Source organism: Leifsonia lichenia (assembly GCF_054780215.1).
The window spans coordinates 702,947-815,369 of sequence record NZ_BAAGWT010000001.1; the positions used below are offsets into that span (position 1 = coordinate 702,947).

General features: G+C 68.8%; 116 protein-coding genes (1 of these 116 only partly in view). 52 read left to right on the plus strand and 64 right to left on the minus strand.

Annotated elements, in window-relative coordinates; translation table 11 throughout:
* Nucleotides 1-115: 115 nt before the first annotated feature.
* Nucleotides 116-1,315, plus strand: coding sequence for a low temperature requirement protein A (locus ACYVGI_RS03270; RefSeq protein ID WP_460631217.1), 1,200 nt, complete (start codon nt 116-118; stop codon nt 1,313-1,315).
* Here the strand turns inward: ACYVGI_RS03270 and ACYVGI_RS03275 are convergent.
* A complete protein-coding gene (locus tag ACYVGI_RS03275) occupies nt 1,299-2,372 on the minus strand; it encodes an NAD(P)-binding domain-containing protein (protein ID WP_460631218.1) in 1,074 nt (357 codons plus the stop codon). The two genes, ACYVGI_RS03270 and ACYVGI_RS03275, sit on opposite strands and share 17 nt — an antisense overlap.
* Before the next feature lie 146 nt (nt 2,373-2,518).
* On the opposite strand from ACYVGI_RS03275, the gene ACYVGI_RS03280 reads away from it, so the two are divergent.
* Nucleotides 2,519-2,722, plus strand: a complete 204-nt coding sequence (locus tag ACYVGI_RS03280) for a DUF3073 domain-containing protein (protein ID WP_055898390.1) — start codon at nt 2,519-2,521, stop codon at nt 2,720-2,722.
* 149 nt (nt 2,723-2,871) lie between these two features.
* Here the strand turns inward: ACYVGI_RS03280 and ACYVGI_RS03285 are convergent, their stop codons facing one another.
* From ACYVGI_RS03285 to ACYVGI_RS03325, 9 genes are all read right to left on the minus strand, one after another.
* A complete protein-coding gene (locus tag ACYVGI_RS03285; RefSeq protein WP_460631219.1) occupies nt 2,872-3,486 on the minus strand; it encodes a response regulator in 615 nt (204 codons plus the stop codon).
* Nucleotides 3,483-4,763: a sensor histidine kinase gene (locus ACYVGI_RS03290; protein ID WP_460631220.1), complete on the minus strand. Its 1,281-nt coding sequence runs from the start codon at nt 4,761-4,763 to the stop codon at nt 3,483-3,485. Before ACYVGI_RS03290 ends, ACYVGI_RS03285 begins: the two co-directional genes overlap by 4 nt.
* A gap of 25 nt (nt 4,764-4,788) precedes the next feature.
* Nucleotides 4,789-5,532: an ABC transporter permease gene (locus tag ACYVGI_RS03295; protein ID WP_460631221.1), complete on the minus strand. Its 744-nt coding sequence runs from the start codon at nt 5,530-5,532 to the stop codon at nt 4,789-4,791.
* Nucleotides 5,529-6,509 (minus strand): ABC transporter ATP-binding protein, encoded by a 981-nt coding sequence (locus ACYVGI_RS03300; protein ID WP_460631222.1) that lies wholly within the window; start codon nt 6,507-6,509, stop codon nt 5,529-5,531. Before ACYVGI_RS03300 ends, ACYVGI_RS03295 begins: the two co-directional genes overlap by 4 nt.
* A gap of 96 nt (nt 6,510-6,605) precedes the next feature.
* Nucleotides 6,606-8,066, minus strand: a complete 1,461-nt coding sequence (locus ACYVGI_RS03305; protein ID WP_460631223.1) for a Calx-beta domain-containing protein — start codon at nt 8,064-8,066, stop codon at nt 6,606-6,608.
* Nucleotides 8,067-8,308: 242 nt separating this feature from the next.
* Nucleotides 8,309-9,430: a phosphoribosylformylglycinamidine cyclo-ligase gene (purM, locus tag ACYVGI_RS03310; RefSeq protein ID WP_460631224.1), complete on the minus strand. Its 1,122-nt coding sequence runs from the start codon at nt 9,428-9,430 to the stop codon at nt 8,309-8,311.
* Between the two features lie 26 nt (nt 9,431-9,456).
* Complete coding sequence (purF, locus tag ACYVGI_RS03315; RefSeq protein ID WP_460631225.1) at nt 9,457-11,031, minus strand: amidophosphoribosyltransferase; 1,575 nt, start codon at nt 11,029-11,031, stop codon at nt 9,457-9,459.
* A gap of 21 nt (nt 11,032-11,052) precedes the next feature.
* Nucleotides 11,053-11,439, minus strand: a complete 387-nt coding sequence (locus ACYVGI_RS03320) for a hypothetical protein (RefSeq protein WP_460631226.1) — start codon at nt 11,437-11,439, stop codon at nt 11,053-11,055.
* Between the two features lie 41 nt (nt 11,440-11,480).
* Complete coding sequence (locus ACYVGI_RS03325; protein WP_460631227.1) at nt 11,481-11,837, minus strand: sterol carrier family protein; 357 nt, start codon at nt 11,835-11,837, stop codon at nt 11,481-11,483.
* A 33-nt stretch (nt 11,838-11,870) separates the two neighbouring features.
* Between ACYVGI_RS03325 and purD the strand changes: the two genes are divergently transcribed.
* Complete coding sequence (gene purD / locus ACYVGI_RS03330) at nt 11,871-13,130, plus strand: phosphoribosylamine--glycine ligase (RefSeq protein ID WP_460631228.1); 1,260 nt, start codon at nt 11,871-11,873, stop codon at nt 13,128-13,130.
* Between the two features lie 95 nt (nt 13,131-13,225).
* Here purD and ACYVGI_RS03335 read toward each other — a convergent pair whose 3' ends face one another.
* A complete protein-coding gene (locus tag ACYVGI_RS03335; RefSeq protein WP_460631229.1) occupies nt 13,226-14,470 on the minus strand; it encodes an FAD-binding protein in 1,245 nt (414 codons plus the stop codon).
* Between the two features lie 219 nt (nt 14,471-14,689).
* On the opposite strand from ACYVGI_RS03335, the gene ACYVGI_RS03340 reads away from it, so the two are divergent.
* Both ACYVGI_RS03340 and ACYVGI_RS03345 read left to right on the plus strand, forming a co-directional pair.
* Nucleotides 14,690-15,118, plus strand: coding sequence for a DUF6325 family protein (locus tag ACYVGI_RS03340; protein ID WP_460631230.1), 429 nt, complete (start codon nt 14,690-14,692; stop codon nt 15,116-15,118).
* 9 nt (nt 15,119-15,127) lie between these two features.
* Complete coding sequence (locus tag ACYVGI_RS03345; protein ID WP_460631231.1) at nt 15,128-15,484, plus strand: SHOCT domain-containing protein; 357 nt, start codon at nt 15,128-15,130, stop codon at nt 15,482-15,484.
* 32 nt (nt 15,485-15,516) lie between these two features.
* Here the strand turns inward: ACYVGI_RS03345 and ACYVGI_RS03350 are convergent, their stop codons facing one another.
* Entirely contained in the window at nt 15,517-16,005 is a 489-nt protein-coding gene (locus ACYVGI_RS03350) for a MarR family winged helix-turn-helix transcriptional regulator (protein WP_460631232.1), read from the minus strand.
* Between the two features lie 53 nt (nt 16,006-16,058).
* Between ACYVGI_RS03350 and ACYVGI_RS03355 the strand changes: the two genes are divergently transcribed.
* The 3 genes from ACYVGI_RS03355 to ACYVGI_RS03365 are packed head-to-tail and all read left to right on the plus strand — an operon-like array spanning nt 16,059 to nt 18,465.
* Nucleotides 16,059-16,772, plus strand: a complete 714-nt coding sequence (locus ACYVGI_RS03355; RefSeq protein ID WP_460631233.1) for a hypothetical protein — start codon at nt 16,059-16,061, stop codon at nt 16,770-16,772.
* A complete protein-coding gene (locus ACYVGI_RS03360; protein ID WP_460631234.1) occupies nt 16,769-17,527 on the plus strand; it encodes an SDR family NAD(P)-dependent oxidoreductase in 759 nt (252 codons plus the stop codon). The genes ACYVGI_RS03355 and ACYVGI_RS03360 overlap by 4 nt, the downstream gene beginning before the upstream one ends.
* A 26-nt stretch (nt 17,528-17,553) precedes the next feature.
* A complete protein-coding gene (locus ACYVGI_RS03365; protein ID WP_460631235.1) occupies nt 17,554-18,465 on the plus strand; it encodes a phosphoribosylaminoimidazolesuccinocarboxamide synthase in 912 nt (303 codons plus the stop codon).
* 69 nt (nt 18,466-18,534) lie between these two features.
* Here the strand turns inward: ACYVGI_RS03365 and ACYVGI_RS03370 are convergent, their stop codons facing one another.
* Nucleotides 18,535-20,391 carry a heavy metal translocating P-type ATPase gene (locus ACYVGI_RS03370; protein ID WP_460631236.1) on the minus strand — a complete coding sequence of 619 codons (1,857 nt, stop codon included), beginning with the start codon at nt 20,389-20,391 and terminating at the stop codon, nt 18,535-18,537.
* 103 nt (nt 20,392-20,494) lie between these two features.
* On the opposite strand from ACYVGI_RS03370, the gene ACYVGI_RS03375 reads away from it, so the two are divergent.
* From ACYVGI_RS03375 to ACYVGI_RS03385, 3 genes are all read left to right on the plus strand, one after another.
* Nucleotides 20,495-21,184: an RraA family protein gene (locus ACYVGI_RS03375; RefSeq protein ID WP_460631237.1), complete on the plus strand. Its 690-nt coding sequence runs from the start codon at nt 20,495-20,497 to the stop codon at nt 21,182-21,184.
* A gap of 79 nt (nt 21,185-21,263) precedes the next feature.
* On the plus strand, nt 21,264-21,851 hold the full coding sequence (locus ACYVGI_RS03380; protein WP_460631238.1) for a TetR/AcrR family transcriptional regulator: 588 nt from the start codon (nt 21,264-21,266) through the stop codon (nt 21,849-21,851).
* 50 nt (nt 21,852-21,901) lie between these two features.
* The gene (locus ACYVGI_RS03385) at nt 21,902-22,774 is read left to right on the plus strand and encodes a VOC family protein (RefSeq protein WP_460631239.1); all 873 of its coding nucleotides are present in this window, start codon (nt 21,902-21,904) and stop codon (nt 22,772-22,774) included.
* A gap of 145 nt (nt 22,775-22,919) precedes the next feature.
* Here ACYVGI_RS03385 and ACYVGI_RS03390 read toward each other — a convergent pair whose 3' ends face one another.
* Both ACYVGI_RS03390 and ACYVGI_RS03395 read right to left on the minus strand, forming a co-directional pair.
* Nucleotides 22,920-24,671, minus strand: a complete 1,752-nt coding sequence (locus ACYVGI_RS03390) for a DHA2 family efflux MFS transporter permease subunit (RefSeq protein WP_460631240.1) — start codon at nt 24,669-24,671, stop codon at nt 22,920-22,922.
* A 13-nt stretch (nt 24,672-24,684) separates the two neighbouring features.
* Nucleotides 24,685-25,266: a PadR family transcriptional regulator gene (locus ACYVGI_RS03395; protein WP_460631241.1), complete on the minus strand. Its 582-nt coding sequence runs from the start codon at nt 25,264-25,266 to the stop codon at nt 24,685-24,687.
* A gap of 163 nt (nt 25,267-25,429) precedes the next feature.
* Here ACYVGI_RS03395 and ACYVGI_RS03400 point away from each other — a divergent pair, with 163 nt between their 5' ends.
* Both ACYVGI_RS03400 and arfA read left to right on the plus strand, forming a co-directional pair.
* Complete coding sequence (locus ACYVGI_RS03400) at nt 25,430-26,437, plus strand: LacI family DNA-binding transcriptional regulator (RefSeq protein ID WP_460631242.1); 1,008 nt, start codon at nt 25,430-25,432, stop codon at nt 26,435-26,437.
* A 93-nt stretch (nt 26,438-26,530) separates the two neighbouring features.
* Nucleotides 26,531-28,036 carry an arabinosylfuranosidase ArfA gene (gene arfA / locus ACYVGI_RS03405; protein ID WP_460631243.1) on the plus strand — a complete coding sequence of 502 codons (1,506 nt, stop codon included), beginning with the start codon at nt 26,531-26,533 and terminating at the stop codon, nt 28,034-28,036.
* Nucleotides 28,037-28,085: 49 nt separating this feature from the next.
* Here arfA and ACYVGI_RS03410 read toward each other — a convergent pair whose 3' ends face one another.
* Complete coding sequence (locus tag ACYVGI_RS03410) at nt 28,086-28,700, minus strand: TIGR00645 family protein (RefSeq protein ID WP_460631244.1); 615 nt, start codon at nt 28,698-28,700, stop codon at nt 28,086-28,088.
* Between the two features lie 58 nt (nt 28,701-28,758).
* The gene (locus ACYVGI_RS03415) at nt 28,759-29,367 is read right to left on the minus strand and encodes a uracil-DNA glycosylase (protein WP_460631245.1); all 609 of its coding nucleotides are present in this window, start codon (nt 29,365-29,367) and stop codon (nt 28,759-28,761) included.
* Nucleotides 29,368-29,622: 255 nt separating this feature from the next.
* On the opposite strand from ACYVGI_RS03415, the gene ACYVGI_RS03420 reads away from it, so the two are divergent.
* Both ACYVGI_RS03420 and ACYVGI_RS03425 read left to right on the plus strand, forming a co-directional pair.
* The gene (locus tag ACYVGI_RS03420) at nt 29,623-31,698 is read left to right on the plus strand and encodes an Ig-like domain-containing protein (protein WP_460631246.1); all 2,076 of its coding nucleotides are present in this window, start codon (nt 29,623-29,625) and stop codon (nt 31,696-31,698) included.
* A gap of 163 nt (nt 31,699-31,861) precedes the next feature.
* On the plus strand, nt 31,862-33,151 hold the full coding sequence (locus ACYVGI_RS03425) for a cation:proton antiporter (protein ID WP_460631247.1): 1,290 nt from the start codon (nt 31,862-31,864) through the stop codon (nt 33,149-33,151).
* An 81-nt stretch (nt 33,152-33,232) separates the two neighbouring features.
* Here the strand turns inward: ACYVGI_RS03425 and ACYVGI_RS03430 are convergent, their stop codons facing one another.
* The 6 genes from ACYVGI_RS03430 to ACYVGI_RS03455 form a co-directional block, all read right to left on the minus strand.
* Nucleotides 33,233-34,384 (minus strand): alcohol dehydrogenase catalytic domain-containing protein, encoded by a 1,152-nt coding sequence (locus ACYVGI_RS03430; RefSeq protein ID WP_460631248.1) that lies wholly within the window; start codon nt 34,382-34,384, stop codon nt 33,233-33,235.
* 11 nt (nt 34,385-34,395) lie between these two features.
* On the minus strand, nt 34,396-35,256 hold the full coding sequence (locus ACYVGI_RS03435) for a phosphonatase-like hydrolase (RefSeq protein WP_460631249.1): 861 nt from the start codon (nt 35,254-35,256) through the stop codon (nt 34,396-34,398).
* 118 nt (nt 35,257-35,374) lie between these two features.
* Complete coding sequence (locus tag ACYVGI_RS03440; protein WP_460631250.1) at nt 35,375-36,565, minus strand: TIGR03364 family FAD-dependent oxidoreductase; 1,191 nt, start codon at nt 36,563-36,565, stop codon at nt 35,375-35,377.
* On the minus strand, nt 36,562-38,163 hold the full coding sequence (gene phnE / locus ACYVGI_RS03445) for a phosphonate ABC transporter, permease protein PhnE (protein ID WP_460631251.1): 1,602 nt from the start codon (nt 38,161-38,163) through the stop codon (nt 36,562-36,564). Before phnE ends, ACYVGI_RS03440 begins: the two co-directional genes overlap by 4 nt.
* Entirely contained in the window at nt 38,163-39,044 is an 882-nt protein-coding gene (gene phnC, locus ACYVGI_RS03450) for a phosphonate ABC transporter ATP-binding protein (protein WP_460631252.1), read from the minus strand. The genes phnE and phnC overlap by 1 nt, the downstream gene beginning before the upstream one ends.
* A gap of 414 nt (nt 39,045-39,458) precedes the next feature.
* The gene (locus tag ACYVGI_RS03455; protein ID WP_460631253.1) at nt 39,459-40,397 is read right to left on the minus strand and encodes a phosphate/phosphite/phosphonate ABC transporter substrate-binding protein; all 939 of its coding nucleotides are present in this window, start codon (nt 40,395-40,397) and stop codon (nt 39,459-39,461) included.
* Between the two features lie 355 nt (nt 40,398-40,752).
* Here ACYVGI_RS03455 and kynA point away from each other — a divergent pair, with 355 nt between their 5' ends.
* The 7 genes from kynA to ACYVGI_RS03490 all read left to right on the plus strand — a co-directional run bounded on the left by kynA (nt 40,753) and on the right by ACYVGI_RS03490 (nt 46,709).
* Nucleotides 40,753-41,613 carry a tryptophan 2,3-dioxygenase gene (gene kynA, locus ACYVGI_RS03460; protein ID WP_460631254.1) on the plus strand — a complete coding sequence of 287 codons (861 nt, stop codon included), beginning with the start codon at nt 40,753-40,755 and terminating at the stop codon, nt 41,611-41,613.
* A complete protein-coding gene (locus ACYVGI_RS03465) occupies nt 41,610-42,806 on the plus strand; it encodes an amidohydrolase family protein (RefSeq protein WP_460631255.1) in 1,197 nt (398 codons plus the stop codon). The genes kynA and ACYVGI_RS03465 overlap by 4 nt, the downstream gene beginning before the upstream one ends.
* Nucleotides 42,803-44,113, plus strand: coding sequence for a kynureninase (locus ACYVGI_RS03470; protein WP_460631256.1), 1,311 nt, complete (start codon nt 42,803-42,805; stop codon nt 44,111-44,113). The genes ACYVGI_RS03465 and ACYVGI_RS03470 overlap by 4 nt, the downstream gene beginning before the upstream one ends.
* Nucleotides 44,106-45,122, plus strand: coding sequence for a PaaX family transcriptional regulator (locus ACYVGI_RS03475; RefSeq protein WP_460631257.1), 1,017 nt, complete (start codon nt 44,106-44,108; stop codon nt 45,120-45,122). The genes ACYVGI_RS03470 and ACYVGI_RS03475 overlap by 8 nt, the downstream gene beginning before the upstream one ends.
* Before the next feature lie 40 nt (nt 45,123-45,162).
* Nucleotides 45,163-45,423, plus strand: a complete 261-nt coding sequence (locus ACYVGI_RS03480) for a phosphoribosylformylglycinamidine synthase subunit PurS (protein ID WP_460631258.1) — start codon at nt 45,163-45,165, stop codon at nt 45,421-45,423.
* On the plus strand, nt 45,423-46,121 hold the full coding sequence (gene purQ / locus ACYVGI_RS03485; RefSeq protein ID WP_460631259.1) for a phosphoribosylformylglycinamidine synthase subunit PurQ: 699 nt from the start codon (nt 45,423-45,425) through the stop codon (nt 46,119-46,121). The genes ACYVGI_RS03480 and purQ overlap by 1 nt, the downstream gene beginning before the upstream one ends.
* Nucleotides 46,122-46,250: 129 nt before the next feature.
* Nucleotides 46,251-46,709, plus strand: a complete 459-nt coding sequence (locus tag ACYVGI_RS03490; protein ID WP_460631260.1) for a DUF3817 domain-containing protein — start codon at nt 46,251-46,253, stop codon at nt 46,707-46,709.
* An 85-nt stretch (nt 46,710-46,794) separates the two neighbouring features.
* Here ACYVGI_RS03490 and ACYVGI_RS03495 read toward each other — a convergent pair whose 3' ends face one another.
* On the minus strand, nt 46,795-47,616 hold the full coding sequence (locus tag ACYVGI_RS03495; protein ID WP_460631261.1) for a LysM peptidoglycan-binding domain-containing protein: 822 nt from the start codon (nt 47,614-47,616) through the stop codon (nt 46,795-46,797).
* 93 nt (nt 47,617-47,709) lie between these two features.
* Here ACYVGI_RS03495 and ACYVGI_RS03500 point away from each other — a divergent pair, with 93 nt between their 5' ends.
* Nucleotides 47,710-47,940, plus strand: coding sequence for a hypothetical protein (locus ACYVGI_RS03500; RefSeq protein ID WP_460631262.1), 231 nt, complete (start codon nt 47,710-47,712; stop codon nt 47,938-47,940).
* Between the two features lie 21 nt (nt 47,941-47,961).
* Here ACYVGI_RS03500 and ACYVGI_RS03505 read toward each other — a convergent pair whose 3' ends face one another.
* The 14 genes from ACYVGI_RS03505 to ACYVGI_RS03570 all read right to left on the minus strand — a co-directional run bounded on the left by ACYVGI_RS03505 (nt 47,962) and on the right by ACYVGI_RS03570 (nt 59,425).
* Nucleotides 47,962-48,195: a hypothetical protein gene (locus ACYVGI_RS03505; protein ID WP_460631263.1), complete on the minus strand. Its 234-nt coding sequence runs from the start codon at nt 48,193-48,195 to the stop codon at nt 47,962-47,964.
* Nucleotides 48,196-48,230: 35 nt separating this feature from the next.
* A complete protein-coding gene (locus ACYVGI_RS03510; RefSeq protein WP_460631264.1) occupies nt 48,231-48,437 on the minus strand; it encodes a hypothetical protein in 207 nt (68 codons plus the stop codon).
* 60 nt (nt 48,438-48,497) lie between these two features.
* Nucleotides 48,498-49,013, minus strand: a complete 516-nt coding sequence (locus ACYVGI_RS03515; protein ID WP_460631265.1) for a DUF5085 family protein — start codon at nt 49,011-49,013, stop codon at nt 48,498-48,500.
* A complete protein-coding gene (locus ACYVGI_RS03520) occupies nt 49,013-49,456 on the minus strand; it encodes a hypothetical protein (protein WP_460631266.1) in 444 nt (147 codons plus the stop codon). Before ACYVGI_RS03520 ends, ACYVGI_RS03515 begins: the two co-directional genes overlap by 1 nt.
* A 55-nt stretch (nt 49,457-49,511) precedes the next feature.
* Nucleotides 49,512-50,387, minus strand: a complete 876-nt coding sequence (locus ACYVGI_RS03525; RefSeq protein ID WP_460631267.1) for a hypothetical protein — start codon at nt 50,385-50,387, stop codon at nt 49,512-49,514.
* A gap of 4 nt (nt 50,388-50,391) precedes the next feature.
* Nucleotides 50,392-51,648 (minus strand): hypothetical protein, encoded by a 1,257-nt coding sequence (locus ACYVGI_RS03530; RefSeq protein ID WP_460631268.1) that lies wholly within the window; start codon nt 51,646-51,648, stop codon nt 50,392-50,394.
* Nucleotides 51,639-51,968: a hypothetical protein gene (locus ACYVGI_RS03535; protein ID WP_460631269.1), complete on the minus strand. Its 330-nt coding sequence runs from the start codon at nt 51,966-51,968 to the stop codon at nt 51,639-51,641. The genes ACYVGI_RS03530 and ACYVGI_RS03535 overlap by 10 nt, the downstream gene beginning before the upstream one ends.
* Nucleotides 51,969-51,991: 23 nt before the next feature.
* Complete coding sequence (locus ACYVGI_RS03540; RefSeq protein WP_460631270.1) at nt 51,992-52,261, minus strand: hypothetical protein; 270 nt, start codon at nt 52,259-52,261, stop codon at nt 51,992-51,994.
* Complete coding sequence (locus ACYVGI_RS03545; protein WP_460631481.1) at nt 52,258-52,716, minus strand: DUF4176 domain-containing protein; 459 nt, start codon at nt 52,714-52,716, stop codon at nt 52,258-52,260. The genes ACYVGI_RS03540 and ACYVGI_RS03545 overlap by 4 nt, the downstream gene beginning before the upstream one ends.
* Nucleotides 52,717-52,718: 2 nt before the next feature.
* A complete protein-coding gene (essC, locus tag ACYVGI_RS03550) occupies nt 52,719-57,176 on the minus strand; it encodes a type VII secretion protein EssC (RefSeq protein ID WP_460631271.1) in 4,458 nt (1,485 codons plus the stop codon).
* Nucleotides 57,173-58,264, minus strand: coding sequence for a type VII secretion protein EssB (essB, locus tag ACYVGI_RS03555; protein ID WP_460631272.1), 1,092 nt, complete (start codon nt 58,262-58,264; stop codon nt 57,173-57,175). The genes essC and essB overlap by 4 nt, the downstream gene beginning before the upstream one ends.
* Nucleotides 58,265-58,333: 69 nt before the next feature.
* Nucleotides 58,334-58,573: an EsaB/YukD family protein gene (locus ACYVGI_RS03560; protein WP_460631273.1), complete on the minus strand. Its 240-nt coding sequence runs from the start codon at nt 58,571-58,573 to the stop codon at nt 58,334-58,336.
* Nucleotides 58,570-58,947, minus strand: coding sequence for a hypothetical protein (locus ACYVGI_RS03565; RefSeq protein ID WP_460631274.1), 378 nt, complete (start codon nt 58,945-58,947; stop codon nt 58,570-58,572). Before ACYVGI_RS03565 ends, ACYVGI_RS03560 begins: the two co-directional genes overlap by 4 nt.
* A 148-nt stretch (nt 58,948-59,095) precedes the next feature.
* The gene (locus ACYVGI_RS03570) at nt 59,096-59,425 is read right to left on the minus strand and encodes a WXG100 family type VII secretion target (RefSeq protein ID WP_460631275.1); all 330 of its coding nucleotides are present in this window, start codon (nt 59,423-59,425) and stop codon (nt 59,096-59,098) included.
* Nucleotides 59,426-59,551: 126 nt separating this feature from the next.
* Here ACYVGI_RS03570 and ACYVGI_RS03575 point away from each other — a divergent pair, with 126 nt between their 5' ends.
* The 3 genes from ACYVGI_RS03575 to ACYVGI_RS03585 all read left to right on the plus strand — a co-directional run bounded on the left by ACYVGI_RS03575 (nt 59,552) and on the right by ACYVGI_RS03585 (nt 61,275).
* Complete coding sequence (locus ACYVGI_RS03575; protein ID WP_460631276.1) at nt 59,552-59,866, plus strand: chorismate mutase; 315 nt, start codon at nt 59,552-59,554, stop codon at nt 59,864-59,866.
* Nucleotides 59,863-60,789, plus strand: a complete 927-nt coding sequence (locus tag ACYVGI_RS03580) for an SDR family NAD(P)-dependent oxidoreductase (RefSeq protein WP_460631277.1) — start codon at nt 59,863-59,865, stop codon at nt 60,787-60,789. The genes ACYVGI_RS03575 and ACYVGI_RS03580 overlap by 4 nt, the downstream gene beginning before the upstream one ends.
* Before the next feature lie 66 nt (nt 60,790-60,855).
* Nucleotides 60,856-61,275, plus strand: coding sequence for an organic hydroperoxide resistance protein (locus tag ACYVGI_RS03585; RefSeq protein WP_460631278.1), 420 nt, complete (start codon nt 60,856-60,858; stop codon nt 61,273-61,275).
* 24 nt (nt 61,276-61,299) lie between these two features.
* Here the strand turns inward: ACYVGI_RS03585 and ACYVGI_RS03590 are convergent, their stop codons facing one another.
* Nucleotides 61,300-62,820 carry a glycosyltransferase family 2 protein gene (locus ACYVGI_RS03590; protein WP_460631279.1) on the minus strand — a complete coding sequence of 507 codons (1,521 nt, stop codon included), beginning with the start codon at nt 62,818-62,820 and terminating at the stop codon, nt 61,300-61,302.
* Between the two features lie 114 nt (nt 62,821-62,934).
* Between ACYVGI_RS03590 and ACYVGI_RS03595 the strand changes: the two genes are divergently transcribed.
* A complete protein-coding gene (locus tag ACYVGI_RS03595; protein WP_460631280.1) occupies nt 62,935-63,846 on the plus strand; it encodes a DMT family transporter in 912 nt (303 codons plus the stop codon).
* Nucleotides 63,847-63,863: 17 nt separating this feature from the next.
* On the opposite strand, the gene ACYVGI_RS03600 is transcribed toward ACYVGI_RS03595, so the two are convergent.
* The 3 genes from ACYVGI_RS03600 to purL form a co-directional block, all read right to left on the minus strand.
* Nucleotides 63,864-64,598 carry an SDR family oxidoreductase gene (locus ACYVGI_RS03600; RefSeq protein ID WP_460631281.1) on the minus strand — a complete coding sequence of 245 codons (735 nt, stop codon included), beginning with the start codon at nt 64,596-64,598 and terminating at the stop codon, nt 63,864-63,866.
* A gap of 123 nt (nt 64,599-64,721) precedes the next feature.
* Nucleotides 64,722-65,504, minus strand: a complete 783-nt coding sequence (locus ACYVGI_RS03605) for a class I SAM-dependent methyltransferase (protein ID WP_460631282.1) — start codon at nt 65,502-65,504, stop codon at nt 64,722-64,724.
* Nucleotides 65,505-65,534: 30 nt separating this feature from the next.
* Complete coding sequence (gene purL, locus ACYVGI_RS03610) at nt 65,535-67,853, minus strand: phosphoribosylformylglycinamidine synthase subunit PurL (protein WP_460631283.1); 2,319 nt, start codon at nt 67,851-67,853, stop codon at nt 65,535-65,537.
* 146 nt (nt 67,854-67,999) lie between these two features.
* Here purL and ACYVGI_RS03615 point away from each other — a divergent pair, with 146 nt between their 5' ends.
* Nucleotides 68,000-68,659, plus strand: a complete 660-nt coding sequence (locus ACYVGI_RS03615; RefSeq protein ID WP_460631284.1) for a DUF2461 domain-containing protein — start codon at nt 68,000-68,002, stop codon at nt 68,657-68,659.
* 24 nt (nt 68,660-68,683) lie between these two features.
* On the opposite strand, the gene esaA is transcribed toward ACYVGI_RS03615, so the two are convergent.
* From esaA to ACYVGI_RS03630, 3 genes are all read right to left on the minus strand, one after another.
* Nucleotides 68,684-70,678: a type VII secretion protein EsaA gene (gene esaA / locus ACYVGI_RS03620; RefSeq protein ID WP_460631285.1), complete on the minus strand. Its 1,995-nt coding sequence runs from the start codon at nt 70,676-70,678 to the stop codon at nt 68,684-68,686.
* A gap of 98 nt (nt 70,679-70,776) precedes the next feature.
* Nucleotides 70,777-72,114, minus strand: coding sequence for an FtsX-like permease family protein (locus tag ACYVGI_RS03625; protein WP_460631286.1), 1,338 nt, complete (start codon nt 72,112-72,114; stop codon nt 70,777-70,779).
* On the minus strand, nt 72,111-72,929 hold the full coding sequence (locus tag ACYVGI_RS03630) for an ABC transporter ATP-binding protein (RefSeq protein WP_460631287.1): 819 nt from the start codon (nt 72,927-72,929) through the stop codon (nt 72,111-72,113). The genes ACYVGI_RS03625 and ACYVGI_RS03630 overlap by 4 nt, the downstream gene beginning before the upstream one ends.
* Nucleotides 72,930-73,122: 193 nt before the next feature.
* Between ACYVGI_RS03630 and ACYVGI_RS03635 the strand changes: the two genes are divergently transcribed.
* Nucleotides 73,123-73,542 carry an SRPBCC family protein gene (locus ACYVGI_RS03635; protein WP_460631288.1) on the plus strand — a complete coding sequence of 140 codons (420 nt, stop codon included), beginning with the start codon at nt 73,123-73,125 and terminating at the stop codon, nt 73,540-73,542.
* Nucleotides 73,539-73,979 (plus strand): MarR family winged helix-turn-helix transcriptional regulator, encoded by a 441-nt coding sequence (locus ACYVGI_RS03640; protein WP_460631289.1) that lies wholly within the window; start codon nt 73,539-73,541, stop codon nt 73,977-73,979. The genes ACYVGI_RS03635 and ACYVGI_RS03640 overlap by 4 nt, the downstream gene beginning before the upstream one ends.
* A gap of 151 nt (nt 73,980-74,130) precedes the next feature.
* Here ACYVGI_RS03640 and ACYVGI_RS03645 read toward each other — a convergent pair whose 3' ends face one another.
* Nucleotides 74,131-75,417: an adenylosuccinate synthase gene (locus ACYVGI_RS03645; protein ID WP_460631290.1), complete on the minus strand. Its 1,287-nt coding sequence runs from the start codon at nt 75,415-75,417 to the stop codon at nt 74,131-74,133.
* 116 nt (nt 75,418-75,533) lie between these two features.
* Between ACYVGI_RS03645 and ACYVGI_RS03650 the strand changes: the two genes are divergently transcribed.
* From ACYVGI_RS03650 to ACYVGI_RS03670, 5 genes are all read left to right on the plus strand, one after another.
* Complete coding sequence (locus ACYVGI_RS03650) at nt 75,534-76,172, plus strand: TetR/AcrR family transcriptional regulator (protein WP_460631291.1); 639 nt, start codon at nt 75,534-75,536, stop codon at nt 76,170-76,172.
* The gene (locus ACYVGI_RS03655; protein WP_460631292.1) at nt 76,169-76,936 is read left to right on the plus strand and encodes a hypothetical protein; all 768 of its coding nucleotides are present in this window, start codon (nt 76,169-76,171) and stop codon (nt 76,934-76,936) included. Before ACYVGI_RS03650 ends, ACYVGI_RS03655 begins: the two co-directional genes overlap by 4 nt.
* Nucleotides 76,933-78,786: a YhgE/Pip family protein gene (locus ACYVGI_RS03660; protein ID WP_460631293.1), complete on the plus strand. Its 1,854-nt coding sequence runs from the start codon at nt 76,933-76,935 to the stop codon at nt 78,784-78,786. Before ACYVGI_RS03655 ends, ACYVGI_RS03660 begins: the two co-directional genes overlap by 4 nt.
* Before the next feature lie 68 nt (nt 78,787-78,854).
* Complete coding sequence (locus ACYVGI_RS03665; RefSeq protein ID WP_460631294.1) at nt 78,855-79,700, plus strand: metallophosphoesterase; 846 nt, start codon at nt 78,855-78,857, stop codon at nt 79,698-79,700.
* Nucleotides 79,697-80,113, plus strand: coding sequence for a DUF3052 family protein (locus ACYVGI_RS03670; RefSeq protein WP_460631295.1), 417 nt, complete (start codon nt 79,697-79,699; stop codon nt 80,111-80,113). The genes ACYVGI_RS03665 and ACYVGI_RS03670 overlap by 4 nt, the downstream gene beginning before the upstream one ends.
* 28 nt (nt 80,114-80,141) lie before the next feature.
* On the opposite strand, the gene ACYVGI_RS03675 is transcribed toward ACYVGI_RS03670, so the two are convergent.
* The gene (locus tag ACYVGI_RS03675) at nt 80,142-80,795 is read right to left on the minus strand and encodes a TrmH family RNA methyltransferase (RefSeq protein WP_460631296.1); all 654 of its coding nucleotides are present in this window, start codon (nt 80,793-80,795) and stop codon (nt 80,142-80,144) included.
* A 130-nt stretch (nt 80,796-80,925) separates the two neighbouring features.
* Here ACYVGI_RS03675 and ACYVGI_RS03680 point away from each other — a divergent pair, with 130 nt between their 5' ends.
* Nucleotides 80,926-81,723 carry an HAD-IIA family hydrolase gene (locus tag ACYVGI_RS03680; RefSeq protein WP_460631297.1) on the plus strand — a complete coding sequence of 266 codons (798 nt, stop codon included), beginning with the start codon at nt 80,926-80,928 and terminating at the stop codon, nt 81,721-81,723.
* A gap of 21 nt (nt 81,724-81,744) precedes the next feature.
* Here the strand turns inward: ACYVGI_RS03680 and ACYVGI_RS03685 are convergent, their stop codons facing one another.
* Both ACYVGI_RS03685 and pyrE read right to left on the minus strand, forming a co-directional pair.
* The gene (locus ACYVGI_RS03685) at nt 81,745-84,384 is read right to left on the minus strand and encodes a hypothetical protein (protein ID WP_460631298.1); all 2,640 of its coding nucleotides are present in this window, start codon (nt 84,382-84,384) and stop codon (nt 81,745-81,747) included.
* Entirely contained in the window at nt 84,384-84,932 is a 549-nt protein-coding gene (gene pyrE / locus ACYVGI_RS03690) for an orotate phosphoribosyltransferase (protein WP_460631299.1), read from the minus strand. The genes ACYVGI_RS03685 and pyrE overlap by 1 nt, the downstream gene beginning before the upstream one ends.
* Before the next feature lie 122 nt (nt 84,933-85,054).
* Here pyrE and ACYVGI_RS03695 point away from each other — a divergent pair, with 122 nt between their 5' ends.
* Nucleotides 85,055-85,900, plus strand: a complete 846-nt coding sequence (locus ACYVGI_RS03695) for an exodeoxyribonuclease III (protein WP_460631300.1) — start codon at nt 85,055-85,057, stop codon at nt 85,898-85,900.
* A 41-nt stretch (nt 85,901-85,941) separates the two neighbouring features.
* On the opposite strand, the gene ACYVGI_RS03700 is transcribed toward ACYVGI_RS03695, so the two are convergent.
* The gene (locus tag ACYVGI_RS03700) at nt 85,942-86,430 is read right to left on the minus strand and encodes a DUF1990 family protein (RefSeq protein ID WP_460631301.1); all 489 of its coding nucleotides are present in this window, start codon (nt 86,428-86,430) and stop codon (nt 85,942-85,944) included.
* A 127-nt stretch (nt 86,431-86,557) separates the two neighbouring features.
* Between ACYVGI_RS03700 and ACYVGI_RS03705 the strand changes: the two genes are divergently transcribed.
* From ACYVGI_RS03705 to ACYVGI_RS03730, 6 genes are all read left to right on the plus strand, one after another.
* The gene (locus ACYVGI_RS03705) at nt 86,558-86,800 is read left to right on the plus strand and encodes a hypothetical protein (RefSeq protein ID WP_460631302.1); all 243 of its coding nucleotides are present in this window, start codon (nt 86,558-86,560) and stop codon (nt 86,798-86,800) included.
* A gap of 147 nt (nt 86,801-86,947) precedes the next feature.
* Entirely contained in the window at nt 86,948-87,604 is a 657-nt protein-coding gene (locus ACYVGI_RS03710; RefSeq protein WP_460631303.1) for a hypothetical protein, read from the plus strand.
* Between the two features lie 23 nt (nt 87,605-87,627).
* A complete protein-coding gene (locus tag ACYVGI_RS03715) occupies nt 87,628-88,200 on the plus strand; it encodes a hypothetical protein (protein ID WP_460631304.1) in 573 nt (190 codons plus the stop codon).
* Entirely contained in the window at nt 88,197-88,811 is a 615-nt protein-coding gene (locus tag ACYVGI_RS03720; protein ID WP_460631305.1) for an LPXTG cell wall anchor domain-containing protein, read from the plus strand. The genes ACYVGI_RS03715 and ACYVGI_RS03720 overlap by 4 nt, the downstream gene beginning before the upstream one ends.
* A 1-nt stretch (nt 88,812) precedes the next feature.
* A complete protein-coding gene (locus ACYVGI_RS03725) occupies nt 88,813-89,481 on the plus strand; it encodes a hypothetical protein (RefSeq protein ID WP_460631306.1) in 669 nt (222 codons plus the stop codon).
* 22 nt (nt 89,482-89,503) lie between these two features.
* Nucleotides 89,504-90,058: a signal peptidase I gene (locus tag ACYVGI_RS03730; protein ID WP_460631307.1), complete on the plus strand. Its 555-nt coding sequence runs from the start codon at nt 89,504-89,506 to the stop codon at nt 90,056-90,058.
* A 3-nt stretch (nt 90,059-90,061) separates the two neighbouring features.
* Here the strand turns inward: ACYVGI_RS03730 and ACYVGI_RS03735 are convergent, their stop codons facing one another.
* The 3 genes from ACYVGI_RS03735 to ACYVGI_RS03745 are packed head-to-tail and all read right to left on the minus strand — an operon-like array spanning nt 90,062 to nt 90,671.
* Complete coding sequence (locus tag ACYVGI_RS03735; RefSeq protein ID WP_460631308.1) at nt 90,062-90,220, minus strand: hypothetical protein; 159 nt, start codon at nt 90,218-90,220, stop codon at nt 90,062-90,064.
* Nucleotides 90,220-90,393 carry a hypothetical protein gene (locus ACYVGI_RS03740; RefSeq protein ID WP_460631309.1) on the minus strand — a complete coding sequence of 58 codons (174 nt, stop codon included), beginning with the start codon at nt 90,391-90,393 and terminating at the stop codon, nt 90,220-90,222. The genes ACYVGI_RS03735 and ACYVGI_RS03740 overlap by 1 nt, the downstream gene beginning before the upstream one ends.
* Nucleotides 90,390-90,671 carry a hypothetical protein gene (locus tag ACYVGI_RS03745; protein ID WP_460631310.1) on the minus strand — a complete coding sequence of 94 codons (282 nt, stop codon included), beginning with the start codon at nt 90,669-90,671 and terminating at the stop codon, nt 90,390-90,392. The genes ACYVGI_RS03740 and ACYVGI_RS03745 overlap by 4 nt, the downstream gene beginning before the upstream one ends.
* Nucleotides 90,672-90,926: 255 nt before the next feature.
* Here ACYVGI_RS03745 and ACYVGI_RS03750 point away from each other — a divergent pair, with 255 nt between their 5' ends.
* A complete protein-coding gene (locus ACYVGI_RS03750; protein ID WP_460631311.1) occupies nt 90,927-93,194 on the plus strand; it encodes an ATP-binding protein in 2,268 nt (755 codons plus the stop codon).
* Nucleotides 93,195-93,254: 60 nt separating this feature from the next.
* On the plus strand, nt 93,255-93,941 hold the full coding sequence (locus tag ACYVGI_RS03755) for an RNA polymerase sigma factor (protein WP_460631312.1): 687 nt from the start codon (nt 93,255-93,257) through the stop codon (nt 93,939-93,941).
* Here ACYVGI_RS03755 and ACYVGI_RS03760 read toward each other — a convergent pair.
* The 3 genes from ACYVGI_RS03760 to ACYVGI_RS03770 are packed head-to-tail and all read right to left on the minus strand — an operon-like array spanning nt 93,839 to nt 97,394.
* On the minus strand, nt 93,839-95,308 hold the full coding sequence (locus ACYVGI_RS03760) for a phytoene desaturase family protein (protein ID WP_460631313.1): 1,470 nt from the start codon (nt 95,306-95,308) through the stop codon (nt 93,839-93,841). The two genes, ACYVGI_RS03755 and ACYVGI_RS03760, sit on opposite strands and share 103 nt — an antisense overlap.
* Nucleotides 95,305-96,528, minus strand: a complete 1,224-nt coding sequence (locus ACYVGI_RS03765) for an HTTM domain-containing protein (protein ID WP_460631314.1) — start codon at nt 96,526-96,528, stop codon at nt 95,305-95,307. The genes ACYVGI_RS03760 and ACYVGI_RS03765 overlap by 4 nt, the downstream gene beginning before the upstream one ends.
* The gene (locus tag ACYVGI_RS03770) at nt 96,525-97,394 is read right to left on the minus strand and encodes a DUF5819 family protein (protein WP_460631315.1); all 870 of its coding nucleotides are present in this window, start codon (nt 97,392-97,394) and stop codon (nt 96,525-96,527) included. The genes ACYVGI_RS03765 and ACYVGI_RS03770 overlap by 4 nt, the downstream gene beginning before the upstream one ends.
* A 196-nt stretch (nt 97,395-97,590) precedes the next feature.
* Between ACYVGI_RS03770 and ACYVGI_RS03775 the strand changes: the two genes are divergently transcribed.
* From ACYVGI_RS03775 to ACYVGI_RS03785, 3 genes are all read left to right on the plus strand, one after another.
* Complete coding sequence (locus ACYVGI_RS03775) at nt 97,591-98,448, plus strand: ABC transporter ATP-binding protein (protein WP_460631316.1); 858 nt, start codon at nt 97,591-97,593, stop codon at nt 98,446-98,448.
* Nucleotides 98,449-98,552: 104 nt separating this feature from the next.
* Nucleotides 98,553-99,593: an aliphatic sulfonate ABC transporter substrate-binding protein gene (locus ACYVGI_RS03780; protein ID WP_460631482.1), complete on the plus strand. Its 1,041-nt coding sequence runs from the start codon at nt 98,553-98,555 to the stop codon at nt 99,591-99,593.
* Between the two features lie 7 nt (nt 99,594-99,600).
* Complete coding sequence (locus ACYVGI_RS03785; RefSeq protein WP_460631317.1) at nt 99,601-100,509, plus strand: ABC transporter permease; 909 nt, start codon at nt 99,601-99,603, stop codon at nt 100,507-100,509.
* Nucleotides 100,510-100,595: 86 nt separating this feature from the next.
* Here the strand turns inward: ACYVGI_RS03785 and ACYVGI_RS03790 are convergent, their stop codons facing one another.
* From ACYVGI_RS03790 to ACYVGI_RS03800, 3 genes are all read right to left on the minus strand, one after another.
* Nucleotides 100,596-101,996 (minus strand): APC family permease, encoded by a 1,401-nt coding sequence (locus ACYVGI_RS03790; RefSeq protein ID WP_460631318.1) that lies wholly within the window; start codon nt 101,994-101,996, stop codon nt 100,596-100,598.
* Nucleotides 101,997-102,116: 120 nt separating this feature from the next.
* A complete protein-coding gene (locus tag ACYVGI_RS03795; RefSeq protein WP_460631319.1) occupies nt 102,117-103,016 on the minus strand; it encodes an SDR family NAD(P)-dependent oxidoreductase in 900 nt (299 codons plus the stop codon).
* A 100-nt stretch (nt 103,017-103,116) separates the two neighbouring features.
* Nucleotides 103,117-103,845, minus strand: coding sequence for a DNA alkylation repair protein (locus ACYVGI_RS03800; RefSeq protein ID WP_460631320.1), 729 nt, complete (start codon nt 103,843-103,845; stop codon nt 103,117-103,119).
* Nucleotides 103,846-104,013: 168 nt separating this feature from the next.
* Here ACYVGI_RS03800 and ACYVGI_RS03805 point away from each other — a divergent pair, with 168 nt between their 5' ends.
* From ACYVGI_RS03805 to ACYVGI_RS03815, 3 genes are read left to right on the plus strand one after another with little or no spacing between them, the layout of a single operon-like run.
* On the plus strand, nt 104,014-105,459 hold the full coding sequence (locus tag ACYVGI_RS03805; protein WP_460631321.1) for a DUF6421 family protein: 1,446 nt from the start codon (nt 104,014-104,016) through the stop codon (nt 105,457-105,459).
* Nucleotides 105,460-105,467: 8 nt separating this feature from the next.
* On the plus strand, nt 105,468-106,148 hold the full coding sequence (locus ACYVGI_RS03810; protein ID WP_460631322.1) for an SDR family oxidoreductase: 681 nt from the start codon (nt 105,468-105,470) through the stop codon (nt 106,146-106,148).
* Between the two features lie 27 nt (nt 106,149-106,175).
* Nucleotides 106,176-107,246 (plus strand): threonine aldolase family protein, encoded by a 1,071-nt coding sequence (locus ACYVGI_RS03815; protein WP_460631323.1) that lies wholly within the window; start codon nt 106,176-106,178, stop codon nt 107,244-107,246.
* Between the two features lie 243 nt (nt 107,247-107,489).
* On the opposite strand, the gene ACYVGI_RS03820 is transcribed toward ACYVGI_RS03815, so the two are convergent.
* Entirely contained in the window at nt 107,490-108,239 is a 750-nt protein-coding gene (locus ACYVGI_RS03820; protein WP_460631324.1) for a GNAT family N-acetyltransferase, read from the minus strand.
* 10 nt (nt 108,240-108,249) lie between these two features.
* Nucleotides 108,250-109,092 carry a 23S ribosomal RNA methyltransferase Erm gene (gene erm, locus ACYVGI_RS03825; RefSeq protein ID WP_460631325.1) on the minus strand — a complete coding sequence of 281 codons (843 nt, stop codon included), beginning with the start codon at nt 109,090-109,092 and terminating at the stop codon, nt 108,250-108,252.
* Between the two features lie 347 nt (nt 109,093-109,439).
* On the opposite strand from erm, the gene ACYVGI_RS03830 reads away from it, so the two are divergent.
* On the plus strand, nt 109,440-109,733 hold the full coding sequence (locus tag ACYVGI_RS03830; protein ID WP_235500577.1) for a hypothetical protein: 294 nt from the start codon (nt 109,440-109,442) through the stop codon (nt 109,731-109,733).
* Between the two features lie 44 nt (nt 109,734-109,777).
* Here ACYVGI_RS03830 and ACYVGI_RS03835 read toward each other — a convergent pair whose 3' ends face one another.
* From ACYVGI_RS03835 to ACYVGI_RS03845, 3 genes are all read right to left on the minus strand, one after another.
* Nucleotides 109,778-111,067 (minus strand): Ig-like domain-containing protein, encoded by a 1,290-nt coding sequence (locus ACYVGI_RS03835; protein WP_460631326.1) that lies wholly within the window; start codon nt 111,065-111,067, stop codon nt 109,778-109,780.
* A 105-nt stretch (nt 111,068-111,172) separates the two neighbouring features.
* On the minus strand, nt 111,173-112,192 hold the full coding sequence (gene galU, locus ACYVGI_RS03840) for a UTP--glucose-1-phosphate uridylyltransferase GalU (protein WP_460631327.1): 1,020 nt from the start codon (nt 112,190-112,192) through the stop codon (nt 111,173-111,175).
* Nucleotides 112,193-112,247: 55 nt separating this feature from the next.
* Nucleotides 112,248-112,423 carry the final stretch of a UDP-glucose dehydrogenase family protein gene (locus ACYVGI_RS03845; protein WP_460631328.1) on the minus strand. Its footprint extends 1,225 nt past the window's final position, so the window shows 176 of its 1,401 coding nt (coding positions 1,226-1,401); its start codon lies off the right edge, out of view; its stop codon occupies nt 112,248-112,250.

Consider the following 112,423-nt stretch of genomic DNA (forward strand, 5'->3'; position numbering starts at 1 on the left):
GCGGCGCGGCGGCGGCGCGGGGGCGCCGCCGGGGCGGCGCGGAGGCGGCGCGGAGGCGGCGCGGAGGCGACGCGAGAGGCGCTAGGTTCGTAGCACTACGAGGCGAGGAGGCACCGTGAAGCAGAGCGGACGGCTCCCGCATCCCCCTGTCGCCTCGCGCGAGCGCGACCCGTCCCGCGTCGACTGGATGGAGCTGTTCTTCGACCTGATCTTCGTTGCCCTCGTCGCTCAGCTCGCCCACGGTCTTTCGCACGAGCCCAGCTTCGGCACGCTGCTGCTGTTCCTCGCCCTGTTCGCGTCGGTGTGGTGGTCATGGGTCAACCTGACCTTCACGGTCAACGTCACCCCCGAGCTGACCAGGCGTGCGCTCGGCGTGACCATGCTCTCCGCGATGTTCGCCGTCGGAGCGATCGCCGTCGCCGCGCCGGAGGCGACGGCCGACAGGGCGTGGCTGTTCGCCGCGGGCAACGCCGCACTGCGGCTCGTCCTGCTCGCCCTGTGGATCCGGCGGAGCTGGTCGAACGGCACAGGGTCGCGCATCCGGCTGGTGGCGTACAACGGCGTGACCGCGGCGCTCTGGCTGATCTCGATCGCGCTCCCGCACCCGTTCGACTTCGCGCTGTGGGCGCTCGCCATCGCGACAGAGGTCGTGCTGCTGGTCGCGAGCGCGTCCCGCTGGGCGGGCGGCACGCTCGACCGCATCAACGTCGAGCACCTGTCCGAGCGGTTCGGCCTGCTGGTGATCATCGTGCTCGGCGAATCCGTGCTGTCGACCGTGGATGCGCTCGACGGCTCGTTCACGCTCCCCTCCGGCATCACAGCCGCCCTCGCGCTGCTCGTCGCCTCGCTGCTCGCCTGGTCGTTCTTCCAGTTCGGGACGACCGCCATGCAGGCGGGATTGGATGCCCTGCGCGCGTCCGGGAACTTCCGCGCCATCCGGGACACGGTGGGCTTCCTGCCATACCTCGTCGTCTCCGGGGTCACGGTGATCTCCGGGGCGCTCGCCATCGCCATCGCCCATCCAGAGCATCCCCTGCCCGTCGTCTCCGCCGTCTCGCTCGGCGGAGGCATCGCACTGTTCTTCCTGACGAACGCGTTCATCTCGCTGCGGTTCGGGCGCCCCTGGACGGATGTGCTGCGCTGGGCGATCCCGGCGGTCGCGCTCCCGCTCGTCCTGATCGGCGTCGCGCTGATCGTGCCGGCCGCGGTGAGCACACTGCTGGCCGTGCTCGTCCTCGGGTTCGTCGTCGTGTCGTCCGAGCGTTCGACCAGACGACAGGCAGAGGAGGGAGCCGCCCCTACAGTTGCGCCATGATCTGCCTGGCGATCACGCGCCCGGCGCGGTTGGCGCCGATGGTGCTCGCCTGCGGGCCGTATCCGGCGAGGAAGATGCGCGAGTCCTGCCACGACGCTCCGGATGCGACGGTCAATCCACCGGACTTCTCACGCAGCTTCAGCGGCGCAAGGTGACGAAGCTCCGGCCGGAAGCCGGTGGCCCAGACGATCGCGTCCGCCCGCGTGAACGAGCCGTCCTGCCAGCGCACGCCGTCGCGCTCGATCGCGGCGAACATCGGCCGTTCGACGAGAAGCCCGCGCGCGATCCCCGCCGCGATCCGCCTGGTGCGCGGAACGCCGGTGCCGCTCACGATGCTGGGGAGCGCGTCGCCGGCGCGAGCGGCCGCATCCTGTGCCGCGACGGCCGCGACGCCGCCCTCGATGGTCAGCTCGGACTCGTCTTTGAACTCGACGGGCCTTCTGGTCGCCCAGACAACCTCGGACGCGACGTTCTCCAGCTCCAGCAGGAAGCCGATCGCCGACGTGCCGCCGCCGACGACAACCACCGACTGGCCGGCGAACTCCTCGGCCGCGAGGTAGCCGGAGGTGTGCACATGCCGCCCGCCGAACTCGTTCATCCCCGGGTAGTACGGCACGAACGGCGCACCCCAGGTTCCGGATGCGTTCACCACCATCCGCGCGCCCGTCTCGCCGTTCGTGTGCTGCACGATCAGGTCGGCGCCGCGGTCGAACACGCTCGTCACCGTGACGGGCCGCTGCACGTTCAGCTCGAAGTGCTCCTCGTATCGCCGGTAATACCCGGCGACGATGTCTTTGGCGGGGAGCGACCTGTCCGCGGTCTCGAAGCTGATGCCGAGCTCGGCCATTCCCGGCAGATCGTTGACGTGGTGGGCGCTGCCGAGCTTGAGCGCATCCCACCGGTGCTGCCACGCGCCGCCCGTGACGGGGCCGCGGTCGAACACGATGAAATCGGTGCCGGGAGTCAGCTCGAACCGGCGAAGATAGTAGGCGACAGCGAGGCCTGCCTGGCCAGCGCCGATGATCGCCACCTGAGTGTCGGTCCTCGTCGTTGTCACCCGCCAATCCCATCATGTCTCGCTGTGCGCAAACTAAGGGGCACTCAGGTCCCACATGCTAAACTAGACGCTAGTTTTCACTGTTCCTGTTCGGATTCCCGGGTGGCTCATCTCCCACCCGGCCTGGCACCGTAAGGGGGTCACGCATGGGGCGCGGCCGTCAAAAGGCAAAGCACACCAAGATCGCGCGCGAGCTGAAGTCTTTCAGCCCGAACGTGAACTACGACGCGCTCGAACGTGAGCTGACGGGGCATTCTCACAACGACGAGCAGTACGAGAAGTGGGCGGACTACGAGCCGGAGGGCTACAAGGACGACTACGAGGACGAAGAGACTCCTAAGCGCGCCTGACGACGTTGGAGTTTGCCGCAGGCAGTGCTTGACGCGGTCAGTGCTTGACGCGGTCAGTGCTTGACGCGGTCAGTGCTTGACGCGGTCAGTGCTTGACGCGGTCAGTGCTTGACGCGGTCAGAGTTCGAGGCGGTCGGTGCTTCGCGCCGTCAGAGCCAACCCTGTGATGCGGCGATCGTCGCTGCGTCTGAGCGGTTTCGTGCGCCCGTCTTGCCGATCGCGCTCGACAGGTGGTTGCGCACGGTGCCCTCGCTGAGGTGCAGCTCCCTGGCGATGTCGGTGATGCTTCCTCCGCGCCCGGCGACGGAGAGCACCTCGGTCTCCCTCGGCGTGAGCGGCGACGTGCCGGAGGCGAGCGACTCTGCCGCCAGTGTCGGATCGACGACCCGCAGCCCCTGTGCCACCCTGCGCACCGCGTCGGCGAGCTGGCCGGAGGGGGTGTCCTTGACTACGAACCCGGATGCGCCGGCCTCCATCGCGCGCCGCAGGTAGCCCGGCCGCCCGAACGTCGTGACGATCAGCGAGCGACAGGCGGGGAACTCGGCGCGCAGAGCCGCGGCAGCCTGGATGCCGTCGAGGCCGGGCATCTCCACGTCGAGGAGGGCGACCTGCGCTGAGGATGCTCGTGCCGCATCCAGCACGTCGTCGCCGCGTCCCACCTGGGCGACCACCGTCAGGTCGGGTTCGAGATCGAGCAGCGCTGCGAGGGCGCCGCGCACGAGCGCCTGGTCGTCGGCGAGCAGCAGCCGGATGGGGTCGGTCACGCGTCCGCCTTCCGCACCGTGAGGCGCACCCCGCCGCGGGGGCTCGCGCTGACGAGCACCCGGGCGCCGACCTCGCGGGCGCGGGCGATCAGCCCGTCGAGGCCGTTGCCGCGTGCTCGAGTGAGTGCTGCATCCGCGAACGGGCCGCGGTCGCCCGCCACACCGTCGCCCGCCGCACGGCCGCCCGCCGCACGGCCGCCCGCCCCACGGTCGCCCGCGCTGCGGCCGTCGCCCGCGCCGACGCCGCCTCTGCCGAGCCCGACCACGCCGACCGCGCCGACCGCCGCCATCCCGCGCCCGTCGTCGTCGATCTGCAGCGTGTCGCTCGTCACCGTGACCCAGCAGTTGCGCGAGCCGGAGTGCCTGATCACGTTGGTGACGCCCTCTCTCAGTACCCAGCCGAACAGTTCGCGCAGCTCGGGGTCGACGCCGTCGCCGTTGCGCGGCAGGTGGGCTTCGATGTCCGCTGCGGCGAGCGCCGCCTGGGCCGCCGCGAGCTCGGTCGACAGGCTCATCTCGCGGTAGCCGGCCACCGCGGCGCGCAGGTCGGCGAGCGCGGAGCGGCTGAGCCGTTCGATGTCGGCGATCTCCTCCTCTGCCTTCGCCGGGTCGATGGCGACCAGGCGGCGGGCCAGCTCCGACTTCACCGTCACGACCGTGAGCGAGTGACCGAGCACGTCGTGCATGTCGCGGGAGAACCGGGCGCGCTCCTCGATGACGGCCAGCCTGGCGATCTCGCCCTGCGCCTGCCGCAACGCCCGCAGCGATTCGATCTGGCGGGCGAACGCCGCCATCATCACGCCGATCGACACGGTCACGAGGGCGATGAACCAGTTGTCGTCGAACGACCCGTCGATGGCGACCGCGACCAACTGGCCGAGTCCGATGACCGCGATGATGCCGATGGCGGTGCGCGTGCTGCGCAGGAGCATCCCCGCCGCGCAGGCGACGTAGACCCAGGTCCAGGTCGTCGCGACGCCGATGAACGGGAACAGCAGGCAGGTGAACGCGAAGTACACCGCGATCCCGGTGACGCGCACCGACTCCCGCTCCCACCAGAGCAGTGGGGGCAGAAGCAGGAAGCCGAGGTACACGACGATCAGGAGGGCGGTGGCCGTCACCTTCGTGGCGAGCGCGCCATCCGAGCTCCACAGGCCGATCAGCACGGAGATCTGGTAGAGCAGGCCGACGACGGCGCCGGGATACCAGCGACGCGCCGACATGTGGGTGAGCCGCTGGACGACGCCCAGCAGCTGACCGCTCTCTGTGCTCTGCACGCTCACCAGCCTAGGCCGCGCGCCGTCAGCTCCGCGAAGCATCCCGCCGGTACCGCCAGATGATGAACGCGCCGAGCACGATGGTCCATCCGGCCAGCACGAGCGCGGGCGTCAGGACGTCGCCGCTCTGGTGGGCGCCCATCTGGCCGATCCGGTTGAGCCAGTACGACGGCACGATCTGCGCCACGTTCGCGACCCACGCCGGGAAGATCTGCAGGGGCACCCACAGCCCGCCGAGCACCGCCATGCCCATGAACACCGCCATGAACAGCGGCTGCGCGAACTCCGGCTTGGCGAACTGGCCGATCAGGATGCCGAGCAGCGCGAACGGGATCACCCCGCACCAGATGCCGAGGCCGGCGGTGAGCCAGTTCCCGAACGCGAGCGGCGGATGGAACAGCAGTTCGGACACCGTGAAGATGACGACGATCGACACCAGCGCCATCAGCATGGCCGTGATCACTTTGGAGACCAGGTAGCCGGTGCCGGTGAGCGGCGTGATGCGCAGTTGCCTGTTCCACCCGATGGAGCGCTCTGTGACGATGTTGAACGCCTGGGACAGTGCCGCCATCATCCCGCCGTAGCTGGCGACCTGGATGGTCGTGACGACGATCCACGGCAGCCTGGTGACAGGGTCGACCTGCCCGCTCCCGCCGAAGCTGCCGCCGAACGCGACCAGCATGATCAGGGGGACGGCCAGGGTGAAGATCATCGAGCGGGCGTTCTTGAGCTGGCGGAAGGATTCCAGCCCGAGGTAGGCGATGCTCATCGGAGTGCTCCGTTCGTGATGGTGGTTTCTGCGGGCGCGCTGTCGCGCGCTGCGTCGGTGCTGGAAACGCCGCCGACCGCCCCTTCGGTGAGGGCGAGGAAGGCGTCGTCCATCGTGTGCGCCGTGACCTCGATGTCGTGCACGTCGGTGTGGGCGGCGAGCAGGGCGCGAAGGGTGGCGTCCGAGTCGTCGCTGACGATCGCGACCTGCCCGGCGCGATGGTCGAGCGAGCGGACGCCGGGGAGGCGGCCGAGCGCATCCCGTGCCTCGTCCGTCCAGGCGAAGTCGATGGATGCGCGGATGCGCCTGCCGGAGACGACCGCCTTGACCTCGTTGGGCGTGCCGTCCGCCACGATCACGCCCTTGGACAGCATGACGATGCGGTCGGCGTATGTGTCGGCTTCGTCGAGGTAGTGGGTGGCGAACACGACCGTGCGGCCTTCGTCGGTGAACTCGCGCATCGACTGCCAGAAGGTGCGCCTGGCCTCCACATCCATCGCGGCCGTCGGCTCGTCCAGGAACAGCAGGTCGGGGTTGGAGACGACGGCGACCGCGAACCGCGCCCGCTGCATCTGTCCACCGGACAGCTTGCTGACCCTCTGTTTGGCGATCTCGGTGCACCGCGCGCGTTCGAGGGCCTCCTCGACGCTCAGCGGATGCTTGTGGGCTGCGGCGACGAGGGCGACGGACTGCGCGACGGTCAGGGTCGGCAGCAGTGCCCCGCCCTGCAGCATCGCGCCGACGCGCCCCTCCTCGATCGCCGTCCGCGGATTCTCGCCGAACAGCGCGGCGGTGCCGGAGGTCGGATGCGCGAGCCCGAGCGCAAGGTCGATGGTGGTCGACTTCCCTGCGCCGTTCGGGCCGAGCAGAGCGACGACCTCGCCCGGCGCGATGCTGAGGCTGACGCCGTTGACGGCCTGCAACGAGCCGAACGACTTCCGCAGGTCGGTGAGCTGGATGGCTGGTGTCTGATTCACCCTCTCAGACTGGCGGGGCGGAGGCGCGGCGGCGCAGAGCGGATGTCAGGGATGGCGGGTGACATTTGTCACGGGGCCGAATACGTCCGTCGGCCGTCACGCCTTCGCGTCGCGCGACCCGCCGAACCGCACCAGCCCCACCACGCCCAGGATGCCGCCCGCCGTCAGCAGGGCGGCGCCGATCAACATCGCGAGGTCTTCCGCCCCTGCGGCGGGGGCCGGGCTCGTGGGGTCGAGCGACGGGAGCAGCGAGTCGCCGCCTGGGCCGCCGGTGCGCGATGCCCCGGTGGCGAGAGCGCCGGAGGGGGCGGAGGGGACGGCGGGCAGCGTGATCGTGGCGGAGGCCGCATCCACGGTGGTCGTCGCGCGCTGCAGCAGCACGAAGAACGTGGACGCCGGCGCACCGGCCGGGCGCGCGAGCAGCCGGATGTCGATGGCGGCCGTCGTCTGGCCGTCGCGGAAGGTGAGGCTGCCGGTGGTCGCGGTGTAGTCGGTGCCGGCGATGGCGGTGCCGTCGGCGGTGGTGAAGTCGACCGTCGCACCGCCGGCACCGGATGCGCGGCTCACGGTCACGGTCGCGGTGCGCCCGTCGGCTGCCAGCGAGGAGGCGGTCACGCCGAGCGCGCCCGTCGCCGCGCTCACCGTGAGGGGTGCGGACGCGGTGGAGGCGCGGAGGGGAGCGCCGGGAGCAGGGACGTAGCGCGCCGTGACGGTGTGGTCTCCTGCCGACGGCACGGGGAGGTCGGCGCGCGCGATGCCGAAGGCGCCGACGGCGGCATCCACGGTGGATGCGCCGTCGACGGAGAAGGCGACCGTTCCGTCCGTGGGGGCGGAGAGGAAGAGACGGCCGATCGCGGCGGTCAGGGTGACCGTCGAGCCTGCCGCGGCGACGCGAGGAGCGGAGAGGGCGGTCGTGGTGACCGTCGCGCAGGACGGGACGTCGCCGTCGATGGTGGCGGTCGCCCCGCCGAGACGCCAGGTGGCCGACGGGACCGCGCGCCCATCCAGCGTCAACGACCAGACCGCGTGGTGCTCTCCCGGCTCGAAGGCGGTGGGCTGGCCGCGGTCGACCGCGCCCGGTGCGATGGCGTTGGCGCCGGCGGATGCCGCGAGGCGCACGGTGTCGTCCGCTGTGCTGCGATAGCCGAGGAGCACGGTGCGCGCGGTGACCGAGGGGCCGAGGGGCGCATCCACGATGCAGTCGACGATGGGCGTGAGGGTGCCAGCGGGGACAGGGGATGCGGCGGGTCCGGCCGACGAGGTGGGCGACGGGGTCGCGGGTGTGCCGGGTGTTGTGGGTGCGGTGGGTGTTGTGGGTGCGGTGGGTGTGGTGGGTGCGGTGGGTGCGGTGCGTGCGGTGGTCGACGGCGCGGTCACCGGCGACGCCGCCGTAACCGAGGGGGCGGCCGCCTGCACCGACTCCGCCGTCTCCGCCACCTGCGCCGCCTGCGCCGAGACCGCCGTGACGGCCTGCGCGAGCGCTCCCGCGCCGCTCACCGCGACGACGAGTCCGGCAACGCCGAGCATCCTTCGGATACTGGAATACTTGGCGGCCACGTCGGCCAGCCTAGCCGTTGGGGGCCGACCACCGCGTCTACCAGAACGGGTGACGCGCGTTCCCCGCGTCCCCCGCGCGATTCGTGCGGAACCCGCGATGTCGGCGCTCGCAACCGCACTTCTGGCACGAGCCGTGCGTCACCGCTGCCGCACGATTCGTGCGAACCGCGCGGTCGCAGCGCCCGCGACCGCGCCTTCGGCACGAGCCGTCAGCGCGGCGGCGCCGCGACAGCGAAGCGCGCTCAGCTCGCGTACGCACCGACGAGGCGCACCGCGCCGCCGTCCACGCCCTTCGCGCCCTGCTCGAAGCCGGTGAGGTCGCGCTTCGACGTCGACACCGTTCCGACGCGCCATGCCGGGATGCCGTCGTCCTCGATCGCCGCGATGACCTGGTCGGCGGTCTGCGCCGCGACGACCGCGAGCATCCCGATGCCGAGGTTCCAGGTGCCCTCGCTCGACTCCAGGCTGGTGCCGGCCAGGTCGCTCAGGATGCGGAACACCGGGCTGGGCGACCAGCTCGCGCGGTCCACCTCCACCCAGGAGCCGACAGGGAGCACGCGCGCCAGATTCGCCGCGATTCCGCCGCCGGTGACGTGGCTCAGCGAGTGCACAGCGCCGCCGAGCGACGGCTCTCCGAGAACGCGCAGCAGCGGGGCGGTGTAGAGGCGGGTCGGCTCCAGCAGGGCCTCTCCGACCGTGCCGCCGAACGCATCCGAGTGGTCGGTGAAGCCGATGCTGTTCTTCGCCAGGATGTGGCGGACGAGCGAGAAGCCGTTGGAGTGCAGCCCGGAGGAGCCGAGCGCGATGACGACGTCGCCGTCCTGCACCAGCTCGGCACCGAGCACGGCGTTGGCCTCGACAGCGCCGACCGCTGCGCCGGCCACGTCGTAGTCGTCCGGCCCGAGGAGCCCCGGGTGCTCGGCCGTCTCGCCGCCAACGAGCGCTGTTCCTGTCGCCTCGCAGGCGCGGGCGATCCCGGCGACGATGTCGGCGATGCGCGACGGCACCACCTTGCCGCAGGCGATGTAGTCGGTCATGAACAGCGGCTTGGCGCCCACCACCACGATGTCGTCGACCACCATGCCCACCAGGTCTTGGCCGATGGTGTCGTGCTTGTCGATGGCCTGCGCGATCGCGACCTTGGTGCCGACGCCATCGGTCGAGGTGGCCAGCAGCGGGCGGTCGAACATCTTCAGGGACGACACGTCGAACAGCCCGGCGAACCCGCCGACACCGCCCAGCACGTGCGGTCCGTGCGTGCGCGACACCGCCGCCTTCATCAGCTCGACGGCGAGGTCACCTGCTGCGGTGTCGACACCGGCTTCGGCGTAGGAGGCGGATGCGGATGCGGGCTGATCGGTCACGGGGTCAATCGTAACGGGGACGCCAGCTACTCGTTGCGTCCAGGATCGCCGAACGACGGCAGCAGCACGCTCTCGAACTCCGCGTCCGGCCCTGGGTCGCAGCCATCGGCCGCGGCGCCCTCCCCCTCGCCGCGCGGAGCCTCCGGTCGTTCGAGGAGGTTCTTGCCGAGGTGGTGCGCATCCGGGAGCTCGATCGGGTACACCCCGGTGAAGCAGGCGGTGCAGAGACGCTCGCGCGGCTGCTCGGTGGAGGCGATCATGCCGTCCTCCGAGAGGTAGCCGAGGCTGTCGGCGCCGATGGACTGGCGCACCTCGTCCACTCCGAGCCCGGTCGCGATGAGCTCTGCGCGGGAGGCGAAGTCGATGCCGTAGAAGCACGGCCAGGTGATGGGCGGGCTGGAGATGCGCACGTGCACCTCGGCCGCCCCTGCCTCGCGGAGCATCGAGACGAGCGCGCGCTGCGTGTTGCCGCGCACGATCGAGTCGTCCACGACCACCAGGCGCTTGCCCTTGATGACCTCTTTGAGCGGGTTCAGTTTGAGCTTGATGCCGCGCTGGCGGATGGTCTGCGACGGCTGGATGAACGTGCGGCCCACATACGAGTTCTTCACCAGGCCCTGGCCGAACGGGATGCCGGACGCCTGCGCGTATCCGATGGCGGCCGGGGTGCCGGACTCGGGGGTCGGGATGACGAGGTCGGCCTCGACGGCGTGCTCGCGGGCGAGCTGGCGACCCATCTCGACACGGGCCTCGTGGACGCCGCGACCCGCGATGGTCGTGTCCGGGCGGGCGAGGTAGACGTACTCGAAGACGCATCCTGCGCGCTTCTCCTCGGCGAAACGCTGACTGCGGAGGCCGTTCTCGTCGATGGCGATGAGCTCGCCGGGCTCGACCTCGCGCACGAAGCTGGCGCCGACGATGTCGAGGGCGGCGGTCTCGGAGGCGACCACCCAGCCGCGCTCGAGACGGCCGAGCACCAGCGGGCGGACGCCCTGAGGGTCGCGGGCGGCGTAGAGGGTGTGCTCGTCCATGTACACGAGGCAGAACGCCCCGCGCAGACGGGGAAGGAGTTCGAGCGACGTTGCCTCGAGCGTGTGGTCCAGGTCGCCGGTGAGCAGCGCGGTGACGACAGCCGTGTCCGTCGTGTTGCCGCGGGACAGCTCGCCGTCGTGCTCCGGATACCGCTCGTGCACGAGCTGCATCAGCTCTGCCGTGTTGGTGAGGTTGCCGTTGTGGCCGAGAGCGACCGTGCCGCTGGAGGTGCGGCCGAGCGTCGGCTGCGCGTTCTGCCAACTGGATGCGCCGGTCGTCGAATACCGCGTGTGGCCGACGGCGATGTGGCCGGTCAGCGAGTTCAGCGCGTTCTCGTTGAACACCTGCGAGACGAGACCCATGTCTTTGTAGATGAGGATCTTCGAGCCGTCGCTGGTGGCGATGCCCGCGGACTCCTGCCCCCGGTGCTGCAGCGCATAGAGGCCGAAGTAGCTGAGTTTGGCGACTTCCTCGCCTGGCGCCCAGACCCCGAAGACACCGCAGGCATCCTGCGGACCCTTCTCGCCGGGAAGTAGATCGTGACTGAGAAGACCGTCGCCTCCGGACAAACCGGAACCCCCTTCAGGGTGTTAGCTCTCGATGGATGTGCTCGTGCCTGGTGCGCTGCCGTCCCGCGGCTGCTCGCCCTGCGGTTCGCCTGGCTGCTCGCCGGGGGTGACGCGCACGTCGATTCTATCCGCCTGGACAGTGCGCGCCCGACGGTTCGTCGCCCGGTCGACCAGCAGTGCGACGACCGCCCCGATGGTCACCCCGACGGCCACGCCAATCGCCAGCAGGAAGCCGAAGACGCTGCCGCGGTCGTAGGTCGGGTTCGCCGGGAACGCGAACGTGAGGATCAGCGCGACGATCGCGAACAGGATCGCGCCGACCAGCATGAACCGGAAGTATCGCGGCGACCGCCGCACGAGCACCGAGCTCTCGGTGACCGTGGTCTGTTCGTCGTTCTCCTGGCTCATGCATCCATTGTCCCTCACCTTCTCTGTGAGGTCGGAACGCGTCAGAAGCGCAGCGGGAGGAGCCCGTCGAGGGATGCGCGCTGACCGGACGCGTGCACGGTGCCGGAGGCGAGCGCGTCTGCCCACGGCGTCGCGCCGCTGGCGAGGGCGAGCCAGGTGGGCGCATCCATCTCCACGACGTTCGGCGGCGTTCCCCTGGTGTGGCGGGGGCCCGGGATGCACTGGGTCGCCCCGAACGGAGGCACCCGCACCTCCACGGTGTTGCCGGGAGCACGCTCGGCGAGGAGCTGCAGCAGGTAGCGCACGGCCATCGCCGTGGTGTTGCGATCCGCTCCGCCCGCCAGCGCGGCACGGACGGCCGGGCCGCCCTCCGCATCCTGGATCTTCGCTCTGGCCATCCCCCTATCCTCGCAGCCTCTACCATTGGTCGCGTGAAGATTCTGGTCCTGGGTTCCGGTGCTCGCGAGCACGCCATCGTCACGTCGCTGCTGAGCGAGGAGGCCGAACACCGGATCGTCGTCGCCCCCGGCAACGCCGGGATCGCGGCCGATGTTGCCGTTGAACCGGGGCTCGACCCGCTGAACGGCGAAGCCGTCACGGAGTACGCGATCGAGAACGGCATCGAGCTCGTGGTGATCGGGCCGGAGGCCCCCCTCGTCGCCGGGGTCGCGGACCCGCTGCGCACGCGCGGCATCCCCGTGTTCGGTCCTGGCAAGGTCGCGGCGCAGCTCGAAGGGTCGAAGACGTTCGCCAAGCGGATCATGGATGCGGCGGGCGTTCCCACGGGACGCGCGGTGCGTGCATCCACGCTGGTGGAGGCGGAGGAGGCGCTCGACGCGTTCGGCGCCCCGTATGTGGTGAAGGCGGACGGGCTCGCGGCCGGCAAGGGCGTGCTGGTGACCTCCGACCGGGATGCGGCCGTCGAGCACGCGACGCACTGGCTGGGGCACGGCAGCGTGCTGGTCGAGGAGTTCCTCGACGGCCAGGAGGTGTCCCTGTTCCTGGTGAGCGACGGGCACAACGTGCTTCCGCTGTCGCCTGCGCAGGACTACAAGCGGCTGCTCGACGGCGACGCCGGACCGAACACGGGTGGGATGGGCGCGTACTCGCCGCTGCCGTGGCTCCCGGAGAACTTCGTCGACGAGGTCATCGACACGGTGGCGCTGCCGACCGTGCGCGAGCTGGCGAAGGAGCAGACGCCGTTCATCGGCCTGCTCTACTGCGGCCTCATCATGACCAGCCGCGGCATCCGCGTGATCGAGTTCAACGCGCGCTTCGGCGACCCGGAGACCCAGGTGGTGCTCCCCCGGCTGGTGACGCCGCTGTCCACGCTGCTGTTCGCGGCGGCGACCGGCGCGCTGGCAGGGGTGCCGCGGCCGGAGTTCGCGCTCGACACCGCGGTGACCGTCGTGCTGGCCAGCGAGGGCTATCCGGAGGCTCCGCAGACCGGTCGGCCGATCACCGGACTGGATGCGGCGGCGGCGGTCCCCGAGGTGACGATCGCGCACGCGGCGACAGCCCGCGACGAGGCGACGGGCGCGCTGCTCGCGACCGGTGGGCGCGTCCTCAGCGTCGTCGCCCGCGGCACCACCTTCGCCGAGGCGCGCGCCCGCGCATACGAGGCGGTCGCCCTCATCGACCTCCCCGGCTCCCACTACCGCACCGACATCGCCGCCCGCGTCGCCGACTAGCCCCCGCCGTCCCCAAGCCATCGAGCCCAGGGTTTTTCACCGCAAATCGCGTTCTTAAGGTGAAAAAGCCTGGGCTCGATTGCTTGGGGGCGGGGCTAGGCGAGGAGGCGGGCGACGAAGGGGTTGCGGAAGGTGCCGGACGGGTCGAACGCGGCGACGAGGTCGCGGAACGCGTCGAGGCGCGGGTAGAGGCCGGGCACGACGCCTGCGGCGTCGACGTAGACCTTGCCCCAGTGCGGCCGGGCTCCGAGCGGCAGCAGCGCGGCCTCCAGCAGCGGGAGGATCGCCTCGACGCCCTCCTGGTCGCGCAGCCAGGTGAAGTGCAGCCCGACCGCATCCGTGCCGTATGCGCTCGACAGCCACAGGTCGTCCGCCGCGACCGTGCGGATCTCGCTGATCTGCAGCAGCGGCGCGATCACCGGACCGAGCTCGCGCACGGCCCGGATCGCCTCGACGGCGTTCGCCCGCGGCACCAGGTACTCGGACTGGATCTCCGCCCCGTTCGACGGCGTGAACTCGAAGCGGAAGTGCGCCAGCCGGTCGCTCCACGGGCCGAAGACGCCGAGCTGCTCTGTGGTGTTGCGCACATCCATCGTCGCGATCATGTGACGGGCCTCGGTGAGCGCCGTCGCTCCGAAGAAGTCGTCGCCGATGTCGGTCGCGTCGTCAGCGCGCTCCTTCAGCCAGGCGAGACTGACGGCGTCCTCCGCCCAGTCGGTGAAGAGGGAGACGCTGTACGCAGCGGAGGTGATGTCGTCGAACCGGTCGATGACCGCATCCCATGGCAGGCCGCCGAACAGTCGCTGACGCACGTCGAAGGTCGGCCGGATGTCGAGCGTCACCTCGGTGACCACCCCCAGCGCTCCGAGCGACACCACTGCGCCGTCGAAGCCAGGCTCGCCGCGGCGCAGGTCGACCAGTTCGCCGTCCGCCCGCAGGATGCGCAGGCCGCTGACGGCGGTGGCCAGGTTGCCGTTCTTGTCGCCGGAGCCGTGCGTCGCCGTCGCGATCGCGCCCGCGATGGAGATGTGCGGGAGGGACGCCAGGTTGTGCAGCGCCCAGCCGGCGCTCTGCAGCTCGCGCGCGAGGTCGCCGTAGCGCACGCCGCCGCCCACCGTCACCGTGGATGCCGCCTCGTCGATCCGGATCGCAGGCGGGAGCGCCGCTGTGCTCACGAGCAGCCTGTCGTCGTCCGCCAGGTCGTTGAAGGAGTGCCTGCTGCCGAGGGCCCGCATCGAGTCCGCGCCGAGCACGAGCTCCCGCAGTTCGTCGACGGACTGTGGATGCGCGATCCGCTCCGCCCTGTACGTGTAGTTCCCCGCCCAGTTCTTCTCGTCCACCGTGGTCCTTCCTCGCACCGGCCGCTCCGCATGGAGTGCTGCCAGTCTGACATCGATGTGACCGTGCCCATCGCGGATGGTCTCCGCCCGGGGCGCGAAAGGTTTCCAATCGGGGATGGTCGGAACACACATCCCGACAGAAAGCAATCATTGTGCGCGGTTCCGCCCCGCGAGTAGCGTGACGCCTGTCGGAAGCACCGGCGCGGAGGGGAGTTCAACGTGACCGAATTCGAGTACGGCCCTGCGGAGTTCATCGTCGCCCAATTCGAGGGCGAACGACCGACGCCGGGCGTCATCCAGGCCATCGTCGACCTGGTCGGCACGGGCACCGTCAGACTCCTCGACCTGCTCTTCGTCTCCCGCTCTCTCGACGGCGACGTCGAGATCGTCGAGTTCGAGGACGCCGGCGACGAGTACGGCCTGACCGAGATCACCCTCGAAGCCAGCGGCATCGCCGGATCGGAAGACGTCGACGACATCGCAGACCTCATCGACCCCGGCACCTCCGGCGCGATCCTGGTCCTCGAGCACACCTGGGCGAAAGACCTCGCCAGCAAGTTCTTCGCCGCGGGAGGGAGCGTCGTTCACGCGGAGCGCATCCCCGCCCCCGTGGTCAACGCCGTCCTGGCCGAAGCGTCGGAAGAGTAGGGAGACACCATGCCGTTCGTTCGTCGAGTGGGCCGTCCGGGATTGCTCGGACTGGCAGCGCGCACCGCCGTCGTCGCAGGCACCGCCACCGCCGTCAGCGGCGGGATGCAGCGGCGCCAGCAGGAGAAGGCCATGGAGGAGCAGCAGGCCGAGCAGTACCAGGCCCAGCAGCAGCAGGCCCAAATGGATGCGGCGGCTCAGCAGGCCGTCGCCCAGCAGCAGGCGGCGGCTCCCGCGGCAGCCGCGGCCCCGGCCGGGGGCGGAACCGACCTGATGGCGCAGCTCCAGCAACTCGCCGCCCTGCACGCGCAGGGAATCCTGTCCGACGACGAGTTCTCTGCCGCGAAGGCAAAGCTGCTCGCCTGACCCGAACTGTCCTGGCTGACCGCCGTCGACCGTCAGGTGCGGCGGTAGCCGGGGTGCCCGTCGGCCGAGAGCCCTGACGCGCCGGCGAGCTTGCCGAGGAGCGCGGCGAACGCCTGCTGCTCCCGCGGGTCCAGGGGTGCGAGCACGTCCGCCTGGTGCGCCTCTGCGACCACGCGGAGTTCTTCGAGCATCCGTTCTCCGTCGGCGGTGAGCGCGAGTTGGTTGTTGCGGCGGTCGGCTTCGCTTCGGGTGCGCTCGACGAGGCCGCGGGCCTGCAGGTCGTCGATGAGGGCGACCAGCCTGCTCGGGACGGTGCCGAGCCGGTGAGCGAGGTCTTTCTGGCTGATGCCGGGGGTGCGTCCGAGCACCCGGAGCACGCCGGCATCCCGTGCCGTCAGGCCCAGCTCGGAGACGCGTTCTCCGAACCGGTCGGAGGCCGCTGCGCCGAGCTGAGCAAGCAGGAACGCGGTGCGCGGGCTCACACCGCTCTGGCCACGATGAGGGGTGGATGCGTCGGTCACTCCCACAGAATACCTCTTGCTATTAATGATTACAATGTGTAACCATTACGAACATGAACGAAAACATCGCTCCGTCGCGGCGCCAGGGTGGACCGCACCTCGGCGTCCTCGCCATCGTGTCGGCGGCGCTGGTCGTCGCCGCCATCGTCCTCGGCGCAGCCCTCGCGGGTGGCACCGTGTTCGTCCCCCCGTTCGCCGGTAAGGCCGCCGTCGCCGCATACGCGCAGCAGGACTGGGCGGGCATCCGGGTGACGGCGATGCTGCAGTTCGGCTCCGCCGTGCCGTTCGGCATCCTCGCGGCGACGGCCTTCGCGCGCCTGCAGCGGCTCGGCGTGCGCGTGCCCGGCCCGTCGATCGGCTTCACCGGGGGCCTCACGGCGGCCATCTTGCTGATGGTGTCCGCGCTCGCCACCTACCTGCTCAGCCGCCCGGAGCTCACCACGGACGCCACCCTCGCGCTCGCCCTGTCGTTCCTCGCCTTCGCCACGGGAGGGGTCGGCTACGTGACCGGCATGGGGCTGCTGCTCGCCGGCATCGCGGTTCCATCTCTCATCCTGGGGCTCCTGCCGCGCTGGCTCGCCTGGGCGGGCCTGGTGATCGCGGCCCTGTCCGAGCTGAGCTTCCTCTCGCTCGCGATCGAGCCGTTGCAGTTCCTCCTCCCGATCGGGCGATTCGGCGGCCTGGCGTGGCTCATCGTCGCCGGGTTCCTCCTGCCGGTCGACCGCCGCGAGGTGCGCGACCGCGACCGCGAAGGGGTGCGAGCGTGAACGCGGCCGCCGGTGGCGCATCCCCTGTGGCGTTCGTGCTCGGCGCGAACGGTCTGATCGGCAACGCGATCTGCCTCGGGCTGGGAGCCGACGGCTACACGGTCGTGCCCGCTGCGAGGGATGCGGAGGCGCTGGCGTCTCTCGCCGAGCTGCTCCGCGCATCCGGTGTCGACTGCCCGCGCACCTTCGCGTTCGACGCGACGGACGACGACGCCCTCACCTCCGCCATCGCCACGGTCGCGGCAGAGCACGGGCTCTCCGTCGCCGTCAACAACGTGGGCCGCGGCCACCAGCCGACGCCGCTCGCCAGGATGGACCTGGCCGAGTTCGACGCGGTGATGACCGTCACCTTCCGCAGTGTCGCGGTCGCCATGCGGGCGGAGCTGCGCGCGCTTGCGGAGGGAACTGGGCCGCGCGCTGTGGTCAACGTCGTGTCGAGCGCCGGGACGGGCGCCGCACCCGGGATGTCGGCGTACGTCGCGGCCAAGCACGCCGTCGTGGGTCTGACCAGGACGGCCGCCATCGACGAGGCCCGCACCGGCATCCGGGTCAACGCCGTCGCGCCCGGCCCGATCGAATCCGGTCCGATCATGGCCCAGGATGCGAGCGTCCGCACGATGGTCGGCGGGTACGTCCCCCTCGGGCGGATGGGCATCGCCGACGAGGTCGCCGCCGCTGTGCGCTGGCTGGCGTCCCCTGCTGCGTCGTACGTGACAGGCGCCATCCTCCCCGTGGACGGCGGGAAGTCCGCCTGATCGCCGCCGCACCGTACGATGGACGCGTGACTTCCTCCCCCGAACTGGCCGACTGGTCGCACGTATACTCCGGCAAGGTCCGCGACCTCTACGTCCCGGAAGGACGCACCGGCCTCGACGACACCGACGCCGTGCTCGTCGTCGCCAGCGACCGTGTCAGCGCGTTCGACCACGTGCTCGAACCGGGCATCCCCGGCAAGGGCGAACTGCTCACGACGCTCAGCCTGTGGTGGTTCGACCAGCTCACCGAGGTGCCGAACCACCTGATCCCCGACCACGTCCTCGACGGCGAGAAGGCGGTCGAGCGCATCCCGGCCGAAGTGGCAGGGCGCTCGATGCTGGTGAAGCCGCTCGATATGTTCCCCGTCGAGTGCGTCGTGCGCGGCTACCTCACGGGCAGTGGATGGGCGGAGTACCAGCAGACGCAGAGCGTGTGCGGCGTCCCCCTCCCCGCGGGCCTCACCGACGGCGACCGCCTCCCCGAGCCGATCTACACTCCGGCCTGGAAGGCCCCGCTCGGCCAGCACGACGAGAACATCAGCTTCGAGCGCACCGTCGAACTCGTCGGTGCCGACGTCGCGGAGGAACTGCGCCGCCTGTCGCTCCTCGTCTACGCACGCGGCGCCGCCATCGCGGAGGCGCGCGGCGTGATCATCGCCGACACCAAGTTCGAGTTCGGCGCAGACCGCGCGACGGGCCAGATCACGCTCGCCGACGAGGTGCTTACCAGCGACTCCAGCCGGTACTGGGATGCGGTCGCATACGCCGCGGGGACGACCCCGCGCGAGCGGATGGCCAGCTTCGACAAGCAGATCGTCCGCGACTGGCTCGCCGCCCACTGGGACAAGACGGGCACGCCGCCGGAGCTTCCCTCCGACATCGTCGAGCGCACAGCGGCGCGCTACCGAGAACTGCTGGAACGCCTGACAAAGGCCTGACCGGCCACGCAGGCCGCCCCCGGCGCGAGATACCAGTAACTGTCGCGAAACGCACGGGATGCGCGACAGTTACTGGTATCTCGTGAACCCCGCCCGCGCATCCAGTCGCCCTCCGATGGCGCGCAGGGCCGCGAGGATGGTGACCAGGTCGACCACCTCCTGCGCCACGGCGCCCGCCGTCGCCGGAATGAACCCGAACGCGGCGATCAGCATCAGCACGACGGACACGGCGATGCCGAGCCAGATGCTCTGCAGAGCGATGCGGACGGTGTCCTTCCCGAACTGCACAGCGCGGGCCACGCCGCCGATGTCGTCCACCAGGATCACCGCATCCGCCGACTCGCTCGCCGCCGTCGCTCCCTTGGCGCCCATCGCGATCCCGACGTCGGCAGCGGCGAGCACGGGCGCGTCGTTCACGCCGTCGCCCACCATGATCACGGGGCGCTCCGTGATCGCCGCGACCTCGGCGACCTTGTCGGCGGGCAGGCACTCCGCGCGCACCCGCGTGACGCCCAGCTCCGCCGCGATGTGCGCCGCCGTCTCCTCGGCGTCGCCGGTCAGGATCATCGTGCGCGTGACACCCAGCTCGGAGAGCCGATCGATGGTCGCCGCGGCATTCGCTCTGAGCTGGTCGCGCGCGAGGATGGCGCCGGCGAACCGTCCGTCGATGGCCACATAGACCGCCAGCTCGCCCGGCGCGATGGCGGTGCGACGTGCATCCGGCGCGTGGGAGAGGACGAACGCGAACTTCCCGACCACGACCTCTCTGCCCCGGATGCGGGCGACCACCCCGTTCGTCGCCGCCTCCTCAGCCGAGTCGGCCTCGTCGAGCGGGAGCCCGCGCTCCTTCGCGGCGTCGATCATCGCCGACGCGAGCACGTGCGAGGAGTACTGCTCCGCGCTCGCGACCGCCGAGAGCAGTTCATCCGCGGAGAGGGGCGCCTCGACGCGCACCTCCGTGATCGTCGGCGTTCCGCGGGTGAGCGTTCCCGTCTTGTCGAACACCGCCGTCTTCGCCGTCGCCAGGGTTTCGAGGACTCCCCCGCCCTTCACGATGATCCCGTTGCGCGCCGCGCGACTCATCCCGCCGATGAACGCGACGGGTGCGGCGATGAGCAGCGGGCACGGCGTCGCAAGCACCAGCACCTCCGCGAACCGCACAGGATCGCCGCTGACCAGCCAGGCGACCGCGCCGAGCACGAGCGAGAACACGGTGAACGGCACGGCGAAACGGTCGGCCAGCCGCACGACGGGCGCCTTGCTCTCCGCCGCCTGCGTCACGAGCGCGACGATCTGCTGGTACTGGCTCGCAGACGCCGTCGCCGTCGCGCGGAGCTCGATGGCCGCCTGACCGTTGACCACGCCGCTGAGCACCGTGTCCCCCGCGTGCTTCTCCACGGGCACGCTCTCTCCGGTGATCGAGGACTGATCGACCGTCGTCTCCTTCGACAGCAGCACGCCGTCGACCGGCACGATCTCAGACGGCCGCACCAGCAGCACGTCGCCAGGGCGCACGTCGTCGATGTGGATGTCGACGTACCCGCCGTCGTCAGCGCGGTGCGCGAGCTGCGGCGCCCGGGTGAGCAGCGCATCCAGTTCTCGCTTCGCCCTCCGGTTGGCGTAGTCCTCGAGCGCCTCGCCCCCGGTGAGCATGAGCACGACGATGAGGGACGCGACGAACTCGCCGACCAGCACGGTGGAGACGATCGCCGTCACGGCAAGGATGTCCAGGCCGAACTGGCGCCGCAGCATCGCCCTGACCATCCCGACCGCCTGCCAGGCCGCGATGGCGAGCGCGTAGACGCTGAACAGCCACTGGACAGCCGCGCCGGCACCGGCCAGCGCCAAGGCGATGCCGACGAGGCCGATCACGATGGTGAGCGTGACCACCCAGTAGCGGCGGGCGAGCCGGAAGACGCGGGACATGCGGTCAGTCTCGCCGATCAGCGGTCGGCGCCGCCAGGGCCGATCCTGGATGCGGCGCGTCCCATTCCGTTCGCCGCATGTGCACGGGGCTAGGTTCAGTGACATGCACGAACTCACCGCACCCATCCCGACCGCGGCCATCGCCGACGCGGCCGTGCGGCTCGGGATCCGGGTCGCCGCCGCACCGGCAGGGCTGGTCCCGCTGCTGCGCGACAAGCCGTTCGCCGGACCGGCCGCGCCCGTCACCCACCTCGGCAGTGTGGATGTGCTGCTCGAGACCATCGACGACGCCCCGCCAGGCGCCGTGCTCGTCGTCGACAACGGCGGCCGGCGCGACGAAGCCTGCGTCGGCGACCTGATGCTGCTCGAAGCGCGCGAGGCGGGGATGCGCGGCGCGGTCGCCTGGGGACTCCACCGCGACACCGCCCAGTTGCGCGAGATCGGGTTGCCGCTGTTCAGCCTGGGCGCGTACCCGTTCGGTCCGCGGCGGGTGCCTCCCGCCGGGCGGGCGATGCGGAGCGCGTTCCTCGACGGCGTTCCTGTCGTGGAGGGCGACTGGATCGTCGCCGACGACGACGGCGTGCTCGTGGTCCGGCCGGAACGGCGCGAGGAGCTCGTGGAGACGGCGCTGCGCATCCAGTCGGTGGAGGGCGCCCAGTCCGAGCGGATGCGCGGGGGCGCGTCGCTGCGGGACCAGCTCGACTTCGCAGCGTACCGGCGCAGGCAGGCCGCCGACCCCGAGCTGACGCTGCGCCGCTACCTGCAGGAGACCGGCGGGGCGATCGAGACCTAGGCGCGCGGGCGACGGAGCCCGCTGCCGCACCGCACCGCGTTCCCTGGGATTGCGCCGCGGTGGGACTAGCGTGTCGGTCATGCGCACAACGGAGTCTCCCGACGAGCGTCGCCGCCACATCGCCGAGGCCGTGTGGCGGATCGTCCGCCGCGACGGGATCAATGCCGTGAGCACGCGCACCGTCGCCGCCGAGGCCGGGATGGTGCTCGGGTCGCTGCGTCACTACTTCCCCCGGCAGTCGGATGCGGTGGCGTTCGCGATGCGGCTGGTCATGGAGCGGGCGACCGGGCGCATCCGGGGCATCGTGGCCGTGGCCGGGCCGGATGGCGCGAGCGGACCTGAGTTGCTGGAGCAGTTCCTTCCGCTCGACGAGGAACGCAGGGAGGAGATGGAGGTCTGGCTGGTGTTCGCAGGGGCCGCCCTCGCCGACGACGCGCTCGCTCCGCTGAAACGCGACTCCGACGCCACGATGCTCGCGATCATCCGGCGGATCGTGTCCGCTGCCGCACCCGCAGGAACCCCGCTGGATCGGGTCGAGCGGGTGGCCGACCGGATGCGGGCGCTCACCGACGGGCTCGCCGCCCACCTGGTCGGCCGGTATCCGGCGCTCACCCCTGCGTCTGCACGGGCGATCCTGGCGGACGAGTATCGCGGGATGTGGGCGTGAACGAGCGGCCGTTTGGAATATCACCGTCGCGCTCTGCGTTCGGATAGGACATGACCGAGCTCCTTCCCGCCGACTCCGCGATGGGGGCCGTGACCCTCCGGGTCGCCGACCTCGACGCGATGACCGCCTACTATCGCGACGCGGTCACGCTCAGTGTCCTCGCGCAGGAGGGCGGCAGGACGATCCTCGGACGCGGAGCGACCCCGGTCGTCATCCTGGAGCACGCACCGGAGCTGCGGCACGCAGGACCGCGGGACGCCGGGCTGTTCCACACGGCCATCCTGTTCGACTCGGAGGAGACGCTCGCCGCCGCCGTCTACTCGGTGGCCCGCCGCGCGCCAGGCACGTTCACCGGCAGCGCCGACCACCTGGTGAGCAAGGCGTTCTACTTCACCGACCCCGAGGGCAACGGCGTCGAGCTGTACTGGGACCGCGACCGCACCCAGTGGAGCTGGACCCACGGCCAGGTCGAGATGGCGACGCTCTACCTCGACCCGAACGACTTCCTCGGCGAACACCTCAGCGAGCGCGCGGCCTCGCTGGCCGACGCCGCGGGCGACGAGCGGCTGGGCGACGCGACCGTCGGCCACGTTCACCTCTCCGTCGGCGACGTCGCCACGGCGCGCGCGTTCTACGTCGACCGTCTCGGCTTCGAAGCCACCGCATCCCTCGGCGACCAGGCGCTCTTCGTCAGCGCCGGCGGCTACCACCACCACATGGCGATGAACACCTGGAACAGCAGGGGCGCAGGGCCCCGACGCCTCGCGCTCGGCCTCGGCGAGGTCGAGATCCACGTCCCGACGGCTGACGACCTGGGCGCACTGACCGAGCGGATGCGGCACTACGGCGTGCAGACCCGCGACGACGGCCGCTCGGTGAGCTTCGACGACCCGTGGGCGAACGCGGTGCGCGTCGTCGCCTGAGCAGTTCGGCAGGAGGTCTGGGGCGACACGCCGCGGAAGACTCCGTCCGGCAGGAGATCGCGGCGCGAGCGGCTCGGATCTCCTGCTGAACCACGAAGCCGCCCGCCCCGAGGTGGGGCGAGCGGCTCCGGATGCGCGGTGCGCGTCAGTCGGCGACGGGGGCTGCGTGCACGCCGTGCGGCGGCTCTTCGTCGGGGGCGAGGTCGGTCGCGGGCGGCACGTCGGCGGCGTGCGAGCCGCGCGTGACCGCATCCACGGGGACGGGCGCGGCGTGCGAGCCGTGCGTGGCGGCGCCGACCGGCTCGGCGACAGGCGCACCCGCACCCGCAGCAGCACCTGCACCCGCAGGAGCACCGGCACCAGCACTCGCGGCTGCTGACGCAGCAGCGGCGTCCGCCACGGCGCCCGCGGAACGCGGACCCCACGCCGGCGGCTTCGGCTTCTCCCACCACATCACGATGAGCGCGCCCAGCAGGGCGACCGCCGCGGGGAGCAGGAGCGACTCCGACATCGCCTGCGTGAATCCGGCGTGCAGGAACGTCGGCAGCTCGGTCCCGGTCGCGGCCTCGGACGGCGACGCGCCGCCCGGAGCCTTGGGCAGGTCCACCGCGAGGCGGCTGCTGATGAGGGCGGCGATGGATGCGCTGCCCAGCACCGCGCCGACCTGGCGGGTCGTGTTGTACACGCCGGAGCCTGCGCCGGCCTGGTTCATCGGCAGGTTGCGAGTGACCGTGGTGGAGATCGGACCCCACACACCGGACATCGCAATGCCGAGCAGAGCGCTCGGTGCGAGCAACCACCAGATGGACACATCCGGGGTCAGCAGGCGCGAGTACCAGAACAGCGAACCGGCGAACAGCAGCAGGCCGACCGTGGCGAAGTAGCGCGGGTTGATCCGGTCGATCAGCTTGCCGACGAACGGCGCGAGCACACCGGAGAAGACCGCCATCGGCGCGAGCATCAGGGCGGACTGGGTCGGCGTGAGAGCGCGAACCGTCTGGAAGTAGAACACGAGCGGCAGAGCCATGCAGGTGACGGCGAAGCCGACGGTCGTGATCGCGGCGTTGGACAGCGAGAAGTTGCGGTCGCGGAACAGCTTGAGCGGAAGCAGCGGCTCCTTCTTGTTGAACGCCTGCCACACCACGAACGCGATCAGCACGACGATGCCCGAGATGATCAGGCCCCAGACCGTGATCGGACCGGTGATGGTCCCCCAGTCGTACGTGCCACCCTCCTGGATGCCGAACACCAGCAGGAACATGCCCACCGCGCTCAGGACCACGCCGAGGATGTCGAAGCTGTGCGAGTGCGTCGGCAGCTTCGGGACGAGCCGGGCGGCGAGGATGAACGCGACGATGCCGACCGGAACGTTGATGAAGAAGATCCACTCCCAGCCGAGCCCGTCGACGAGCACGCCGCCGAGCAGCGGGCCGATCAGGGTGGCGACACCGGCGACGGCGCCCCACAGCCCCATCGCCGCGCCGCGGCGGTCCGGCGGGAAGATGCGGGTGATGACGGCCATCGTCTGCGGCGTCATCAGCGCGGCGCCGAGACCCTGCACCACACGGGCTGCGATGAGCATCCCGATGCCGCCGCCGGGCAGGACGCCGGAGAAACCGCACCAGGCGGAAGCGAGCGTGAAGATCACGAGGCCGATGAGGTAGAGGTTCTTCGGGCCGAACCGGTCACCGAGGCGGCCGGTGATGAGCAGCGGGACGGCGTAGGCGAGCAAGTAGGCGCTGGTCACCCAGATGACCGCGTTGTAGTCGGTGCCGAGGTCGAGACCCTTCATGATCGCCGGGTTGGCGACCGACACGATGGTCGTGTCGATGAGGATCATGAAGAATCCGATGACCAGGGCCCACAGTGCGGGCCACGGCTTCAGTTCTTTTTCCATGGAAGTGTTCCTGTCAGTGATGCTTCTCCTCGGACCAGGACAGTACGCCTGATTCGAGGTCGTCGATGAGGGATTCCAGCCAGGTCGCTTCGACCTCGCTGATCGCCCGGCTGTACTGGACGTTGATCCAGTACTTGCGGGGGAGCTGCTTGGCCTCGAGGTCGGCGATGCCCGCATCCATCACCGCCAGGTCGGCCCGGATGAGGGCGACCCTGTTGCGGAGGAGCTGGATGACGGACTCGACGGGAAGGTTGTGCGACTCGCCGAGAGCAAGCGGGAATTCGGGATATTCGTTGATGGGTGTTGCGAGGATCTCCGCGATGCGCGCGGTGAGCACGTGATTGCCCTGTTCGGTGATCTCGTACGTCGTGCGCTCCGGCCGGTTGCCCTCGCGTTCGGTGCCGGTCGCCCGCACCAGCCCCTGACCGGCGAGCCGGTCGACGGCGTGATAGAGCGATCCTGGACGCACCTTGACCACGCGTTCCTCCGAGCGCTGCACCAGCGTCTGGTACATCTCGTACGGGTGCATCGGCCGCTCGATGAGCAGCGCGAGGGCTGCCACGCCGAGCGACGTGAGCGTGGTGGTGGATGGCATGGAGAAGGTGATCCTTGTTATTCCGGACTGATTATTCCTTGAGGAATATACGGCGCGGGGCAATGGGTTGTCAACCCCTCCAGCGGGCGGTCGAGGCCGTGCAACGTTGTAGCATTCCAAAGGATCGCCCGGAGTCGCGGCGAGAGCCGGGGAGGAGCCGTCAGTGGCCGTGACACTGCGCGAGGTCGCCGAGGCCGCCGGCGTGTCGATCAAGACCGTCTCGAACGTGATCAACGGATACCCGTACATCAGCGCAGCGACCAAGACCGCCGTCGAGACAGCCGTCGCCGAGCTGGGCTACCAGCCCAACCTGTCCGCGCGGGGACTCCGCTCCGGGCGCACCGGCGCGATCAGCCTCGTCATCCCCGACCTGAAGAACCCGTACTTCGCCGAGCTGGCCGACTCGATCATGCGGGAGGCGTCGAAGCACGACCTGGCGGTGTTCATCCAGCAGAGCGGCGGCGACAGGGAGCGGGAGCTCGCGATCCTGCGCGGGCCGCAGATGCGCATGGCGGACGGCATCCTGTTCAGCGTCGCCGGACTGAGCCAGGAGGATGCGGCCCTCGTCACGGCGCCGAGCCCGATCGTGCTGCTCGGGGAGCGGATCTTCCACGGCCCCGCCGACCACGTCACGATGACGAACGTCGCAGCATCCAGGGCCGCGACGGAGCACCTGCTCTCGATCGGCCGACGGAGGATCGTGGCGCTCGGCGCACACAGGGACGAGGCTGTCGGCTCCGCCGCGCTGCGACTCGCCGGCTACCGGGCGGCACTGGAGGCGGCGGGCGTCGAGTACCGAGACGACCTCGTGATCGAGACCCCCGACTGGCAGCGGGTCGACGGCGCACAGGGGATGCGCGCCCTCCTCGCCACCGGCGTCCAGGTGGACGGGGTCGTCGCCTTCAACGACTCGCTGGCGTTCGGCGCGATGCGCGCGATCGAGGACGGCGGGTTCCGCATCCCCCACGACGTGGCGATCATCGGCTTCGACGATGTGGACGAGACGCGGTACTCGATTCCGTCGCTGTCATCCATCGACCCCGGGCGCGACGACATCGCGGCGACAGCGGTTCGGCTGCTGCTCGCGCGGATCGGCGGGGACACCGCGACGCCGTTCGTGGAGCACGAGGCGCCCTTCCGCCTGGTGGTGCGGGAGTCGACCGGCGGCTGACCCGCCCTGCTTGACACGACCCGTTCCCATGCTCGATAGTTCTTCTACAACGTTGTCGGTAAACGTTGTAAATCACCCAGAAGGAACGCATCCATGACTGACACCACCATCGTCCTCAGCCGCGCGAACGCCGTCGGACCTGTGCGCCGCCGCACGTTCGGATCGTTCGTCGAGCACCTCGGACGGTGTGTGTACGACGGAATCTACGAGCCGGGTCACCCCACCGCGAACGAGGACGGTTTCCGGCTGGATGTGGTCGACCTCGTCAAGGAGCTCGGCTCGACCACCGTGCGCTACCCCGGTGGCAACTTCGTCTCCGGCTTCCGCTGGGAGGACTCCGTCGGCCCACGGGAGAACCGCCCGGTGCGCCGCGACCTCGCCTGGCACTCGCTGGAGACCAACCAGGTGGGCCTGGACGAGTTCTCACGCTGGCTGAAACTCACCGGCTCCGAACTGATGCTCGCCGTCAACCTCGGCACCCGCGGCATCGAGTCGGCGCTCGACCTGCTCGAGTACGCCAATCACCCGTCCGGCACCGCGCTCAGCGACCAGCGCGTCGCCAACGGCACCGTCGAGCCGCACGACATCCGGATGTGGTGCCTCGGCAACGAGATGGACGGCCCGTGGCAGACCGGCTACCTCACCGCCGACGACTACGGCAAGCTCGCCGCCCGCACCGCCGCGGCGATGAAGATGGCGGACAAAGACCTCGAACTGGTGGCCTGCGGTTCGTCCGGCTCCGGGATGCCCACCTTCGGCGAGTGGGAGCGCGTCGTGCTCGAGCACGCGTACGACCACGTCGACTTCATCTCGGCGCACGCCTACTACCAGGAGCGCGGCGGCGATCTCGGCTCGTTCCTCGCCTCCTCCGTCGACATGCAGTACTTCATCGACACCGTCATCGCGACCGCCGACCACGTCGGCTACCGCAAGAAGAGCACCAAGAAGATCAACATCTCCTTCGACGAGTGGAACATCTGGTACCTCGACGAGCACCAGGCCAGCGACGAGATCAACGACGAATGGCGCGTCGCCCCCCGCCAGCTCGAAGACGTCTACTCTGTCGCCGACGCCGTCGTGCTCGGAAACCTGCTGATCACGCTCCTGAAGAACAGCGACCGCGTCGCCTCCGCATCCCTCGCCCAGCTGGTCAACGTGATCGCCCCGATCATGACAGAGCCCGGCGGAGACGCCTGGCGGCAGACCACGTTCTTCCCGTTCTCCGTCACCAGCAGGCTCGCCCGCGGCACCGTCCTGCGCCCGGTCATCGACGCCCCGACGTACAGCACCGCCGTGCACGGCGACGCAGCCGTGGTGGATGCGGTCGCGACCTTCGACGAGGAGACCGCGACCGGCGCGGTGTTCCTCGTGAACCGCGACCAGACCGCATCCCGCACCGTCAGCATCGATGTGCGCGACCTCGGCGCCTCACGGATCACGGAGGCGGTCACCCTCGCCGACGACGACGTCTACGCCAAGAACACCATCGACGACCAGACCCGCGTCGGCCTCGCACCCAACACGTCGGCCACCATCGAAGACGGACGACTCACCGTCGTGCTGCCGCCCGTCTCGTGGACGGCGGTCGCCTTCGGCTGACGTGCCGCCCGTCTCGTGGACGGCGGTCGCCTTCGGCTGACGCCGCCCGTCACTTCGTCTTCGACAGCTTGTCGATCCAGGCCAGCGCCACGGCCGACAGGATGAAGACGCAGTGGATGACGACCTGCCAGAAGACGCCCTCGCTGGTGTACTTCTCGCCTTCGATGACGCCGCCGCCCGCGCCACCGCCGATGTCGGCGACGGCGATGAACGTTTTCAGCAGGTGGATGGAGGAGATGCCGATGATCGCCATCGCCAGCTTGACCTTGAGCACATTGGCGTTGACGTGCGACAGCCACTCCGGCTGATCGGGATGCCCTTCGACGTTCACGCGCGACACGAACGTCTCGTAGCCGCCGATGATGACCATGATCAGCAGGTTCGCGATCATCACCACGTCGATCAGCCCGAGGACCGCGAGCATGATGTCGGCTTCCTCGATGTGCGTCGGGTGGGCGATCACGTCCGCGGCGATGTGCCACAGCTCCACCATGAAGACGTAGACGTAGATGAGCTGCGCCACGATCAACCCCAGGTAGAGGGGGGCCTGCAGCCAGCGACTGGCGAAGATCAGCGAGCTGATCCCGCGCTGTGGCGCGTTCGGCCTGCGCGGCTCGACGGGCGCTGCGGTGGTGGTGGTGACGGGTGGGGCAGTCTCGGACACGGGGGCTTCCTCACGTTTTCGGCAGGGAAAGCCTAAAGAGCGGTTTATGTGAAAACCCTCAGGATGCGTTGAGCGCCAGCACCTGCTCCGTGAAGGCCCGCGCGCCGCCCTGCGCCGGATGCCGCACGGCGGGCGCATCCACCCCCTCCGCGGCGAGCGCGCCCTGCGCCTTCCTGCCGACGGCGACGATCGTCTCGATGCCGAACGCGCGCGCCAGCTCCAGGGCGACCGGCGTGCCGTCGCGCACCTCGGCGGGGCGGGGCGTGCGGTTGGTGCGCGGGTCACCGGCGACGAACGGGTGGTGCGGGAAGATCGGCCAGGTGAGCGGCAGCGGTCCACGCCAGTCGGCGAGCGTCGCCCAGACCACTCTGCTCGACGCCTCCCACGGGGCCTCTGGATGCTCGGGGAGCTCCAGCCCTGGAACGGCCAGGCGCGCAGGTCCGCCAGCCGCGGCCTCGCGCGCCGAGACGAACGGCACCCCGGTGACGGTCATGCCGCGCCAGCCCGGCGCCTCCGCGAGGAGGAGGACGGTGGCGCCGTCGACGGCCGCGAGGTAGCGGCGCAGGTTGCGTTCCCGCATCCGGCCGAGTTCGTCGTCGCCGTACAGGAACTCGGCGTCCGCTGGAGCTGGGACGGCTCGAAGCATGCGGAAGAAGGTGTCGAGCATCCACTCATGGTCGCGGATCGGCCTCGCGAAACGCTAGTCGGCGGCCATGCTCGGGGGATTGTAAATAATCCTTACATATTACGTCTGCATGTATTTCGTCCGTATTCGCCTGACGCCAAACTCGGGAAGGCGTCGGAGGCGGCCGCAGAAGCGTCGTCCTCCGTGACGCAGCGCTGTTCCCCGCAGCGCGAACAGAGAAAGGACACATACATCTCCATGCGACGAATGAAGTACGGACGTTCTGCAGGAACCCGTTTGAGGCTTTGTGCCGCCGTCACGTTCGGGACGGTTGCGTTCGGTGCCGTCGGTCTCGCCGCGCCGGCCAGCGCGAGCCCAGCCCTCAGCGAGACGGGCTCGGCGCCCACGACCATGCTCGGCTGGTCCGAGCAGGTGGTCAACGGCCACGACGAGTGGCGGGCAGACTTCACTGTGCGCGTCGCCGCCGGGGCGGCGCCGAGCAAGATCGAGTGGAACTCCGCGCCGAACGCGCCCACCACCTGGGGCACGCTGACAAAGGTGGACGCGATCCAGGCGTCGGCCGGAAACGCGTACTCGATCGTGCAGACGGTCAGCGACGGCGACCACGACCTGCTGTACATCAGCGCGCGCGGCGACTCGAGCGTGCCGACCGTCAAGGAATCGATCACGTACCAGGTCGGCCTCCGCATCACGATGGCGGACGGCACGACCACGACCCACCACGCCTACGAGAACGTCGGACGGAACACCTCCACCGGTCGTCCGTTCGCGGTCCAGGCGTGGGATACGACGACGTCGAGCCTTCCCGGCTACTACGGGCCGAACTCGCAGACCGGCTGGGGCAACGTCAGCTCGGCCGACAGCTCCGACCCGCTCCTCGGCGTCAAATTCCACGTCGACGCTCTCAACTCCGGCCGCTCGGCCGACAACGGATGCGATGTGACCGATTCGGTCTACTACCAGTTCGTCCGCGGCGACAACGGCGCCCCGGCGTCGGTCACGCCGACCCCCGAGCTGATGACGATCGCGAACCACAGCTCCGGCGTGAAGGGCGGCGTCCTTGTCAACGTTGGCCGCTTCACCCTCGACGATCCCGGGTATTACAAGCTGGTCATCTGGCCGCAGGCATCCAGCTCGAAAGCTTCGGCGCCCCAGGACTGCACCGGAGTCTCGTACGACCCGGCCGTGCTGAGTGAAAGCACGCAGGTCGGCAGCGTCTTCTGGCGCATCCCGGCCACCGCAGGGACTGTCACGCCCGAGCCGGTCACGCCCGTCTCCGTGGCGACGCCGGGCGTCGGCGAGGTCGTCTCGGCGACCAAGCCGGTGTTCTCGGGACTGGGCCACCCCGGTGCGACCGTCGAGGTGAAGGCCGACAACGGCACGCTGCACGGCAGCGTCGTCGTCGATGAGAAGGGCCAGTGGACGATCGAGGCAGCGAACGATCACGCAGACGGCGACCACACCGCCACCGTGACGCAGACCTCCGGCGGCGACGTGAGCACGTCGTCTGTCCCATACAGCGTCAAGACCGCCGCGCAGGTCACGGCAGTCTCGCTCACCTCCCCCGCAATTGGCGAGGTCGTCTCCGTAGCCAAGCCGGTGTTCTCCGGCACGGGCCACCCTGGCGCGACCGTCGTGGTCCGAGGCAGCAGCGGCAAGGTTCTCGCAACCACCACGGTCGACGCGGCAGGCGACTGGTCGGCGGAGTCCACGGTCGAGCTGACGAACGGAGCGTACATCGGCACGACCGAGCAGACGTTCGGAGCATCGTCGACGACCGCACCCGTCCGCTACACGATCACCATCGCCGGGCCGACGCTCACCATGCCGTTCGAGGTGACCAGCCCGGCCATCGGCGGCACGCTCGGCAGCACCACTCCCGTGTTCAAGGGCACCGGCACCGCGGGAGCCACGGTCCACGTCCGCGGCAACAGCGGCCGCGTGATCGCCAGCACCACAGTGGATGCGGACGGCACGTGGTCGGTGCAGTCCACCCTGGAGCTCAGCCCAGGGGCGTACCTCGGCACGGTCCACCACAACGACGGCGGCGTGCTCACGGTCGGCGGGCTCGACTACCGCATCGCGTACGGCCTGACGCTGAGCAACCCGATCGCGGGCGGCACCGTGTCCGGTCCCCTGCCTGTCTTCTCCGGCACCGGGGAGGCAGGAGCCACCGTGATCGTCCGCGGCAGCTCGGGCCGCACCGTCGCCACGACGACGGTCGGCGCGGACGGCACCTGGTCGGCTGAGGCGCTGTTCGCGCTCGGCAACGGCGCGTACGTCGGTTCGGTCGTGCAGGTCATCGGGGCGGTCGAGACTCACACCTCGCCGATCTCATACACCGTGGCCTGACCTCGCGGTCGGAACACGCAACGACGACAGGCGTGACTCGCTCCACGGAGCGGGTCACGCCTGCGGCGTTTCGGCGGGGCGACCGTGGAGCGGACGCCCGCGGCAGGGCAGAATTGTCCCAGCTCGCGCTGCTGGGGCGGAGAGTCGGAGCGAAGGGTTCAGGATGCCCACCATCGTCCTCGTGGGGTTCGCCGCGATCGCGCTGTGGTCGCTGGTCGCGCACCGGTTCGAGCGCAGCGGCATCGCCGGACCCGTCGTCCTCGCGCTCATCGGCTCGCTCATCGTGCTGGTCGACATCCCCGCCTTCGTCGAGACCGTCGACAGCGACGTGGCAGAGCACGTGGTGGAGCTGATCCTCGCGGTGCTGCTGTTCGTGGACGCCTGTGAAGTGAAGGGCGGGGTCTTCGGCGGCGAAGGCAGGATGATTTCCAGGCTCGTGCTGATCGCGCTGCCCCTCTCGCTGGCTCTCGTCGTCGTGACCGGCCTGTGGCTGGTGCCGGGTGTGAACCTGTTCGTGCTGATCGTCGTGGCCTGCGTCGTCATGCCGACCGACTTCGCACCGGCGACGGCTCTGCTGCGGTCTCCGCTGATCCCTGCGCGGGTGCGGCAGATCCTCAACGTGGAGAGCGGATACAACGACGGTCTCATCTCCCCGATCTTCGGAATGTCACTCGCGATCGCGGTCGTGCTGCCGACCCTGATCACGGTGGCGGACAGCGGAGCCGAGCCGACGGGCTCGACCGAGACAGAGCTGGAGAAGAACCTCGAGGACTTCGTCAACGCGTTCCTCGGCGCTGTGCCGGCGACCGTCGTCGCGATCGTGGTCGGGGTGCTGCTCGGCGGCCTGATCGGCGTGCTCACGAGGTGGGCCTCCGGTCGCGGATTCGCCAACGCGACGGGCATCCGCATCGTCATGCTGATCACCCCGCTTCTCACCTACGGCATCGCGACTCTGCACGGGATCGGTGCGAACGGCTTCGTCGCCGCGTTCGTCGCCGGGGTGATGTTCCGTTTCACCCGCACCCGCAAGACGCAGCAGTTGTCGATCGCGCACGACGAGCTGGTGCTCGTGGAGGAGGTCGGCACGTTCGCGACGAACTTCGTCTGGTTCGTGCTCGGCGCGATGACGACGGAGATGATCGTCCGGGGCGTCGACTGGCGCCTCCTCGTGCTCGCCGTGCTCGCTCTCACCGTCTTCCGGGCGGTGCCCGTCTACCTGGCGACGCTCGGCTCCTCCGTCTCGTGGCGCGACCGGACCGTGATCGGGTTCGTCGGTCCTCGCGGCACGGCGTCGATCGTTTTCGGACTGCTCGCCTTCAACAAGCTCCCGACCGGCGTCGGCGACGACGTCTGGGACGTCGCGGTGCTCACGGTCATCGGCAGCATCCTCCTGCACGGCCTCGCCGCCCCGTACGTGGTCAAGCGGATCGCCCGGCGCTCCAGCGCGTCCTGACCCCACGACCCGCACGACTCGTGCGAAGCGTGCGGTGCCACGGCTCCGCAGCGCACCTTTCGCACGAGCGATGCGCCCGGTCTACGGCCGCAGCGCCACCCGCGGGTGCCGTCCGGCGGCGGCGAGCGCCGCATCCACATCGGCCAGCGGGAAGGTCTCGCCGACCTGCGCGGCGAACGGGTAACGCTGCCACGCCTCCGCGAGGAAGCGGACAGCGGCCCCGAGATGATGCGGCGCATAGTTGTGGACGCCGCGGATCGTGACGAGCCGGCGCACGAGCTGCTCCGGATCGATGGCGAGGTCTGGGCCGGGCGAGACGGAGCCGACCAGCACGAGCACGCCGCCCACGTCGACCGTCTGAAGCAGGGAGCGGACGGCGGCGGGCGCGCCGGAGAGCTCGAGTGCGACCGTCGGGGCGGCGCCCCGGCCACCCGCCTTGGTCAGCGCGGCGGTGAGCCCGCCAGGCGCGTCCGCGGCGACGCGAGGGTCGGCGACGGCGACCGCCCCGAAGGCGAGCGCCGCCTCCCGTCGCTCGGGGATCGGGTCGCTGACGACGACGGATGCGCCGGCATCCGTGGCCATGGAGGCCGCCGTGAGCCCGAGCATCCCCGCCCCGGCGATGAGGACGAGTCCGCCGTCCAGCGGCGTGATCGCGGTCGCGGCCTCCAGCGCTGCGGCCACGGTCGCCGTCGCGCAGGACGCCGGCGCGAGCACCTCGGACGGCACGTCCTCTGGAACCTGGGCCATCGGAGTGCCGTCGAGGATGTGGGCGTGCGTGGCGAAACCGCCGGACAGTTCCCAGCCGCGGCGCATCCGCTCGTGGCCGTACTTCTGCAGGTTCACGCACTTCTGCGGGAGGCCGCGGCGGCACCTGGTGCAGCGTCCGCACGGCACGGCGACGGACCAGACCACCCGCTCGCCGAGGCTCACCCTGTGGCCGTCGATGGTCTTCGCTCCCCCGCGCCCGAGCGCGACGACGCGGCCGACCTGCTCGTGGCCCAGGATGAGCGGCGTCGGCGCCGAGCGGTGCCCCAGCACCGTGTGCACGTCGGAGCCGCACACCGTCGCCAGCTCGATCTCCACCAGAGCGTCACCCGGCGAGAGTCGCACGCCTGGCACGGCCACCGCCTCGTGCAGATGCCCCTCCCCCTGCCACACCATCGCCGTCGCAGACGGGTAGACGCTGACCCCCTTCCCCAGGCGTGCCGGCGGTTCCACCACGCGCGGGGTCACCGCCCGCACCGTCATCGACCGGCGGTGTCGTCGAGGCCGAGCAGTTCCGCGAGGTCGGCGATGCTGGGGATGACCGCGTCGGCGCCCGCATCCGTCAGTGTCTCCTCGTCGTGCGCGCCCGTGAGCACACCGACCACCAGGCCGGCGCCGGCCGCGATCCCGGATGCGATGTCGCTGGCGGTGTCGCCGACCACGACCATGCCCTCGACACTGGTCCCTCCGGTGCGCAGCAGCGCGGTGAGCGGGAGGTCGGGGAACGGACGTCCGCGACCCGCCTCTGCCGGGCTGAGCGTGAGGTCGGCGAGATCGCGCCAGCCGAGCGCATCAAGCACGGCGTCCTGTGTCGGGCGGGAGAAGCCGGTCGTCAGCGCGACCTTCACGCCCAGCTCCCTCAGGTGCCGGATGAGGTCTTCCGCGCCCGGAACGGCACGCAGCCCCTCGCTCGCCGCGAGCTCTCCGTACGCCGACTCGAACAGGGCGTTGGCGTGCTGCGCCTGGTCCTCGTCATCGGTGAGCGCGCGGAAGACGGCGATCTTCGACTGGCCCATCGTGTCGCGGACGTACTCGAGCGCGCGCTCGCGCTCCTCCGGCGTCTGCCCGATGCCCGCCGCGTCCGCCGCGCGCTCGAAGGCGCGCTCGACCAGGCCGTCGTCCACGACGGTCGTGCCCGCCATGTCGAGCACGACGAGCTCGAGGTCGGCGTCGAGGTCATCGGCGTCGTCGAGGTCGTCGTCGCTGAACTCCTCGTCGTCCTCCCAGTCCTCGTCGGCGGTGTTGTCCGACGCGGTGTCGACGGCTCCGGCGACGGCGATGTCGTCGAACTCGCTGGTGATGATTCCGTCGCCGGTCCTCGTGGTTGCGTCTGTGCTCATGATCGGTGCCCTTCTGTGGTGAATCCGGTGGGTCTGGTGGAACGGGTGGGGTCGGCGGTTCTGGTGGGTTCGCGGTGCTGCCGGATGCCAGGCAGCGGCCGGCTGCTGCGCTGAGCGGTCAGTCTGCCCGCGCGGAACCGGCGGTCGCGAGCACGCCGGGCGCCGACGAGAACAGTTCGTCCACCACCCGCTCCGCGAGGCCGAGCCCTGTCGTCATCCCGATGCCGGTCGTCACGGAGACGACCCGCACCTCTGGAGCTGGCGCCGCGACGAGGAAGTCGTCCGGCGCCGTCGCGTACACGCCCTGCCAGCGCTCACGCACCCGGATGCGGTCGGTTCCGAAGAGCTGCCTGGCCAGCTCGATCAACTGGTCGCTGGCGGCCTCCGACTGGAACGGTGGAACGTCGACCCCGCGGTAGTGGGTGTCCCCGACGATCAGGCTGCCGTCCGGACGCTGCGTGTACATCTGATTGAGGTCGAGCGCCGCCAGCTCCGGATGCTCCTCCGCCAGCCGCTCGCGCAGCGCACCGGCGCTCGGCGTGTGGGCGAAGCCCGAGTAGCGGACCAGCGACCAGCCCGTGAGCAGGGGCGCGCTGAGCGGGTGGTCGAGTTCCGCATCCACCAGCATCATGTCGAGGCCGCAGCGCTCCACGCCGTGCGCCTCGGCGAGGCCGGGGAACAGCAGGTCGACGTCGTGGTTGACGGCGACCACCACCGCGTCGGCCGACAGCGTGCCGCGTGAGGTGTGCACCGCGCCGGTCTGCACTCCGACCACGGCCGTGCGCCAGAAGAAGTCGACGCCGTGCGCATCCAGCCAGCGGACGATGGCCGAGGCGGCCTCACGCGGATCCACCTGCAGGTCGCGGGGCAGCCACGCGCCGCCGACCGCGACGCCGTCGGCGACGGGGATGCGGTCGCGCACTTCGGCAGGCGTCAGCAGCCGCACGTCCGACCCGCCTCTGCGCTGCCGGAATTCGTCGAGCACCGCCAGTTCGTCCTGGGCCTGCGCGACCACGACTGTCCCGCTCTCGCGCAGCCAGAAGCCGGCCTCGGGAGCGAGGGTGAGCCAGAGCTCCCGGGCCAGCTCGGCGTACGCACGCGCTTCGCCCTCCTGGCCGGTGATGCAGAGGTGCCCGAAGTTGCGCACCGACGCACCGACGACGCTGGATGCGCGGTCGACGACGGCGACCGTGAGCCCGCGCTTCAGAGCGGCGACCGCGTGCCCGAGCCCGACGATGCCGCTGCCGACGATCGCGAGGTCGTAGTGTCTGCCCATCGCTGTGCCCTTCCTTCCGGAGACGCCGCTCATCGCAACGCCTTCCTCATCCAGACCGCGATCCCCTCCACGATGAAGACGGTCGCCATGATCACGAGCACGAACGCGAAGACCTCGTTCCAGGCCGACACGCGCGCCGCGTTGTTGAGGTAGAAGCCGATCCCTCCGCTGCCGACGACGCCGAGCACGGTGGCGGCTCGGATGTTGCTGTCGAACAGGTAGAAGCTGTGGCCGACGAATGCGGGAACGCTCGGCGGGACGGTGGCGGACGCGTAGACCTGCAGGCGGCGTGCGCCGACCGCTGTGAGCGCGCGCTGCGGCCCGGCCGGAACCTCCTCGATGGAGTCGGCGAACAGTTTGCCGAGCAGCCCGACGCCGCCGAAAGCCAGCGCGAACACCGCCGCCGTCGGCCCAAGCCCCGTGATGATGATGAGCACGATCGCGAGCACCAGCTCCGGAACACCGCGCACGGCGACGAGCAGCACACGGAACACACCGCGCGTCGGCGCGTTCGGCGCGACGTTCCTGGCGGCGAGGGACCCGACCACGAGCGAGAACAGCAGGCTGACGACGGTCGCGGCGAGCGCGATCAGCACGGTGTCGCGCATGGCGACGGCGATCTGCTCGACGGTGTACGGCTCGAACGTCGGCGGCCAGAATTTGATGAGGGGGACGTTCCGCCAGAAGGTGAGGAAGTCGCCCCAGTGCACCTGCGCGATCACCAGCGCCCCGACGATCACCACGGCGGTGAGCACCCAGGTGACGGTGTTCCTGACGCGGCGCGCGGTGAGGCTGCGCGTCGCTCCGCCCCCGAGCATCCCGCGCCGGACGGTGGACGAGACGACCTCCATCACGACGCAGAGCGCGAACATGACCAGCGCGAGCGCCATCGCCGTGCGGTAGTCGAGGGTGGCGAGCGCCTTCCACATCTCGTAGCCGAGCCCGGCGACGCCGACGTAGCCGAGGATGATCGACCCGCGCAGGTTGATGTCGTTGCGGTGCAGCACGGTCGCCACCCAGCTCGGCGCGACCTGCGGCAGGATGCCGGAGAAGAACTCCTGCGACCTGCTGCCGCCCGCCGCCCGGATGGCGAGCCTCGGACCTTCGTCGATCTGCTCGATGGCGTCGGCGAACAGCTTCGAGATCATACCGATCGAGTGGATGCCGATGGCGAGGATGCCGGGAAGGGTGCCGAGGGTGAACAGCACGGCGAAGACCATGGCGAGCACCACATCCGGGATGGACCTGGTCATCACGGTGATGAACCGGCCGGCCCACTGCGCGGCGCGGTTGGGGCTGGTGTTCGCGGCGGCGAGGTAGGCGACCGGCACCGAGATGATCGCGGCGAGGAGCGTGCCGAGCACGACCATCCCGAGCGTCTGGCCGATTGCGGGCCACAGCACGTCCGGCGCTGGGAGGCGAAGCGGCACGATCCTGCCGAAGAACGCCTCGGCCTTGGGGATGCTGCGGACCACGGTGTCGAAGCTGACACCGAGCACGGGGAAGGCGGCGACGCCGAGCGCGAGCAGGGCGAACAGCACCACGACGGCCGCGACCCTGGACGCGGGCGGGCGCGGGCGACGCAGAGCCGCGAGGGATGTGCGCGCGTCGGCGAGCGGGACGGTGGCCATCAGGCGCGCGGGGCGGTGCTGGAGGGGGCGGCTGTTGCGAGGACGGCGCCCGCGAGTTCGAGCTCGGCGGCCGCATCCACGTCTGCGGCGAGTTCGCTGTCGATGGCGTTCAGTTCGCGGGTGGTGGCGGCGACCCTGCCGTAGATCTCCATCACCTGCGCCTTGTCGAGACCGGCGGTCGGGGTGTCGAGCACGACGCGTCCGTGGCGGAGGCCCACGATGCGGTCTCCCCAGCCGAGGGCGAGGTCCACCTGGTGCAGGCTGCAGATGACGGTGAGGCCGTTGTCGGCGGCGATCTCCCTGATGAGCGCCATGACCTGCTCACTCGACTCGGGGTCGAGGGAGGCGACGGGCTCGTCGGCGAGGAGGATCTCCGGGTCTTGCATGAGCGCGCGCGCGATGGCGACGCGCTGCTGCTGACCACCGGAGAGGGTGTCGGCGCGCTGGTACGCCTTGTCCGCGAGCCCGACCCTGTCGAGATGCGCGATGGCGCGGCGGCGAAGTGCGGCCGGGTAGGTGAAGGCGCCGAGGCGAGGGCCGCGCAGTGTGGCGAGCGATCCGGTGAGGACGTTCTCGATGACGGTCAGCGGACCGACGAGCTCGAACTGCTGGAAGATGAACCCGATGCGACTGCGGAGCGTGCGCAGCGGACGCGCGCCGAGCTGCGGAACCGACTGCCCGAGCACGCGCACCTGGCCGCTGGTCGGTCGCTCCAGGCCGTCCAGGTGGCGAAGCAGAGTCGACTTGCCCGAGCCCGAGAGACCGAGCAGCACCACGACCTCGCCCTTGGCGACGCTCAGGTTCACGTCGTCGAGCGCTGTCGTCTCTGCGAACTTCTTGGTGACCCCTGCCACCTCGACGATGCGCGCTGCTTCACTCATGTCCGTCAACCCATCCCTGCCATCCGAAACCTGCGGCAACAGTAGGAGCCGGGTGCGTCCGACGACGCAACGCCCGGTTACCGTCGGGTGAACGGCGGGCGGCGCGGCGGGGCGACGGCTCGGCGATGGCGGGGCGATGGCTTGGTGACGGCAGGGCGACGGCAGGGTGATGGCAGGGCGACGGCTTGGTGATGGCAGGGCGACGGCAGGGCGACGCTCCTGCGACCTACGCTCGGCAGGAGATACCGCTCCCACAGCCCGGTTTCTCCTTCCGAACGGAGATCGCGACGGCGTGTCGCCCGCGTCTTCCTGCGGAACCCCAGACGCGCGAACCGCCGCCCACCCGAAGGCGGACGGCGGTCGTGGTGCGCGGTGCGTGGTGCGTGGTGCGCGTTGCGTGGTGTCAGCGCGTGACTACTTGACCTCGCACTGCGCGGCCTTGGTGACCTTGCAGATGTCGCGGATCTGGTCGTAGTACTTGTCGTCGACCGGGCTGAAGGCGAAGAAGGTGGCCTTGAACCCGTCGGAGTCGGCGTTCTTGATGCCCGCCTTCTGGATGTCGGCGATGGTCACTGTGGACAGCTTGTCGCTGAGGTCCTTCTTGATCTCGTCCGGGAGCGTGTTCGAGAACACCATCGGAGCACCGGGGACCATCGTCTTCGCGACGACCTTGAGGCCGGGCTGCGCGTCGACCGCGGAGTCCTCTGCGAAGCCGGCGTCGCACTCGGCGCCCTGCGAGACCTTGAGGGCCGAGGCGTCGTGCTTGCCCGCGAACACCGGGGTGATGTCCTTGGCCGGGTCGATGCCCGCCTTCATGAGGTTGTAGGTCGGGAAGAGGTAGCCGGAGGTCGAGCTCGGGTCGACGAAGCAGACCTTCTTGCCCTTGAAGTCGTCGATCGACGAGATGGACGACTTCTCCGGGACGATGGCCTCGGAGTAGTAACCGGGCTTCTGCCCCTCCTTGGTGATGATCGACGCGAACGGCGTGATCTTGGCGCCGCCGTTGGTGGCGGTGACGTAGGTGAAGCCGGAGAAGCTGGCGACGTCGATCTGACCGGCGATGGCGGCCTGGATGAGCGCGGTGTAGTCGCTCGACTCGCGGTACTCGACCTTCTTGCCCGTGATCTTCGCGATGTAGTCGGCGATCGGCTGGTAGTTGGACTGCGTGTTCACCGTGTCCGGGACGACGCCGAAGACGAGCGTGCTCGAGTCCTTGGCGAAGGTAGCGGCCGACGCGGTCGAGGACGCGTCGTCGGTCGAGCTTGCGTTGGCCGAACCGGTACAAGCGGCGAGTCCGAGGGAGAGGACGAGCGCTGCGCCGACGGCGAGCGTCTTGGTGATGGACAGTTTCATCGAAGACCTTCCTGGTGATGCGATGCGGTGTGGTGTGGTGTGGTGTGGTGTCTGCACGCCGAACGGCGCTGCTGTGTTCGTTGGAACGCTAGGTGCGGGATGCGACGCCGACGGCAACCGCCGGTTACGGCTCGATGAACGTGGAGCGGCGGGCAGGCGCGGCTGGAGCGGCGGGCAGGCGCGGCTGGAGCGGCGGGCAGGCGCGGCTGGAGCGGCGGCAGGAGCGGCGGGCACGAGCGGCGGGCACGAGCGGCGGGCAGGAGCGGCGGGCTCGAGCGGCGCGAGGCGTCGGGGCTGCGGCGGGCACCCGCATCCACGTGTTGCACTATCGTGACGACCGGTGCAATATTGCAGCATGGCCGTCGATGACAACACTCGCGAGTTCGACCCCGGCATCGTCACGGACTTCCGGCGGCGGATGTCGTACGGCTCCTACCTGGACCTGGAGACCCTGCTCAGCGCACAGAACCCGGTGAGCGTGCCCGAGCACCACGACGAGCTGCTGTTCATCATCCAGCACCAGACCACCGAGCTCTGGCTCAAGCTCGTGCTGCACGAACTGGAATCCGCCCGCGACCTCCTGCGCGCGGACCAGCTCGCCCCTGCGCTCAAACGCATCGCCAGGGTCAAGCACATCCAGCGGACGCTCACTGAGCAGTGGTCGGTGCTCGCCACGCTCACTCCGACCGAGTACGCGGAGTTCCGCGGCTTCCTCGGCAACTCGTCCGGATTCCAGTCGTATCAGTACCGCGCCGTGGAGTTCGTGCTCGGCAACAAGAACCGCCGTATGCTCAGCGTCTTCGAGAACGACCCGGTCGCCCACGCGCTGCTCGCCGAACTTCTGGACGCTCCGAGCATCTACGACGAGTTCCTCCGCTATCTCGCACGAGCGGGCTTCGCCGTGCCGTCTTCGGTGCTCGACCGAGACGTGACAGAGGCGTACGTCTTCACCCCGGAACTCGTGCCGGTGTTCCGCGGCATCTACGAGCACGCTGCGGACAACTGGGCCGAGTACGAGGCGTGCGAAGAACTGGTCGACCTGGAGGACAACTTCCAGCTCTGGCGCTTCCGCCACCTCAAGACGGTGCAGCGCACCATCGGCATGAAGACGGGCACCGGCGGTTCGACCGGCGTCGGCTTCCTGCAGAAAGCGCTCGAACTCACCTTCTTCCCCGAGCTCTTCGCCGTGCGCACCGAAATCGGCACACCGCGATGATGTACTCCGTCAACGCCGTCTGGGACGGGCATGCCTTCCGCGGCCCCACCACCTACGAGGTCGACGGCACCCTGCTGCGAGAGACACCCCAGCCACCGCGCGGAGAGCCGCGAGCTGCAGCCGTCACCGCCATCGCTCCCGCCGCCGCTACGGCATCCCGCGCCGCCACCACGTCGTCCCCCGCCACTCCCATCCACCTCGGCGGCACCCTCATCCCGCACCTCACCGACCACCACACGCACCTCGGCCTCGCCGACCAGCGCGCGCTCTTCACCGCGGGAATCACGGACGCGGTGGACCTCGGCTGGATCCCCGAGGTCGCATCCACGTGGCTGACCGGCGAACTGGACCGGCCCGCCGTCGCGATCGCGGGCGCGCTGCTCACCTCCCCTGGCGGGTATCCGGTGAACGCAGGCTGGGGACCCCCAGGGTCGAGCGCCGAGCTGACGGGCCCGGTGGATGCGCGAAGAGCGGTTCGTAAACAGGTCATGCTGGGAGCCTCCCGCATCAAGGTCGCCCTGAACACCGACGCGGGAACAACCGTGGATAACTCCGTCCTCGCCGCGATTGTGGAGGAAGCGGCCGCATCCGGTGTGCCTGTGACTGTTCACGCACAGGGCTCGGGGCAGGCGGCTCGGGCGATCGCGGCCGGTGCCGATCAACTCGCGCACGCTCCGTTCAGCGAGCGGGTCGACGACGCCGACGTGCAGCGTGCGGCCGCCGCCGGCATGAGTTGGGTGTCGACCCTGGACATCCACGGCTGGGGTGAGCCGACCGCGGAATTCGCCGTGGCGCAGGACAACCTCCGGCGCTTCGTCGCTGCGGGCGGCCGCGTGCTGTACGGCACCGACCTCGGCAACGGGCCGCTCGCGGTGGGCGTCAACCGGCGCGAGCTTGCGGCCATCGCAGCCTGCGGTCTGGACGGCGCGGCGCTCGTCGCAACGATCGCGAGCACATCCACCGCGCCCCAGGCGTCCGCCACACCCGATGCACCGGCACCCGCCGCACCCACGGCACCCACGGCACCCACGGCACCCACGGCACCCACCAGCGTCATCGGCCCGCGCTTCGCCTGGCTCCCCACCACGCCACCATCCGACCCCGCCGACCTGCCATCGTGGCTCGCCACAGCGACCGGCCGCACCGTCGCGACCCTTCCCGCATCCCCCACCTCCCGAGAGGACCCCGCATGACCGACCCTGTCGACCCAGCCGCCTTCCCCACCGCGTCCGTCCCGTCCGACTTCGTCGAACCGAGCGCCATCCCCGACCCGCTGGCCGCCGCACGCGCGCTCGACGCCGCCGACCCGCTCGCCCCATACCGCGACCGTTTCGCCGGGATCGACGACGACACCAGCAGCATCGTCGCCTATCTCGACGGCAACTCTCTCGGGCGTCCGACCAGGGCGAGCATCGAGCGCATCCACCGGTTCCTGCTCGACGACTGGGGCGGTCGCCTCATCCGTGGCTGGGACGAGGAATGGCTGGAACTGCCGTTCACGATCGGTGACGCCATCGGGCGCTCGATCGTCGGGGCTGCGCCCGGCCAGACATTCGTCGGCGACTCGACCACCGTGCTCCTCTACAAGCTGTCGCGCGCCGCCGTGGATGCGCAGCCGGGCCGCACCGAGATCGTCCTCGACACCGACAACTTCCCCACCGACCGCTACGTGCTCGACGGCATCGCTCGCGAGCGCGGTCTCACGCTCGTCTGGATCGAGGCCGACACGCACGCCGGCGTCACACCGGAGCAGGTCGCCGCTGTGGTCGGCCCGCAGACCGCGCTGGTCGTGCTCAGTCACGTCGCTTACCGTTCCGGTTTCCTCGCCGACGTGCCCGCGATCACCCGCATCGCCCACGACGCCGGCGCCCTCGTGCTCTGGGATCTCTGCCACTCAGCAGGCTCTGTGCCCGTCGAACTCGACGTGTGGGGGGTCGACCTCGCTGTCGGCTGCACATACAAGTATCTGAACGGCGGTCCGGGCTCCCCGGCCTTCGGCTACGTGCGTTCCGGGCTGCAGGCCGGCCTCGCCCAGCCGATCCAGGGCTGGATGGGCACGGCCGACATGTTCGCGATGGGCCCCGAATACCGGCCGGCTCCGAGCATCCGGCGCTTCATCAGCGGCACGCCGCCTGTGGTGGGGATGCTCGCCATGCAGGACACGATCGCGATGATCGCCGAGTGCGGCATCGACGCCGTGCGCGCCAAGTCTGTGGCGCTCACCGAGTTCGCCATCGCGCTGTCCGACGAATGGCTCGCGCCCCTCGGCGTCACCGTGGTCAGCCCGCGCGACGCAGAGAGACGCGGAGGACACGTGACCCTCGACCACCCGGCGATGCGGCAGGCGACCGCTGCGCTCTGGCAGCGCGACGTGATCCCCGACTACCGCGACCCGGACGGACTCCGCCTCGGCCTGTCCCCGCTCAGCACGAGCTTCGAGGAGACCTACCGCGGCATCGTCGCAGTGCGGGATGTGCTCGGCGAGCTCACACATGACTGACGCTGCGGCAGGGGTGGTGACGGTGGCAGCGGCCGGGCCAGCGCCATCGCCGGTCTCCGGGCTCTCCGAGGCCGCACGCGAAGACCTCGAGGCGAGCACCGGCAGCTCCACGGCCCTGCTCAGAACCATAGTCGGAGCCGTGCTGCGCCCGATCGGCGGCTGGATGAGCGCAGCAGGCGCCGTCGAACTGCTCGCCGCCCTCGGCATCCCCGCCAGCACAGCGCGCTCCAGCCTCACGCGACTCTGCGCACGCGGAGTGCTGCGGCGCGAGTCCCGCGCAGACGTGGCGGGATACGCGATCGACCCCGCCGCGATCCCGATGCTGGAACGCGGCGACGCCCGCATCTTCCGGCCGGTGGATGCGCGAGCCGCCAGCACGACCACCGCCGCGCCTGCTTCCACCACAGCCACAGCCTGGTGCCTCCTCTCCTTCTCCCTCCCCGAGCGGCAGCGCGCCCGCCGCCACCAGTTGCGCCGCAGGCTCTCGGCCCTCGGCTGCGGCACCGTCGCCGACGGCCTGTGGATCGCCCCCGCCGCGCTCGAAGCCGAACTCGCGGAGACCATCGACGACCTCCGACTGCGCGACCAGGCCATCCTCTTCACCAACGCCGTCGCCGTCGGCGACCTCGCCGCCGCTCTCCCGCGGTGGTACGACCTGGCGACCATTCGCGCGGCGTACGACGGGTTCCTGGCGCGCCACGCGCATCCATCGATCGCCGCACCGGAAGCGGCAGGGGAAGCGGCAGCCGCACCGGCAGCGGCACCGGATGCACTCGCCGCCCGCGACGCGTTCGCCCGCTGGGTGCGCGCCGTCGATGAGTGGCGCGTGATCCCGTATCTCGACCCCGGCCTGCCCTCCGCCGCGCTGCCCCCGGACTGGCCGGGCGCCGCCGCTGCCGCCGCTTTCGCCGCCTTGCGTGCACGTCTTGAGCCCGTCGCCGTCGCATACGCGGCCACGGTCGCCGCCCCCGAACCCATCCGCGCGGATGAGCACCGCGCTTCACGGTAGAATCGACGCATCCCCCGGACCACGCGAGCGGAGTGAAGCCTTGCCAACGATCGTTGTAGAAGTCATGCCGAAAGCCGAGCTGCTCGACCCTCAGGGCAAGGCCGTCGCCGGCGCTCTCGCCCGGACGGGCAAAGGCCAGTTCGCCGGTGTCCGTGTCGGCAAGCGGTTCGAGCTGACCGTCGACGGCCCGATCGACGATGCCACGCGCGCCGCCGTCGAGCAGATCGCCGGCGAGATCCTGTCGAACTCCGTGATCGAAGACGTGGTCGGCATCCACTACCCCGCCGAGATCGACGCCTGATGCGCATCGGCGTCGTCACCTTCCCTGGCTCCCTCGACGACCGCGACGCTCTGCGCGCGATCCGTCTGGCCGGCGCGGAGCCGGTCGCCCTCTGGCACGGCGAGCACGACCTTCACGGTGTCGACGCACTCGTCCTTCCCGGCGGTTTCAGCTACGGCGACTACCTGCGCTGCGGCGCCATCGCCAGTCTCTCGCCGATCATGACCGAGGTCGTGGATGCGGCGGCCAAGGGGATGCCCGTGCTCGGCATCTGCAACGGGTTCCAGATGCTCGCTGAGGCACACCTCGTCTCCGGCGGCCTGATCCGCAACGACCACGGCAACTTCATCCGCCGCGACCAGCACCTCACGGTCGAGAACGCCGACACCCCGTGGACGAGCGGGTTCGAGGCCGGCCAGGAGATCGTCATCCCGTTGAAGAACGGCGAGGGCGGCTTCATCGCGTCCGCCGAAGAGCTGAAGCGCCTCGAAGGCGAAGGTCTCGTGGTGTTCCGTTACAAGGGCGTCAACCCGAACGGTTCGCTCGACGACATCGCGGGCGTGCGCAACGAGCGCGGCAACGTGGTCGGCCTCATGCCGCACCCCGAGCATGCTGTCGAGCCGGGTTTCGGCCCCGACACCTCCGCCGCCATGCGTTCGGGCATCGACGGCCTCACCTTCTTCACCTCCGTCATCCGCTCCACCCTCGTCGAGGCGTAGCGCTCCCGCATCCATCGAGCCCAGGCTTTTTCACCGCATCCTCCGGGTTTGCGGTGAAAAACCCTGGGCTCGATTGCTTTCCAACTTTCGGGTGATTCGCGGACGGGCCGGGTGGGTCAGGCTGGAAGCATGAAACCCCGTGTGCTGTACCGGACGCTCGCGATCGCAGAGGCGATCACCTGGACGCTGCTGATCGGCGGGATGCTGCTCAAGTACGTGGCGCGGGTCGGCGACTGGCCGGTGCTGGTCGCCGGGTCCATCCACGGGCTGGTGTTCATCAGCTACGCCGTGGCCTCCGTGCTGGTCGGTGTGAACCAGCGGTGGCGCATCCCCGTGATCGTAGTGGCGGTGGCGTCGGCGATCGTGCCGTACGCGACCATCCCGTTCGACCTGTGGGCAGACCGCACCGGCCGTCTCGACGGCGGCTGGCGCACCACTCCCACCGACGACCCACGCGACCACACCGCCATCGGCCGCCTGTTCCGGTGGATGCTCAACCACGTCCCCGTGCTCGCGGTCACGCTGGTCGCCCTCATCGCCGCGATCATGGCCACCCTCCTGATGATCGGCCCGCCCCGCCTGAGCTGACGCGCCCAGCCTGTCCGGTCATCGAGTCGGGAGTTGTGCACACCCGTGCACGGCGTGTCGCGTGAACAACGCCGGGCTCGATCTCTCAGCGGTTGCTGCGGTATGTGGGGCTGAGGTTGAGGCGCTGCCCCTCGACCAGGCGGGTGTTGCGATAACCGAGCTGCGGGTTCAAGTAGACGAGCTGCAGCGGCGTGATGCCGAACCGGCGACTGATCGCGTCGACGGTGTCGAGCGGGTTGGCCGTGTAGCCGGCCGGCGCGCCCTGGTAGGTGGTGACGGTGCCGCGCGCGAACCGGATCGGCCCGGAGTCTGTGACGACGAGTCCGGGGAAGAAGTCGGGAACCGTCCAGGTGAGCACGGCGGCCGAACTCACGGTGCCGTCCGCGCGGACGAGCTCGAACGCGTTGAAGTACGAGAGGTCGCCTTTGTCGTCGCGGCTTGCCGGGTCGACCGTGAACGTGAAGTCGCCGGACGTCTCCGGCACCTGCCCGAGCGCGAGATCGGGGGCGGGCACGGACGGTGCACCGGCGAGCATCCCGAATCTGTCGGTGCTGAGCGCGGCGTTGAGGTAGGTGAGCCCCGACGTCTCGAAACCGTCGAGTCTCACTTCGATGTCGAGCTTCTGCCCGACGACGACGGTGACGTCACCGGATGCGCGATCAAGCTGCCCAGACAGCGTGCCGCTGGCAAGCTGGGTTCCGGCCGCGGGGAGGTACTCGAACTGCTCCGCGAGCGGGACCGCACTGGGGGTCGGCGCGGCCGTCGATTCGGCGGCGCCCGCTGGCGCGACCGAGCGGGGATGATGCGTTGGCGCGGGCTCCGCGCATCCGGCCAGCAGCACCACGACGGCGACGGCCGCCACCACGATGGCCGCGGGACCGCGGCCCCGGCGCCCGCGTACGTTCACGTTCTCCCCCATCGCGTCAGCATTCCGTACGTCCGGTTTCGGCGCAACTGTGAATCGATTGCTTTCGCCGCACCGAGGTGGAACGCTGAGTCCATGCTTCGTGCCGGATGGTCGTCCTTCGCTTTTCTGATCGGTGCGCTGACCCTCCTGATCGGTGCGTTCACGACGCACCTGCCGATCGAGCTCCTAGTGCTGAGCGGCGCCGCGACGCTCGCGGGCCTCAACAACCTGCTCCGGGCGCAGGTCGCTCGCGCCGCGCGGAACGACCGAGCCGCGGAGGCGGAGCGCGCTGCGGAGCTCGATCGGGAGGCATCGAACCTTTAGTCCGATGGTCAACGCCGCCCGTCAGGCAGCGGGACGAATGCGCTCGTATGCAGCCAAGTACCTGTCTGGGAGTTTGAGGCGACAGTATTCATCAGCGACCGCGAATGCTCGCCTGATCGCTTCCGCATAGTTGTTCACCGAAAGCTCTTGTCCTAGCAGGGTAATCAACGATGAGTCGCCGGGAAGCGAAAGCGACATGCCGAAAACAAAGGTGAGTTGGTTATGCGTTGCGGCAACGGCGAATGCGTCGTACATAACGAATGTCATGCGTCCGGTAGTTGGACTTACGGTCAGAACTCGCGGGCGAGTTCGCTCTCGTCGTTGAGGTGGAGGCACAGCTTCGTCGAGATGTTGCCCGACAGGTTCACGTCGAGAGCCGAGCCTTCGCGCAGCACCAGCACCAGCAACAGCAACAGCAACAGCAACAGCAGGGAGTCGATCGCTTCTTTTCGCCGGTCGTTCGCGGTGAGGTTGTCGTACCCGAAGGGGATGCTCAACTTCGAGATGTGATCCAGGGCGATCGCCCTGGGTATCGGTTTGCCGCCGGCGCCGCAAGCTCAGCGATCTGATCTACCCGGGAGCATCGCGTTGTCGAATCCCGAATCGGTCGCTTCCGTGGTTTCGGCGTATCCGAGATACACAGACGCATATTTCGACCCGTCGCTCGGGAAGACGTGGAAGAACGGCGCGTTGATCGTCAGGTCCCGGCTCTCGAGCGCGGCGAGGAGTTGACTGTAGACCAGTTCGGTCTGGTTTTCGAAGTCGCCTCTGACGATTCCATGCGCCACCGGGCCGATCTCGACGTAAGAGTGAAACAGCATGCCTTCTTGCGGCCTGAAGGTGCTCTCGCGGACCGGGAGGAAGAGCTCGATGTCCGTGATCTCATCCAGCGGCACATTGTTCAGGCTGGAGAAGTGGGGACCCTTGGGGGTGCCGCCGCACCGGGCGACATCGGAGACGAATGCCTCAAGGTGCTCGCCGAGCTCGCTGTAATGGAACTTCGCGCGCCGACTGACCACATTCTGAAACGCCAGCTTCTCTTCGAACGCTATGCCCTGAAGAATTGAGTCCATCAGCGAGCCACCGCTTCGACGTACAGGTCCAACATGACCTCGCCGTAGAACGTGAGGACCACGTGGTGGATGTTCTTGATCTCCAATCCAGCCGCGGCGACAGCCTGCTCGATGCCCTCATAGGGAACCGGCTCCTCCACGTCATGGTGACGGTAGAAGAATTCCGTGTCCAGTTCGAGATGATCCATGAAACTGAAACCCCCGACGCTGTCGTCGACGATATTGAGGCGGTTGCCGAGCGTCGTCATGATCGTGAAGGACGTGCCTCCAGGAACACTCGAGAAGACGATCGGGCCACTGGTGTAGTAGCCGTTGTGCATCAACACCTGCTTGAAGTAGTCGCCGACAGGGTCAATGACCTCGAAGAGATCATCGCCCGGTCGAAGGTCTGCGGAGTGACTCACAACGTTGTGCAGGCTCAACACCCGTTGCTTGAACTTCATGAATTGCTCCATCCTTCGTGCACTGCATCTTTCATCTGGCTCCGGCCCATCCCCGTCACTTCAAACCGTCTATGACCGTGCCCGCAATCCCCATCGCCACGCACACCGCACCGAAAATGCCGACCCACATCCCGATCTTCTTGAACACCGCGTGGGCTCGACCCTTCTTGCGACGCTTCCGCGGTCGCACCTCCCAGTACCGCTTATCCCGCGACTTCAGATACGCGAGATACGAGAACTCCACCGGCAGGCTCGGAGTCACCGCCGCCAAGAATAGGAACAAGATCACGCCGAGCGTTTGTACCAAGTATTGCCCCTGCGTAAGGATGTTGGGTATGACTGTCACCGCCGCGAAGATGAACCACATGCTCTTCGAGCTGTACAGACTGGACGCCGCCCCGAGGTTCCCCAAGGTCCGCGCCTCCGAATGACCCTCACGCAAACGCTTGCGCAACAACAGAACATGCACAACAGTCGCGCCGCAAATGTACAAAAGACCAATAACGCCGACGACCGGGAACAGTGCGACATCGAGAACCGTGTTTCCCGCGCGATCGACGTGGACCACCATAGCGATCCCCACGAAGCACAGCGCGTACACCATGACAGCGGCGCAGACGGCCATGACGCCGGAGAAGAGCACCTGAACCCGGAAGATCAACGGCCGGAGGAATGTCAGCAGCAGTACTAGAGCGCTGAATGCCAGGAGGACGAGATGCGCGCAAAAGAGCACCCCAAAGAATCCTTGGTGACTTCCAGGGACAGTAGCCGTCGCGCCCGCCATTAGGGTAATGAAACCCAAAAAGAGCGCATTCACGAATGCAATCACGGGCAAGTTGACGAGGGATGCTCTGCTTTCGGCAAGAACTATGAAATAGGTTTCGTTCGCCGCTACCCGCTCACGCTCGTCCTTGCTCAGTTTGTAACCCATTCGATCACCAGAACTTCGCCGCGACCGTGTTCCACAAGTCTTCAACGCCATCGGCAAGACTCTTGACACCTTCCTTCGCCCAATCAACAGCCGCTTTGTCGCCGATCTTCCATTCGTTGAACACCCAGTTGGCGGCGATTCCGACGCCGGCTCCGACGACGGTCCCTAAGGGCGGCAGGAAGATCGACCCGACTGCTGCGCCGATTCCTGCGGCCGCGGCCGCGCTTCCGACGTCGACGGCGGTGTCGATGCTGAAGTCACGCACATCACGAGCGTCGACGTCGCCGCTGAAGTGCTGCTGCGCGTTGCTCCCGATGGTCAGAGCCGCGCCAGCGAGGCCCGCGCCCTTGGCGAACTTGCTGAGTTTCGAGGCGTCTTTCCATCCCGTGAAGTCGTCAAGGGGTGCGGCGGCAAAAGCGCTGCCGCCGGCCTTGATCGGCTGCCTGTAGTGATCGATGCGGGTTGCGGTGGCAGCATTGAAGTCCTTTCCCCGACCGTAAAGGTGGGTGCTCGCGGGCTTGTAGAGAAAGCGTGCGCCGTACTTCAACCGGCCGTCAGCGTCTCTGGTCACCTTGTTGCCGGCGAGATGGTCAAGGATCGCGCTCCTGGTCACCACAGCACCGAGCCCTATCCCGACGGACCCCAGGACCTGGGATCCCTTGAGTTCATCGAGGAGCGAAACGGTCTCCCCGGTTGCCGCCGCAAGTTTGCTGAGCCCGTCCACGAACAGCCCCGCCGTTCGTGCAGCGAACTCCTGCAGCGCCCGCAGTCGATCCCCCAACTCCCTGATATCGGCTTCAAGCTGCGTCAGCACAAGCTCCAACTGCGCGTTCGCCTCCTCCAGCGTCACACCCAAGCCAGGAATCGTCGACGACGCAACAGTCGCCGTGCGGTTCGCCTCGATCTGACGTTCCGTCGCGTCGCGCTGAGCCCTCGTTGCGGTGAGCTGGATATTCAGCTCGTCCTCTTTCAGCACGCCGTATCGGGCCACGAGCCCGTCCGCCTGCGTGTATTTCTCGAGATCTTCCTGGATCGAGGCGATCTCGCTCTTTGCATCCGTGACCGACGGACGGATGATCTGAGCAAAAAGGGTGTCGACTGCCGCGTACCCCTGACCCGAAAGCTCACCACTCCCCAGAGCGTCACCCAGCCTCAGACAGGCTCGCTCCGTGGCATCCAGCACTCCCGTCGCAGCCGCCAGATTCGCCGAAAGCGCACTCGTCAACGCACCCGAATCGCTCGAGTCGTAGATCAAACCCACGATGCCTCCGACTTCTCCTGCCGCAGCCGTTCCACCTCGGCCTCAGATGTCGAGCGGATCTCCCTCGAGGTCTCCTCCAGAAGCTCGGCCTGATCTCGCGCCAGTCGGCTGACGAAAGCGTCGAGCTCCCTCCTTGCAGCTAAACCCCTTTGCACGAAATAGTTCTTCCGACCCAGGGCGATTCCGGCTCCTTCGAACCGCTGGGCATTCGTGCGCATTGCCTGGTGATACGTTTCCCACTGCTCACTGAGCACGCGGATAGTCGCAAGGTCTTCGGCGGTCCGACTCTCGCGATCCCTGATCTGCCGATCCAACGTCACGCGCCGCTCCGCTGCGGGGCCTTTCATCGGTTGCCACCCACAGCTGCCGCGTCGCGCTTGTCGCGTTGTTCGATCTCCGTCGCGAGCGCGGTGACGCCAGTGGCCTGGCGTTTCACACCGGAAACCAGCTCGGTAACCACGCTCAGAACGTTCTCGGAAACGTTCGCACCGTTCTTCATGCTCAGGACATTGCTCGACCCCAGGCTCACCTGGTGCCGTTTGACGTCGACATCGATGTCCGCAAAGCCCGACACGGCAGATTGGGCTGCACCAGTATTTGATGAAAGCTTCATTCCTCGTCCTTTCGAGAGGTATCGGCGATTAGTCGACGAACGACCGAGAATGGATCCACGCCGGGCTGGGGCTCCTCTGAGTCGTCTGTCTGGATTTCTCTGGCGTCGGGAATCTCTGTGAGCGACCCCGTGAACTGATGCGCAGGGCTAATCGCTCGTCGGCCGTTCTCCATCTGGTCGAGGAGATCCGCGAGGAAGGCCTCGTCAGCGGCATCGGAATAGCCTTTGTAGACGACCTCCTGAATCTCACGAGTCACGATCGGAAAGGTCTCCTGATCAGGCGCCTCGCCGTACGGATGCGGGGCGAGCAGATAGCGGGGCTCGACCTCGGGCTGTTCGTTATCTGGGCGGAATGCCCCGCGCGCGAGGACCACAAACAGTCCGGCATTGCTCTCGTTCTCGAGCCGAACGATGGAACCAAGGCCCAAAAACTCGCCCTGTAGCTCTAGAGACATCGTCACCCTTCGCTTTCTTTCTGGGTCGGCACCACGATGTGGTCGACTTCTCCGTCGCAGAGGGAATGCAGGACGTTCTTAGCGTGTGCCCCTTTCCTCACCGCAAGCGGCAGATTGTCGACGAAGCGCTGCGCACCCAGGTCACCGCCGAACACGATTCGATCGACGTTCTCTTTCAGGGGGGCGACCATTCCGAAGCCACTGTTCACCTTCGACACGTGGTCCAGAACGACAATCTGCACGAGCTCACCACCCATGCCGAGAAGGTCAGCGATCTGGTCCGTCGACAGCATCAGCTTGTCGAACACTTCGGTCATCCCGTTGATGACCACGCACAGCCGAATCTGCGAGCCGTGCTCGACAAGCTCCACGAGCGCGAGTTTCACCGTGTCGACGTGAGCCTTCAGCGCCTTCTTGCCTACATACAGCGAAGTCTCCACCGGAAGGTGCGCGCGCAGAGCGTCGTTGGCGTCGATTACCACAAGGCACTCGGCATCGACAGCATCTACGATCTGAGCAATCAGGAACGGGTAGAGCAAAGCCGACTGCTTCCCAGTATCCGGGAGAATCGCCAGCGAATTGCCCCTGAACAACTCAAAAGTCTCAGGCACGGAATCCCCCTTGTTCAAGCCAAGAAGAACCGTGTTGGGAGCTGAGTCGTGCGCCGCGAAGCGCGTGAACACCTCCGGAGTGAGCTCCCGGGGGACCATCGGAATCCGCGCGGGCCGGGCACCCTCCCAGGCGTCGTCCAGAGCGGTCACCTGCGCTTCCAGAGCCGAGAGAGCTTCGGAGCTGTTCTCGCCCGAGGAGGGCAGATAGAACTGGATCGCGATCGGCGCGTTCACAAGCACCTGGCCCCTGCCCGGGGTGTCGTCCTGCATCAGTCGCTCTCGGCCCATGAGCTGGGCGAGATCGCTCTCTTCGTTCAGATAGAGGCACAGCTTGGTCGAGATATTGCTGAGCATGTTCATGCGTACGCCGCCCACCCGGCTCGCACTCATCACGAGATACACCCCAAGTGCGGCACCCTCGCGAAGCACCTGAAGAAGCAGGTTGTCGATCGCGTCCCTTCTCGCGTCGTTGCCCGTGAGGTTGTCGTACCCGTCGAGCACGTTCAACACGATCGGGAGGTCCAGCCGTGTCTTCGCCTGGTATTGCTCCAGGTTTGCGACGCCGGCTTCTTTGAAGAGCTGTTTCCGCGTGGCGAGGAGGTCCGCGATCGCCCCGAGCATCTTGTCGAGCTTCTCGGCTTCTTCGAGGGTGACGATATCTGCGACGTGCGGCAGGTCCCTGAGCGGCAGCAGGCCGTTGTTCCCGAAGTCGATGAGCTGCACGTGCACCTGCTCGGGCGTATTGGCTTTCGCCAGGTTCATCACGAGGGTCTGCAGCACAGTCGATTTGCCGTAGCCGGGGCTGCCGAACAGGGCAGTGTGCCCGGCGCGCGCGAGATCGAACTCGTAGGTCTCCTGCGCCTGGCGGGCCGGGATGTCGAGCATTCCCAGCGGAACGCTCAGGCCACGTCCCTGGCGCGGCTCTGGCGTCGAAATGCTCTCAGGCAGGTTCGGCAGCCACGGCTTGTCAGGGGTCGTCAGCGCATCGTCGCTCTGGAAGATGTGCTCGATGGAGTCGATGATCGCGTCCAACTGCGAAGGAAGATCGCTCGTGTCCTTTCCCTGCGTGACCTCTTCGTCGGGATCGTAGAAGAGTTCGTACTGCCCGACGTCGTTGATCCTGTAGATGCGCTCGTCGATCCGCTCGGTCACCACCGCGTCGGGGTCGTACGGCACACCGGCGTAGCCGCTCTGGAAGAGTTCGTAGACCTCGTTCTGCCCGACCTTCAGGAATCCGCGACCAGGGTTGGTGATGTGCGCGGCGTCGGCGGTCTTCAACAGCTCGTTCGAGTCCTGCTCGCTCGCCATCTTCAACGCGATCTTCGACGTCGAGTTCGCCTCGATCTGGTCGTTGACCACGCCGCTGGGTTTCTGCGTTGCGAGAATCAGATGCACGCCAAGGCTTCGCCCGATCCGCGCCACCGAGGTGAGCTCGTCGAGGAACTCGGGCACATTCGCTTTGAGCTCGGCGAACTCGTCGGAGACCAGCACCAGGTGCGGAAGCGGCTTGGTCGGGTACGTGACGAACGGCTTCGGGTCGTGCCGCTGCTTGTACAAGCTCATGTACGCGTTGATGCTGTTCACGCCATAGACGGCGAACTCGCGCTGACGCTTGTTGAGCTCCGCCTTGATGCTTGCGAGCGCACGCGCGGTGCCTGCGCCGTCGAGGTTCGTGATGGCGCCCATGAAGTGGGGCAACCGGTCGAGCGTGTTCGCGATCCCGCCGCCCTTCCAGTCGATGATGAGCATCCCGATGTCTTCGGGAGAGAAGTTGATGGCGAGGCCGATGAGGTACGTGGTCAGGAACTCGGACTTGCCAGAACCCGTCGTGCCGCCGACGAGGGCGTGCGGGCCGTGCGCGCGCTCGTGCAGATCCCAGTGCACGTAATCGGCCTTGCCGCGCCACCCGATCATGGACGCAATCGACTTGTTGGGTTCGGCCCGACTCCACCGGTCAGCGATCTGCAGGTCTTCGACGGATTTCACCTCGTACTGGTCCAGCAGGCTCAGTGACTCCGGAACAGCGTTCTTCTCGACCTCGAGATGGTTTAGGTTCGACAGTCTCCGCAGCGAATGCTCAAGGTCTTCGGGCAGCGCATACGGGATGAACGGTGTTGCGACGTACACGCTGTTGTTCGTGACCAGCTCACCCCGCACCTGATGCGGAGCCTGGATGAGTGCGGTCACCGTCTCGGGAAGCAGCTTCGCGTCTTCGCTGCACCAGATCACCGTCACCCCGAGCTCGCTCATGTCTTCGGCGAGGAGTTCGTTGATTCCGTGACCGGCGAGGAAACGGTCATCGGAGATCGTGAACACATAGTGCGGTGCGAACTGCGGCTTCTGCGTGCCGGCGTCCTTCCGGAGTTGCACGCGCTTCTGGAGGAGCTGGTAGAAGCTGTTCAGCACCACGTCACGCAGCTTCTCCGTGTGGATCAGGCCGCGCATGTTGAGTTCCTGCAGTTTGAAATGGGGCAGCAGCCTCCACGTGTTCCATGTCTTCGCGTATGCCTCACGAGAGAGCAGACTGACGAAGTTCACGTCGCGATAGGAGTGGAAGAACGCGGTCTGGAACAGCAGCGACTGCACGTAGTCGGTGACGACTTCGGGCGGCCCGACCAGCCCGATCGTCTGGCCCGAGATGCCGATCGGGGTCGGTACGTCGCGTTGCGTCCGGAATCCCGCCGCGAGCTCCGTCACATGCTTGCCGTGGGCGCTGGCGTCCTTCTCGCTCACGTCCGAGGACACTTTGACCAGCGAGGGGCGATCGGACAGCCCCAGCGAGAAACTCAGAAAGTCCTTGTTGAAACGCTGACGCTCATAGATTCTCGGGTCGTATCGGTCGACCATCTCAGCGAGCTGCTGGGGGCTCGGCTGCTGATACAGCAGCACCCGGCGCTCGTCGTCATACGCGCGGGAGACGTCGGCCACGGTTCTCACCAGGTACCGGGTGTAGTCCTCCTCGACCTGCAACGCCGACGCCTTGGCTTCCTTCTTCTCGGTGACATACTGCGACACTGTGAAAGAAGCCGTCAGGATGCTCGCGAGCCCCATGCCGATCAGCATCAGCGGGTTGTTGCCCATGATCATCGTCGTGGCGCCCATGGCCGCGATCATGGCGAAGGGGGGCACCAGCATCCGCATGATGCGGTTTTTCGGCTTGGCACCCGGTTTGTCAGGACCCTGCAGCGTGAATTCGGCCTCTTCGACCTCGAGATTCATCTTCGGTGAGCGTCGATAGTCCGGGAAATCCGGGGGGAATTCGCTCGCCGGCTGCTGGGTCAGCACCTTCGTGTGATCGAACACGAGGTGCGAACGGAGCTGCGTGATCTTGAACTGCTCTGGACGTTTCTCGAGCAGGAAGTCCTCGGCCAGCACCACCATGCCGGCATTGATCTCGAAGGTCTGCCGAGTTGTGACCGCCGCGTCGTTCACGTACACGAGCCGATCGAGCGGGTCGACGATCAGCGATCCCTCTCGCACGATCAGAAGGGGTGAGTCCGCCGCTCTGATACCGGCAAACGGCGCATCCCCGATGACGAATTCCGCGCTCTGATCGATGGTGAAGAACTCGGTGGTGGCGCGGGAAGCGGAGACCACCAGACAGGTGAGGTCGCCCACCGTCTGCAGACCATCGCTGAGCCGGTCGCCATCCGCATACAGTGCGGCATTGATCACGCTGAGCTTGTGACCGTGATGTTCAACGAACGGATGGTCTTCTGTGAGCGAGAGTCTGATCGCACACTGACCATCGAGCACGTACACGAGGTACTGCAACTGGCTCGCATCCAGCCGGGAATCAAGGGCGTCCCGCCGAATGTCTCCGGTCTGTTCCGTGTCGAACACGGTCATCGCTGCGCCGCCTCGCCACCCGCGCCCGCGCCCGCGCCCGCGCCGCCAAGCTTCGCCGTCAGCTCGTCGATAGCCTTCGCGTAGTCGTCGAGGAGTCCCTGTTTTTTGCCGCCGGGCATCTGGGTGTTGAGCTTGGTCGCCTGGTACAGGTCGGTGTACGCCAACAGTGTGAGCTGGTCGTCGCCGAGGTTCTGCGCGAAATCGAGGGCCTGCTCGAACTCGCCGCGGCCGATGGCGATCCAGTAGTTCAGCGTGACGTCATCTGACTTCTCGGAAACGTTGTTGAGAATCGCCTGCTTCTGCACCGCCGTGAGGTCGTCCAGGTTGATGCTCGACACGGCAAGCACGTACTTCGCGGACGTCGGCAGCGAACCGGCCGCGTAGTCCTCCAGCTCAGCGAGCGCGCCGGCGTAGTCGCGTGCGATGAATTTTGTCTGGGCGCCGACGACGGCGGTGTTCAGGCGGTTCTGGCTCTCGGCCTGCCAAGCGAACACCCCGGCAGCCAGGCCGGCGGTCACGCCTACCGCTCCCACGACGCGATACCAGCCGTAGCGGCGTTTCGAAACGCTCACCTCTGTGGCCGCGACCTCCGCCTGCTCGGCTTTCAGTTCTGCGTCGATGAACGCGAACAGCTCGTCTGTCGTCGTCGCCTGCCGCACGGAGGTCGAGAACTGGTCCCTGAATCCTTTCGCCCCATCGAGGAGGTGTTCGAAGGTGAGCTTGGGGCGGAAGACCTGCAGGACCATCGCCTGCAGCGACCGGAGGAACAGCGCTTCATCGAACGCGATCGGGGCGAGCATTCCCTGCAGGCCGCAGTGCACCACCCGCAGCAGATCACCGTTGAGATACACGTTGTCGGGGTGGATCACCGGCACTCTGAAGGTGGCCCGATAGCTGGCGCACGCCACGAGCTTCTGCGCCAGGGCCAGACGATCGCGCCGGGTCACGGCACGACGGGCGGCGTCCCTGAAGCTGATTTCGCCATCTCCGATGGTGTAGTCGAACGTGAGCCCCGTTTCCGTCTCGCGCGCGTCGACGTACCGAAGGATCACGTCGAGGTATGCCTCGTCGTAGCCGTTCTTGGACACGTCGACACGGAGGACGCCATCAGTGGCGTCAAGCTCGAGAACGGTGCCGTCTAGTTCAATACGCATTGCTCAACTCCTCGTCATGATCTGCAGGCGATCGCCGTTGCCAACACCAAACGATGCGATGACGTCGTGCCCGCTCACCACGAGAGCCTTGTCGTCGAGCGCCAGCGAGAAATCGTCTGGCAGCAACGTGCCCTTCTCGGCGAAGGCGACTCCGATCAACCGACGCAGCCGGTCGAACGTCACCGCGCCGGGCACGACGAGATCAATCTGTTTGCCCTGGAACACAAGGGTGATCTCGATCATGTGGATGCTCGCTTTCGTCGCCCCCTGAGTCTCCCCAGCGACAGACCGGCGACCAGCGCGAGCGGAACGCCGATCACCAGCGCCAGGGCGTAGAGAGCTGGAGACTCCGTTCGGGCTTCGCGTGCCTCGCTCAGCACCTCGGTGGTGTAGCCATCGAAGAGCGCGGCCCGCACTGCCTGGTACTCGCCGGCATCGACACCAGTCGGCGCGAACGTCAGGGTGTCGACGACGCCGAGCCGTTCGGCACTGGCCTCTCGCTGCTCGCGTGCGCGTGCAGCGAGATCTGCTGAAAAGAGCCTGCCGCGAATAGCGAAATCGCCAGCGGTGCCAGTGCCGACCGACTCATTGATCAGGACGTTGGTGTTCAGATCCAATCGTCCGGCGTCGTCGTCCGTATCGGCGGTAGCGGGCGAGGCCGCGGGAGCGCCGACTGTCAAAGCGACAGCAAGCGCGCACGCGAGAATGCCCTGCGCAGGGAGACGCGACCGTGGTCGCATGTCGTCTGTCTGGTGTGGAACGGGTTCAGAAGCCGAAGCTCTGCGCGTCCTGCGCGTCACGCTCGGCGATGGTGTCGGCATACTTGTTCAACTGCTCGTTGATGTTCACCAGCAGTTCCTCGAACTTCTTCACGCTCTCGTGAAGCTGGTTGTACTGCTCGAGATACGCCTGAAAGGCCTGGCCCTTCCACTGCTCGGCAATGGTCGAGTTCATCTGGTTGACCTTCTGAATCGCCTGCTCGATCTCTTCTTTCGAGCGCGTGTAGACCTGAGCCTGCTGCTTCAGTTCTTCCGGTGTGACACTGATCTGGCCCATGTGAACCCCCTCTTTCATAGTGAAATAGTCAACTGCCATTCAACAATGTTGCACGCTTGTGAGGTCAATGTTGAAGGGCTTTTAACTTATATGTAACGTATGGCATCGGTCAAATCGGGTTGTCACTCACCCACGCCACAGGGTCGGGTCGGATAAAGTCGGGGGATGGGTCAGAACGAGGACACTGCCGAGGCGCTCGAGCGGCTGCACAGCATCCGGCAGAGCATCGACAACATCGACGCCGCGGTCGTGCACATGCTCGCCGAGCGCTTCAAGTTCACGCAGCAGGTCGGCGCGCTGAAAGCGGCGCACGGACTCCCCGCCGCCGACCCCGAGCGCGAACGCGAGCAGATCCAGCGGCTGCGCGCCCTCGCGGAGGAGAGCCACCTCGACCCGGCTTTCGCCGAGAAGTTCCTCAACTTCATCGTCGCCGAGGTCATCCACCACCACGAACGGATCGCCACAGAGAGCGCCAGGTGACCTGGGATCCGGCGGCCGTGCCGGACGCACACGGCAAGACGGTCGTGGTCACCGGCGCCAACGCCGGCGTCGGATACTTCGCCAGCGAGCAGCTCGCCGCAGCGGGCGCCCACGTGGTGCTCGCCTGCCGCAGCCAGGAACGGGCGGAGGCGGCCGTGTCGGCCATCCGCCGACGCGTCCCGGGCGCGAGCGTCGAGGCGACCCCTCTCGACGTGTCAGACGCGGGGTCCGTCGCTGAAGCCGCGGAGGCGCTGCTGCAGCGGGAGCGCATCGACGTGCTGCTCCTCAACGCCGGTATCGTGCATCCACCGGCCGACAGAGCAGTGGATGCGCGGGGCAACGAACTCGTGCTGTCCACCAACGTCCTCGGTCACTTCCACCTCACCGCGCTCGCGCTCCCTGCGCTGGAGCGCTTGCCGGGAGCACGCATCGTCACGCTCGGCTCCCTGGCGACCCTGCTCGCCCGTTTCCCTGTCGACGACCTGCAGCTCGACGGCACGTACAACTCCTGGAATGCGTACGCGCAGTCGAAGATCGCGGCGCAGGTGTTCGGGTTCGAGCTCGACAGGAGGCTGCGCGCGGCAGGGAGAGACGTCGCGAGCGTTGTCGTGCATCCCGGGTACTCCACCTCCGGCCGCACCCCGGGCATCCGGGGCGTGAACCAGCCGTCCAAGGCGAAGCGCTTCGCCGACAACCTCCAGGCCGCCTGGACGCAGGGCAAGGACCACGGCGCCTGGGTTCCGGTGCGCGCGGCCCTCGACCCCGAGGTGCGGGGCGGCGCCTTCCTCGGCCCCCGCTGGGTGACGAAAGGCACGCCGGCTCGCGCGCTCGCCACACGCACGACCCGCGACTCCGCAGTCGGGGCGCGGGTGTGGGAGCTGCTGGAGGAGTACACGGGGCAGCCGTTCACGATAGCGCGCTGACGCATACACCCACCCCTGCCTCCGACCTCCCAGCGCCCGTTCAGAGGGCTGCTGTGTGCTGAAGGTATGGATATCGCTTACACCGCAATCGCGCACGCCACTGGTGGAGGACGAGACGGACACGTCCGCAGCGAGGACGACCTGATCGACTTCGACACCCGCCCGCCGAAGGAACTGGGCGGATCCGGTGCGGGGACCAACCCGGAGCAGTTGTTCGCCGCGGGGTATGCTGCCTGCTTCCTCGGCGCCATCCACGCCGTCGGCCGCAGCGAGAAGCTGGACACCACCGATGCCGCCGTCTCGTCGAGCGTCGGCATCGGAGACAACGGCGAAGGCGGATTCGCGCTTGCCGTCGAACTGGACGTCTACATCCCGCGCGTCGGCAGGGAGCAGGCCGACCTGCTCGCCGAGAAGGCGCACCAAGTGTGCCCATACTCGAACGCGACCCGCGGGAACATCCCGGTGAAGGTCACGATCGTCGAATAGTCGGAGACCGAGACGGCGCCAGCGTCAGTTCGTCGCGACCCGCCCGACCTTCTCCGTCTTGTCCCAGCGCGCCTCCACGTGCGCGAGCTCTTTCAGGTACGAGTCGAACGTGATCGCGCACAGCAGCGAACCGTATCCGGCTAGGTAGATCAGCGTCGGCGCGAGCCAGCGGCCGGCACGGGTGCGGTCCGCTTTGCGTGCGAGCCAGGCGACCACCATCGAGAACGGGATCCAGACGTAGATGGCAAGCGTCAGCCAGAACAGGGTCGAGCCGCTGAGGGTCGCGCCGAACAGGCCGGGCAGCCACACCAGCATCACCTTCGGGAACAGCGCCGTCAGCATTACCAGGATGTTGACGATTCCGGGGAACAGCAGGATCTGACCCAGCTCGCGTTTGCTGGTCGCCGCATCCGTCATCGACCCGAGGATGAGGATGAACAGGTAGGCGAGGGCGGCGGAGATCCAGAGCGCGCGGAACACGTTGGTCGCGAAGTCCTCCTGGAGGAACAGCAGCCCGGCGAGCCCGATCGACGAGGCGATCATGATGAGCGGAAGCAGCCACAGGCTGAACCAGACGATGCCGAACGTCCACGCCCCCAGATGGTGGTTTCCGCTCGGGCGGAACCAGATGTTCTTGTAGCGCGCCGTCACCGTCACATTGCCGCGCGCCCAGCGCAGCCGCTGCTTCCACAGCGCGTCGACCGACCGCGGCTCCTCCGCGAGCACGTGGGCGTGCGGCTCGAACACGACCTTGCGGCCCTTGAGCTGCGTCTCGAACGTGGTGATCGTGTCCTCGGCGAGCGACGACGTGTCGATCTGACCGCCGATGGCGAGCAGGTTCTCGCGGGTGTGCAGTTGCGCGCCTCCGGCGAGGCAGGCCTGCGCCCCCATCACGTTCTGCGCGCGGCGCGCCGCCGGCTGCGAAAGCACGTACTCGACGCCGATGAACTTCGTCAGGTAGTTGCGGTCGCTGCTGCCCTCGCGGATGTATGCGGAGACGGCGCCGACGTCCGGATCGGCGAAGTGGCGGGTCATGCGGCGCAGGGAGTCCGGCAGGTAGATGACGTCGGCGTCCATGATGAGGAGCGCCTCCATCCAGTCGTCTTTGAGGATCTCGCGGATGCCGTGGTTGAGCGTGTGCGCCTTGCCCTCGCCGCCCTTGTCGCGGCGGAGCAGCACCACGTTGCCGGGGTAGAGCGCCTCCTTCTCACGGACCACGTCCGGGGTCAGGTCCGTGCTCGCATCGTCGACCACGAAGATGCGCAATGCCTCGCGGGGGTAGTCGAGCTTCATCAGCCGGTCGATGGATGCGCCGATCACCGCGCCCTCGTTCCAGGCCGGGACCACGATCGCCACCCTGGGCAGGTACGGCTTCGCCTTGCCGTAGTGGTTGATGAAGGCGTGGAACGGGATGACGATGAACGTCGCCGCCGCCGCGATGACCGGGATCAGCCCGGTGAGCGCCAGAACGAGACACACCCAGACGCCGATCGCTTGCAGTACGGCCACCACGTCCATGTCTGCCTCCCCTTCGACCGCCACCATACCAACAGTGGACAGCGCGGTTCAGCCGCCCGTCCGCTCCGGATGCGCGGATGCGCTCCCCGCCGTGTCCGATTCCTGCCAGCGGGCGTCGGCGGGTACCGATAGCGTCGAATCGTGAAGGTCGCAGTGCAGTTCATCGCCATGGGTCTCGTCTGGGGCGCCAGCTTCCTGTTCATGAAGGTCGGACTGGAGGGTGTGAGCTTCGGTCAGGTGGTGTGGGCCCGGCTGGTGTTCGGCGCCATCACGCTGGCGGTCATCGCGATCATCACGCGCAGCAGGCTCCCGCGCGAGCCCGTCGTGTGGCTGCACTTCCTGGTGGTCGCGCTCACGTACTGCGTCATCCCGTATCTGCTGTTCGCCTGGGCGGAGCAGTACGTCTCCTCCAGCCTGGCGAGCATCTACAACGCGGTCACCCCGATCACCACGGCCATCCTGGTCACCGTGGCGTTCCGGGTGGAGAAGCTGAACCGCGACCAGGTGCTCGGCGTGGCCATCGGCGTTCTCGGCGTCGTGATCGTGGTGGGGCCGTGGCAGATCGCCGCTCTCTCCGGCAGCGTGTGGGGGCAGCTCGCGTGCCTCGGCGCTGTCACCTGTTACGGCTTCAGCTTCGGCTACATCCGGCGCTTCATCAGCCACAGGGCCATGCCGGCGACGACCATCGCCGTGATGAACATCGGCGTGGCCGCCGTGGTGATGCTCCTGCTGACTCCGGTGATCGCCTGGGGTCCGATCACGTTCAGTTGGCCGGTGCTCCTCAGCCTGCTGGCGCTCGGCGCGCTGGGGACGGGCGTGGTCTACATCTGGAACATGAACGTGCTGCGCGCGTGGGGGCCGACAGCCACCTCGGGCGTGACATACGTGACACCCGTGGTCGGCGTTGCTCTGGGCATCCTGGTGCTCGGCGAGACGCTGAGCTGGAACGAGCCGGTCGGCGCACTCGTCGTGATCGCGGGCATCCTGCTGACGCAGCAGCGTGTGCGGCTGTTCACCAGGCGGCAGGCGGAGCTGGTGGACGAGACGGCGTAGCCGGCTGCGGCGTGCGCCTACCGCAGCGCGTAGCCGCCGTCGACGTACAGGGTCGACCCGGTCGTGTACGTGCTGGTGAACAGGTGCAGGACAGCGTCGGCGATCTCCGACTCGGTGCCCGTGCGCCGGAGCACGGTGCTAGCGCTGAAGCCGGAGAAGGCCGCATCCCTGACCTCGGCCGGTCGCTGCGACCAGAGGTTGCCGTCGACGGTTCCGGGGGCGATGGCGTTGACCCTGACCGGCGCGAGTTCGACCGCCAGCCCGCGGGCCAGGCCCTCGATCGCGGCGTTGGCGGCCACGTATGCGGCGGCGGGACCGGCAGGGCGCACGCTCGCGGCTCCGGACATCAGCACCACGGAGGCGTCGGGCGCGAGAAGGGGGAGCGCGGCGTGCACGACGCGGTACTGGCCCCAGAACTTCGACTCGAACGGGCTGCGCGCCTCCTCGATGGTCGAGGTGGTGAACGGCCCCGTGGTGTAGCTGGCGGCGGTCGTCAGGAGCGCGTCGACCGCATCCACGGGCTCGAAGAAGGCGGCCACCGAGGCGTCGTCTGCTGTGTCGACCACGCCCCAGGTCGCCGCGTCGCCGAGTTCAGCCGCCGCGCGCTCCAGAGTGGATGCGGTTCGGCCGCCGAGGACCACGTGCGCGCCGGCCGAGACGGCCTGTCTGGCCACGGCGAGGCCGATCCCGGACCCGCCCCCGATCAGGACGACGGTGCGCCCGGCGAGACGATCGATGCTGTGCTGAGTCATGGTGTGTTCCAGCCTCGCAGACGAGCGGGCGCGGACCGTTCCGTGTGACCGAACGTGTCGGCCGGGAGCCGCGAGCCGAGAGCCGGGAGCCGGGAGCCGGGAGCCGGGAGCCGTCAGCCTGGGCTATGCCTTCGGCTTCCGCGCCTCGATGAGGGTGCGCGACGAGTGCGCCACGAACGCGCCATCCCGCTCGATGAGCTCGTGCAGCGCCCGCAGGCGATCGAGATAGCGATCGACGGTGAAGTCGGGCACCCACCAGATCACCTTGCGCAGGATGTAGACGACGGCGCCGATGTCGAAGAACTCCATCCGCAGCCGCTCCGTGCGCAGGTCGACGATGTCGAGTCCGGCCGCACGCGCATCCCTGGACTCGTCGTCGGGGTGCCGTCCGCGATGGTTCGCCTCCGGCAGCGGGCCGGTGAAGAACTCGATCAGCTCGAAGGCGCTCTCCGGGCCGACGTGCTGGGCGAAGTACTTTCCTCCCGGCTGGAGCACGCGGGCCAGCTCCTCCCACCAGATCGTGGCGGGATGGCGGCTGGTCACCAGGTCGAATGCGGCGTCGGCGAACGGCAGCGGCGGCTCGTCCTGGTCGGCGACGACCACGGCCCCCAGTGGATGCAGCAGTCGTGTCGCCACCGCGACGTTCGGTGCCCACGACTCGGTCGCGACCATCACGGGCGGGAACGGTGCTGCGGAGGCGAGCACCTCGCCGCCGCCGGTCTGCACGTCGAGGGCGGCACGCGCATCCCGCAGCCGGTCGGCGAGCAGGCTGGCGTAGCCCCAGCTCGGCCGCTGCTCGGTGGCGCGGCCGTCGAGCCAGGAGAAGTCCCAGCCGGACACGTCGACGGCGGCCGCCTCGGCGACCAGCTCATCGAACGTGCCCGACGTGCCCGACGTGCCCGACATGCCCGACATCGTGCGAGGAGGACGCCGCCGTCAGGCGACGACCGGACCGAAGTGCTCGGGGAGGGTGGAGCGGTGGGTGCCGCGCAGCTCCTCCAGGCCGACCGTGAACTGGTCCTGCACCTCGAGGACAGGCTGCGCGCCGACCTCGGCGTCCGTGACGCCGATGCGCAGCGCCGGCACGCCGCGTCCCTCGCAGAGGCCGCGGAACTTCACGTCGTCCTCGCGCGGCACGGAGACGAGCACGCGGCCGGTCGACTCGCTGAACAGGGCGGTCGCCGCATCCACGCCGTCGCGGTCCATGATCTCGGTGATCCAGACGCGCGCGCCGACGCCGAAGCGCATGACCGACTCGGCGAGAGCCTGCGCGAGGCCGCCGTCCGAGAGGTCGTGCGCCGACGCGACGAGGCTCTCGACCGATGCGGCGTGCAGCAGCTCGGCCAGGTTGCGCTCACCGGCGAGGTCGACCGCAGGAGGACGTCCGCCGAGGTGACCGTGGACCGTGCCGGCCCAGGCGGAGCCGTCGAGCTCCTCGCGGGTCACGCCGAGCAGGTAGATGTTGTCGCCCTCGTCCTGCCAGCCGCTCGGGATGCGGCGGGCAACGTCGTCGATGACGCCGAGCACGCCGACCACCGGGGTCGGGAAGATCGGGTTGGTGCCCGTCTGGTTGTAGAAGGACACGTTGCCGCCCGTGACGGGGATCTCGAGCTCGAGGCAGGCGTCCGACAGGCCCTCGACGGCCTGCGAGAACTGCCACATGACCTCGGGGTTCTCCGGGCTGCCGAAGTTGAGGCAGTCGGTGACCGCGGCGGGCACAGCACCGGATGCGGCGACGTTGCGGTACGCCTCGGCCAGGGCGAGCACGGCGCCCTGCTTCGGGTCGAGCTGGCAGTACCGGCCGTTCGCGTCGGTGGCGATGGCGAAGCCAAGGCCGCTCTCCTCGTCGACGCGGATCATGCCCGCGTCGTCGGGGAAGGCGAGGGCGGTGTTGCCGCCGACGAAGTAGTCGTACTGGTCGGTGATCCAGCCCTTGTCGGCCAGGTTCGCGCTGCCGAGCAGGGCGAGGAACTGGTCGCGCAGCTCGTCTCCGCCGGTCGGACGGGCGAGACGGGAGGCGCTGTCGGCCTGCAGGGCGTCGATCCAGGCCGGGTAGGCGACGGGACGCTCGTAGACGGGGCCGTCGACCGCGACGGTGCGCGGCTCCACGTTGACGATCTCCTCGCCGTGCCAGTTGATGACGAGGCGGCCGGTGTCGGTGACCTCACCGAGCACGCTGGTCTCGACGTCCCACTTCGCGGTGACCGCGAGGAACGCATCCAGCAGTTCGGGCTTGACGACGGCCATCATGCGCTCCTGGCTCTCCGACATGAGGATCTCCTCAGCCGTGAGCGTGGGGTCGCGCAGCAGCACCTTCTCCAGCTCGATGAACATGCCGCCGTCGCCATTGGACGCCAGCTCGCTCGTCGCGCAGGAGATGCCGGCGGCGCCCAGGTCCTGGATGCCCTCGACCAGCTTGTCGCGGAACAGCTCGAGGCAGCACTCGATGAGCACCTTCTCGGCGAACGGGTCGCCGACCTGCACGGCCGGACGCTTGGTCGGGCCACCGGCCGAGAACGTGTCGGACGCCAGGATGCTCGCGCCGCCGATGCCGTCGCCGCCCGTGCGCGCCCCGAACAGGACGACCTTGTTGCCGAGGCCTGACGCGTTGGCGAGGTGGAGGTCTTCGTGTCGGAGGACGCCGACGGAGAGGGCGTTCACCAGCGGGTTGCCCTGGTATACCGGGTCGAAATAGGTCTCGCCGCCGATGTTCGGCAGGCCGAGGCAGTTGCCGTAGAACGAGATGCCGGAGACGACGCCGTGCACGACACGGGCGGTGTCCGGGTTGTCGATGGCGCCGAACCGCAACTGGTCCATGACCGCCACCGGCCGCGCGCCCATCGAGATGATGTCGCGCACGATGCCGCCGACGCCGGTCGCGGCGCCCTGGAACGGCTCGATGTACGAGGGGTGGTTGTGCGACTCGACCTTGAAGGTGACCGCCCAGCCTTCGCCGACGTCTACGACACCGGCGTTCTCGCCCATGCCGACCATGAGGTTCTTCTTCATGGCGGGCGTGACCTTCTGCCCGAACTGCCGCAGGTACATCTTCGACGACTTGTACGAGCAGTGCTCCGACCACATGACGGAGTACATGGCGAGCTCGCCGCTCGTCGGGCGCCGACCCAGGATCTCCCTGATGCGCGCGTACTCGTCCTCCTTCAGGCCGAGCGCCGCGAACGGCTGCTCGCGCTCAGGAGTGGCGATCGCATTCTCGACGGTGTCGACGACGTGCGTGGTGGTGGTGTCGGTCACGCTGGCACTCCAAAGCGGGGAGACGGTGGCGGGGATGCGACCAGTCTACCGGGGGTGGCGGCGTCCGGAGGGCGGGGCGGGGATGGTGCCAGGATGGTCGTGTCGAGAGGACGCCGGATGCAGATTTCGAGGGAAAGGGCGTGGCGATGACCGCGGAACGTTTCACCGGCTGGCCGCGCGGCGCCGCCGACTTCTACGCCGGGCTCGAGGCGGACAACTCGAAGGCGTACTGGACGTCGCACAAGGAGGTGTACGAGACGCAGGTGCTCGCGCCGATGCTCGCGCTCATCGCCGAACTGGCCGGCGAGTTCGGGGACGGCAGGGTGTTCCGGCCGTACCGCGACGTGCGGTTCAGCCAGGACAAGTCGCCGTACAAGACCCACATCGGCGCGCTGCTCGAACGCGGCTACGTGCAGTTCTCGGCATCAGGGCTCGGCGTGGCGGCCGGGTATCACACGATGGCGCCAGACCAGCTCGACCGCTACCGTACGGCCGTAGCGGACGACCACAGCGGCCCCGCCCTGGAGGAGGCACTTGCGGCGGTGGAGGCTCGCGACCTGTCCGTGGTCAGCCACGACACGCTGAAGACGGCCCCGCGCGGCTACCAGAAGGACCACCCACGGATCGAATTGCTTCGCCGCAAGAACCTCGCCACCTGGCGCGAGTGGCCGGCTGACACCGCCTGGATCGGGTCGGAGGCAGTCGTGGCGCACGTTGCGGACGCGCTGCGCGCATCCCGTGCGCTCGGGGAGTGGCTGGACGAGTTCGTGGGGCCGAGCGTGGTGGAGGGGCGCGGCAGGCGGTAGGCGGTCGACCTCCCCGTCAGGGTCTCAGGTGCTCGTCTTCGTGCGGAAGGTGCGACCGAGGACGGTGACAAGAACGCCGGCGAGCAGGCCGCCTGCGAAGACGAGCATCCAGGTCGGATCGAAGACGCCGGATGCAGCGACGCGTTCGGGCGTGATGTTCTTGGCGTCGATGGGGGCGGAGAAGAAGTCGTGGATCTTGCCGGCGTCGACACCCTGCGTTCTCGTGTTGGCGAGGACAGTGGAGAAGTTCCGGTAGTACTGCTGGCTCATCCCCAGTTCGGTGTTCCCCCTCGACAGCACGTCGGTGACCCCGCTGCGCACCGTTTCGGCGCTGGTGAACGTGGCATTGGCGCTGTTCAGGAGCGCCTCGAACAGCACCAGGTTGTCGGGGACGTCGATGGTGCTGCTGGCGAGCTGGCCGCTGGTTTCCGCACTGCGAGCGACCAGGTCGGCGATGCTCTGGTACAGCGCGTCACTGTTGTCGACGTACAGCGCGACACTGTCAGGGTCGTAGCTCTTCCAGTCCTTGACCTCAAGACCGTCGACCGCGCTGGTTTCCAGCGCGGAATCCTCGACGGCCGCCCTGGTTCGGTCGAGCCAGCCGTCCAGCGTCGCCAGATGGGCGTCGAGCGGCAGGGCAGGCAGGTTGTCCACACTCAGCGAGTCCCTCACGCTCTTGAGGGCTTCGATGTCTGCCCTCACGGCGGCGAGCACCGCCGGATCGATCGCCGCACCACCGGGAATGGCCGGGATGGCAGGGAAGAGCGGAACGCTGGGAACAGTCGGACCGGACGGGACGGCAGGGACGAGCGGAACGCTGGGAGTTGTCGGGACGCCAGGAACGTCCGGGACAGTTGGTGCGGTCGGGTGGCTGGGCTCTGCAGGGTCGGCGGACGGGTCGAGTATGGCTACGAGCGATTCCAGGTTCGTGATGCTCGTATCGAGGGTGCTCATCATGGCCAGGATGGTGGCCTGCTGGGAGCCGATGGACCCGCTGTAATTCGTGGCGTAGTCAGCGATCGCTTGTCGCAACGAGTCGAGCTGACCAGCGAGGTGACGTGGAGCCGAGCCGTCTGCGTCGGTGCAGGGGGCCGCGGCACCGGTGGCATCGACTCCGCTCAGTGTGCAGAGCATCCTGGTTCTCAGCCCGTCGAATTGATTGCCGTAGAAGGCTCGGTCGGCCGCTGCCTGCAGGGCGATTCGTGCGTTGCCGTTCGTCGCGTTGAGCTCTGCGATCTCCCGCTGACGCCGCGCCTGATCGTCGATCTCGTACAGCTTGCTCGAGAAGGACTCGCTCGTACTGGCGAGCGTGTCGGTGACCGCCTCGGAGAGACTGTTCTGCGCTTCGAACGTTGCGGCGTTCACGTCTTTGAGGCCGGTAGCGTTCGAGACGAAGTCCTGGAAGTTCGGCATCGTCCGCGAGAACGGCTCGTCCACGTCGGAGGCCAGTGCCGAGATGAGGGCCTCCTGGTTGCCCACGGCGGCATTCAGGTAGCCGTCGGCCTGCGCGACGTTGTCGGCGACAGAGGCGTAGTACATCGTGACGACACTCTGGTTGAACCCGTGCACGATGTCGAGGATCCTGCTCTTCAGCAGCCGATCCGACTGCTCGTCCACCTGCGGTTGCAGCCGGTACTCGACTGTCGCTTTGGTCGGGACGAGGTCTTGGAGCGTCAGGATGTCATGCGAGAACGACTGGGGCAGGTAGATGGCCGCGTCGATGGACCCGTCCTTGTACGCCTTCTCGGCGACCGGCCGCGAGAGCACCGTCCAGTTGTACTCGGAGTCCTTCGAGACCCGGTCGACGAAGTTCGCACCGAACGCATACGCCTTATCGTTGAATTCGGCAGCGAGATCCTCGTTGACCAGGGCCACCGTCGGCTTGAGCACTGTGGCCCGCTGACTGAGCTCGCCGTTCATGACCAGGAAGGCGAGCGCCACCGTCACGAGCAGCAGAGTCGTAGAGACGACTCGTGCAACCCATGACCTCCGGTTCGCCCCACGGAACAGGCGTGCCATACTAATATCTCCTTGCGCGGCGTCTCCCCCAAAGAAATATCGTAACGCAGCCGTTGCCGAGCAATCCCTGTATGGTCATTCCGGATCGAGCCGCTGTGTCACAGCGACGGCGACGGCTCGGCCAGCACACGGCTCAGCACCGGGCGCGTCGCGCGGAGTCCCAGCCAGACGAGCAGGATTCCGGCGGCCAGGCAGCCCGCGATCATGATGAGGCTCGCCGGCGCGACCAGCAGGCTGATGCCGGTGAGCGGGAAGATCACCACCGCCGCCGTCACGGCAGAACCGATCGTGGTGATGCGCAGCGGGGAGAGCACGGCGCGGGAGCGGGCGGCGTTCATCGTCTCCACGGGCATCCCGAGTCTGTCGAGGCTGACGTAGACGGCGCGCCGGTCGAGCACGGCGGACGCCTGGTTGACGCCGACAGAGCAGGCGACCATCAGGAACGACGCGACCACGGTGATGATGACGCCCGTGCGGATGTCGGCGAAGAGCTGCAGCGACTCGGTGTCCGCCTTGCCGCTGTCGGCGGCGACGCCGAGCAGTGCGACCCCGACACCGGCGAAGACGGCCATGAAGCTGGTCATCGCCACGCCGGACACCTGCCGCCACGCGGCCTTCGGCGACTCCAGGATGCTGCGCGCAGCGAGCAGCTTGGTCGGCGTCGTCGCCCGCTTCGCCTGGCCGGATGCGACCAGCCTGAGCACCCACGGGCCCACCAGGTTGAGCACGGCGACCGTTCCGCCGAAACCGACAGCCAGGATGGTCAGCACCACGCCGAACCCCGCGGCGAGCTGCAGCACGTTCATGGCGACGAAGGTCACCGCGACGACGGCCAGTCCGATGACCACCCGCACCCAGTGCATCCGGGGCGCGGTCTGACGAGTGCGGACGCCGAGCGGTGAGAGGATCACGCCGCGCAACCCGATCACGGCGCTGAGGGCGGCGAGCGCGCCCACCGCCACGACCACGACGGCGACGAGCAATGGATGCAGGAACACAGCCGCGCCGAGCGGCTCGCCCCGGAACGGGATCAGCCCGACCAGCGGCACGGCGCCGAGCGAGATCACCACGCCCGCGAGCGCGCCCGCCACGGCGAGCACGGTCGACTCGATGACGGTGAGGGCGGTGACGGTGCCGGGGGTCGCCCCGAGGAGGCGGAGGCTCGCGAGCCTGTCGTCCCTGCGGCGCGCGGACAGCCTGGCCGCAGAGCCGCCGAGCGCCACGAGCGGCACGATCAGCAGGGCGAGCGCGACGACCGCGAGCAACTGGTAGAGGAACGCGGTCTCCCCCGTCCAGGAGAAGAACGCCTGCGCCCCGCCCGCGACGACGAGCAGGAGAGCGGTGACGACGGCGAACGCGACGACGGGCAGCACGATGGTCCCCCGGTCGGCGGCGGAGCGGCGGCCGAGCAGCCAGGCGAGTCTGAGGGTGTTCATCGGGTGACCGCCTCGTCCACGATGCGGCCGTCCGCGAGGCGGAGCACGCGCGAGCAGCGGGCGGCGACCTCCTCGTCGTGGGTGACGACCACGAGGGATCGGCCGCGCCCCGTGGTCGAGCCGATCAGCGCATCCATCACCTCGACGGAGGTGTGCGAGTCGAGGGCGCCCGTCGGTTCGTCGGCGAAGACGATGGATGCGCCGGTCACCTGGGCGCGGGCGATGGCGACCCGCTGGGCCTGGCCGCCGGAGAGCTGGCCGATGCGCCGGGTCTCGTACCCGGCGAGGCCGAGGGCGGCGAGCCAGCCTGCGGCGTTCTGCTCTGCCGCCGGTCGCGCGGCGCCGCCCAGCATGAGCGGGAGTGCGACGTTCTCGATGACGGTCAGCTCCGGCAGCAGGAAGCCCTGCTGGAACACGAACCCGAACGCCTCGCGTCGCAACCGCGACCGCTCCTTCTCGCCGAGCGCCGTCACGTCGAGCGGCCCGTGCGGCGTCGCGAGGGTGACGCTGCCGGAGTCCGGCTTCACGATTCCGGCGAGGACGTGCAGCAGGGTGGTCTTCCCCGAGCCGGACGCGCCCATGATCGCCACGGAGTCGCCGACGTTCAGCCGGAAGTCGACACCGGCGAGCGCGACGGCGGCGCCGTACGCCTTGGTGAGGCCGATGGCGGCCAGGGCCGCGTGGACCGGCTGGACCGGGTTGGCCGGGCTAGCCGGGTTGGCCGGGTTAGCCGGGTTAGCCGGGTTAGCCGGGTTAGCCGGGTTAGCCGGGTTAGCCGGCTGGGCCGGGGGCTGGAGGGTGGGGTCTGAGGTCATGCATCCATCGTCTTCGCCGGGGGACGGGGGCGCATCGGCCGGGGGCCTCATCCTGGGCGGTAGTGCGTCATCCTCGCGATGGAGGTCGGGCGCGCGACAGGACCACGAATTTTGCGGAGGGTCTTGCGCATCGGGCGGGTGCCACATATTATCTACGCATAGATCATCTACTCCTAGACAGAAAGGCACGATCATGTGGAGCACAGAGCACACCGCAGAGACCACGCTCTCCCGCGACGCCGTCTGGGCCGCGCTGCGCGACCTGCACACCGGGGACCTCACCTACGAGGGCGCAGACACCTTCGAACTCGACGGGCCGTTCGCCGTCGGCACGGAGCTCACCATCACCCCCGTCGGCCAGGACCCGTTCCGTTCGACCATCGTCGACCTCGTCGACGGCGTCACGTACGCCGACCGCACCGTCTACGGCGACGTCACGCTCACTTTCCGGCACACCCTGACCGACACGGCCACGGGCACCAGCGTGACCCACCGCCTCGACATCACCGGCCCCGCCGCAGACGAGGTCGGCCCAGAGCTCGGCCCGCAGATCAGCGACGACTTCCCCGTGTCGATGGCCGCACTGTTCGAGCAGGCCACACTGAGAGCATGACGAAGTTCCCAGAAGGCCCGACCGCGAGCCCCGGCTTCCTGCTCTGGCACGCCACCCTGCGCTGGCAGAGGGCGATGGCCGGGGCGCTCACCCCGCTGGAACTGACGCACGCGCAGTTCGTGATCCTCGCATCCACCTGGTGGCTGAACGGCGCCGGTGAGCGGCCCAACCAGGCGCGACTGTCCGAGTTCACCGGGTCGGATGCGCGCATGACCTCCGAGGTGGTGCGCCGCCTGCTCGCCAAGGGGCTCCTCGAACGCGAGCAGGACCCAGCAGACACCCGCGCGAAGGTGCTGCACGTCACCGACGCGGGACGCGAGCTGGCGGCGGCCGCGATCGAGGCGGTCGAGTCGGCCGACACGGCGTTCTTCACCCCCGCGGCGGCGGCAGCGCCGGATGCGCTCCTCCCGCTGCTGCACGCGCTCAGCGCCCGCTGAGGCTGAACAGGAACCTCTGCGCGACGCGCCGGGTGGAACTCCGTTTGGAAGGAGATGCCGCCGCGATGTTGCCGGAACTCCTGCGCAACTGCGAAGCCGCCCGGCCCGGGAGGGGGCGGGCGGCTTCGGGGGGCCGGGGGCAGGGCCGGGGTTAGTCCACGAGGTCGTGGCGCACCACGATCTCGTCGCGCGCGGGGCCGACGCCGATCGCGGAGATGCGGGCGCCGGACAGCTTCTCCAGTGCGATCACGTAGTCCTGCGCGTTCTTCGGCAGGTCGTCGAAGGTGCGTGCGCCGCTGATGTCCTCCGTCCAGCCGGGGAACTCCTCATAGATCGGGGCGGCATGGTGGAAGTCGCTCTGCGACGCAGGCACCTCGTCGTGGCGCACGCCGTCCACGTCATACGCGACACAGACCGGGATGCGCTCGATGCCGGTGAGCGTGTCCAGCTTGGTGAGCACGAAGTCCGTGACGCCGTTGATGCGCGCCGTGTAGCGGGCGACGGGCGCGTCGTACCAGCCGGTGCGACGCGGGCGACCGGTGGTGGTGCCGAACTCGAAGCCGCGCTCGCGCAGGAACTCGCCCCACTCGTCGAACAGCTCGGTCGGGAACGGCCCGGCGCCGACACGGGTGGTGTACGCCTTGACGATCGCGATGACGCGGTCGATGCGGTTCGGGCCGATGCCTGAGCCCGTCGCAGCACCGCCCGAGGTGGAGTTGGAGGAGGTGACGAACGGGTATGTGCCGTGGTCCACATCCAGCATCGTGGCCTGGCCGCCCTCGAACAGGACGTACTTGCCCGCCTCGAGCGCCTGGTGCAGCAGCAGCGAGCTGTCGACAACCATCGGGCGAAGGCGCTCTGCGTAGCTCAGGAGCTGCTCGACGACCTCGTCGACGCTGATGGCGCGGCGGTTGTAGACCTTCACCAGCAGGTGGTTTTTCTGGTCGAGCGCTCCCTCGACCTTCTGGCGCAGGATGTTCTCGTCGAACAGGTCCTGGATGCGGATGCCCACCCTGTTGATCTTGTCGGCGTACGTCGGGCCGATGCCGCGGCCGGTGGTGCCGATCTGGCGCTTGCCGAGGAAGCGCTCCGTGACCTTGTCGATGGTGCGGTGGTAGGAGGTGATGACGTGCGCGTTGGAGCTCACCTTGAGGCGGGACACGTCGACTCCGCGGGCGATCAGCCCGTCCAGTTCCTCGAACAGCACCTCGATGTCGACCACGACGCCGTTGGCGATGACGGGCGTGACGCCCTCGGTCAGAATGCCGGACGGGAGCAGGTGCAGCGCGTACTTCTCGCTGCCGACGACCACCGTGTGGCCGGCGTTGTTGCCTCCGTTGAACTTGACGACGTAGTCGATGCGGCTGCCGAGGAGGTCGGTCGCTTTGCCTTTGCCTTCGTCGCCCCACTGGGCGCCGATGATCACGATCGCGGGCACTTTTCGGTCCTCTCGATGGGATGAGCGCGCCGGCGTCCTTCGGGTCGACCGTCGCACTCGATCCTATCAAGGCATTATCTTGCACACCGCTGTGCAAGAAGAGTATGATCAAATACATGCCTTCCTCCACCACCCGCGCCCCCCGGCGCGATGCAGCAGCGAACAGGGAGGCGATCATCGCGGCGGCCGCAACGGCGCTCAACGACGACATCGACGCATCCCTCGAGACCATCGCCGCCCGCGCCGGTCTCAGCCGCCGCGCCATCTACGGCCACTTCGCCACCAGGGACGACCTCCTCATCGACGTCTTCACCCGCGGCGCGGCCAGGCTCGCCGCCCTCCTCGACCCTGTCTCCCATCCGGATGCACTGGTCGAGATCGCGCTGTTCGGAGCCACCCTCTGGGCCGAGGTCGAGCATGTGCGCGTCAGCGCTGCCCTCGCCGTGCGCGGCCCGCACCGCGAACTCGTCGGCGCCGCCCTCGACCCCGCCCGCGAGCGGCTTCGCGACACCGTGCAGCGCGGCATGGCCGCCGGACGCATCCGAACCGACCTCCACCTCGAGACCGTCACCAGGCTCGTCGAGAACGCCGCCGTCGCGGTGCTCGACGAGGCCACCCGCGCCAAGCTCACCAACGAGGCCGGCCACCGGCTCGTGATGCTCGCCGGTCTCAGCGCAGCAGGACTCGGCTGGCGAGAGGCGGATGCGCTCATCGCCGAAACCCCCGAACTCGCCTTCCAGGAGGTCGCAGCATGAAGATCGTCCTCGACAGGGTCGCCAAAGGCGCGCACAACGCCGCCCTTCCGCCCGCCACCGTGTCGTTCCAGACCGGTGAAGTGACGCTCGCCAGGGCGGAGACGGAGCAGCGGCCGTCCGTGCTCGGCCTGATCGCCTCCGGCCGGATGCGGCCGGACGCCGGAACCGTCACGATCGACGGTGCGACGGACTACTCCGCCATGCGCAAGCGCATCGCCCTGATCGACGCACCGGATGTGTGCGAGCCCGCTGCGGATGTGACCGTGGCCGGGATCGTGGCGGAGGAACTCATGTTCGCCGGGCGCGCATCCAACCCCATCGCTGTGAACAGACGGCTGGGCGAGCTGGGCGCGTCGGAGTGGGCGCGGTTCGCGATCGGGAACGTTCCGCCTACGGTGCGCATCAGACTGCTCACCGAGCTCGCGCTCATGCGGAAGGGCGTCGACGGTCTCGTCATCACGTCGCCCGACCGGCACGGCGGAGACCCGAACGAGTGGTGGGAGCTCGCCCGCGGGCTCGCCGCCCGCGACATCGCGGTGCTCGTCGTGGCCGGGGACGCCTCAGCGGCAGCCATCGCCGCCTCCACGATGATCACCCGCCTCGGCGAGACCGCCCCGAACGGCACCTTCGACGAGGACCCGGGGCGCGACGACACCGACGAGCTGCCCGACCTCATCGTCGCCCCAGCACTCGAACAGCGCGCAGACCGCGCAGACAGCGCCAAGCGCGCAGACAGCGCCCAGCGCGCAGAGGAAGCCGAATGAAGATCCCCCAGATGATCGCGGCGGAGTTCCGCCGCCTCACCGCCAGCCCGATGTCGATCGTGGCGCTCATCGCCCTGATGTGCGTTCCGGTGCTCTATGGCGGCCTGTACCTCTGGGCCAACCAGAACCCGTACGCGAACCTCAACAAGATCCCCGCGGCGATCGTGGTCGACGACAGCGGCACGACGGTCGACGGCAAGACGGTCAACTACGGCGACGAGGTGGCGGACGAGCTCATCAGGGACGGCTCGTTCGACTGGCACCGCGTGGAGTCCGGCTCGGCCGCGAGCGGGGTCGACGACTCGAAGTACGACTTCTCGATCACGTTCCCCGCCGACTTCTCCGAGGCGCTGGCGTCCGCATCCACCACGTCGCCGCACCGCGCGACGGTCACCCTCACGACCAACGACACCAACAGCTATCTGGCGTCCACCATCGGAACGCAGGCCGCGGAGAAGATCCGCACCTCCATCGTCAAGAAGGTCAACCAGCAGGCGGCAGAGCAGTTCCTGCTGGGACTCGCCGACATCCGCTCCAACCTCGTGTCGGCCGTGGATGGGGCGAACAAGCTCGTCGACGGCAGCGAGACCGCACGCTCCGGCGCATCCACTCTCGCAGACGGCACCAGCCAGTTGGCCACCGGCTCGCAGCAGTTGTCAGATGCGCTCGCCCAGCTCTCCTCCGGAGCGGGACAGGTGAGCGACGGCGCAGCGCAGGTCGCAGCAGGCAACGACCAGCTCGCTGCGAAGGCCAGCCAGGCGGGAAGCGCCGCGGCCCAGCTCGCAGCGGACGCCCCCGCCGTCGGTCAGCAGTTGCTCGCGCAGTTGCAGCAGGCAGGAGCGACGCAGGAGCAACTCGACCGGGTATCGGCGGCGCTCGGGACGATCGACGCCAAGGTGCAGGACGGCAACGCACAGGTGCAGACCCTCGTCGGTCAGGTCAACCAGCTCGCAGCGGGCGCCGACCAGGTCGCCTCTGGCGCATCCCAGGTGGCCTCTGGCTCGACGCAGGCCGCCGGTGGCGCCGCGCAGCTCGCCGATGGAAGCAAGCAGGCGGCGACGGGCGCATCCCAGTTGCGGGACGGCCTCACCACCCTGCACGACGGCACGGCCACGCTGCGCGACGGCCTGACCAGCGGAGTCGATCAGATCCCCGACAACTCGCCGTCGCTGCAGAAGAAGCAGGCGACCACGATCGCCGACCCGGTGAACCTCAAGAACGACTCGATCACCTCCGCGGGGACATACGGAGCCGGCCTCGCGCCCTTCTTCGTGGCACTCGCGGGCTGGATCGGCATCTACGCCCTGTTCCTGATCGTGAAGCCGGTCTCGCGCCGCGCCATCACCGCGCTGCACTCACCGGTGAAGATCACGCTCGCCGGCTGGCTGACGCCAGGGCTGCTCGGAGCAGTGCAGATGGTCGGGCTGTTCGCGATCGTCTCCGGGGCGCTCGGGTTCCGCATCGACAACCCGGTCGGGATGTACGGATTGATGGCCCTGGCGTCGCTCACCTTCGCGGCGATCATCCTGGCGCTGAACGTCTGGCTCGGCAGCGTCGGCCAGTTCCTCGGCCTCGTGCTGATGGTGCTGCAACTCGTGACGGCAGGTGGCACCTTCCCGTGGCAGACGTTGCCGGGCCCGCTGGCCGCGCTGCACCACGTCTTGCCGATGTCGTACGCCGTGGACGGCATCCGGCAGCTCATGTACGGAGGCAACCCGGCGACGGCCTGGGCGGACGCCGGTGTGCTCGGACTGTGGCTTCTGATCGCGCTGCTGGTCTCCGCGATCGGCGTGACGAGGATGACGCACTTCCGCACGCTGCGCGACCTGCGGCCGAGCCTGATCGGGTGACGCGGGCCGCCTGATCGGGTGACGGTGCCGCCTGATCGGGTGACGGTGCCGGGCGGTATGGTGTCCGCGTGAGCGACACCCTCCGCATCCTGCACCTCTCGGACACCCATCTGTACGGCGACGGCCGCCTGCACTACGGGCTGGTCGACACGCTCGCCGCGCTCGACACGGTGCTGGCGCGGGCGGCGACCCTCGAGTCGATCGACCTGGTCGTCGCCTCCGGCGACCTGTCCGACGACGGCACCGCGGAGTCGTACCGGAGGCTGGCCGACCGGCTGGAGCCGTGGGCGTCCGAACGGGATGCGTGCGTCGTCTACGCGATGGGCAACCACGACCTCGCCGCGGGCTTCGAGCAGGTGCTCGGCGCCCGCGAGACGGTCACGCAGGTGGACGGCTTCCGCATCGTCACCGTCGACTCCGTGGTGCCAGGCGCAGGCTACGGCCACATCGACACCGCACAGCTCGAACGCCTGCGAGCCGTGCTGGCCGAGCCGTCTCCACGCGGGACCGTCCTGGTGCTGCACCACCCGCCCGTGCCGCCGACCACCGGGCTGTTCGAGACGCTCCGACTGGTCGACCCGGATGCGCTCATCGACCTCTGCACGGCCGCCGACGTGCGGCTCGTGCTCGCCGGGCACTACCACCACGCGCTCGTCACCGAGGCTGGACCGCGGCGCATCCCTGTCGTCGTCGCTCCCGCGGTGGCCAACACCACCGACGTGCTCTGGACGCCCGAGCGCGAACGCGCGGTACGAGGGTCCGGATTCGCCGTGGTGCAGGTGCCCGTGGCCGGACCGGTGCGCGCCCACCTCGTCTCCGCGCCGGCGCCGGACGACGGGCAGACGGTCTACGACCTCGCCCCCGCCGACATCCGGCGAATCGCCGACGCCTCGGGATGGACGGGACGCGCATGAGCACCGCAGCCGGATACTCGGGCACTCCGCTCTGGAAGAAGCTCGGCCTCAAGCCCGGGATGCGCGCCCAGGTGCTGCACGCCGACGACGGCTGGCGCATCCCGCTCGACGGCGGGCCGGACGGGATCGAATGGCTCGCCCCGGACGAAGCCGAACCGGCCGGACTGGTGCTCGCGTTCTATCGCAGCGCCGCCGACTATCTCGCCGAGCTCGACGGCCTCGGGGCGCGCATCCGACCGGACGGGATGCTCTGGGCGGCCTGGCCGCGCAAGGCCGCCGGGCACGTGAGCGACCTCGACGAGAACCTGATCCGCGACGCAGCGCTCGACCGCGGCCTGGTGGACGTGAAGGTCGCTGCGGTGGACGCGGACTGGTCGGGGCTGAAGATCGTGTGGCGGCGCGAGAACCGCTGAGTTCCGCCCGGCAGCGTGCGCGGGCCGCTCAGCTCGCGAACGACACGTGCTGCAGCACCCACGCGTGCATCGCGACCGCCGCTGCCGCCGACGCGTTGATCGACCTGGTCGAACCGAACTGCGAGATCTCGACCACCGCATCCGCTGCCGCGATCGCCTCGTCGGACAGCCCGGGCCCTTCCTGGCCGAACAGCAGCACGCACTCGCGCGGGAACGCGAACGTCTCGATGATGACCGACCCCGGGACGTTGTCGATCGCGATGATCGGGAGGCCGGCATCCCGTGCCCAGGCGACGAACCCGGCGACGTCGTCGTGGTGCGAGACGTGCTGGTAGCGGTCGGTGACCATCGCGCCGCGCTTGTTCCAGCGGCGACGGCCGATGATGTGCACCGTGTCGGCGGCGAACGCGTTGGCGCTGCGCACGATCGAGCCGATGTTCATGTCGTGCTGCCAGTTCTCGATGGCGACGTGGAACGGGTGCCTGTGCTCGTCGAGGTCGGCCACGATCGCGGTCATGGTCCAGTAGCGGTAGCGGTCGATCACGTTGCGGGTGTCGCCGTGCTGCAGCAGCTCACGGTCGTAGCGCTCGTCCTCCGGCCACTCGCCCTGCCACGGACCGACCCCGTTCGTCGTCCACTCCGCCGTTCCCGCCGTTCCCGCCGCGCCCGCTTCACTCTCCACCCCCCGAGCGTATCCCGCCGTCGAGCCCAGGGTTCTTCACGCCAAAACCGCGATTTGCGGTGAAAAAGGCTGGGCTCGATCGTGGGGGTCGGATGGGGCGAATAAGCTGGGCCTGTCGAAAGGGGATTGCGTGGCGCGACGCGACGAGATCGAATGCTGGCTCACCGACATGGACGGCGTGCTCGTGCACGAGAACCATGCTCTGCCGGGGGCGTCAGCGCTCATCCAGCAGTGGCGGGATGATGGCACCCCCTTCCTCGTGCTCACCAACAACTCCATCTTCACGCCGCGCGATCTCGCGGCCCGCCTGCGCGCATCCGGACTCGACGTTCCGGAGGAGTCGATCTGGACGTCCGCGCTCGCCACCGCGGACTTCCTCAAGTCGCAGATCCCCGGCGGAAGCGCATACGTCATCGGCGAGGCGGGCATCACGACGGCCCTGCACGAGGCCGGGTTCATCATGACGGACACCAACCCCGACTACGTGGTGGTCGGCGAGACCCGTTCCTACTCGTTCGACGCCATCACCAAGGCCATCCGCCTCATCGGCAAAGGCGCGCGCTTCATCGCCACCAACCCGGATGCGACGGGACCGAGTGCGGACGGCCCCCTTCCCGCGACGGGCGCCGTGACCGCCATGATCACCAAGGCCACCGGCATGGAGCCGTACGTGGTCGGCAAGCCCAACCCGATGATGTTCCGCTCCGCCATGAACCGCATCGGCGCGCACTCCGAGAACACCGCGATGATCGGCGACCGGATGGACACCGACATCGTCGCCGGCATCGAGGCGGGACTCCACACGATCCTGGTGCTCACCGGCATCAGCGACCAGAGCGAGATCGACCGTTACCCGTTCCGCCCGGACGAGATCCTGAACGGCGTGAGCGAGCTGGTGGCGGCGGAACCGCACGAGTCGGACCTGTAGGCGCGTCTCGGCCCCCCCTGGCTACGCGGCCGGGCCGGGTCCCGCCACGGTTGAGGTGAGCGGCTCGCCGCCTGAGCGGCTGACGAAGCAGTAGAACGACCGCTGCCCGTCCCTCCACTGCTGCTCGGTGGCGGGGAAGGTGCCCTGCAACTGCAGGTCGGGGTATGCGGCAGCCGCGGCCAGGTCGATGATCCCCGGGTGCGTGCACACGGCGTTGATCTGGGCTGCGAGAGCGTCCGCGCCGGGATACGGCGCCGCCAAGTCGGCCGAGAACAGATTGGTGTAGACCAACTGCGCCGTGTGCGGCGACGCGCAGTCGACGATTGTGAACGTCTCCGCCCACGGCGACGTGAACGGCTGGATGCACTCTCCTCCGCCGAGCGTGTTCCACGGGTGCGTGCCGGCAGCGACCGGACCGGCCGGCTTGGCCTGGATTGTCGGTGTCGGCGTCGGCGTCGGGGTGGCGCTCGGCGGCTGGGTGCTCGCGGACGGCACCGCGGACGGCTGAGCGGCCCCGAACATGTCCGGCACACGGGTGCCGAGAGCGAAGAGACCGATGAGGACCAGCACGACCGCGAGCCCTCCCGCCACCCAGAACAGGATGCGGTTGGTGCGGCGGGACCCGGTGCCTCCTGGACCGGACGGGGTGCCGCCACCGGTGCCACCGCCTGCGCCGCTGGGGGCGGTGGCCGGGGCCGCCGTGGCCGGGGCCGCGTGGCTGCCGGTCGGGACCCGGGGTGCCTGGGTGGTGGCCGGAGCGGGCGCGACAGGCGCGACAGGTGCGACAGGGGCGACAGGGGGAACCAGCGCGATCGTCTCCGCGGTTGCGGGCGTTGCGAGCTCCGGGAAGAGGATGGTCGCGGCCGTCGGCGACTCGCTCGCGGGAGCGGGCGGTTCGGTGGGCTCCTCGGCGGCAGCGGGCGGCGCGTAAGCGAGCTGTTCGGCGGGCGCGTCTTCCGCCGACTCGGCAGCGATCGTGTCGCCCGCGGCCTGGGCGATGGCGGCGGTCGGCAGGCTGGCCTCGCCGATGCTCTCGGCGTCGAGCGGCTGCGTCGCGGGCGACGGCAGAGCGCCGAGCAGGAGCGTCGCCTCCTCGATCGGAGGGACCGTCGCGGCCGGGGGGACAGCCGGGATCGCGCCGGTGGACCCGGTGGTCGGCTCAATCGCCTCGGCAGGCTCGGGCCGCGCGTCGAAGCTGACAGGGTCAGGGTCGCCCGGCCGCGCGCGGAGCAACGCCGCGATCTCCGCGGTGTCGAGCTTGGCGGTCGGGACGTCGGCGGAGCTCTGCCCGGACGTGACGCCCGGCTCGAACAGCGCGGACGCATCCGGAGGCGGCAGCACAGGAGGAACCGGAACCGCAGGAACTGCCGGAGGCGCCGGGGCGACAGGAACGGCCGGAGTCGCCGGAGTCGCGGGAGGGGTGAGCGCGCCAGGCGGAATCGGAATGATGCCTGTCGTGTCACCGATCACCGAACGGCTGGTGGATGCGGGCTCGTCCGTGTCGTCTTCGCCGAAGAATCCGAGCAGAGCGGCGAGACCGTGGCTCTCCTCCTCGGACTGGTGAGCGTCGCCGGCGGCGACAGGCTCAGCGGTGGGCGGCTCGACCGGAGGTGGTGTGAAGAGCGGAGGTGGTGTGAAGAGCGGAGGCGCTGGCGGCCCCGTCTCGGCGGCAGGCTCGGTGTCGATGTTCCAGACAGGGGGCTCAGGAAGGCGCAGCGCCTCGAAGAAGCTCGGGGGCTCGAACGTGGTGGTGTCCGGCGGGGTCGGTTCGCGCTGTGGCTCGGCGAAGGCCGCGGGCTCGGCGAAGGACGCGGGCTCGACGACGGGCGGCGCCGCATGGGCGGGCGGCGCAGGCTCGACCGGCGGCGCAGGCTCAACGACCGGAGCGGGCGCAGGCTCAGCAACAGGTTCCGGCTCGTCCGCGCGGGACGACGTCGACTCGTACGAGTCGAACGACGGAACCGGGATCACCGGAGGAATGGCTGGCGTGACCGGGGCCGGTGGCGCGACGGGAACATCCGCTTCGATGGTGGCCTCGGAGTCGTCGGACGAACTCGCGGTCGTGTCGTCCAGGTGCCACACCGTTCCGGTCGTCGGCTCGGCCGGTTCGTCCACGAGCGGGTCGCTGCCGACCCCCGGAGTCAGGTTCCAGCTGAAGCCCTGGGCCTGCTCCGCGTCCTCGGCCGGATCGCTCTCCGCGACGTGCGCGGCCTCCGGTGCATCCCCGTCCTGCGGGTTGAGGAACAACTCGAAGGTGTCCTGGGCATTGACGATCGGCAGCGCGGCCGTGGGCTCCGGCGCGCCCGTCTCCGGCCGGGGCTCCCCGACCGGCGCGGCTTCCGGGACGACCGGCAGCGCGACGGTGGGCATGGCCGCCTCCGCGATATCCCTGTCCGGCGCGGCATCCGCATCCGGAGCCGCACCATCGGTGGACTCCCGCTGCTCAGCGCTCGGCTGGTCAGCGCTCCGCTGCTCAGCGCTCGACTGGTCAGCGCTCGGCTGCTCAGCGCTCGGCTGCTCCGGCGGGGTCGACGCCACGCGCCTGCCGCCGGTGAGCTGCTGCAGCAGCCATTCCGAACTGCCGAACTCGGGCTCAGGCGCGCCGGGGCGCTCGTCGCCCTCGGCGTCGTCGCCTGTGCCCGGGTGGCGTTCGTCTGTCACTAGTCGAGCCCCAGGTCCTTCAGGCCGATCGCTGCGAAGTACGGGTACCCGGCCTCTTCGATGACCTCGCGCGCTCCGGTGTTGCGGTCGACGACGACCGCCACCCCGGCGATCTCCGCGCCGACCTTCTTGAGCGCTTCGATGGCTTTGAGCGGGGATCCGCCCGTCGTGGAGGTGTCTTCGAGCACGATCACGCGCTTGCCTTCGAGGTCGGGGCCCTCGACCTGCTTGCCTCTGCCGTGGTCCTTGGGCTCCTTGCGCACGACGAACGCGTCGTAGGAGAGGCCGCGGGCGGCACCCTGGTGCAGGATCGCGGCGGCGACAGGGTCGGCGCCCATCGTCATCCCGCCGACCGCGACGACGTCGGGGACCTCGGCGATCAGGTCGATCATCACCTGGCCGATGAGGGGAGCGACACGGTGGTCGAGGCTGACTTTGCGCAGGTCGACGTAGTAAGTCGCCTTCTTGCCGCTCGTCAGGGTGAAGTCCCCGTGGAACACGGCGTCGGCCGAAATGTAGTCGATGAGCTGCTGTCTGGCGTCGGTCACGTCCCCGATTCTAGAGGGGAACCCCGCGAAATCGCCTCCTCCCCAGCCCGACCGACGAGCGAGCTGTCCACAGGTTTCGCCCGCGATCGGTCGCTGTCGGCACCGGCCGATACGATCGATGTATGCGCGTTGCGACCTGGAATGTGAACTCGATCCGCACCCGAGTGGGCCGTACCGTCGACTGGATGGTCCGCGAAGACGTGGATGTGCTGGCCATGCAAGAGATCAAGTGCAAGCCGGAGCAATTCCCCCTGCAGCAGTTCGAAGACGCCGGATACGAGGTCGTTCTGCACGGTCTCAACCAGTGGAACGGCGTCGCCATCGCGAGCCGTCTGCCGATCGAGGACGTCGAGATCGGCTTCCCCGACATGCCCGGCTTCCTCAAGGGGCACGAGGGACCGGACCTGCCCAAGGAGGCGCGCGCTATCGGCGCGACCATCGGCGGCATCCGGGTGTGGAGTCTGTATGTGCCGAACGGCCGCGCGCTCGACGACCCGCACTTCCACTACAAGCTCGACTGGCTTGCCACCCTCGCCGCCGACACGCAGCGCTGGCTCGCCGAGCAGCCCGACCTCCCTCTCGCCCTGATGGGCGACTGGAACGTCGCACCGCTCGACTCGGACGTCGGAGACCCCAGCCTCATCCCCGGCGTCTCCACCCACATCTCGCCGCCGGAGCGCAGCGCCTTCAGCGCGTTCGAGGCGATCGGGCTCACGGATGTGGTGCGCCCGCTAGTGCCGGAGGGCTACACGTACTGGGATTACAAGCAGCTCCGCTTCCCGCGCAACGAGGGGATGCGCATCGACTTCATCCTCGGCTCCAAACCGTTCGCCGATCTGGTGACCTCCGCCAGCATCCACCGCAACGAGCGCAAGGGCGAGGCTCCGAGCGACCACGTGCCGGTGCTGGTCGAACTCGACCTCGGCGTGGACGAGGACGACGACGACCGCCCCATGATCTTCGGCTGACACATCGAGGCACCAGCCACACCGAGACAGCGTCCGCGCGGTCAGCGCAGCGCGCGCAGGTAGCGCCGCCTGGCGACGCGCTGCGCCACCAACAGCAGCGGAAAGAGCGCCCGCCACGGGTGCTCCGCTGCCGCCCGCGTCAACGACCGCACGACGAGTCGCACCTCGTCGCCGTCGCGCTCGACGATGAACGCCTCCTCGCCGCGCACGGGATGCCCAGGGAGGGTCCGGTAGGAGAAGCCGACGCGATCGGCGTCCTCAACCACGCACACCACCTGCACCGGCTCACGCACCGTGATCGTGAGCACGCGCGCCGTGACGATCAGCCGCTCCCCCGGCGAGACCGGCCCGGGATCGACGCGCCCGTCCACGAGGAAACCGCTGGCCGTCTTCACGCGCCAGCGCAGAACGTCCGCGCACGCGCGCATCCACAGGTCGTCGCCGTGGCCGAGCACCGCGGACGACTCGGAGCGGCGGTACCCGGTTTCGCTGGGCGGCCAGACACGGAGCCGGGGGGCTGTCATGCGCATCCACTCGCTCCTATCCACACTCGACTCCGGGGCGAGCGTACCAACCTGCGGGGTGACGCAGCGCGAGCTTGAATCGAACGTGGTATTGATATTGGTATTCGCAACTCTTTTGGGCCAGTATTTGAGCATGGCAAACAGCATCAATCGCTCCCCGTCGGCCACGCGAACCGACCAGGTCGGGCTCGGCATCCCACACCTCCGATCCGGGGAGGCCATCTCCCTCATCTCCTGGCGGCGCACCAGGAACGGGTGGGCCTTCGATGTTCGCAGCGGCCAGTACGTCGCACACAACCCGACGCACTGGCTGCTGCAGGGCGAGACGGGCCGCGTGGTTCTGCCGATCTCCGAGTGGTCGCTTTTCAGCTCCTGACGGCGCGGACGAGCTCCCACTTTTAAAATAAAGCATGTATTGCATCACTGTGATATGCCGAGAAGAATATGCCTCCGAGGGGCAGCGCGGAGGCTCGATCCGGGCACCGTGGCTCACTACCGACTGCCCCGCACCAAGGAGATCAGCATGACAATCGAGAATGCGCAGCCTCGGCGACGCTCCAGCCGCAAGCGGGCCTTCCTCGCTCTCGGCGCAGTGGTCGCAGTCGGCGCAGGAATCACGGCGGCCGCGTTCACCGACTTCGCCAACCTGAACCTGGGCGCCAACGGCATCGGCGCCGACCAGTACAACATCCAGGTCGTCGACACCGACCCGGTGACGGGCGCCCAGATCGACGGACAGTGGCAGGAGGCCGACACCCCCGCCGGCGCTCCGATCGAGCTCGTCGGCGCGCAGACGCTCTTCCCCGGAAGCGCGTCGATCAGCGTCGACATCCCGGTTCGCAACGCTTCCACCACCCTCGCCTCGACGCTGACGCTCTCTCTGGCGCAGCTCCCGGACGCCGGCGCCGATGTCACCGACCCGAACTACCTGTCGAGTCTGCGGTTCTCCTACGCGCAGGCCGGCACGTCGATCGACGCCACCGCCATCAGCGGCACCGACCTCACGTTCGCGGAGCTCAACGCCGTCGCGCTCAACGGTCTCGCCGCCAGCGAGGAGTCGAGCGTCACCATCACGGTTCGCCTGCTCGACCAGGCCGAATCCGGCGCCGCGTTCGACGACAACTCCCTGAACGGCTCCAAGGCGTTCATCCAGGCGCAGTTCAACGGCACCTCCGCCTGACCGCTGCCGTGAGCCTGTACAGCGTGACGCCGCGGTGGACCTCCGCGCGCGTGCTCGCGTCGATCATCGGCGTCGGGGCGTTCGCCCTGGTCGGCCTCACGGCCGCGAGCACTGTCGAGTGGGGAAAGCTGGTCGTCGCGATCGACGGTACGCACAACACCTTCGATCTGCAGGCAGCGGGAAGCGACGAAGCCGGCTGGACTCCGGCCGCTTCATCCTGGGCTCATGGCCGCCCTGACCCGATCGTGGTCGTCCTTCGGGATGCCACGATCGGGCCGGGCAGGTCCCTGTCCACCCGCGTCGCCGTCAGGAACGCCAGCCCCCGTCTCGGCGCACTCATCGCGTTGCACGTCGTGCGCCCCGTCACCCCCAACCCACTCTTCGACCAGCTCCGCTTCACGATCTCGGAGGCCGGTCACGTGTATGCCGACAACGTGGATGCGACGACAGCGTCGACCATCGCGCTGACGGGACCAACCGCATCCGGCGCGTCGCGCACCCTCGACCTGACGATCTCCCTCCCCGCAGACGCCACGGACAGTCTCGAAGGACTGCGCACCCCCGTCAGCGTGCGCTTCTCGGGGGTCAGCGAGTGATCGGCCGCTGGGCGGCCGTCGCCGGCGCGGCGACCATCGCCGCGAGCGCCGCCCTCCTCCTTTCCTCTCCCCCTATCGCGAACGCGGCCCCGTCGGCTCTCACGACAGACGCCACGCCAGCCACCTCGACGGTGACCGTCCCGATGCCAGGGCCGGGACATTCCTCCGACTGGTCGGGCTCGATCGCCAATCCGGGCGCGGACGCCGTGAATGCGTACCTCACCGTCACGGCCGTCGGCGGCTCCACGGCAGAATTCGGCGACCTGCTCACAGCGACCGTCACGCATCCCTCCGGCCGCGTCGTCCTTCCGGAGACTCCCGTCGCCGACCTGCTCGATGGCGCACCGATCGATCTCGGTTCCGTCGCGGCGGGGTCCACCGTCACGCTCAGCGGCACCGTCGCGCTGGCGCGGTCGGCCGGCGACGAGCTGCAGGGGCGCGGAGCCAGCATCGTGTTCCAGCTCACCTCTGTCGAGAAGGCGCCGGAGCCTCCCGTCGCGCTCCCCGACACGGGCTCGACCATCGCGGTCGCGGCCATCGTCGTCGCGGCCATCGCCATCGTCGGCGGCGGTCTCCTGCTGCTCGCCAGACGGAAGAAGGGGAGTCAGTGACATGCGTCGCACAATCGCCCTGCCTCTGATTTCCGCCGGCGTCGTCGCGAGCGTGCTGGCGATCGTCGGCACCACCACGACCGTGAGCGCACTGACCGATCGAGCGTCGCTGACCATCGGCCCGGCCGGTATCGGCTCCGCCGTGCCGTTCGGCATCGTCACCGTCGGCCCGGACGGCACGGTGCACCACGCCCCGCCCGGCTCGGCGGCGGCCCTGCCGCTGACCGGGGACGACGCCTTCGTGCCGGGGCGATCCATCTCCGTCGACCTCGGAGTCGCGAACAACGCGCCCGGCATCGCGGCACAGGTGACCATCGCCATCGGCCCATCGGATGCGGCGGGAACCGGACAGGTGGGCACGTCCCCGAACATCACCCCCTTCATCCGGGTCACGGTCATCGACGCGGCCACGAGCCAGTTGCTGCTCGGCGGAAGCGCCACCGACCCGTCGCAGGGCGTGACCGTCGACCAGGCGAACGCCGTCGTCGGGCGACTCGGGCAACGGGATGCGCCACCGCTCGCCGACGGGGAACCGTGGGCAGCAGGAGCCGCGGACAGCAGGCGCGACCTCACTGTGATCCTGTACTACATCGACACGCCGGAGACCAGCGCGTACAACGGCGGCGCGACAGCCTTGGAGGTGGTGTTCGATGGCTCGTCGAGCTCGTAGACGTTCGAAGCCCAGACGGACCGTGCTCGGCACGATCGGATCGATCATGCTCACGCTCGCGGCGATCGTCGGGGTCGCCGCCGTGGTCGCCGTCGCGGGGAGCGCTCTCCTCGGCGTGCAGCCGGTCGTCGTGATCTCCGGTTCGATGGAGCCGACGCTCCCCGTCGGCTCCATGGTGTTCGCGCAGGAGATTCCCGCGAGCACGGTGCGCGTCGGGGACATCGTGACCACGCAGCGCCAGGACGGCGCGAAGGGCTTGATCACGCACCGTGTCGTGAGCGTGAAGACCACAGGGACGACCACGACGCTCCGCCTGAGAGGCGACGCGAACGCCTCGGAGGACCCGCTGCCGTACGTGGCGAGCTCGGTCGGGAAATACCTCTTCCATGTGCCGTGGGCGGGCACTCTCGCGCTGGCAGCGCGCACCCCGTTCGGCTTGACGGCGATCGGGGTGTACGTCATCGCGCTCGTCGCGCTCGTGATCGTCGGCAGACCACGACCGGCCGCCCGCCCTGCCGATGCGGCGGCGGCGCGGGCGGCAGGACGGGCGGAGGAGCGCGAGGCGGTGGAGAGCTGAGCGCTACACGCGACGGCGCGACGCCTTCAGCGTCAGGACGACCACGTCGTGACCGAACGCGCGCCGAAGCTTCGTCGTCGCGACCACCGGGTCCTCTCCCTCCACCTCGACCACGAACCGACGCTTTTGCGCGGTCTCCACGACCGCTTCGAAGCGCTGCATCAGAACGCCGCCCTGGTGAAGCGTGCGAGCCAGTCGGCGTAGGTGTGGTCTTCGCCGATCGGGCAGTCGCACTCGATGAGGACCAGCTCACCGGTCACGCCGCTGGTGGACTGCTCGAAGTGCGGCGCGTACTCTGCGGGTCGCACCTGGCCGTTGGACGATCTCGTACTCATCGTTCATCTCCTTCGAGGGTGTTGGTGTCGGCCGGTCTGCCCTTGCGGAACCGGCCGTCATTGGGCGGAAACGGGTCGCCGTGGTTGAAGCGCGTCGCCAGGTCGTCCAGCTCGCGTTGGATGGCCGCCTCGACGAGCGAGTTCATGGACCGGTACCCACCCAGCCGTCCCGATGTGCTGAGTACGGCGGTCTCTGCGCTCTTCTTCATGTTCAGACGGATTCGGACCGTCATGGTGGTGCGCAGCGGCTCGTGGAATCCGCTCTCCTCGATCGTCATGTCGCTCCTCGTCGTCGACGTCCACTTGGTCTGTAAGAGCGTGGCTCGGCGTGCGGATAACGCGCTAGAACGCACGTTCTGCCCAGACCGCGGAACGGAAGCCTCCAGCGAGCGAAATGGCAGGAAATGGATATTTCACGAACATCTTTGGGATATCGGCGCTGCGCGCGCCGGACTTGACTCAAATCCGGTCACCGCGGCGACGACCTCATCGTCCGTTTCCCGGAGGCACGTCCAGATCGAGAACAGAGCACCATGCCGTCGTCAGCAGTCCTCCCGGCCGAAACAACGCCACTCATCGGCAGGAAGGCGGACATCACCGACGCGCGGGCCGCGCTCGGCGAGACGCGCATCCTGACCATCGTCGGTGCGGGAGGCGTCGGCAAGACACGCGTCGCGCTCCGGCTCGCGCACGACGTCACGCGGCGGTTCAGGGACGGCGCGGCCTTCGTGCGGCTCGATGACGCCGCCGACTCCTCCGCTGTGCTGCGTGCCGTCGCCTCCGAGCTGCGGGCGCCGGACGCACTGCCGCACCTGATCGATCATCTCGCCGGTCTGGAACTGCTCCTCGTCCTCGACACCTGCGACAGAGTGCTGAGCGGTTGCGCCGAGCTCGTGCTCGCGATCGTCCGCTCGTGTCCGGACGTGAAGGTGGTAGCGACCACACGGGAGGCGATGAAGATCGCGGGAGAGCGCATCCATGTCGTCGCTCCGCTGACCACGCCCGCGGACGATTCGTGCGACCCGCAGCAGCTCGCCGCTGGGGCTGTCGAGCTGTTCGTGGAGCGCTCGCCAGCGGACCGGGATGCGCTGCCGACCGGCACACCGGATCTCGCCTCCATCGCCGCCATCTGCCGTCGCCTCGACGGACTGCCCCTCGCTATCGAACACGCAGCAGGACGCAGGGTCGTGCTCTCGGCCAGGCACATCCTGGACAGGCTCGACCTGGAACTGCTGACCAGCCAGGACCGGGATGTCATCGAACGGCACCGCAGCCTGCGCACGACAATGCAGTGGAGTTACCAGACGTGCTCACCGCTCGAGCAGGAGGCGTGGGCGCTGCTGTCGGTGTTCGACGGGCACTGGGACCCGGATGCGGCGGCGGCGGTGCTCGCGCCGTGCGGGCTCTCCTCAGTGGGGGTGCTCGACCTGATCCAGTCCCTCGTGACGAAGTCGATCGTCGACAGGGCCGAGGCGGGCGGGAGCGTGCGGTACGCGATGCTGGACGCGACGCGGCGGTTCGGGCGCGAGCTGCTGGCCGAGCGCGACGGTCTCGATGCAGCTCGCGAGCGTGTCCGCGACTGGTATCTGGCGCAGCTCACCGAGGGGAACCGCGCCTGGCTCGGCCCGGAGCAGGGGGCCTGGCTCAGCCGATTCAGCCACGAGCTCCCGAGCCTCACGGCCGCGGTCGAGTATTCGCTCTCCGGCGGCCGAAGCCCAGAGACGGCCATCCGGTTCCTCGTGCTCGGCTGGAGGATCGCGTGGGGTGCGCAGGGGCGGCTCGCCGACTTCCTCCTCCTCCTCGAGCGCGCACTCTCCGCGTCGAGCGCATCGACGACGGACCTGGCGATCGGGCTGGCGCTTCACGCGATGCTGCTGGGCCTCGCCGGCAAGCCTGCAGCCGCGCTCTTCGGCGAGGCGCGCGCCATCGCCGTCGAGCGCGGGGACTCCGCTGCGCTCGCGTTCCTGGATGGTGCGGAGGCGACGGCGGCGCAGGAGCCACACGAGAGCGTGCGCCTCTTCAAGCGCGCGCTGAGCGTCACCCCGTACCCGGGCTCGCCGGTCGACGAGGCGTTCTTCAGGGCGGGCCTCGCGCTGGCGTACGAACGGCTCGGATGCGAGCAGGAGGCGACCACGCTGCGCGAGGGCCTGCTGCAGGCCGGTGCGGCGAGCGGCGAGCGGTACGAGGGCGCCGCCCTGCTCCTGCACGCGTCGGCGATGCGCCTGAGGAAGGGCGACGCGAAGCAGGCCAGGGAACTCGCGCGCCACTCGCTCGTCCTGCAACGTGCCCTGATGGCGCCCCTCGGCCTCGCTCACGCTCTGCACGCGATCGGTCGAGCCGAGCTCGCGTCCGGGGAGTTCGCCACGGGATCGATGCTGCTCGGAGCTGCGGAAGCGGTGTGGCGCGGGACGGCGCACCTGCCGCAGCCCGGCCCGTTCTCCGCTGACGCGGCGCGATACAGCTCTGGCGGCTCATCCGCTCGGCTGACCACGATCGTGGGAGGCATCGAGAAGGGCCAGAAACTGTCGGTGGATGAGGCCATCCGGCTCGGGCTCGGAGAGAGAGGCCCGCTCTCGCTCTCGTCCGCCCGGCGCTCCGGAGACGGCCAGCTCAGTGCTCGCGAGTACGAGGTGTGCGACCTGATCACCGAGGGCTTGACGGACCGGGAGATCGCGACGCGGCTGGTGATCTCCGTGCGGACAGTGAACAACCATGTTCAGCGCATCCTGGCGAAGCTGGGCTTCAATTCGCGCACCCAGGTGGTCGCCTGGCGAATGAGAAGTTCTGGATATAACTCGTGAGGTAGCTCATTGGGTATTTATGACTACGCCGTGCGGGCCTCAGAGTTCGATGCTCGGAGTATGACGCAATCCATAGATACCAGCTACGTGGAATACCGTTCCGACCTCCGCGATGACGAGGAACTGATCGGGCTGGTCAGAGGCGGCGGTGACGCTGCCCGGCGCGCATACGCCGAGCTCTGGAAGCGACACGTTCCCTCTGCCCTGGCGGCGGCCAGACGGATCACGACGACCTTCGATGCGGCCGACCTCGCCTCCGAGGCGTTCGCCCGCGTGCTGTCGTCGTTGCAAGCGGGCAAGGGCCCTGAGCTGTCCTTCCGCGCCTACCTCGTCACCACCATGCGCAACGTCGCGGCGCTGTGGGCACGACAGGAAGGCCGGCTCGCCGTGCAGGAGCTCGACGATATGGATGCGATCCCCGAGACGGCCGGTCTCGACCGGCTCGACCGGCTCGCCGGGTTCGAGGCATTCCAGTCCCTCCCCGACCGCTGGAGGAAGGTGCTCTGGTACAGCGAGGTGGAAGACCTCAACCCCACGGAGATCGGTGCGCTGTTCGGCATCACGTCCTCGGCGGCCGCCATGCTGGCCTTCCGCGCCAGGCAGGGCCTGCGCAAGGCGTGGCTGTCCTCCGTCGAGCCGGACGCTCAGAGATCGCCGGCGAGGCCGACGGCCGCCATCGGATCGGCGGCGATGCCGAACTCGCGGCGGAGCGCGGAACGCGCAGCGTTCCAGCCGCACAGTCCGTGAACGCCCGGCCCCGGCGGGGTCGATGACGAGCAGAGGTACACACCGGCGAGCGGGGTCCGCCACGGATCGGTCGACAGGACAGGGCGCTTGAGCAACTGCCGGATGCTCGGGGACCCCGCGTAGATGTCGCCGCCGACGTAGTTGGGGTTGTAGCGGGACGCATCCACGGCCGTGCTGCTGCTGCACGCGACGATGAGGTCGCGGAAGCCGGGCGCGAGCCGTTCGATCGCTCGGGTGATCGTCTCGCGCTGATCGACGTCCGAGCCGGACGGCACGTGCGCGTACGTCCACAGCGTGTGCGCGCCCTCCGGCGCACGCGACGCGTCGAACCCGGTCGGCTGCGAGGCCAGGATGAACGGTGACTCGGCGTGCCTGCCGCGCGAGACGGCGTTCTCCGCCGCCCGCACCTCGTGCTGGGTTCCTCCGAGATGAAGGGTCGCGGCGAGCGCCAGGTCTGGATCGGTCCACGGCACGGGAGCGGAGAGGGCGAAATCGACTTTGGCCGCACCCGGCCCGTAGCGGAACGCTCGCACTGCACGCTCGTAGCGAGGCGGCACAGCGTCGCCCGCGAGGTCGAGCAGTGCACGCGCACTCACGTCGAGCAGCACGGCGCGAGCGGGCGGCAGCTCGGCGAGCGACGACACGGGATGCCCGACCACGATCTCCCCGCCGAGCCGCACGACCTCCGCGGCGAGCGCATCCGGGATGGCCTGGCTCCCCCCGACAGGGATCGGCCAGCCGTACGCGTGCGCGTACGCCCCGATCACGAGGCCGGAGGCGGCAGCCGCCAGCGACGGGAGCGGCTGGATGGAGTGCGCGGCCAGGCCGGCGAGCATCGCGGGGGCGTGGCTCCCGCGGAAGCGGGCCGTCCACGCCGGTGTGCACTGTTCCAGCACGGCCAGCCCGAGCGGAACGGCAGCCGAGAGCGGGGTCGGCACGCGCAGCAGATGCCCGGCCGAGATGCCGGCGATGTCCTGTGCGTGCCGCACCAGCGGCCCCATCAGGCGACGCCAGGCGCGCCCGTCACCACCGAGGCCGTCGACCGTGCGGTCGAGGTCGCGGTAGGCGATCCCCGAGGTTCCGTCGGCCAGTGGATGCGCGTACGACACCTCGGGGATCGCGAACTCGACGCGCTCGGTCAGGTGGAAAGCGCGGAAGAAGGACGATGCGAACGCCATCGGGTGCACAGCCGAGCAGACGTCGTGCCGGAACCCCGGCACGGTCAGCTCACTGGTGCGCGCGCCGCCGCCGATGCTGTCCGCCGCCTCGTAGACGCGGACGTGCAGCCCGGCCCTCGCCAGCGTGACGGCGGCGGCCAGCCCGTTGGGGCCGCTGCCGACGACGACGGCGTCGAGGCGTTCCTTCACGGGGCGGACGGCTGAGCAGCGAGCACGGGGACCTCGGCGGGCTCGGCGAGCGCCTCGGCGGGCGCCTCGACCGGCGGCTCGGAGGGCGTCTCGGCGGGCGCCTCGGCGGGCGCCTCGGCCCCCGGTCCGGCGACCGGCGTCGAGCGCGTCCGCCTCCACGCCTTCACAAGACCGCCGCTCAGCTCTCGGTACGTCACGTCGCGGATGAAGATCGCGTCGATCGCGATCATCGCCAGCGAGAACCACGGCAGCCCCATCAGCACGGCGATGCCGATGTGGAAGCCGAGCATCACGATCAGCGCGAAGATGCGCGTTCCCCTGCGCATCAGGAGCAGCGGGAAGCTCACCTGCACCATCAGCGTCAGGAGTGTCGCGAACGCGACGCCAGGGCCCCAGGTCGTGACGAACGCGCTCAGCTCCGGCCACGGACCGAACTGCGTCACGTGGATCGGGTCGTAGATCGCCGTGCCGCCCGACCAGGGCGCGCCGCCCGCCTTGTAGAGACCGCCGGAGACATAGATGAACGAGACCTGGCAGGCGAGCGCGATGATCGCGAAGTTGTGCAGGATGTTCGTGTAGTGCTCGGGGACCACCTTCTGGAAGCGCCACCAGCGCACGAGGAAGACGCCACTCTTCCCGCGCTTCTCCGCCTTCTCGTCTGCGATCCTGCGACGTCGGGCGTCGACCGACCAGCGGTCGCCGGGAGCGGCGAAGAACATCACCATCAGGGCGATGCGCGTGAGGTTGTCGCTCTGATCGTTCACGTTCGAGTTGGACTCGACCATGGCGACCCAGAAGAAGAAGAGGAAGAACTGCGACAGCCTCGTGCGGTAGCCGATCGCGAAACTGACCGCCAACGCCATGGCGACCAGGTACAGCACCGTGAACAGGAACGGGTTCTGCGCCTGGTCGTGGAACATGGTGAACGGCCACATCTTCACGAAATCGTTGCCCGGGTATGCGAACTGGCCGCTCCACGCCATCCCGGCGCCCCAGGTGTAGAACCGCGTGGAGAAGTTCGTGAGCATCAGGCCGAGCATCATCACGCCCAGCAGGATGCGGGTGACCGCGATGCCGTACGACGCGCGCTTGCCGTCGAGGATCCAGGTCTCGCCCTGCAGGTAGAGGGTCTTCACGAGCGCACCGGCTCCGCGCATCCCGCGGCGGACGAGATCGGCGACGAGGCTGCCGACCCTGGACAAGAGGTTGCGTGTCGTCACTTCGTGGCCACCTTCGCGTTGAGGGGTGCGAATATCTCGGCGAACTGCTGCTCGTTCTGCCCTGGCATGACGATGAGGCCGCGCCAGCCGGTCACCGCGAACTGCAGCGGCGGCAGTTTGGCCTTCGGGTTGTTGCGCTGCTCGAACGGGATGATGTTTTGGCGGCTGGTCTGATACTGCACACGCACGACCGTGCGGCCCCAGACGGCGCGAGCGGCCTGGACCGCGTACGCGTCGGTGTAGCGCTCCTGCACGATGTAGGTGGCGACGGCCATGGTGTTCTTCTGCTCGTTGGCCTGGTTCATCGCCGTCTGCATCCGGCCGAGCCAGTCGTCGCCCTTGAAGTAGTTGAGCTCGGCGATCTTCTTCTGCTCGGGGGTCAGTGCATCCCACGCGCCCTTGAGCGCGGAGGCCTGCTTGACGGCGAGATTGGAGGCGCGCGGCGGGAACAGGTTGTGCACGAGCATCTTCTGCTCGGCATCCACGGCGGAGATCCATTCGGTGGCGATCTCGGCCCCGTCTTTGTCCGCCAGGACGGCGCGGATCCGCAGGTCGTAGTCGCCGTTGATGGGGGCAGGGGCGAAGACGCTCCAGCTCTGCCCGAGCCACGGGATCATGTACTGCGTGAGCAGGGTGCCGGGCACCACCTGTCGCAGCGGCGTCGGCGGCCCGATCCAGAGGAAGCTGGCGAAGATGTGCCACGCCGTGATCAGGCCGACCACGGCGAGAGCGATGCGGGCGCCGCGAGTGCGGCGCTTCGGCGCAGCCGCCGCCGCTGGCCTCTGTGCCGGTCTCGGGTCTGGCGGAGTGGCGACAGGCCGGTCGACACCGGCCTCCTCGTCTCGTTCAGGGGAAAGCACGCTCATGTCTGTCTTCTCCGGGTGGGGTACGAAAGGTTCCACGCAGTAAGAGCGAACAGCGCGCCACAGATAACGTTGCATTCTTCTCTTCGGCCGCGAGCGGACCCGCATAGCGCCGATTCGTGCCGAACGCACGGTTTCGTTACGCCGCGTTTCAGCGGGCACTGCGTGGATGCGGACCGACCGATAGCGTCGAGACACCATGCCGCCCACACCGTCCGCATACCCCGTGGAGTTCGTCGACGTCGGGCGCGCGTTCGTCGCGCCGCGGGTGAAGGGCGAGAAGGCCGCGAGCAGGACGCCACGACCAGTGCTGCGCGACGTGTCCCTCACCGTCGAGGCCGGCGAGGTCGTCGCGATCCTCGGAGCGAGTGGATGCGGCAAGTCGACGCTCCTGCGCATCGCCGGGGGTCTCGACAGCCCCACCGCAGGAGCCGCGCTCATCGACGGAACGGCGGTGGCGGGAATCGACGCGCGCTGCGCCGTCGGCTTCCAAGAGCCCCGCCTGCTCCCGTGGCGCTCGATCGCCGACAACGTCGCCCTCGGGCTCCCCCGCGGGCTCGACCGGGCTGCGGGGCGCGAGCGCGTCGCCCAGCTCCTCGACCTGGTCGGTCTCTCCGCCTCTGCCGGGCTGCGGCCGCGCGAGGTCTCCGGCGGCATGGCGCAGCGCGCATCCCTGGCCAGGGCGCTCGCCCGCAATCCCGGTGTGCTGCTCCTCGACGAGCCCTTCGGGGCGCTGGATGCGCTCACCAGGCTCAAGATGCAGGACCTGCTCCTCGACGTGCACGGAGCAGCGCCCACCACGATCCTCCTCGTCACGCACGACGTCGACGAGGCCCTCCAGCTCGCCGACCGCATCATCCTGCTGGGCGCCGAGGAAGGACGACAGGGCGCGACCATCCGTCGCGTCGTCACCGTGCCGGGCAGCCGCCCGCGCGACCGAGGGTCAGCGGAACTCGCCGAGCTCCGCGCGGAACTGCTCGACGGACTCGGCATCGACCGCCACGGCCACGCCCGCGGCATCCCGTCGACGAACACGATCCCGGCGTTCCCGTACTGATCCTCCCCGTGGCAGCGACCCCAGCGTCGCCCGGCCGCACCACCGCGATCCACAGCAGCGATCCACAGCACAGCAGCACCCCGACTGACTACCTGAGAGGCACCATGCGCCGCACATCCACCATCGTCACCGCCGTCGCCGCGATCGCGGCCGCCGCCAGCCTGATGCTCACCGGCTGCGTCGCCGGCGAAGGCCAGGCCGCCGCCGACCCCCAGAGCACCGCCGGGGTCACGAAGGGCGGGACGCTGAACATCGACTTCGCGACATACAACCCGCTCAGCCTGGTCATCAAGAAGGAGGGCTGGCTCGAGAAGGCGCTGAAGAAGCAGGACATCACCGTGAACTGGGTGCAGTCCGCAGGCTCCAACAAGGCGAACGAAGCGCTTCGCTCCGGCGCTATCGACGTGGGATCGACCGCGGGCTCCGCCGCGCTGCTCGCGCGCTCGAACGGCTCGGCGATCAAAACCATCGACATCTTCTCGCAGCCGGAGTGGTCGGCCATCGTGGTCGGCAAGGATTCGACCATCAGCTCGGTCAAGGACCTGAAGGGCAAGCAGGTCGCCGCCACCAAGGGCACCGACCCGTACTTCTTCCTGCTCCAGGCGCTGGAGGCCAACGGACTCTCGGCGAACGACGTCACCATCCAGAACCTGCAGCACGCGGACGGCTGGTCCGCCCTGCAGAACGGCTCCGTCGACGCGTGGGCCGGGCTCGACCCGATCATGGCGAACGCTGAGAAGTCGGGCGCGAAGCTGATCTACCGCAATGTGGCCTTCAACACCTACGGGTTCCTCAACGCCACAGAGTCGTTCGTCAAGGACAAGCCCGATGTGGCGCAGACCGTCGTGAACACGTACGAGTACGCCCGCGCCTGGGCGCTCAAGCACCCGGACGAGACGGCGAGCATCCTCTCCGAGGTCGCGTCGATCGACCCGTCCGTCGCCACCACCGTCATCACCGAGCGCACCAACCTCGACGTGTCGAACATCCCCGGCGACGCCCAGCTCAAGGTTCTGAAGAAGGTCGGACCGATCTTCGTCTCGACCGGCGACGTGCGCAGCCAGTCCGACATCGACAAGGCTCTCGACACGCTGCTCGACCCGACCTTCGCCAAGAAGGCCGACCCGAGCGCCATCGGAGGCTAGTCTCCGCATGAGCTATCAGAACGCACCGGAGGGCGACGCCGCGATGCTCGCCGTGTCGATGTACGGCACCTCTGCCGCACGCGACGGGGGTCCGCGCGAGCAGGAGCCGGGCGAGCGCGGACGCGGGCGCGGCAGCCAGGTGGATGCGCGCATCCCGTTCCTGTCGCGGCGCTCGACGCGGATCGTCGGCGGCTTCGTGCTGCCGCTGCTCCTGCTCGCGGCGTGGCAGCTCGCCTCGACCTCCGGTGCGTTCAACTCCTCCCAGCTCCCGTCGCCCGCGATGGTGTGGGAGGCTGCGGTGGACCTGGCGCAGCGCGGGCTGCTCGGCCTCTACATCGCCATCTCGACGCAGCGCGTGCTGATCGGCTTCGCCTGCGGTGCGCTCCTCGGACTGGTGCTCGGCGCCCTCGTCGGACTGTCGCGGCTGTGGGACATCTTCTTCAGCTCGACGCTCAGCGCCATCCGTGCCGTCCCGTCGCTGGCGTGGGTGCCGCTGCTCATCCTGTGGTTCAAGATCGGCGAGGAGTCGAAGGTCATTCTGATCGCGATCGGCGCCTTCTTCCCCGTCTACACGACGGTCGCCGCAGCGCTCAAGCACGTCGACCGCCATCTGGTGGAGGCTGGACGCGCGTTCGGCCTGAGCGGGGTGCGGCTGTTCACGACGGTGCAGTTGCCGTTCGTGCTGCCGACGGTGATCTCGGGCCTGCGCCTCGCGCTCGCCCAGTCATGGCTCTTCCTCGTGGCCGCCGAGCTCATCGCATCCTCGATGGGGCTCGGCTTCCTGCTGAACGACTCCGCCAACAACGGACGCACCGATCGCCTGTTCCTCGCGATCATCCTGCTGGCCATCCTCGGCAAGCTCAGCGACTCCCTGATCGGCCTCCTCGAACGCTGGACCGCGCGCCGCTGGGGCTGACGGACCTTCCCCCAGCAATCGAGCCCAGGCTTTCTCACCGTATTCCGCGCCGGAAAGGTGAAAAAGGCTGGGCTCGATTGCCTGGGTCAGCGGCGGCGGGACGCGGCGTATGTGAAGGCGCGGGCGACGGCCCAGAGGACGACGCCGATGGCGAGAAGCGCGAGCGCGATGCCGTACTGACCGGCCGGACGGCCGGAGGTCCACGGGAACACCAGGTAGAGGCAGGTGATCGCTCCGACGATCGGCAGCACCCGCGGGGTGCGGAAGTGCTTGTGGTCGACCGGCTGGCGGCGGAGAACGAGCACGGCGACGTTCACCACCGCGAACACCGCGAGGAGCAGCAGCGACGTTGTGCCTCCGAGCAGCGCCACGATCGAGCCCTTCGGGTCGAGCGAGACGTAGACGATGAGGCCGAGTGCCAGGGCGCTGGTGAACAGGATCGCCGCCCACGGCGTGCGGCGCTTGGGCTGCACCTTGGAGAGGAATCCGGGGAGCACGCCCTGCTTGCTCATGCCGTAGAGCAGACGGCTCGCCATCATCATGTTGATGAGCGCCGTGTTCGCGACCGCGAACATCGAGATGAACGGGAGCAGATCGGCGATGGGGAAGTCCGGCGCCGCCGTCTGCACCGCGGTCACGAGCGGGGTCTCGCTGCCCGCCAGCTCGCCGATCGGGACGAGCGCCACGACGGTGATCGAGACGAGCACGTAGATCACGGCGGTGATGCCGAGGCCGGTGAGCATCATCTTCGGGAAGATCCGGCTCGGGTTCTTGGTCTCCTCCGCCATGTTGACCGAGTCCTCGAAGCCCACCATCGCGAAGAACGCCAGCGACGTCGCCGTGCTCACCGCCAGCAGGATGCTCTTGTCCTCCGGTGTCTCGAACGCCACGACGCGGGAGAAGTCGGCGTTGCCGCCGCCGATCGCCCACAGGCCGATCATGATGACCAGCAGCAGGCCGGACAGCTCGACGATGGTCAGCACGACGTTCAGCCAGACGCTCTCCGTCACGCCGCGCAGGTTGACGAGCATGATCAGCACGATGAACGCGAGCGCCACCAGCAGCGTCAACCCGTTGTCGTCCGGCAGGCCGAAGCCGACGGACAGGTTGACGGCGAATGCGCGGGATGCGGTCGCCGCCGAGGTGATGCCGGACGTCATCACGATGAAGCAGACGATGAACGTGAAGAAGTGCACGCCGAACGCCTTGTGCGTGTAGAGCGCGGCTCCGGCGGCCTGCGGGTACTTGGTCACGAGTTCGAGGTAGGAGAACGCGGTCACGGTGGCGACGGCGAACGCGAGCAGGAACGGCAGCCAGGCGGCGCCGCCCACCTCCGCGGCCACCTGGCCGGTGAGCGCGTAGACGCCCGTTCCGAGGATGTCTCCGACGATGAAGAGCAGGAGCAGTCCTGGGCCGAGCGCCCGCTTCAGCTCCGGCTGCTCGCCATCGGCGGTCTTGATGACCTGGGTCCAGGAAGGATTGCTCACGTTCGCTCCGTTGTCGATCGAGGGTGGGAGCTACTTTATGTGAAAGTTCTCAGAATTGTCACCCGAACGGGGTGCGACATGCTGGTATACCCCGCGGAACCGCCACGGCGACAGAAATCCTCAGCGCTTGCGTCCGGTGAAGTTCTCCATCGAGGAGTAGACGCCGAAGAGGTTGCCGGCCACCGCATCCCACGCCCGGAGCGGCAGCAGCCCTCTGAGCGTGCGGGCGAGGCCGACCGACCACGGGAGCAGCAGCATCGGCCGCCCGGCGAGCATCGCCTTCCAGACCCTGTCGACCACATACTCCGGGTTGAGGATCGGCGTGAGCAGCGGGCCGCGCGCGCCCTCGAACATCCCGGTCGAGATGTAACTCGGGGCGACCGTCGTCACCTTGACGTGACCGAAGCCCTGCTGCAGCAGCTCAAGCCGCAGGCTGTCGCTCCACCCGATCACGGCCGACTTGGATGCGGCGTACACGCTCATCCGCGGGTTCGACACCGTCCCCGCCGCCGACGCGATGTTGACGATGCGCGCCTCGCGGGAACTGGAGATCATCGCGGGAAGGAACTCGCGGGTGATGTACATCGGGGCGAGAGCGTTGACCTGCATGGTCTGCCGGGTGTCCTCGCCGTTGTCGTGCTCCCAGAAGTACTTGCCGCGCACGATCCCCGCGTTGTTGATGAGCACGTCGATGCCGTCCAGCTCCTTGCGGACGACCTGCGCGGTCTGCGCGATGGCGCCGAGCTCGCCGATGTCGAGGACGAAGGGATGCACGGTGGTCGCCGGCCGCCCGGCCGACGAACTCGGCGACCGGCCAGGGCCGCCCCACGGCGACGCGCTGCGCTGGTCCATCACCTGGGCGCGCAGCTCGGCCGTCACCACGGAGAGCGCCGCTTCGTCGCGGTCCCAGAGGACGACGGCGGAAGCCCCCTCGCGCACGGCGCGCTCGGCGTACAGCTTCCCCATCCCCGATGCGGCCCCCGTGATCAGCACGCGGGCGCCTCGAACCGTTCTCGTCATGGGTCCATCATCGCAAGTCGCGGGCGTGCGCGTCAGCGGCAGTCGGTGCCCGTGGAGGTCGGCGGTCGGCGGTCGGCGGTCGGCGGTCGGCGGTCGGCGGTCAGCGACGCGCGCGATAGTCCGCGCGCTGCTCCGCGCTGAGGTGCTCTGTGGCGTAGCTCAGCATGGTGCGCGGCATGGCAGCCGCGTGCCCGTCGAGGAAGGCGAGCAGCGCATCCCGATCGACACGCTTGCCGACCTCCCTGAGCATCCAGCCGACGGCCTTGTGCATCAGGTCCTCCTTGTCGTCGAGCAGGAGGGCGGCGAGCTCGAGCGTGGTGGAGGCGTCTCCGTGCTTGATGAACGCGAACGAAGACAGCACGGCGACACGACGCTCCCAGAGCACGTCGCTCGCCGCGAGATCGAAGAGCAGGCCGCGTGGGCGGTCGAAGAGGAACTCGCCGAGGACGAACTCGGCGGAGGCGTCGACCAGGTCCCAGTTGTTCACCCTGCCGCGGCGGACCGCATCCAGATAGAAGGAGGCGATCTCCTCCCTGCGCGCCTCATCGCGGCTGCGAGGGCGACTGGCGAGCTCGAAGTCCTTGTTCAGGATGATGAGCGCGGCCAGGCGGTGCTCGTGCACCTCGCTGTCGAGCAGCTCGCGGAGCTGGTCGAGCGGCATTCCGCCGAATCGCTTGGCGACGGCACGGGTCTGCGGCACGCGCACGCCGATGAAGACGTCGCCGTCGCCGTACTGGCCCGGACCGGTCTTGAAGAAACGCTGAAGGAAGAGCGCGTCCTCCGGATCGGCGACCTCCGCGAGCGCATCCCGAACCTCTGCTGCCGTCACGAGGCCGAGCATACCGGTGGAAAAATGCGTCTCCGAGGCGTCGGGCGCAAGGGAAGACACCGGATGGGCAAGAAAACGTCGAAGACGAGTGGATAGGCTCGAATGCGGGTGCAATCGGCGCCCGGACCAGTGCCGCAGTCGCGGACGACCAACGACGGGAGGTTCGTCATGTCACAATTCGTTTCCCAGTTCAGTGCAAACGCCATTGTCGGAGAGCCCGAGGTCGTCGAGGACGTCCGTTCCGTGCGGTCGCTTGCGACGCATCCCGCCTGGCTGGCCCTCAAGGAGGCCGCGGTCGCGCTGCAGCGGGTGCAGGTCAAGGACGGCTCGGTGCCGGTGGAGGCCGACAAGGCCGCAGCGGCACAGCAGGTGGATGCGATCGTCGCGTCGATCGCCGAGCTCGCGCCGCACTTCCCGCACGACGCCGCATACCTGGACGCGCTCCGCGCCGACTTCCGCCGCTGGGCGGACGATGGCTTCGGCGTGCCCGACTTCCTGGACGCGCTCAACGCGTTCCAGCCCCAGCAGCACCGCGTCGACGGGCTCGGCCACCTGGTCGTGTTCCCGATGTACACGCAGAACGGCTCGACCAACCGCCTCGTGGAGGCTGTGCTGGTCGAGGTGATCTGGCCGGAGTTCATCGCGGAGCTGGAGGCGGGCGACTACGGCAACAAGCTGTTCGTGCCGCTGCGCTTCGTGGACTTCACGCCGGGCTACGACACGAATTCGGCCGTCCTCTTCCCGGAGACCGTCGCCATGCGCGAGATCCCCACCTTCACCTGGGGAGCGATCTTCCAGGACCGCGAGGCGGCGCGCTACCGGCGCGTGGTCAGGGCGGCGTCGGAGATCACCAAGCTGGAGCTGCCGGAGGATGCTGCGGCGATGCTGGAGGACCAGAAGCTCGCGGAGGAGACCTTCGTGATGTGGGACCTCATCCACGATCGCAGTCACATGCGCGGGGACCTGCCGTTCGATCCGTTCATGATCAAGCAGCGGATGCCGTTCTTCCTCTATTCGCTGGAGGAACTGCGCTGCGACCTGACGGCGTTCCGCGAGTCGGTGCGCCAGGAGCGGGAGCTGAAGGCGCTGCCGGACGCCGAGCTGTCGGAGGCACAGCGCCAGATCCGCGACCACGCGAAGCTGGTGCAGTACGCGGTGATCTTCGACCGGATCTTCCGGTTCGCGATCACCGGCAGCCGGGTGCGGAACTACGACGGGCTCGGCGGCCAGTTGCTGTTCGCGTGGATGCACCAGCACGACGTGCTGCACTGGACCGACACCCAGCTCACCATCGACTGGGACGGCGTGCCCGAGGTCGTCGTCGCCCTGAGCGACCAGATCAACGACCTCTACTGGCGGTCCATCGACCGGCCCAAGGTGTCGCACTGGCTGGCCGCGTACGAGATGCTCACCCAGACCCTCACCCCGAACCCCGCATCCAACTGGGCGCGCGGGCTCCCGGACGAGATCCTCGCCGGTGTCCCCAAGGGATACACCGACCAGGTACTGGACGACGAGTTCCCGCTGTCGATGTTCTACGAAGCACTGAACAAGAAGATGGCAGGCGTCATCGAATCCACCTCCGGCATCACCGGCCACTCGGACGAGAAGTGACGGAAGGTGTGACGGAAGGTCTGCCCCTCACCGGGCGGCTGGTGCTGGTCGCCGGTGCGACCAGCGCCAGCGGCGAGGCCGTCTCGCGTTCGCTGGTCGCAGCGGGCGCGACGGTCCTCGCCGTCGGCACGCGGCCGGAGGCGCTCGACGCCCTGGCCGCTGCCGTGCCCGGCGTCGACACCAGGGTCTGCGACCTCTCCGACCGGGATGCGGTGGCCGAGCTGGCCATGCGCATCCACCTCAAATTCGGGGCGATCGACGGGCTGATCCACCTGGTCGGCGGCTGGCGGGGAGGCGGCGGCATCGCCGGGCAGTCCGACGACGACTGGGACTTCCTGGAGCGCGGGTTTCGCACGCTGCGGAACACGACGCGCGTGTTCTACGACGACCTCGTGGCCTCTCCGGCTGGGCGGCTCGCGATCGTGTCGTCCACCGCGGTGGACGCTCCGTACGCCGGCGGCGCGAACTACGCCGCGGCGAAGGCGGCGGCGGATGCCTGGACGCGCGCTATCGCCCAGGGCTTCTCGAAGCAGGCGCCGAACGCGGCCGCCGTGGTCTTCGTCGTGAAGACGCTGGCCGGGCTCGAGGGACGCCTCGGCGAGGGCGTCGTGAACCTGTGGGAGACCGATCCCTCCACAATCAATGGCACGCGCGAGTTGCTCACAACTCCCGCGGACGCTGCGAACTGACTCTCACTCTCCTGCAAGGATGGATACGTGACGCTACAACTCCATGACCTCAACCTGCGCGGTTTCGCCTCGGACAACTACGCGGGAGTCCACCCCGAGATCCTCGACGCCATCGCTGCGGCCAACGAAGGCCACCAGATCGCCTACGGCGAAGACGTGTACACGGCCAGGCTGCACGACGTGTTCGCCGAGCACTTCGGCGACGGCGTGCAGGTGTTCCCCGTGTTCAACGGCACCGGCGCCAACGTCGTCGGACTGCAGTCGATGATCCCGCGCTGGGGCGCCGTGGTGTGCGCGAAGACGGCGCACATCAACACCGACGAAGCCGGAGCGCCGGAGCGGGTGGCCGGGATCAAGCTGCTCCAGGTGGAGACGCCGGACGGCAAGCTCACCCCAGAGCTCATCGACAAGGAGGCCTGGGGCTGGGGCGACGAGCACCGCGCGCAGCCCCTCGTCGTGTCGATCACGCAGACCACCGAGCTCGGCACGGCGTACAGCGTCGACGAGGTGAGGGCGATCGCCGATCACGTTCACTCGCTCGGCATGAAGCTCCACATGGACGGCGCCCGCATCGCGAACGCCGCCGCGTCGCTCGGGGTGCCGCTGCGCGCGTTCACCACCGATGCGGGAGTGGATGTGCTCAGCTTCGGCGGCACGAAGAACGGGATGCTCTACGGCGAGGCCATCGTCGTGCTCAACCCGGCGGCGTCCGAAGGGCTGCTCTACCTGCGCAAGCTGAACATGCAGCTCGCTTCGAAGATGCGCTTCATCTCGGCCCAGCTCATCGCACTGCTCACCGACGACCTCTATCTGCGGTCGGCGTCGCACGCGAACGCGATGGCGAACCGGCTGCGCACCTCCCTCGAGGCCGGTATTGCGGACGGCAGCATCGTCGGCGTCGGGTTCAGCCAGGAGACGCAGTCGAACGGCGTGTTCGCCACTCTGCCTGCTGGGGTCGCCGACAGGCTGCGCACGCATTTCCGCTTCTACGACTGGGACGCCGCGCGTCGCGAGGTGCGGTGGATGTGCTCGTTCGACACCTCCGAGCACGACATCGACGCCTTCGTCGCCGCACTCAAGCAGGAACTCGCGGCATAGACTGTCCGGTTCTTGCACTACAGCGTCGGGTTTTTGACGTCAAGGGGCACGGACACCCCAAGCGAGGGCCAGAATGACACTCCTACTGGGGTACAAATCGTGTCCTCCATTTGACCCACAACGGCTCGATCTTCGGTAGTCTGTAATAGCCGGCGGAGGAACCCGAATATCCTCCGAAGGTAACCCCGAACGTATGCCGGGCTGCGTGAATTCCCCTAGGTTCACGCACCCGGCATCGCGGTTTTAACCGGCGGATTCCGTCCAGTAGCTGTAGCTCGACGCCTGGACGAAGCCGAGCCCTTCGTAGAGGGCGACGGCGGCGGCGTTGTCCGCCATGACCTGCAACCACAGGCGCTCGACGCCGTGGTCCGCGGAGGCGTCGGCGACCGCACGGATGAGGGCGGCGGCGTGACCGCGGCGGCGCGCCTCCGGGCGGGTGGCCACGGCGAACAGCCCGCCCCACCCGTTCACGATGGCGAGACGCGCGACCGCGTCAGGCCGCTCCGGCGCACCGGAGCCGACGTAGAGCGCGGGCACCCCGATGAGGATGCGCTCAGCGACAGCCTGCGCCGCCGAGTCGCCGCGCCCGTCGACCGACCACCAGAGCTGCATCCACGGTCGTGAGGGGGTGGATGCGACAGTGACGGCCGCAGAGGCTTCCGCGATCCTCGCACGGTCTGCGACCAGGATGTGCGTGGCCGAGTGTTCGCGGTAGCCGCGGGCTCCGAGCTCGGCGGGGAGGGCCGCATCGGTGGCGGGACTGACCTGGAACACGGCGGGCAGGCCACGACGACGGTACGCCTGCTCGGCGGAACCGACGAGCGCGGGCAGGGCGACCGCATCCACCTGGCCGGACGGGAGCACGGAGTTGGCACGGTTGGTGACGCCGTCTGCGAAGCGGAGCGTCCACGGGCCGAGTTGCTCGCGTTCGAGCGCCGGCCAGCCGCGGTCGGCGAGGTCGTCCAGCTCGGCGGGCGACGGGAGAGGAAGCACGACGGCAACGCTACCTGCTCCCTCGCGCGCCGCCGCCGAACCGGGCGCAGTGCGTCCACACCTCCACCCACGCCGCCGGTGTCAGCTCGCGGGGCAGTGCGTCCCGCGACACGCCCGCCGCGGCCAATGCCGACCTGCGCTCCGCGGCGGGGACGCCGACGGCGCGGGCGAGGATCGCATCCATCCCCCTCCCCTGGCCGGTGAAGACCGAGGCGACGAAGCGCTCGTATGATGTGCGTTCCGTCGTGGGGATCAGAGGGACGGGTCGACGCTCGACGGTGAGGAGGCCGCCGTCGACGGACGGGCGCGGACGGAAGCCGTCCGCGGGCACGCGAGCGTGCAGCGCGAAGTCGAACCAGGGCGCGGCCTGCGCCGTCATCATCGTGCGCCCGCCGACGCCCGCGCGTTTGCGGGCGACCTCCCACTGGGTGATCACGATGGCTGTCCGCCACCGGCCGGAGCCGAGCAGACGCCGCAGGATCGGGGTGGTCAGGTGGAACGGGAGATTGCCGACGACGACCTGCCGGTCCAGCGGGAAGCGCAGCGCATCGGCCTGGCGGATGTCGGCGGACGGCAGGCGCTCGGCCAGACGGCGAACGCGGGCGCCGTCGAGGTCGATCGCCAGGAGGTCGCGGCCGAGCCTGGCCAGGTGCCGGGTGATGGCGCCGTCGCCCGCGCCGATCTCGAGGATCGGGCCGTGCGTCGCGCGAGCGAGCGCCACGACGCGTTCGATGGTGGCGTGGTGGACGAGAAGGTTCTGTCCGAGTTCATGCCTGCCGCCGACCGGGGCGACCGGACGGGAGGGGCGGGATGGACGGGAGGGACGGGATGGACGGGAGGAACGGGTAGGCACGAGGAACTCCAGCAGCGATAGATGGAGCGCCCGCGGAACAGGTCGGAGGCAGCACGAACGGCTTCCGCATCCGGGGCGCGAAGGTCTCCGGAGGTACGGCGCGATCGGTGGATCGGTGGGAGCGCGCCGTCAGGCGCGACGCTCCCGCGCGATCACGCGTCGCCCGCAGGCGACGCTGTTCAGTGTTCCCATACACAGCACGGTATGGCACCGGCCGCGCCCGCGTCCAGGGGCGGCTCGTGGATGCGCGTATCGGCGGACTCTGTTCGGCTCGGTTGACTCGGCCGGGGACGCGAGTACCGTCGATTCGGCCGAGAGGCCGAGAGCCTGACCCGAAAGGACCGCAGATGACCGAGGCACTGACCGACGCCCAGGTGGAAGGACTCGGCGCGAAGACCGTCGCGCACGTGGTCCACTATCGGCGCAAGACCTACGTGACCAGGCCGTCGGAAGGGTACGCACTGCTGAAACGCGTGCGCACCCTCCTCAAGGACGGCACGACCGATCTGGTCCCCCTCGTTCACAGAGACGGTTTCGTCTGGCTCGCCATCGGGCCGGGCATCCCGATCGCGGTGGACGAGATCGAGACGGACGCGGGGCACAGCGAGCATCACACGCTCAAGCGGCTCGGGCTCGACTGAGCGAGGTCGGCTCGACTGAGCGAGGTCAGCTCGACTGAGCGAGGTCAGCGCGTCGCGTGCTTGCGGCGGTAGGTCCTGGCGATCGCGATTCCGACACCGGCTGCGGTGAGAGCGAGCGCGGCGGAGAGCGGCGCAGCGAGGTCGGAGCCGGTCTCGGCGAGGTGGGCGCCCGCTGACGGCGATGCGGGGGCGGAGGCCGAGGGGGCGGGAGTCGACGTGATGCCGGCGGGCGCCGGCGTCAGCGTGGAGGACGGCGTCGGCGTGGACGTGGGTGTGGACGTCGGCGTCGCAGTCGGCGTCGGCGTCGCAGTGGGCGTCGGCGTCGCAGTGGGCGTCGGCGTCGCAGTGGGAGTCGGCGTCGGCGTGGAGGTGGGTGCCTGCCCGGTTCCTGTGCCGGCGGCCGCCGTCGTCTCCACGGTCGACTCCACGGGCGTCGATTCGCCGTTCATCGCCACATCTCCCGCGTTCGTGTATGCGCCGAGCGTCGCATCCGTCACCACGGTGTCGAGGTCGAGCCTGGTGTAGAGCCCGGCGGGCACATCCAGCCAGGTGACCGTCACGCTGGCCGGCGTGCAGTCGATGGTCGCGGGATACTCCGCGCTGTGGTCCGGCTCTGCGATGGTTCCCGTCGCCGGGTCCCACGCGCCGATCGCCGGGGTGACGGTCGCGCAGTCGATCGCCGTTCCGCCCGCAGGGGTGTCGGTGATCGTGGCCGTGTTCACGGCATCGGTGGTGGCCGGGTCCTGGATGAACGAGTGGACTCTGGTCTGTGCGGTGTTCGCCCAGTATCCGGTCTTGGATGCGGTCGTCGGAGCCGGGGTCTCGCACGAGCTGGTGCACGGTCCTGCCTCGACGACGTTGATCGGATAGACCGTCGACCCGACCGTGAACTGCAGGGTGGTGGGGCCCGCTTGCGTCTGTTCTGCGGTGAACAGGGTCGTGAAGGCGCAGGTGCCGTTCACGGAGTCCGGATGGGTGGTCACGAAGCCGGTGAGGGTGAAGGTGACCAGGCCGGAGTCGTCCGCGTGGGCCGTGGCGACCACATCCCCCGCGGCGTCCTTGAGGTCGAAGTCGGCCGTGCCGAACCAGGAGAGCTGGGGCGGAAGCTGAAGGGTGAACGTGTCGCCGGCGGACGAGGCGTCCGGAACAGCCCAGGTGCAGGCGAAGGTCGACGTGTCGTACCTGCCGACCGAGTGGGTGGACGTCAGCGAGACGCCGGTGATGGCGTTGGGGATGACGGCGGCGTCCGCCGTCGGCGCGGAGAGGAGGCTCAGCCCGCTCAGGCCGAGGAGGCCGACAGCGGAGAGGACGATGGCGAGCAGTTTTCGGGACACGGGATGCACATCCATTCGGGTAGATGGCCGCAGACCACAGCGGCACCCGAAGAGATGCACGGCCCTCGCGTTCATGACGCGAGGGCCGTGAGATCCAGCGAGAGGTCAGGCTCCTGCCACAGGCACCAGGTCGCGCTTGCGCGGCGCGGGCTCTGCCACGGGCTCGGCCGGGATGGTCGCGACGGTCGGTCTCACCGGCTTGGCGGGCTTTGACGGTGCGACCGGTGCCGGTGCCCCCTCCTCCGCCGCGAACGCGCGCAGCCAGGGGACGAGATCCTTCCCCAGGTCGTCGCGGGCGGCGGCGAGCTGCACGATCGCCTTGATGTAGTCCAGGCGGTCGCCGGTGTCGTAGCGGCGACCGGAGAAGACGACGCCGTGCACACCGCCCGTCCACGAGGGTGCGGTCGCGAGGCCCTGCAGGGCGTCCGTGAGCTGGATCTCGCCGCCCTTGCCCGGCTCCGTCTTCTCCAGGATGTCGAAGATCTCCGGCCGCAGCACGTAGCGGCCGATCACCGCGTAGTTCGACGGGGCGCTCTCGCGATCCGGCTTCTCGACCAGGCCGGTGATGCGCACGACATCGTCCTCGTCCGTCTCCACCACCGCGGCCGCACCGTAGAGATGGATCTGGCTGGGGTCCACCTCGAGCAGGGCGACGACCGTGGTGTTGAGCTGCTGCTGCACCTCGAGCATCCGGGACAGCAGCGGGTCGCGGGCGTCGATGATGTCGTCGCCGAGCAGGACGGCGAACGGCTCGTGACCGATGTGCATCTTGGCGCGGAGCACCGCGTGGCCGAGGCCCTTCGGGTCGCCCTGTCGCACGTAGTGCATGTCGGCGAGCGACGTGGACTGGTTGACCTTCTCCAGCTTGTCGAGGTCGCCCTTCCTGGCCAGGGTGTCCTCGAGCTCGGTGTTGCGGTCGAAGTGGTTCTCCAGCGCGTTCTTGTTGCGGCCTGTCACGAGCAGGACGTCGTTCAGGCCGGCGCCGACCGCCTCCTCGACCACGTACTGGATGGCGGGCTTGTCGACGACGGGGAGCATCTCTTTGGGCATGGCCTTGGTGGCGGGCAAGAAGCGTGTGCCGAGCCCTGCGGCCGGGATGACGGCCTTGGTCACGTAACTGGTCATGATGGTTTCCTCTCGAGGGAAGCGGAGCAGTCGGAAGTGGATGCGGTGGATGCGGTCAGCGCACGCCGGTGAGCGCGGCGAGGTCGTCGGCGAGCGGGGCGCCCTCCGGCACCCTGCCCATGACGTGCACGGCCCAGCCGGCGGCCGACCACGCCCCGGCGTCGAGGCAGTTGCGGGCGTCGATCACGGTCCTGCCGTGCACGATGGCCGCGAGCGCCGCAGGATCGGCTT

Bases quoted from the DNA above. Each gene is read 5' to 3' on its own strand.
- ACYVGI_RS03280 (WP_055898390.1), top strand. From the start codon at position 2,519: ATGGGGCGCGGCCGTCAAAAGGCAAAGCACACCAAGATCGCGCGCGAG.
- ACYVGI_RS03295 (WP_460631221.1), bottom strand. From the start codon at position 5,532: ATGAGCATCGCCTACCTCGGGCTGGAATCCTTCCGCCAGCTCAAGAAC.
- ACYVGI_RS03320 (WP_460631226.1), bottom strand. From the start codon at position 11,439: ATGAGCCAGGAGAACGACGAACAGACCACGGTCACCGAGAGCTCGGTG.
- ACYVGI_RS03325 (WP_460631227.1), bottom strand. From the start codon at position 11,837: ATGGCCAGAGCGAAGATCCAGGATGCGGAGGGCGGCCCGGCCGTCCGT.
- ACYVGI_RS03345 (WP_460631231.1), top strand. From the start codon at position 15,128: ATGCCGTTCGTTCGTCGAGTGGGCCGTCCGGGATTGCTCGGACTGGCA.
- ACYVGI_RS03355 (WP_460631233.1), top strand. From the start codon at position 16,059: ATGAACGAAAACATCGCTCCGTCGCGGCGCCAGGGTGGACCGCACCTC.
- ACYVGI_RS03370 (WP_460631236.1), bottom strand. From the start codon at position 20,391: ATGTCCCGCGTCTTCCGGCTCGCCCGCCGCTACTGGGTGGTCACGCTC.
- ACYVGI_RS03375 (WP_460631237.1), top strand. From the start codon at position 20,495: ATGCACGAACTCACCGCACCCATCCCGACCGCGGCCATCGCCGACGCG.
- ACYVGI_RS03380 (WP_460631238.1), top strand. From the start codon at position 21,264: ATGCGCACAACGGAGTCTCCCGACGAGCGTCGCCGCCACATCGCCGAG.
- ACYVGI_RS03385 (WP_460631239.1), top strand. From the start codon at position 21,902: ATGACCGAGCTCCTTCCCGCCGACTCCGCGATGGGGGCCGTGACCCTC.
- ACYVGI_RS03390 (WP_460631240.1), bottom strand. From the start codon at position 24,671: ATGGAAAAAGAACTGAAGCCGTGGCCCGCACTGTGGGCCCTGGTCATC.
- ACYVGI_RS03395 (WP_460631241.1), bottom strand. From the start codon at position 25,266: ATGCCATCCACCACCACGCTCACGTCGCTCGGCGTGGCAGCCCTCGCG.
- arfA (WP_460631243.1), top strand. From the start codon at position 26,531: ATGACTGACACCACCATCGTCCTCAGCCGCGCGAACGCCGTCGGACCT.
- ACYVGI_RS03415 (WP_460631245.1), bottom strand. From the start codon at position 29,367: ATGCTCGACACCTTCTTCCGCATGCTTCGAGCCGTCCCAGCTCCAGCG.
- ACYVGI_RS03425 (WP_460631247.1), top strand. From the start codon at position 31,862: ATGCCCACCATCGTCCTCGTGGGGTTCGCCGCGATCGCGCTGTGGTCG.
- ACYVGI_RS03435 (WP_460631249.1), bottom strand. From the start codon at position 35,256: ATGAGCACAGACGCAACCACGAGGACCGGCGACGGAATCATCACCAGC.
- ACYVGI_RS03440 (WP_460631250.1), bottom strand. From the start codon at position 36,565: ATGAGCGGCGTCTCCGGAAGGAAGGGCACAGCGATGGGCAGACACTAC.
- phnE (WP_460631251.1), bottom strand. From the start codon at position 38,163: ATGGCCACCGTCCCGCTCGCCGACGCGCGCACATCCCTCGCGGCTCTG.
- phnC (WP_460631252.1), bottom strand. From the start codon at position 39,044: ATGAGTGAAGCAGCGCGCATCGTCGAGGTGGCAGGGGTCACCAAGAAG.
- ACYVGI_RS03455 (WP_460631253.1), bottom strand. From the start codon at position 40,397: ATGAAACTGTCCATCACCAAGACGCTCGCCGTCGGCGCAGCGCTCGTC.
- kynA (WP_460631254.1), top strand. From the start codon at position 40,753: ATGGCCGTCGATGACAACACTCGCGAGTTCGACCCCGGCATCGTCACG.
- ACYVGI_RS03465 (WP_460631255.1), top strand. From the start codon at position 41,610: ATGATGTACTCCGTCAACGCCGTCTGGGACGGGCATGCCTTCCGCGGC.
- ACYVGI_RS03470 (WP_460631256.1), top strand. From the start codon at position 42,803: ATGACCGACCCTGTCGACCCAGCCGCCTTCCCCACCGCGTCCGTCCCG.
- ACYVGI_RS03475 (WP_460631257.1), top strand. From the start codon at position 44,106: ATGACTGACGCTGCGGCAGGGGTGGTGACGGTGGCAGCGGCCGGGCCA.
- purQ (WP_460631259.1), top strand. From the start codon at position 45,423: ATGCGCATCGGCGTCGTCACCTTCCCTGGCTCCCTCGACGACCGCGAC.
- ACYVGI_RS03490 (WP_460631260.1), top strand. From the start codon at position 46,251: ATGAAACCCCGTGTGCTGTACCGGACGCTCGCGATCGCAGAGGCGATC.
- ACYVGI_RS03500 (WP_460631262.1), top strand. From the start codon at position 47,710: ATGCTTCGTGCCGGATGGTCGTCCTTCGCTTTTCTGATCGGTGCGCTG.
- ACYVGI_RS03505 (WP_460631263.1), bottom strand. From the start codon at position 48,195: ATGTACGACGCATTCGCCGTTGCCGCAACGCATAACCAACTCACCTTT.
- ACYVGI_RS03515 (WP_460631265.1), bottom strand. From the start codon at position 49,013: ATGGACTCAATTCTTCAGGGCATAGCGTTCGAAGAGAAGCTGGCGTTT.
- ACYVGI_RS03520 (WP_460631266.1), bottom strand. From the start codon at position 49,456: ATGAAGTTCAAGCAACGGGTGTTGAGCCTGCACAACGTTGTGAGTCAC.
- ACYVGI_RS03525 (WP_460631267.1), bottom strand. From the start codon at position 50,387: ATGGGTTACAAACTGAGCAAGGACGAGCGTGAGCGGGTAGCGGCGAAC.
- ACYVGI_RS03540 (WP_460631270.1), bottom strand. From the start codon at position 52,261: ATGAAGCTTTCATCAAATACTGGTGCAGCCCAATCTGCCGTGTCGGGC.
- ACYVGI_RS03545 (WP_460631481.1), bottom strand. From the start codon at position 52,716: ATGTCTCTAGAGCTACAGGGCGAGTTTTTGGGCCTTGGTTCCATCGTT.
- essC (WP_460631271.1), bottom strand. From the start codon at position 57,176: ATGACCGTGTTCGACACGGAACAGACCGGAGACATTCGGCGGGACGCC.
- ACYVGI_RS03560 (WP_460631273.1), bottom strand. From the start codon at position 58,573: ATGATCGAGATCACCCTTGTGTTCCAGGGCAAACAGATTGATCTCGTC.
- ACYVGI_RS03570 (WP_460631275.1), bottom strand. From the start codon at position 59,425: ATGGCAGTTGACTATTTCACTATGAAAGAGGGGGTTCACATGGGCCAG.
- ACYVGI_RS03575 (WP_460631276.1), top strand. From the start codon at position 59,552: ATGGGTCAGAACGAGGACACTGCCGAGGCGCTCGAGCGGCTGCACAGC.
- ACYVGI_RS03585 (WP_460631278.1), top strand. From the start codon at position 60,856: ATGGATATCGCTTACACCGCAATCGCGCACGCCACTGGTGGAGGACGA.
- ACYVGI_RS03590 (WP_460631279.1), bottom strand. From the start codon at position 62,820: ATGGTGGCGGTCGAAGGGGAGGCAGACATGGACGTGGTGGCCGTACTG.
- ACYVGI_RS03600 (WP_460631281.1), bottom strand. From the start codon at position 64,598: ATGACTCAGCACAGCATCGATCGTCTCGCCGGGCGCACCGTCGTCCTG.
- ACYVGI_RS03605 (WP_460631282.1), bottom strand. From the start codon at position 65,504: ATGTCGGGCACGTCGGGCACGTCGGGCACGTTCGATGAGCTGGTCGCC.
- ACYVGI_RS03615 (WP_460631284.1), top strand. From the start codon at position 68,000: ATGACCGCGGAACGTTTCACCGGCTGGCCGCGCGGCGCCGCCGACTTC.
- esaA (WP_460631285.1), bottom strand. From the start codon at position 70,678: ATGGCACGCCTGTTCCGTGGGGCGAACCGGAGGTCATGGGTTGCACGA.
- ACYVGI_RS03625 (WP_460631286.1), bottom strand. From the start codon at position 72,114: ATGAACACCCTCAGACTCGCCTGGCTGCTCGGCCGCCGCTCCGCCGCC.
- ACYVGI_RS03630 (WP_460631287.1), bottom strand. From the start codon at position 72,929: ATGACCTCAGACCCCACCCTCCAGCCCCCGGCCCAGCCGGCTAACCCG.
- ACYVGI_RS03635 (WP_460631288.1), top strand. From the start codon at position 73,123: ATGTGGAGCACAGAGCACACCGCAGAGACCACGCTCTCCCGCGACGCC.
- ACYVGI_RS03640 (WP_460631289.1), top strand. From the start codon at position 73,539: ATGACGAAGTTCCCAGAAGGCCCGACCGCGAGCCCCGGCTTCCTGCTC.
- ACYVGI_RS03650 (WP_460631291.1), top strand. From the start codon at position 75,534: ATGCCTTCCTCCACCACCCGCGCCCCCCGGCGCGATGCAGCAGCGAAC.
- ACYVGI_RS03655 (WP_460631292.1), top strand. From the start codon at position 76,169: ATGAAGATCGTCCTCGACAGGGTCGCCAAAGGCGCGCACAACGCCGCC.
- ACYVGI_RS03660 (WP_460631293.1), top strand. From the start codon at position 76,933: ATGAAGATCCCCCAGATGATCGCGGCGGAGTTCCGCCGCCTCACCGCC.
- ACYVGI_RS03670 (WP_460631295.1), top strand. From the start codon at position 79,697: ATGAGCACCGCAGCCGGATACTCGGGCACTCCGCTCTGGAAGAAGCTC.
- ACYVGI_RS03695 (WP_460631300.1), top strand. From the start codon at position 85,055: ATGCGCGTTGCGACCTGGAATGTGAACTCGATCCGCACCCGAGTGGGC.
- ACYVGI_RS03700 (WP_460631301.1), bottom strand. From the start codon at position 86,430: ATGCGCATGACAGCCCCCCGGCTCCGTGTCTGGCCGCCCAGCGAAACC.
- ACYVGI_RS03705 (WP_460631302.1), top strand. From the start codon at position 86,558: ATGGCAAACAGCATCAATCGCTCCCCGTCGGCCACGCGAACCGACCAG.
- ACYVGI_RS03710 (WP_460631303.1), top strand. From the start codon at position 86,948: ATGACAATCGAGAATGCGCAGCCTCGGCGACGCTCCAGCCGCAAGCGG.
- ACYVGI_RS03725 (WP_460631306.1), top strand. From the start codon at position 88,813: ATGCGTCGCACAATCGCCCTGCCTCTGATTTCCGCCGGCGTCGTCGCG.
- ACYVGI_RS03735 (WP_460631308.1), bottom strand. From the start codon at position 90,220: ATGCAGCGCTTCGAAGCGGTCGTGGAGACCGCGCAAAAGCGTCGGTTC.
- ACYVGI_RS03740 (WP_460631309.1), bottom strand. From the start codon at position 90,393: ATGAGTACGAGATCGTCCAACGGCCAGGTGCGACCCGCAGAGTACGCG.
- ACYVGI_RS03745 (WP_460631310.1), bottom strand. From the start codon at position 90,671: ATGACGATCGAGGAGAGCGGATTCCACGAGCCGCTGCGCACCACCATG.
- ACYVGI_RS03750 (WP_460631311.1), top strand. From the start codon at position 90,927: ATGCCGTCGTCAGCAGTCCTCCCGGCCGAAACAACGCCACTCATCGGC.
- ACYVGI_RS03755 (WP_460631312.1), top strand. From the start codon at position 93,255: ATGACGCAATCCATAGATACCAGCTACGTGGAATACCGTTCCGACCTC.
- ACYVGI_RS03770 (WP_460631315.1), bottom strand. From the start codon at position 97,394: ATGAGCGTGCTTTCCCCTGAACGAGACGAGGAGGCCGGTGTCGACCGG.
- ACYVGI_RS03775 (WP_460631316.1), top strand. From the start codon at position 97,591: ATGCCGCCCACACCGTCCGCATACCCCGTGGAGTTCGTCGACGTCGGG.
- ACYVGI_RS03780 (WP_460631482.1), top strand. From the start codon at position 98,553: ATGCGCCGCACATCCACCATCGTCACCGCCGTCGCCGCGATCGCGGCC.
- ACYVGI_RS03785 (WP_460631317.1), top strand. From the start codon at position 99,601: ATGAGCTATCAGAACGCACCGGAGGGCGACGCCGCGATGCTCGCCGTG.
- ACYVGI_RS03795 (WP_460631319.1), bottom strand. From the start codon at position 103,016: ATGACGAGAACGGTTCGAGGCGCCCGCGTGCTGATCACGGGGGCCGCA.
- ACYVGI_RS03805 (WP_460631321.1), top strand. From the start codon at position 104,014: ATGTCACAATTCGTTTCCCAGTTCAGTGCAAACGCCATTGTCGGAGAG.
- ACYVGI_RS03830 (WP_235500577.1), top strand. From the start codon at position 109,440: ATGACCGAGGCACTGACCGACGCCCAGGTGGAAGGACTCGGCGCGAAG.
- galU (WP_460631327.1), bottom strand. From the start codon at position 112,192: ATGACCAGTTACGTGACCAAGGCCGTCATCCCGGCCGCAGGGCTCGGC.